113 protein-coding genes, 1 tRNA gene, 2 pseudogenes and 1 riboswitch (1 of these 117 cut by a window edge) are annotated in these 108,018 nt (G+C 71.9%); of the genes and pseudogenes, 71 read left to right on the forward strand and 45 right to left on the reverse strand.

What is annotated here, in order from left to right:
* Positions 1-538: 538 nt before the first annotated feature.
* Genes ACZ5CZ_RS25785 through ACZ5CZ_RS25795 form a run of 3 tightly spaced genes read left to right on the forward strand, consistent with a single transcriptional unit; the run spans position 539 to position 3,620 of the window.
* Positions 539-1,411: an ABC transporter ATP-binding protein gene (locus tag ACZ5CZ_RS25785; RefSeq protein ID WP_385845516.1), complete on the forward strand. Its 873-nt coding sequence runs from the start codon at positions 539-541 to the stop codon at positions 1,409-1,411.
* A complete protein-coding gene (locus tag ACZ5CZ_RS25790; RefSeq protein WP_468946348.1) occupies positions 1,408-2,937 on the forward strand; it encodes an ABC transporter permease in 1,530 nt (509 codons plus the stop codon). Before ACZ5CZ_RS25785 ends, ACZ5CZ_RS25790 begins: the two co-directional genes overlap by 4 nt.
* Positions 2,925-3,620, forward strand: coding sequence for an ABC transporter (locus ACZ5CZ_RS25795; protein WP_468946351.1), 696 nt, complete (start codon positions 2,925-2,927; stop codon positions 3,618-3,620). Before ACZ5CZ_RS25790 ends, ACZ5CZ_RS25795 begins: the two co-directional genes overlap by 13 nt.
* Here ACZ5CZ_RS25795 and mshD read toward each other — a convergent pair.
* The 3 genes and pseudogenes from mshD to ACZ5CZ_RS25810 all read right to left on the reverse strand — a co-directional run bounded on the left by mshD (position 3,577) and on the right by ACZ5CZ_RS25810 (position 6,658).
* A complete protein-coding gene (gene mshD, locus ACZ5CZ_RS25800; protein ID WP_468946354.1) occupies positions 3,577-4,503 on the reverse strand; it encodes a mycothiol synthase in 927 nt (308 codons plus the stop codon). The two genes, ACZ5CZ_RS25795 and mshD, sit on opposite strands and share 44 nt — an antisense overlap.
* A 120-nt stretch (positions 4,504-4,623) precedes the next feature.
* Positions 4,624-5,592 (reverse strand): annotated as a pseudogene (locus tag ACZ5CZ_RS25805) (pectinesterase family protein); the annotation flags it as partial.
* Positions 5,593-5,782: 190 nt separating this feature from the next.
* On the reverse strand, positions 5,783-6,658 hold the full coding sequence (locus ACZ5CZ_RS25810) for an NmrA/HSCARG family protein (protein WP_468946357.1): 876 nt from the start codon (positions 6,656-6,658) through the stop codon (positions 5,783-5,785).
* Between the two features lie 160 nt (positions 6,659-6,818).
* On the opposite strand from ACZ5CZ_RS25810, the gene ACZ5CZ_RS25815 reads away from it, so the two are divergent.
* Positions 6,819-7,322 (forward strand): MarR family winged helix-turn-helix transcriptional regulator, encoded by a 504-nt coding sequence (locus ACZ5CZ_RS25815; protein ID WP_468946360.1) that lies wholly within the window; start codon positions 6,819-6,821, stop codon positions 7,320-7,322.
* Between the two features lie 9 nt (positions 7,323-7,331).
* Here the strand turns inward: ACZ5CZ_RS25815 and ACZ5CZ_RS25820 are convergent, their stop codons facing one another.
* The 6 genes from ACZ5CZ_RS25820 to ACZ5CZ_RS25845 all read right to left on the reverse strand — a co-directional run bounded on the left by ACZ5CZ_RS25820 (position 7,332) and on the right by ACZ5CZ_RS25845 (position 12,914).
* Positions 7,332-8,780, reverse strand: coding sequence for a HAMP domain-containing sensor histidine kinase (locus ACZ5CZ_RS25820; RefSeq protein ID WP_385845523.1), 1,449 nt, complete (start codon positions 8,778-8,780; stop codon positions 7,332-7,334).
* A complete protein-coding gene (locus tag ACZ5CZ_RS25825; protein WP_385845524.1) occupies positions 8,777-9,511 on the reverse strand; it encodes a response regulator transcription factor in 735 nt (244 codons plus the stop codon). The genes ACZ5CZ_RS25820 and ACZ5CZ_RS25825 overlap by 4 nt, the downstream gene beginning before the upstream one ends.
* Positions 9,512-9,593: 82 nt before the next feature.
* Positions 9,594-9,848, reverse strand: a complete 255-nt coding sequence (locus tag ACZ5CZ_RS25830; protein ID WP_385845525.1) for a hypothetical protein — start codon at positions 9,846-9,848, stop codon at positions 9,594-9,596.
* Positions 9,849-9,877: 29 nt separating this feature from the next.
* Positions 9,878-10,894, reverse strand: coding sequence for a S1C family serine protease (locus ACZ5CZ_RS25835; RefSeq protein ID WP_385845526.1), 1,017 nt, complete (start codon positions 10,892-10,894; stop codon positions 9,878-9,880).
* 118 nt (positions 10,895-11,012) lie between these two features.
* Positions 11,013-12,038: a LacI family DNA-binding transcriptional regulator gene (locus ACZ5CZ_RS25840; RefSeq protein WP_385845527.1), complete on the reverse strand. Its 1,026-nt coding sequence runs from the start codon at positions 12,036-12,038 to the stop codon at positions 11,013-11,015.
* Positions 12,039-12,134: 96 nt separating this feature from the next.
* Entirely contained in the window at positions 12,135-12,914 is a 780-nt protein-coding gene (locus tag ACZ5CZ_RS25845; RefSeq protein ID WP_385845528.1) for a response regulator transcription factor, read from the reverse strand.
* 194 nt (positions 12,915-13,108) lie between these two features.
* Here ACZ5CZ_RS25845 and ACZ5CZ_RS25850 point away from each other — a divergent pair, with 194 nt between their 5' ends.
* The 3 genes from ACZ5CZ_RS25850 to ACZ5CZ_RS25860 are packed head-to-tail and all read left to right on the forward strand — an operon-like array spanning position 13,109 to position 15,447.
* The gene (locus tag ACZ5CZ_RS25850; RefSeq protein WP_468946368.1) at positions 13,109-13,960 is read left to right on the forward strand and encodes an alpha/beta hydrolase; all 852 of its coding nucleotides are present in this window, start codon (positions 13,109-13,111) and stop codon (positions 13,958-13,960) included.
* Positions 13,961-14,006: 46 nt separating this feature from the next.
* The gene (locus tag ACZ5CZ_RS25855; RefSeq protein ID WP_385845530.1) at positions 14,007-14,261 is read left to right on the forward strand and encodes a MoaD/ThiS family protein; all 255 of its coding nucleotides are present in this window, start codon (positions 14,007-14,009) and stop codon (positions 14,259-14,261) included.
* A gap of 4 nt (positions 14,262-14,265) precedes the next feature.
* The gene (locus tag ACZ5CZ_RS25860; protein WP_468946372.1) at positions 14,266-15,447 is read left to right on the forward strand and encodes a hypothetical protein; all 1,182 of its coding nucleotides are present in this window, start codon (positions 14,266-14,268) and stop codon (positions 15,445-15,447) included.
* Positions 15,448-15,455: 8 nt separating this feature from the next.
* On the opposite strand, the gene ACZ5CZ_RS25865 is transcribed toward ACZ5CZ_RS25860, so the two are convergent.
* On the reverse strand, positions 15,456-15,947 hold the full coding sequence (locus ACZ5CZ_RS25865) for a DUF3515 family protein (protein ID WP_468946375.1): 492 nt from the start codon (positions 15,945-15,947) through the stop codon (positions 15,456-15,458).
* Positions 15,948-16,064: 117 nt separating this feature from the next.
* Between ACZ5CZ_RS25865 and ACZ5CZ_RS25870 the strand changes: the two genes are divergently transcribed.
* On the forward strand, positions 16,065-16,637 hold the full coding sequence (locus tag ACZ5CZ_RS25870) for a TlpA family protein disulfide reductase (RefSeq protein ID WP_468946377.1): 573 nt from the start codon (positions 16,065-16,067) through the stop codon (positions 16,635-16,637).
* 6 nt (positions 16,638-16,643) lie between these two features.
* On the opposite strand, the gene ACZ5CZ_RS25875 is transcribed toward ACZ5CZ_RS25870, so the two are convergent.
* Positions 16,644-17,615 (reverse strand): ArsR family transcriptional regulator, encoded by a 972-nt coding sequence (locus tag ACZ5CZ_RS25875; RefSeq protein ID WP_468946380.1) that lies wholly within the window; start codon positions 17,613-17,615, stop codon positions 16,644-16,646.
* Between the two features lie 117 nt (positions 17,616-17,732).
* Here ACZ5CZ_RS25875 and ACZ5CZ_RS25880 point away from each other — a divergent pair, with 117 nt between their 5' ends.
* Positions 17,733-18,128 (forward strand): hypothetical protein, encoded by a 396-nt coding sequence (locus ACZ5CZ_RS25880; protein ID WP_385845535.1) that lies wholly within the window; start codon positions 17,733-17,735, stop codon positions 18,126-18,128.
* A 101-nt stretch (positions 18,129-18,229) separates the two neighbouring features.
* On the opposite strand, the gene ACZ5CZ_RS25885 is transcribed toward ACZ5CZ_RS25880, so the two are convergent.
* From ACZ5CZ_RS25885 to ACZ5CZ_RS25900, 4 genes are all read right to left on the reverse strand, one after another.
* On the reverse strand, positions 18,230-18,520 hold the full coding sequence (locus ACZ5CZ_RS25885) for a DUF1416 domain-containing protein (RefSeq protein ID WP_385845536.1): 291 nt from the start codon (positions 18,518-18,520) through the stop codon (positions 18,230-18,232).
* Positions 18,521-18,556: 36 nt separating this feature from the next.
* A complete protein-coding gene (locus ACZ5CZ_RS25890; protein ID WP_385845537.1) occupies positions 18,557-19,402 on the reverse strand; it encodes a sulfurtransferase in 846 nt (281 codons plus the stop codon).
* Between the two features lie 145 nt (positions 19,403-19,547).
* Positions 19,548-19,628, reverse strand: a complete 81-nt coding sequence (locus tag ACZ5CZ_RS25895) for an Ms5788A family Cys-rich leader peptide (RefSeq protein ID WP_350751515.1) — start codon at positions 19,626-19,628, stop codon at positions 19,548-19,550.
* 202 nt (positions 19,629-19,830) lie between these two features.
* Positions 19,831-20,574: an LmeA family phospholipid-binding protein gene (locus ACZ5CZ_RS25900; RefSeq protein WP_385845538.1), complete on the reverse strand. Its 744-nt coding sequence runs from the start codon at positions 20,572-20,574 to the stop codon at positions 19,831-19,833.
* Between the two features lie 132 nt (positions 20,575-20,706).
* Between ACZ5CZ_RS25900 and ACZ5CZ_RS25905 the strand changes: the two genes are divergently transcribed.
* Complete coding sequence (locus ACZ5CZ_RS25905; protein ID WP_385845539.1) at positions 20,707-20,970, forward strand: DUF3099 domain-containing protein; 264 nt, start codon at positions 20,707-20,709, stop codon at positions 20,968-20,970.
* Positions 20,971-20,974: 4 nt separating this feature from the next.
* On the opposite strand, the gene ACZ5CZ_RS25910 is transcribed toward ACZ5CZ_RS25905, so the two are convergent.
* A complete protein-coding gene (locus ACZ5CZ_RS25910; protein WP_385845540.1) occupies positions 20,975-21,337 on the reverse strand; it encodes a DsrE family protein in 363 nt (120 codons plus the stop codon).
* 220 nt (positions 21,338-21,557) lie between these two features.
* Here ACZ5CZ_RS25910 and ACZ5CZ_RS25915 point away from each other — a divergent pair, with 220 nt between their 5' ends.
* Both ACZ5CZ_RS25915 and ACZ5CZ_RS25920 read left to right on the forward strand, forming a co-directional pair.
* Complete coding sequence (locus ACZ5CZ_RS25915; RefSeq protein WP_468946387.1) at positions 21,558-22,397, forward strand: helix-turn-helix domain-containing protein; 840 nt, start codon at positions 21,558-21,560, stop codon at positions 22,395-22,397.
* Positions 22,379-22,639: a DUF397 domain-containing protein gene (locus tag ACZ5CZ_RS25920; protein ID WP_385845542.1), complete on the forward strand. Its 261-nt coding sequence runs from the start codon at positions 22,379-22,381 to the stop codon at positions 22,637-22,639. Before ACZ5CZ_RS25915 ends, ACZ5CZ_RS25920 begins: the two co-directional genes overlap by 19 nt.
* A gap of 14 nt (positions 22,640-22,653) precedes the next feature.
* Here the strand turns inward: ACZ5CZ_RS25920 and ACZ5CZ_RS25925 are convergent, their stop codons facing one another.
* A complete protein-coding gene (locus ACZ5CZ_RS25925; RefSeq protein ID WP_468946391.1) occupies positions 22,654-23,058 on the reverse strand; it encodes a hypothetical protein in 405 nt (134 codons plus the stop codon).
* 348 nt (positions 23,059-23,406) lie between these two features.
* Between ACZ5CZ_RS25925 and ACZ5CZ_RS25930 the strand changes: the two genes are divergently transcribed.
* Genes ACZ5CZ_RS25930 through ygfZ form a run of 3 tightly spaced genes read left to right on the forward strand, consistent with a single transcriptional unit; the run spans position 23,407 to position 25,412 of the window.
* Positions 23,407-23,982: a heme-binding beta-barrel domain-containing protein gene (locus ACZ5CZ_RS25930; protein WP_385845544.1), complete on the forward strand. Its 576-nt coding sequence runs from the start codon at positions 23,407-23,409 to the stop codon at positions 23,980-23,982.
* A 16-nt stretch (positions 23,983-23,998) separates the two neighbouring features.
* Positions 23,999-24,436, forward strand: a complete 438-nt coding sequence (locus tag ACZ5CZ_RS25935; RefSeq protein WP_468946394.1) for a Fur family transcriptional regulator — start codon at positions 23,999-24,001, stop codon at positions 24,434-24,436.
* Between the two features lie 10 nt (positions 24,437-24,446).
* Positions 24,447-25,412, forward strand: a complete 966-nt coding sequence (gene ygfZ, locus ACZ5CZ_RS25940) for a CAF17-like 4Fe-4S cluster assembly/insertion protein YgfZ (RefSeq protein WP_468946396.1) — start codon at positions 24,447-24,449, stop codon at positions 25,410-25,412.
* Positions 25,413-25,526: 114 nt separating this feature from the next.
* Here ygfZ and dtd read toward each other — a convergent pair whose 3' ends face one another.
* The gene (dtd, locus tag ACZ5CZ_RS25945) at positions 25,527-25,952 is read right to left on the reverse strand and encodes a D-aminoacyl-tRNA deacylase (RefSeq protein WP_468946399.1); all 426 of its coding nucleotides are present in this window, start codon (positions 25,950-25,952) and stop codon (positions 25,527-25,529) included.
* A 157-nt stretch (positions 25,953-26,109) separates the two neighbouring features.
* Between dtd and ACZ5CZ_RS25950 the strand changes: the two genes are divergently transcribed.
* From ACZ5CZ_RS25950 to ACZ5CZ_RS25980, 7 genes are all read left to right on the forward strand, one after another.
* Complete coding sequence (locus ACZ5CZ_RS25950; RefSeq protein WP_468946401.1) at positions 26,110-26,706, forward strand: RsiG family protein; 597 nt, start codon at positions 26,110-26,112, stop codon at positions 26,704-26,706.
* Between the two features lie 394 nt (positions 26,707-27,100).
* Positions 27,101-27,940 (forward strand): GntR family transcriptional regulator, encoded by an 840-nt coding sequence (locus tag ACZ5CZ_RS25955; protein WP_385845690.1) that lies wholly within the window; start codon positions 27,101-27,103, stop codon positions 27,938-27,940.
* Between the two features lie 95 nt (positions 27,941-28,035).
* The gene (locus ACZ5CZ_RS25960) at positions 28,036-28,920 is read left to right on the forward strand and encodes a winged helix-turn-helix domain-containing protein (RefSeq protein WP_385845549.1); all 885 of its coding nucleotides are present in this window, start codon (positions 28,036-28,038) and stop codon (positions 28,918-28,920) included.
* On the forward strand, positions 28,917-29,642 hold the full coding sequence (locus ACZ5CZ_RS25965; protein WP_468946404.1) for an HAD family hydrolase: 726 nt from the start codon (positions 28,917-28,919) through the stop codon (positions 29,640-29,642). The genes ACZ5CZ_RS25960 and ACZ5CZ_RS25965 overlap by 4 nt, the downstream gene beginning before the upstream one ends.
* A 137-nt stretch (positions 29,643-29,779) precedes the next feature.
* Entirely contained in the window at positions 29,780-32,029 is a 2,250-nt protein-coding gene (locus tag ACZ5CZ_RS25970; protein WP_468946406.1) for a phosphotransferase, read from the forward strand.
* Between the two features lie 9 nt (positions 32,030-32,038).
* Positions 32,039-32,653: a TetR family transcriptional regulator gene (locus tag ACZ5CZ_RS25975; RefSeq protein WP_468946409.1), complete on the forward strand. Its 615-nt coding sequence runs from the start codon at positions 32,039-32,041 to the stop codon at positions 32,651-32,653.
* 66 nt (positions 32,654-32,719) lie between these two features.
* Positions 32,720-34,768: a HelD family protein gene (locus ACZ5CZ_RS25980; RefSeq protein ID WP_468946412.1), complete on the forward strand. Its 2,049-nt coding sequence runs from the start codon at positions 32,720-32,722 to the stop codon at positions 34,766-34,768.
* A 70-nt stretch (positions 34,769-34,838) separates the two neighbouring features.
* On the opposite strand, the gene ACZ5CZ_RS25985 is transcribed toward ACZ5CZ_RS25980, so the two are convergent.
* A complete protein-coding gene (locus ACZ5CZ_RS25985) occupies positions 34,839-37,202 on the reverse strand; it encodes an ATP-binding cassette domain-containing protein (RefSeq protein ID WP_468946415.1) in 2,364 nt (787 codons plus the stop codon).
* Positions 37,203-37,379: 177 nt separating this feature from the next.
* Between ACZ5CZ_RS25985 and ACZ5CZ_RS25990 the strand changes: the two genes are divergently transcribed.
* From ACZ5CZ_RS25990 to ACZ5CZ_RS26000, 3 genes are all read left to right on the forward strand, one after another.
* Positions 37,380-37,853: a helix-turn-helix domain-containing protein gene (locus ACZ5CZ_RS25990; RefSeq protein WP_468946418.1), complete on the forward strand. Its 474-nt coding sequence runs from the start codon at positions 37,380-37,382 to the stop codon at positions 37,851-37,853.
* Between the two features lie 81 nt (positions 37,854-37,934).
* Entirely contained in the window at positions 37,935-38,528 is a 594-nt protein-coding gene (locus ACZ5CZ_RS25995) for a hypothetical protein (protein WP_468946420.1), read from the forward strand.
* A 124-nt stretch (positions 38,529-38,652) separates the two neighbouring features.
* A complete protein-coding gene (locus ACZ5CZ_RS26000; protein ID WP_385845692.1) occupies positions 38,653-39,000 on the forward strand; it encodes a DUF2516 family protein in 348 nt (115 codons plus the stop codon).
* A gap of 34 nt (positions 39,001-39,034) precedes the next feature.
* Here the strand turns inward: ACZ5CZ_RS26000 and ACZ5CZ_RS26005 are convergent, their stop codons facing one another.
* The 3 genes from ACZ5CZ_RS26005 to ACZ5CZ_RS26015 all read right to left on the reverse strand — a co-directional run bounded on the left by ACZ5CZ_RS26005 (position 39,035) and on the right by ACZ5CZ_RS26015 (position 42,771).
* Complete coding sequence (locus ACZ5CZ_RS26005; protein ID WP_385845557.1) at positions 39,035-40,336, reverse strand: PP2C family protein-serine/threonine phosphatase; 1,302 nt, start codon at positions 40,334-40,336, stop codon at positions 39,035-39,037.
* 281 nt (positions 40,337-40,617) lie between these two features.
* Positions 40,618-41,697 (reverse strand): C40 family peptidase, encoded by a 1,080-nt coding sequence (locus ACZ5CZ_RS26010; protein ID WP_468946423.1) that lies wholly within the window; start codon positions 41,695-41,697, stop codon positions 40,618-40,620.
* Positions 41,698-41,952: 255 nt separating this feature from the next.
* Complete coding sequence (locus ACZ5CZ_RS26015; RefSeq protein WP_468946426.1) at positions 41,953-42,771, reverse strand: class I SAM-dependent methyltransferase; 819 nt, start codon at positions 42,769-42,771, stop codon at positions 41,953-41,955.
* A 161-nt stretch (positions 42,772-42,932) separates the two neighbouring features.
* Here ACZ5CZ_RS26015 and mshA point away from each other — a divergent pair, with 161 nt between their 5' ends.
* A complete protein-coding gene (mshA, locus tag ACZ5CZ_RS26020; RefSeq protein ID WP_385845560.1) occupies positions 42,933-44,270 on the forward strand; it encodes a D-inositol-3-phosphate glycosyltransferase in 1,338 nt (445 codons plus the stop codon).
* Positions 44,263-44,766, forward strand: coding sequence for a type III secretion system chaperone family protein (locus ACZ5CZ_RS26025; protein ID WP_385845561.1), 504 nt, complete (start codon positions 44,263-44,265; stop codon positions 44,764-44,766). Before mshA ends, ACZ5CZ_RS26025 begins: the two co-directional genes overlap by 8 nt.
* Here the strand turns inward: ACZ5CZ_RS26025 and ACZ5CZ_RS26030 are convergent.
* Positions 44,735-45,559 carry a helix-turn-helix transcriptional regulator gene (locus tag ACZ5CZ_RS26030; RefSeq protein ID WP_468946431.1) on the reverse strand — a complete coding sequence of 275 codons (825 nt, stop codon included), beginning with the start codon at positions 45,557-45,559 and terminating at the stop codon, positions 44,735-44,737. The genes ACZ5CZ_RS26025 and ACZ5CZ_RS26030 overlap by 32 nt on opposite strands.
* A 49-nt stretch (positions 45,560-45,608) precedes the next feature.
* Here ACZ5CZ_RS26030 and ACZ5CZ_RS26035 point away from each other — a divergent pair, with 49 nt between their 5' ends.
* A complete protein-coding gene (locus ACZ5CZ_RS26035; RefSeq protein WP_385845563.1) occupies positions 45,609-46,034 on the forward strand; it encodes a DUF2000 family protein in 426 nt (141 codons plus the stop codon).
* Positions 46,035-46,056: 22 nt separating this feature from the next.
* Here the strand turns inward: ACZ5CZ_RS26035 and ACZ5CZ_RS26040 are convergent, their stop codons facing one another.
* Positions 46,057-46,530 carry a carboxymuconolactone decarboxylase family protein gene (locus tag ACZ5CZ_RS26040; RefSeq protein WP_468946434.1) on the reverse strand — a complete coding sequence of 158 codons (474 nt, stop codon included), beginning with the start codon at positions 46,528-46,530 and terminating at the stop codon, positions 46,057-46,059.
* Between the two features lie 128 nt (positions 46,531-46,658).
* Positions 46,659-48,137 carry a hypothetical protein gene (locus tag ACZ5CZ_RS26045; protein ID WP_468946437.1) on the reverse strand — a complete coding sequence of 493 codons (1,479 nt, stop codon included), beginning with the start codon at positions 48,135-48,137 and terminating at the stop codon, positions 46,659-46,661.
* A gap of 612 nt (positions 48,138-48,749) precedes the next feature.
* On the opposite strand from ACZ5CZ_RS26045, the gene ACZ5CZ_RS26050 reads away from it, so the two are divergent.
* The gene (locus ACZ5CZ_RS26050) at positions 48,750-49,559 is read left to right on the forward strand and encodes a hypothetical protein (RefSeq protein WP_468946440.1); all 810 of its coding nucleotides are present in this window, start codon (positions 48,750-48,752) and stop codon (positions 49,557-49,559) included.
* Positions 49,560-49,664: 105 nt separating this feature from the next.
* Here the strand turns inward: ACZ5CZ_RS26050 and ACZ5CZ_RS26055 are convergent, their stop codons facing one another.
* Positions 49,665-50,426: a phosphoglyceromutase gene (locus tag ACZ5CZ_RS26055; protein ID WP_385845565.1), complete on the reverse strand. Its 762-nt coding sequence runs from the start codon at positions 50,424-50,426 to the stop codon at positions 49,665-49,667.
* Between the two features lie 189 nt (positions 50,427-50,615).
* Here ACZ5CZ_RS26055 and ACZ5CZ_RS26060 point away from each other — a divergent pair, with 189 nt between their 5' ends.
* Positions 50,616-51,872 (forward strand): MDR family MFS transporter, encoded by a 1,257-nt coding sequence (locus ACZ5CZ_RS26060; RefSeq protein ID WP_468946443.1) that lies wholly within the window; start codon positions 50,616-50,618, stop codon positions 51,870-51,872.
* A gap of 69 nt (positions 51,873-51,941) precedes the next feature.
* Complete coding sequence (locus ACZ5CZ_RS26065) at positions 51,942-52,679, forward strand: VOC family protein (protein ID WP_468946445.1); 738 nt, start codon at positions 51,942-51,944, stop codon at positions 52,677-52,679.
* Positions 52,680-53,033: 354 nt separating this feature from the next.
* Here the strand turns inward: ACZ5CZ_RS26065 and ACZ5CZ_RS26070 are convergent, their stop codons facing one another.
* Complete coding sequence (locus tag ACZ5CZ_RS26070) at positions 53,034-53,486, reverse strand: ATP-binding protein (RefSeq protein ID WP_468946448.1); 453 nt, start codon at positions 53,484-53,486, stop codon at positions 53,034-53,036.
* Positions 53,487-53,745: 259 nt separating this feature from the next.
* On the opposite strand from ACZ5CZ_RS26070, the gene ACZ5CZ_RS26075 reads away from it, so the two are divergent.
* The 11 genes from ACZ5CZ_RS26075 to ACZ5CZ_RS26125 all read left to right on the forward strand — a co-directional run bounded on the left by ACZ5CZ_RS26075 (position 53,746) and on the right by ACZ5CZ_RS26125 (position 61,792).
* Positions 53,746-54,597, forward strand: a complete 852-nt coding sequence (locus ACZ5CZ_RS26075; protein ID WP_385845571.1) for a Scr1 family TA system antitoxin-like transcriptional regulator — start codon at positions 53,746-53,748, stop codon at positions 54,595-54,597.
* Between the two features lie 12 nt (positions 54,598-54,609).
* Positions 54,610-54,801 carry a DUF397 domain-containing protein gene (locus ACZ5CZ_RS26080; RefSeq protein ID WP_385845572.1) on the forward strand — a complete coding sequence of 64 codons (192 nt, stop codon included), beginning with the start codon at positions 54,610-54,612 and terminating at the stop codon, positions 54,799-54,801.
* A 160-nt stretch (positions 54,802-54,961) separates the two neighbouring features.
* Entirely contained in the window at positions 54,962-55,207 is a 246-nt protein-coding gene (locus ACZ5CZ_RS26085) for a hypothetical protein (RefSeq protein ID WP_385845574.1), read from the forward strand.
* Positions 55,204-55,713: a DUF6879 family protein gene (locus ACZ5CZ_RS26090; RefSeq protein ID WP_385845575.1), complete on the forward strand. Its 510-nt coding sequence runs from the start codon at positions 55,204-55,206 to the stop codon at positions 55,711-55,713. Before ACZ5CZ_RS26085 ends, ACZ5CZ_RS26090 begins: the two co-directional genes overlap by 4 nt.
* A 19-nt stretch (positions 55,714-55,732) precedes the next feature.
* On the forward strand, positions 55,733-56,584 hold the full coding sequence (locus ACZ5CZ_RS26095) for a helix-turn-helix domain-containing protein (RefSeq protein WP_468946453.1): 852 nt from the start codon (positions 55,733-55,735) through the stop codon (positions 56,582-56,584).
* Positions 56,585-57,274: 690 nt separating this feature from the next.
* Positions 57,275-57,406, forward strand: coding sequence for a hypothetical protein (locus ACZ5CZ_RS26100; RefSeq protein WP_279616581.1), 132 nt, complete (start codon positions 57,275-57,277; stop codon positions 57,404-57,406).
* Positions 57,407-57,423: 17 nt separating this feature from the next.
* The gene (locus ACZ5CZ_RS26105; protein ID WP_468946456.1) at positions 57,424-58,590 is read left to right on the forward strand and encodes a methyltransferase domain-containing protein; all 1,167 of its coding nucleotides are present in this window, start codon (positions 57,424-57,426) and stop codon (positions 58,588-58,590) included.
* Between the two features lie 219 nt (positions 58,591-58,809).
* On the forward strand, positions 58,810-59,742 hold the full coding sequence (locus tag ACZ5CZ_RS26110) for a GAF and ANTAR domain-containing protein (RefSeq protein ID WP_468946459.1): 933 nt from the start codon (positions 58,810-58,812) through the stop codon (positions 59,740-59,742).
* The gene (locus ACZ5CZ_RS26115; RefSeq protein ID WP_468946461.1) at positions 59,742-60,371 is read left to right on the forward strand and encodes a GAF domain-containing protein; all 630 of its coding nucleotides are present in this window, start codon (positions 59,742-59,744) and stop codon (positions 60,369-60,371) included. Before ACZ5CZ_RS26110 ends, ACZ5CZ_RS26115 begins: the two co-directional genes overlap by 1 nt.
* Positions 60,308-60,475, forward strand: coding sequence for a hypothetical protein (locus ACZ5CZ_RS26120; RefSeq protein ID WP_468946464.1), 168 nt, complete (start codon positions 60,308-60,310; stop codon positions 60,473-60,475). Before ACZ5CZ_RS26115 ends, ACZ5CZ_RS26120 begins: the two co-directional genes overlap by 64 nt.
* Positions 60,476-60,571: 96 nt before the next feature.
* Complete coding sequence (locus ACZ5CZ_RS26125; RefSeq protein WP_468946467.1) at positions 60,572-61,792, forward strand: GAF domain-containing protein; 1,221 nt, start codon at positions 60,572-60,574, stop codon at positions 61,790-61,792.
* Between the two features lie 64 nt (positions 61,793-61,856).
* Here ACZ5CZ_RS26125 and ACZ5CZ_RS26130 read toward each other — a convergent pair whose 3' ends face one another.
* Positions 61,857-62,012 (reverse strand): hypothetical protein, encoded by a 156-nt coding sequence (locus ACZ5CZ_RS26130; protein WP_385845583.1) that lies wholly within the window; start codon positions 62,010-62,012, stop codon positions 61,857-61,859.
* Between the two features lie 255 nt (positions 62,013-62,267).
* Entirely contained in the window at positions 62,268-62,960 is a 693-nt protein-coding gene (gene phoU / locus ACZ5CZ_RS26135; protein WP_385845585.1) for a phosphate signaling complex protein PhoU, read from the reverse strand.
* Between the two features lie 214 nt (positions 62,961-63,174).
* Here phoU and phoR point away from each other — a divergent pair, with 214 nt between their 5' ends.
* Together phoR and phoP are read left to right on the forward strand one after the other, a co-directional pair.
* On the forward strand, positions 63,175-64,422 hold the full coding sequence (phoR, locus tag ACZ5CZ_RS26140) for a two-component system sensor histidine kinase PhoR (RefSeq protein ID WP_385845586.1): 1,248 nt from the start codon (positions 63,175-63,177) through the stop codon (positions 64,420-64,422).
* 5 nt (positions 64,423-64,427) lie between these two features.
* Positions 64,428-65,099, forward strand: a complete 672-nt coding sequence (gene phoP, locus ACZ5CZ_RS26145) for a two-component system response regulator PhoP (protein WP_467267396.1) — start codon at positions 64,428-64,430, stop codon at positions 65,097-65,099.
* A gap of 105 nt (positions 65,100-65,204) precedes the next feature.
* Here the strand turns inward: phoP and ACZ5CZ_RS26150 are convergent, their stop codons facing one another.
* Positions 65,205-65,897, reverse strand: a complete 693-nt coding sequence (locus tag ACZ5CZ_RS26150) for a copper chaperone PCu(A)C domain-containing protein (RefSeq protein WP_385845588.1) — start codon at positions 65,895-65,897, stop codon at positions 65,205-65,207.
* A 659-nt stretch (positions 65,898-66,556) separates the two neighbouring features.
* On the opposite strand from ACZ5CZ_RS26150, the gene ACZ5CZ_RS26155 reads away from it, so the two are divergent.
* The 7 genes from ACZ5CZ_RS26155 to ACZ5CZ_RS26185 all read left to right on the forward strand — a co-directional run bounded on the left by ACZ5CZ_RS26155 (position 66,557) and on the right by ACZ5CZ_RS26185 (position 73,587).
* On the forward strand, positions 66,557-67,039 hold the full coding sequence (locus ACZ5CZ_RS26155; protein WP_003953493.1) for a CarD family transcriptional regulator: 483 nt from the start codon (positions 66,557-66,559) through the stop codon (positions 67,037-67,039).
* Positions 67,040-67,317: 278 nt separating this feature from the next.
* Entirely contained in the window at positions 67,318-68,070 is a 753-nt protein-coding gene (ispD, locus tag ACZ5CZ_RS26160) for a 2-C-methyl-D-erythritol 4-phosphate cytidylyltransferase (protein WP_385845590.1), read from the forward strand.
* Complete coding sequence (gene ispF / locus ACZ5CZ_RS26165; protein ID WP_385845591.1) at positions 68,060-68,611, forward strand: 2-C-methyl-D-erythritol 2,4-cyclodiphosphate synthase; 552 nt, start codon at positions 68,060-68,062, stop codon at positions 68,609-68,611. Before ispD ends, ispF begins: the two co-directional genes overlap by 11 nt.
* A gap of 185 nt (positions 68,612-68,796) precedes the next feature.
* A complete protein-coding gene (locus tag ACZ5CZ_RS26170) occupies positions 68,797-69,201 on the forward strand; it encodes a PPOX class F420-dependent oxidoreductase (RefSeq protein WP_385845593.1) in 405 nt (134 codons plus the stop codon).
* A 138-nt stretch (positions 69,202-69,339) separates the two neighbouring features.
* A complete protein-coding gene (cysS, locus tag ACZ5CZ_RS26175; protein WP_385845595.1) occupies positions 69,340-70,740 on the forward strand; it encodes a cysteine--tRNA ligase in 1,401 nt (466 codons plus the stop codon).
* A 97-nt stretch (positions 70,741-70,837) separates the two neighbouring features.
* Positions 70,838-71,779, forward strand: a complete 942-nt coding sequence (rlmB, locus tag ACZ5CZ_RS26180; protein ID WP_385845596.1) for a 23S rRNA (guanosine(2251)-2'-O)-methyltransferase RlmB — start codon at positions 70,838-70,840, stop codon at positions 71,777-71,779.
* A gap of 128 nt (positions 71,780-71,907) precedes the next feature.
* Positions 71,908-73,587, forward strand: a complete 1,680-nt coding sequence (locus ACZ5CZ_RS26185; protein ID WP_468946477.1) for a DoxX family membrane protein — start codon at positions 71,908-71,910, stop codon at positions 73,585-73,587.
* A gap of 664 nt (positions 73,588-74,251) precedes the next feature.
* On the opposite strand, the gene ACZ5CZ_RS26190 is transcribed toward ACZ5CZ_RS26185, so the two are convergent.
* The 3 genes from ACZ5CZ_RS26190 to ACZ5CZ_RS26200 form a co-directional block, all read right to left on the reverse strand.
* A complete protein-coding gene (locus tag ACZ5CZ_RS26190) occupies positions 74,252-74,983 on the reverse strand; it encodes a nucleotidyltransferase family protein (RefSeq protein WP_385845598.1) in 732 nt (243 codons plus the stop codon).
* Between the two features lie 98 nt (positions 74,984-75,081).
* A complete protein-coding gene (locus ACZ5CZ_RS26195; RefSeq protein ID WP_385845600.1) occupies positions 75,082-75,555 on the reverse strand; it encodes a hypothetical protein in 474 nt (157 codons plus the stop codon).
* 208 nt (positions 75,556-75,763) lie between these two features.
* Positions 75,764-76,900, reverse strand: a complete 1,137-nt coding sequence (locus ACZ5CZ_RS26200; RefSeq protein WP_385845601.1) for an ABC transporter ATP-binding protein — start codon at positions 76,898-76,900, stop codon at positions 75,764-75,766.
* 215 nt (positions 76,901-77,115) lie between these two features.
* On the opposite strand from ACZ5CZ_RS26200, the gene ACZ5CZ_RS26205 reads away from it, so the two are divergent.
* Positions 77,116-77,189, forward strand: a tRNA-Thr gene (locus tag ACZ5CZ_RS26205).
* 31 nt (positions 77,190-77,220) lie between these two features.
* Here the strand turns inward: ACZ5CZ_RS26205 and ACZ5CZ_RS26210 are convergent.
* A pseudogene (locus ACZ5CZ_RS26210) lies at positions 77,221-77,664 on the reverse strand (aminoglycoside phosphotransferase family protein); the annotation flags it as partial.
* Positions 77,665-77,776: 112 nt separating this feature from the next.
* On the opposite strand from ACZ5CZ_RS26210, the gene ACZ5CZ_RS26215 reads away from it, so the two are divergent.
* The 3 genes from ACZ5CZ_RS26215 to ACZ5CZ_RS26225 all read left to right on the forward strand — a co-directional run bounded on the left by ACZ5CZ_RS26215 (position 77,777) and on the right by ACZ5CZ_RS26225 (position 80,543).
* Positions 77,777-78,430, forward strand: a complete 654-nt coding sequence (locus tag ACZ5CZ_RS26215; RefSeq protein ID WP_385845628.1) for a rhomboid-like protein — start codon at positions 77,777-77,779, stop codon at positions 78,428-78,430.
* 9 nt (positions 78,431-78,439) lie between these two features.
* The gene (locus ACZ5CZ_RS26220) at positions 78,440-79,867 is read left to right on the forward strand and encodes an NAD(P)/FAD-dependent oxidoreductase (protein WP_468946483.1); all 1,428 of its coding nucleotides are present in this window, start codon (positions 78,440-78,442) and stop codon (positions 79,865-79,867) included.
* 184 nt (positions 79,868-80,051) lie between these two features.
* Positions 80,052-80,543, forward strand: a complete 492-nt coding sequence (locus ACZ5CZ_RS26225) for a GNAT family N-acetyltransferase (protein ID WP_468946486.1) — start codon at positions 80,052-80,054, stop codon at positions 80,541-80,543.
* Here the strand turns inward: ACZ5CZ_RS26225 and ACZ5CZ_RS26230 are convergent.
* A complete protein-coding gene (locus ACZ5CZ_RS26230; protein WP_468946588.1) occupies positions 80,532-81,992 on the reverse strand; it encodes an MFS transporter in 1,461 nt (486 codons plus the stop codon). The two genes, ACZ5CZ_RS26225 and ACZ5CZ_RS26230, sit on opposite strands and share 12 nt — an antisense overlap.
* A gap of 212 nt (positions 81,993-82,204) precedes the next feature.
* On the opposite strand from ACZ5CZ_RS26230, the gene ACZ5CZ_RS26235 reads away from it, so the two are divergent.
* Positions 82,205-82,903 (forward strand): pentapeptide repeat-containing protein, encoded by a 699-nt coding sequence (locus ACZ5CZ_RS26235; protein ID WP_468946489.1) that lies wholly within the window; start codon positions 82,205-82,207, stop codon positions 82,901-82,903.
* Positions 82,904-82,927: 24 nt separating this feature from the next.
* Here ACZ5CZ_RS26235 and ACZ5CZ_RS26240 read toward each other — a convergent pair whose 3' ends face one another.
* The gene (locus tag ACZ5CZ_RS26240; RefSeq protein ID WP_385845632.1) at positions 82,928-83,428 is read right to left on the reverse strand and encodes a hypothetical protein; all 501 of its coding nucleotides are present in this window, start codon (positions 83,426-83,428) and stop codon (positions 82,928-82,930) included.
* A gap of 426 nt (positions 83,429-83,854) precedes the next feature.
* On the opposite strand from ACZ5CZ_RS26240, the gene ACZ5CZ_RS26245 reads away from it, so the two are divergent.
* Positions 83,855-85,246 (forward strand): M1 family metallopeptidase, encoded by a 1,392-nt coding sequence (locus tag ACZ5CZ_RS26245; protein ID WP_468946493.1) that lies wholly within the window; start codon positions 83,855-83,857, stop codon positions 85,244-85,246.
* Positions 85,247-85,370: 124 nt separating this feature from the next.
* On the opposite strand, the gene ACZ5CZ_RS26250 is transcribed toward ACZ5CZ_RS26245, so the two are convergent.
* A complete protein-coding gene (locus ACZ5CZ_RS26250; RefSeq protein WP_385845634.1) occupies positions 85,371-85,946 on the reverse strand; it encodes a TerD family protein in 576 nt (191 codons plus the stop codon).
* Between the two features lie 201 nt (positions 85,947-86,147).
* Between ACZ5CZ_RS26250 and arfB the strand changes: the two genes are divergently transcribed.
* Both arfB and ACZ5CZ_RS26260 read left to right on the forward strand, forming a co-directional pair.
* Positions 86,148-86,585 (forward strand): alternative ribosome rescue aminoacyl-tRNA hydrolase ArfB, encoded by a 438-nt coding sequence (arfB, locus tag ACZ5CZ_RS26255; RefSeq protein ID WP_450791004.1) that lies wholly within the window; start codon positions 86,148-86,150, stop codon positions 86,583-86,585.
* A 107-nt stretch (positions 86,586-86,692) separates the two neighbouring features.
* A complete protein-coding gene (locus ACZ5CZ_RS26260) occupies positions 86,693-87,544 on the forward strand; it encodes a sigma-70 family RNA polymerase sigma factor (RefSeq protein ID WP_468946498.1) in 852 nt (283 codons plus the stop codon).
* Between the two features lie 15 nt (positions 87,545-87,559).
* Here ACZ5CZ_RS26260 and ACZ5CZ_RS26265 read toward each other — a convergent pair whose 3' ends face one another.
* Positions 87,560-88,018, reverse strand: a complete 459-nt coding sequence (locus ACZ5CZ_RS26265; protein WP_468946501.1) for a GNAT family N-acetyltransferase — start codon at positions 88,016-88,018, stop codon at positions 87,560-87,562.
* Between the two features lie 59 nt (positions 88,019-88,077).
* A complete protein-coding gene (locus tag ACZ5CZ_RS26270) occupies positions 88,078-88,650 on the reverse strand; it encodes a flavin reductase family protein (protein ID WP_385845638.1) in 573 nt (190 codons plus the stop codon).
* Positions 88,651-89,038: 388 nt separating this feature from the next.
* Between ACZ5CZ_RS26270 and cdgB the strand changes: the two genes are divergently transcribed.
* The gene (cdgB, locus tag ACZ5CZ_RS26275) at positions 89,039-90,694 is read left to right on the forward strand and encodes a diguanylate cyclase CdgB (RefSeq protein ID WP_385845639.1); all 1,656 of its coding nucleotides are present in this window, start codon (positions 89,039-89,041) and stop codon (positions 90,692-90,694) included.
* 117 nt (positions 90,695-90,811) lie between these two features.
* Positions 90,812-91,714 carry a carbohydrate-binding protein gene (locus ACZ5CZ_RS26280; protein WP_468946505.1) on the forward strand — a complete coding sequence of 301 codons (903 nt, stop codon included), beginning with the start codon at positions 90,812-90,814 and terminating at the stop codon, positions 91,712-91,714.
* 56 nt (positions 91,715-91,770) lie between these two features.
* Here the strand turns inward: ACZ5CZ_RS26280 and ACZ5CZ_RS26285 are convergent, their stop codons facing one another.
* From ACZ5CZ_RS26285 to ACZ5CZ_RS26295, 3 genes are all read right to left on the reverse strand, one after another.
* Positions 91,771-92,688: a 1-phosphofructokinase family hexose kinase gene (locus ACZ5CZ_RS26285; protein ID WP_468946508.1), complete on the reverse strand. Its 918-nt coding sequence runs from the start codon at positions 92,686-92,688 to the stop codon at positions 91,771-91,773.
* Positions 92,689-92,822: 134 nt separating this feature from the next.
* Positions 92,823-93,950, reverse strand: coding sequence for an N-acetylglucosamine-6-phosphate deacetylase (nagA, locus tag ACZ5CZ_RS26290; protein WP_468946590.1), 1,128 nt, complete (start codon positions 93,948-93,950; stop codon positions 92,823-92,825).
* Between the two features lie 77 nt (positions 93,951-94,027).
* Positions 94,028-94,972 carry an ROK family protein gene (locus ACZ5CZ_RS26295; RefSeq protein ID WP_468946593.1) on the reverse strand — a complete coding sequence of 315 codons (945 nt, stop codon included), beginning with the start codon at positions 94,970-94,972 and terminating at the stop codon, positions 94,028-94,030.
* 158 nt (positions 94,973-95,130) lie between these two features.
* Between ACZ5CZ_RS26295 and ACZ5CZ_RS26300 the strand changes: the two genes are divergently transcribed.
* The 3 genes from ACZ5CZ_RS26300 (at position 95,131) to otsB (ending at position 97,664) form a co-directional block, all read left to right on the forward strand.
* On the forward strand, positions 95,131-96,375 hold the full coding sequence (locus ACZ5CZ_RS26300; protein ID WP_468946596.1) for an extracellular solute-binding protein: 1,245 nt from the start codon (positions 95,131-95,133) through the stop codon (positions 96,373-96,375).
* A 29-nt stretch (positions 96,376-96,404) separates the two neighbouring features.
* Positions 96,405-96,629: a DUF3263 domain-containing protein gene (locus ACZ5CZ_RS26305; RefSeq protein ID WP_385845644.1), complete on the forward strand. Its 225-nt coding sequence runs from the start codon at positions 96,405-96,407 to the stop codon at positions 96,627-96,629.
* A 201-nt stretch (positions 96,630-96,830) separates the two neighbouring features.
* Positions 96,831-97,664: a trehalose-phosphatase gene (otsB, locus tag ACZ5CZ_RS26310; protein ID WP_468946512.1), complete on the forward strand. Its 834-nt coding sequence runs from the start codon at positions 96,831-96,833 to the stop codon at positions 97,662-97,664.
* Between the two features lie 4 nt (positions 97,665-97,668).
* Here otsB and ACZ5CZ_RS26315 read toward each other — a convergent pair whose 3' ends face one another.
* Positions 97,669-99,099, reverse strand: coding sequence for an alpha,alpha-trehalose-phosphate synthase (UDP-forming) (locus ACZ5CZ_RS26315; RefSeq protein WP_468946514.1), 1,431 nt, complete (start codon positions 99,097-99,099; stop codon positions 97,669-97,671).
* Between the two features lie 82 nt (positions 99,100-99,181).
* Positions 99,182-100,126, reverse strand: coding sequence for a glucosyl-3-phosphoglycerate synthase (locus ACZ5CZ_RS26320; protein ID WP_385845700.1), 945 nt, complete (start codon positions 100,124-100,126; stop codon positions 99,182-99,184).
* A 162-nt stretch (positions 100,127-100,288) separates the two neighbouring features.
* Positions 100,289-100,431: riboswitch (SAM riboswitch) on the forward strand.
* An 18-nt stretch (positions 100,432-100,449) separates the two neighbouring features.
* Between ACZ5CZ_RS26320 and thrC the strand changes: the two genes are divergently transcribed.
* The 4 genes from thrC to groL all read left to right on the forward strand — a co-directional run bounded on the left by thrC (position 100,450) and on the right by groL (position 104,654).
* Entirely contained in the window at positions 100,450-101,733 is a 1,284-nt protein-coding gene (gene thrC / locus ACZ5CZ_RS26325; protein ID WP_385845648.1) for a threonine synthase, read from the forward strand.
* Positions 101,730-102,005, forward strand: a complete 276-nt coding sequence (locus ACZ5CZ_RS26330; protein ID WP_385845650.1) for a MoaD/ThiS family protein — start codon at positions 101,730-101,732, stop codon at positions 102,003-102,005. Before thrC ends, ACZ5CZ_RS26330 begins: the two co-directional genes overlap by 4 nt.
* A 442-nt stretch (positions 102,006-102,447) precedes the next feature.
* Positions 102,448-102,651 carry a cold-shock protein gene (locus ACZ5CZ_RS26335; protein WP_004986573.1) on the forward strand — a complete coding sequence of 68 codons (204 nt, stop codon included), beginning with the start codon at positions 102,448-102,450 and terminating at the stop codon, positions 102,649-102,651.
* A 380-nt stretch (positions 102,652-103,031) separates the two neighbouring features.
* On the forward strand, positions 103,032-104,654 hold the full coding sequence (groL, locus tag ACZ5CZ_RS26340) for a chaperonin GroEL (protein ID WP_385845652.1): 1,623 nt from the start codon (positions 103,032-103,034) through the stop codon (positions 104,652-104,654).
* Between the two features lie 94 nt (positions 104,655-104,748).
* On the opposite strand, the gene ACZ5CZ_RS26345 is transcribed toward groL, so the two are convergent.
* Positions 104,749-105,720, reverse strand: a complete 972-nt coding sequence (locus ACZ5CZ_RS26345; protein ID WP_468946519.1) for a GlxA family transcriptional regulator — start codon at positions 105,718-105,720, stop codon at positions 104,749-104,751.
* 72 nt (positions 105,721-105,792) lie between these two features.
* Here ACZ5CZ_RS26345 and ACZ5CZ_RS26350 point away from each other — a divergent pair, with 72 nt between their 5' ends.
* The 3 genes from ACZ5CZ_RS26350 to ACZ5CZ_RS26360 form a co-directional block, all read left to right on the forward strand.
* Positions 105,793-106,749, forward strand: coding sequence for an NADP-dependent oxidoreductase (locus tag ACZ5CZ_RS26350; RefSeq protein WP_468946522.1), 957 nt, complete (start codon positions 105,793-105,795; stop codon positions 106,747-106,749).
* Positions 106,750-106,815: 66 nt separating this feature from the next.
* Complete coding sequence (locus ACZ5CZ_RS26355) at positions 106,816-107,103, forward strand: hypothetical protein (RefSeq protein WP_468946524.1); 288 nt, start codon at positions 106,816-106,818, stop codon at positions 107,101-107,103.
* Positions 107,104-107,372: 269 nt separating this feature from the next.
* Positions 107,373-108,018 carry the 5' portion of an SGNH/GDSL hydrolase family protein gene (locus tag ACZ5CZ_RS26360; protein ID WP_468946527.1) on the forward strand. The gene runs 323 nt beyond the window's last position, so only the first 646 of its 969 coding nucleotides appear in the window; the start codon lies at positions 107,373-107,375; its stop codon lies off the right edge, out of view.

A 108,018-nucleotide genomic window follows, 5' to 3' on the forward strand; every position in this document is an offset into this window, starting at 1 on the left:
AGCCCGCCGTACCTCGCTGCCGACCGTTTCGACCGCTCGGTCCTCGCACACGGGGGTTCCGAGTGACGGGGGTGGCGGCCGGGCGGGTTCCGGTGCGGGTGCGGTGCGCCCTTGCCGGGGTCGCCGGGCCCGTGCGGGTGCCGTGTGCCCTTGCCGGGGTCGCCGGGCCCGTCCGGGTGCCGTGTGCCCTTGCCGGGTCCGCCAAGCCCGCCGTACCTCGCTGCCGACCGTTTCGACCGCTCGGTCCTCGCACACGGGGGTTCCGAGTGACGGGGGTGGCGGCCGGGCGGGTTCCGGTGGGGGTGCGGTGCGCCCTCGCCGGGAACGCCGGGCCCGTGCGGGTGTCGTGCGCCCTCGCCGGGAACGCCGGGCCCGTGCGGGTGTCGTGCGCCCTCGCCAGGTCCGCTGGGCCCGTGCAGGCGCCGTGCGCTCTCGCCGGGGTCGCCGGGCCCGTCCGGGTGCCGTGCGCTCTCGCCGGGCCGCCGTGCCCCGCTCATGACCGTTTCGACCGTTCCGCCTGTACCCACGGGGGTTCCGTATGACCGACTCCGATCTGATCACCGTCTCCGCCTCCGGGCTGGAGCTGCGCTACGGCGCCGTCCGCGCCCTCGACGACGTCGCGCTGCGGCTGCGGCCGGGCGTCACCGGGCTGCTCGGTCCCAACGGGGCCGGGAAGACCACCCTGTTGCGGGTGCTCGCCACCGCCGTACCGGCCGACCGGGGCGCCTTCACGGTGCTCGGCCACGACCCGGCCACCGCCCGCGGCCGGCAGGACGTGCGGCGCGTGCTCGGCTATCTGCCGCAGACGCCCGGCTTCCACCCGGACTTCACTCCGTTCGAGTTCGTGGACTACGTCGCGATCCTGAAGGAGATGACCGACCGTGCCGCCCGGCACCAGGAGGTGCGGCGCGTCCTGGCGGAGGTCGACCTCGGCGACGTACGCGGCAAGCGCATCAAGAAGCTGTCCGGCGGCATGCGGCAGCGGGTCGCGCTGGCCGCCGCGCTCGTCGGCGACCCGGGGTTCCTGGTGCTGGACGAGCCGACCGTCGGCCTCGACCCCGAACAGCGCATGCGGTTCAGGGAGTTGATCGCATCCGCCGGTGAGGGCCGGACCGTGCTGCTGTCCACCCACCAGACCGAGGACGTGGCGATGCTCTGCCACCGCGTGCTGGTCATGGCCGGCGGACGCATCCGCTTCGACGGCACCCCCGCCGAGCTGACCGCACGGGCCGCCGGACGGGTGTGGAGCAGCACCGAGCGCGACCCCGGCGCGAAGGCCGGCTGGCGCACCGGTACGGGCGCCTTCCGCAACGTCGGCCGTCCGCCCGAGGGCGCCGACCTGCTCGAACCCACCCTGGAGGACGGCTATCTGCTCACCCTCGACGGCGACCGCGCGGAGGTGACGGCATGACCACCGCCCTCACCCGCAACGCCGCCCCGGCCACCGCCGTACGCACCGGGAACCGCGGCTCGTGGGCGGCCGTCGCCGCCCTCGCCCGCTTCGAGGGCCGCAGGCTGCTGCTGCGCGTCCCCGTCCTCGTCGTCCTCGCCGCCTGCGCGGCCTGGATCGGCTGGCACACCACCCGGCCCGGGGACGACTACCCGGTCCTCCAGGACGCCGACCGCGCCACCCAGGGCGGCGGGCTGTTCGTCGGCCTCGTGGTGCTGGTGTGCGCCAACCACGCCGTGCTGCGCTCCCGGCGCCGGGACACCGAACGCCACTTCGCCGTGCTGGTGCTGCCGCCCGGCCACCGCACGGCCGCGCACGCGCTGTCCGTCGTACCGGTGGCGCTGGTCACCGCGGTGGGCGTGGCCGTCCAGTTCGGCTGGGAGGCGCTCAAGCCGGGTGCGGTGGGCCGGGGTTCGGTGGCCGAGCTGCTGGTCGCGCCGCTGGTGGTGCTGCTGTTCGGGGCGGCCGGGGTGCTGCTGGCCCGGCTGCTGCCGTTCACCGCCGTCGCACCGATGCTGGTCGTGGTGTTCTTCCTGCTGTTCGTCGGCGCCGCCTTCCCCTTCGGCGGGGAACGGGGGGCCGCCTGGCTGCTGCCGGTGGTCTCCACGTCCGGCGTGCATCCCTTCCCCTCCGCCCTGCTGGCCCGTCCGGCCGGCTGGCACGCCCTGTATCTCGCCGGGTTCGCGCTGACGCTGACGCTGGCCGCGGTGCTGGTCGCCGGCGGCCGGGCGTGGGCCGTACGGGGGGCGTTCGCCCTCGCGCTGGCCGCGACCGTGCTCGGCGGGGTGGTGCAGGCCGGGCCGCTGCCCGACGCGACGACCGCCGCCCGGGCGCGGGCCTCGCTCACCCCGGAGGCCGACCAGACCTGTGTACGACGGGGACCGTCCTCCTACTGCGCCTTCCCCGAGTGGACGCCCCGCGTCGCGGACTGGGCGCGGATCGTGGACCGGGTGCAGGCTCTCGCGGGCGGCGACGCGCACGGCCGGCCGCTGCTGGTACGACAGCGGCTGGAGGCGCGCTACGGCCTCGACGTGGACTCGGCGCTCGCCCCCGCGACCCGCCGCCACCAGGTGACCGTGGGCACCGCCTGGGGCGGCAACCGGGTCCCGGAGTTCTCCACGGCCGTGGCCGGGGTGCTGGTCGCGGGCGACGAGCGGGCGGCGAGCCGGCTGTGCGACGGGCGGATGGTCACCGTGATGTGGCTGTCCCTGGCCTGGCAGTCCGACCCGGAGACCGAACTGCGGCACGTACGGCTGGACGACAGCCTCTCCGGCGACGCGGTCGTGCTCTCCCGGACCGAGCCGCTGCGCATGACGGGCGCCCAGACCAAGGTGGTGCGGGCGCTGTTCCACCGGCCGCTGTACAGCGTGGCGGCGCGGATGAAGGCCCACTGGGACGAGCTGACCGCCCCCGGCGTCTCCACGTCCGAGGCGGCGCGGCTGCTGGGTGCGAAGGTGACGGTGGGGGCGGACCGATGCGGCACGTGACGAAGCTGCGGGACGGCCTGGGGGCGTTGGGGGCGGCGGTGTGGCGGATGTTGCCCTGGCGGGCGCTCGGGACCGCCGCGGTGACCGGGCTGGTGCCCCTCGCGGTCGCCCGGTTGGACGCCGGCAGGCCCGGTCCCCTCGCCGCGCTGCTCATGCTGCGCTGTGCCGCCCTCGCGCTCGCCCTGGGCGTCGGCTTCCTGCTGGACGACCCCGCCCGGCACACCACGGCCGCGGTCCCGGTCGGCCGGGGTGTCCGTGCCGTGCTGCGGGCCGCGCTGGCGGTGCCCTTCCTGGCGCTGTGCTGGACGGCCGCGCTGCTGCTGGTCCCCGGCCCGGTCCGGCCGCCGTACGGGGGCGTCACCCTGGAGGCGGCCGCCGCCTGCGCCCTCGGGCTGGCCGCGGCCACGGTCGCCGGCCGCCTGACCGACGAGCCGGAACCCGGCCGCCGGGTGGTGGCGGCCCTGCTCACCACCGCCCTGCTCGCGCCCTTCCTGCTGCCCCACAGCTGGGGCCTGTTCACCACCCCGGCCGACCCGGGGTGGGCCGGGGCGCACCAGCGCTGGGCGTGGCTGCTGGCGGGCGCGCTGGCGGTGGGCGCGGTGGCGCTCAGGGAGCCGCTGCGGCGCCGGGCCGGGGCGCTCAGGTCTCGGTGCGGTACATCAGGTCGGTCTCGTACGTCGTGAAGCCCAGCCGTTCGTACACCGACACGGCCGCCTTGTTGTCGGCGTCGACGTAGAGCATCGCGGTCGGCAGGCCCCGGTCGGCCAGGTGGCGCAGGCCGATCGTGGTGAGCGCCTTGCCGAGGCCGCCGCCCTGCTCACCGGGGCGCACACCGACGACGTACACCTCGCCGAGCTGCTCCGCCGCGTGCACCTTGGTCCAGTGGAAGCCGATCAGCTCCCCGTCCCGCTCGGCGAGGAAGAACCCGGCCGGGTCGAACCACGGCTCGGCCTTGCGGTCGTCGAGGTCCCGCTGGGTGAGCGAGCCCTGTTCGGGGTGGTGGGCGAAGGCGGCCGCGTTGACCGCGAGCCAGGCCGCGTCGTCCTTGCCGGGCACGAAGGCGCGCACGGTCACGCCCGCGGGCAGCACCGGGTCGGGCAGCTCCAGGTCCGCCAACCGGAGCCGCATCTGGCGCAGTTCGCGGAACAGGGTGAGGCCGAGCACCTGTGCGAGATGCCGGGCGGCGGCGTGCCCGCCGTGCGCCCACACCCGCAGCCGCTTGCCGGACGCGGCGAGCAGCGCGGTGCCGAGCGCCCGGCCGTGCCCGTGGCCGCGCTGTCCCGGGTGGACGACCAGCTCGGCGGCCGGTGCCTCCACCGGGTCGGTGTCCTCCAGCTGGGCGTAGCCGACGAGTTCGCCGTCGACGCTCAGCAGCAGGTGCGCGACGCCCTCGCGGGCACCCCCGCGCAGTTGCAGCCGGCCCTGCTCGGACACCGGCTGCTGGCCGTCGACCCGCGCGGCCTCGGCGATCAGCCCGAGCACGGCCTCGGCCTGGTCCGGGGTGAGCGCGGTGTAGGTCTCGATGGAGCGGGAGGGGAAGGCACGTACGGTGTCGTCGCTGCTCATGGGTACGAGGGTAGTCGGCCGGGCCCGGGGCGTGACCGAACACCGCGAAGCGGCCGGGGAGTCGAGCGGGCCCCCGGCCGCTGCGCGCCGCCGCGGCGGACGCCTCAGGAAGCGGGTGCCTCAGGAAGCCGACGGCGTCCAGCCGCCCAGCCAGTCCGCGATCTCCTGGCCGGCCGCCTGGGCGTCCGTCAGCTGGGGGCGGTCGGGGCTCGCCGGGCCGGAGCCCGCGCCGGTGTTCCGGTACTCGGCGAAGCGGGCGTTCTTCCAGGAGAAGCCGCTCATGTCGGTCCACGGGGTGGTCTTGATCGCGGCGCTCAGCGAGGTGTCGCGGACCGTGGTCTGCGGGATGAGGGAGGCGTCGCCGCCGGCGTGCCAGGGGCGGCCCAGGGAGAAGCTGCGGTCGGAGACGTCGCCGGTCACCGCGGAGTCGGCGATGAGGAAGCCCTTGCGGTCCGCGGCGGTGGACGGCGCGGTGACGAAGCCGGCCGAGGAGCCGTCCCACCGCTTCTTCAGGGTGATCACCGACCTGTCGATCACCGCGGTGGCCCGGCCGAAGACGAAGTCGACGTTGCCGACGACGGAGGAGTTGGTCATGTAGACGCGGCCGAGCCGCTCCTTGGCCGCGGTGTCCAGCAGCAGGGTGTCCTGGTCGCCGCTGACGACGATCCCGTCCAGGAGGACCCGGTCGGCGGCGGTGCGCAGGGCCACCGCCTGCTGGGCGATGTCCTGGTGGGCGCGTTCGTCGAAGTCGTTGGCGACGGTGAGGTTGCGGGCCTGGAAGTCGTCGGCCTCCACGGCGACGGTGGCGCTGCCGCCGGTGCCGTAGGTCCCGGACCCGTCCGGCTTCCGCGTGCCGGCCGCGTTGTTGTAGACGATCACGGTGTCCTTACGGCTGCCGCCGGTGCCCTGGATCGTGAGGTGCGGCTTGTTCGCGGGGACCTTCACCGTCTCCCGGTAGGTGCCCGGAGCGACCTTGATCACCACCCGGGAGGGGTTGTTCGCGGGTACGGCGTCCACGGCGGCCTGCACGGTCCGGTACTGGCCGGAGCCGTCCTGGGCGACGGTGAGCGTGGTGGCTGCCGCCGCGGCGGAGGCCTGCTGGGGAAGGGCGCCGAGCAGGCCCCAGGCGAGGGCGCTGCCGAGGACGGCGGCGAGAGGCGCGAGCGCCTTGCTGCTTCCGGTGCTGTTGCTGGTGCGGGTGGGCTGGGACGGCATGGCCACTCCGGTCGGTCGGGGGTGTGGTGCCCCCGGGTCGCCACCGGACAGGGGAAGGTTGCCGCTAGCCGCCGAGCAGTTCCGGCCAGTTCGCGCCCGCGGCCCACTCGGTGAAGGTGTGCCAGCCGACCTCGGGATAGGTGCGGCGCAGCGCCGCGGTGTCCACGTCGAGGCCGGGGTCGGCGAAGTAGGCGAACATGGCCGCCAGGTCGGCGGAGTGGCTCCGGACGTACTCCAGGGGCACCTCGTGGTGGGTGATCGGGCGGCCGGTGGCGGTGGTGAGGGCGGCGGCGATCTGCGCGGGTGTGCACATGTCGGAGGCGAGGTCGATCCGGCGGCCGGTGAACTCCGCGCGGCGGTGCAGGACCAGTGCGGCGAACGCGCCGATGTCGGCGGCGGCGACGAGGGCGAACGGGCGGTCGGTGGGCAGGGGCCAGCCGAAGGTGTTCTCGCGCAGCCCTTCGAGGGTCCAGCCGCCGGCGTAGTTGTCCATGAACGCGGCCGGGGCGATCACCGTCCAGGGCAGTCCGGAGGCGGCCAGGTGCTGCTCGATCAGCTGCTTGCTGTCGTAGTGCGGGACGCCGGTGCCGCGGTCGGCGTGCGCGGCGGAGGTGAGGACGACATGGCCGAGGCGGGCGGACGCGGCGGCGTCGACGAGCGTACGGCCCTGCCGCACCTCGGTGTCGGTGTCGGCGCCGAAGGGGGTGGTGACCGCGAAGAGCGCGCCGGCGTCGGCGAGGGCCGTGTCGAGGGAGCCGCGGTCGTCGAAGTCGGCGTACCGGACCTCGGCGCCCAGGCTCCGCAGGGCCGCGGCGGCGGGGGAGCCGGGGGTGCGGGTCAGCGCGCGGACGGGCCGGCCGTCGGCCAGCAGGGCGCGGGCGGTGGCGCCGCCCTGGACTCCGGTGGCGCCGGTCACGGCGACGGGGGCGGTGCTGGACATGGGTGTGCCTCCGAAGGGGTCGGGGTAGGATCGGCAGCAGTTAGCTGCGTGGCGCATTTACTGCGTCGCGCAGCAGACTAACGGAGATTGCTGCGCGGCGCAGTGAATTGACCGGCGCAGTGAATGGATCGGCCGGGCGACCGGCCGCGGGAGGTGGCCCATGACCGACAAGCCGGACAAGCCGACCGACGACGGGCAGCGGGACCGGCTGCTCGAGGAACTCGGCACGGAATCCCGCCGCTATCTCGCGGCCTACGTCCTGTTCAACCAGGCCGTCGCCGACCACCTCGGCCTGCACCCCACCGACGTGCAGTGCCTGAGCCTGCTGACGGCCGAACCGGAACCGCTCACCGTCCGCCGGATCGCCGACCTGACCGGTCTCACCACCGGCTCGGCCACCCGCCTGGTGGACCGGCTGGAACGCAGCGGCTATGTCGTCCGCACGCCCGACCCGCAGGACCGGCGCCGGGTCCTGGTCGCCCCGGTCCCGGACCGCCTCGCCCGCCTCGGCGCCCTCTGGGGCGACCTCAGGCAGCGCTGGCAGACCGTCTTCGACGACAACACCGCCGAGGAACTGGAAGTGATCATCCGGCACATGCGCCGCTCCAACGACGTCAGCCGCGCCCAGATCCGGTACCTGCGCGAGTTGCCGAAGGCGAACTGACCGCCGCCCTCACACCGTCTCCGGCGGCGGCACCGGGGCCCCGGGCAGCCGTACCGTCGCCACCGTGCCCGCGCCGTCCGCCGCGCGGGCCAGCGTGACCTCGCCGCCCGCCTGCCGGACCGTACGGGCCACGATGGACAGGCCGAGGCCGGAGCCGGGCAGGGCGCGGGCGCTGGGGGAGCGCCAGAAGCGGTCGAAGACGTGCGGGAGTTCGTCCTCGGGGATGCCGGGGCCGTGGTCGCGCACGGTCAGTACACCGTCGGCGAGCCGCACCTCGACCGTGCCGCCCTCGGGGCTGAACTTCACCGCGTTGTCCAGGATGTTGACGACCGCCCGCTCCAGCGCGGTGGGCTCCGCCCGGACGTACCAGGGCTCCAGGTCCGAGGTGATCGTCAGCTCCGGGCCGCGCAGCCGCGCCCGGCGCAGCGCGGCCTCGACGGTGTCCTGCAACGACACCACCTGCACCCGCTCCCCCCGCTGGCTCTCCGCGCGGGACAGTTCCTGGAGGTCGCCGATCAGCGAGGACAGCTCGGTCATCTGCGCCTTCACCGAGGCGAGCAGGGCCTTGCGGTCGGCCGGCGGGATCGGCCGGCCGGTCTCCTCGCTGCGGGTGAGCAGCTCGATGTTGGTCCGCAACGACGTGAGCGGCGTACGGAGTTCATGGCCGGCGTCGGCGATCAGCTGCTGCTGGAGGTCCCGGGAGCTGGCCAGGGAGGCGGTCATCGAGTTGAAGGACCGGGACAGCCGGGCCACCTCGTCCTCGCTGTCGTCCTCCACCGGGATGCGGATGGTCAGGTCCTCGGTCCGGGCCACGTGCTCGACGGCCTCGGTGAGCTTGTCGACGGGCCGCAGCCCGGCACGGGCCACGGCGAGACCGGCGGCGCCGGCGCCGACGACTCCTATGCCGGAGACGAGGAGCAGGACGAGGGCGAGGTCCTTGAGCGTCTTCTCGGTGTTCGCGAGCGGGACGGCGATGAGCACGCCCACATTGGGGCCGCGCCCGCCGCTCTCGGTCGCGGTGGGCCCGATGGCGCGGGTGAGCACACGCAGCACGTTGCCCTGCGCGTCGGTGCCGTTGCGGAAGTAGATCTTGCCGAGGTCCAGCGCCTTGATCTCGGCGCGGTCGGCCGGGGTGACCCTGATCCGGCCCGACGCGCCCCCGAAGAGGCAGACCCTGCCGTCCTCGGTGACCACCTGGGAGTACCGGTCCTTGAAGAACCCGGTCGAGGTCGGGGAGTCGGTGCAGTTCTGCAAGGTGAACTGGAGCTGGTCCAGCTGCGTGCTGCCGCGCAGCGACTTCTGGAGGTCGGCGTCCAGCTGGTCGTACAGCTTCCCCTGGACGATGAACCACGCCGTCATCGACACCGCCGCCACCGCGAACGCCACCGCCGCCGCGACCAGCATCGCCAGCCGGGCCCGGATCGGCAGCGCCCGGTAGCGGCGCAGCAGCCTCCTCACTCGGCCCCGCCCTGGCGCAGGACATAGCCCACGCCCCGCACGGTGTGCACCAGGCGCGGCTCGCCGCCCGCCTCGGTCTTGCGGCGCAGGTACATGACGTAGACGTCGAGGGAGTTGGAGGACGGCTCGAAGTCGAAGCCCCACACGGCCTTCAGGATCTGCTCGCGGGTGAGCACCTGGCGCGGATGTGCCATGAACATCTCCAGCAGGGTGAACTCGGTGCGGGTCAGTTCCACCGGGCGGCCGCCCCGGGTGACCTCCCGGGTGGCGAGGTCCATGCGCAGGTCGCCGAAGGTCAGCGCCTCGTCCTCCTGCGCCTCGGCGGACACGGCGGCCGCGTAGGAGCTGCGGCGCAGCAGCGCGCGGATGCGGGCGAAGAGTTCGTCCAGCTCGAAGGGTTTGACGAGGTAGTCGTCCGCGCCCGCGTCCAGGCCGGTCACCCGGTCGCCCACGGTGTCGCGGGCGGTGAGCATGAGGATCGGGGTGGTGTCGCCCGCGCCCCGGATGCGCCGGGCGGCGGTCAGGCCGTCCATGCGGGGCATCTGGATGTCGAGGACGACCAGGTCGGGCCGGTAGGCCTGGGCCTTCTCCAGGGCGTCCGCGCCGTCGACGGCGACCTCGGTGCCGTACCCCTCGAAGGCGAGGCTGCGCTGGAGCGCCTCGCGTACGGCCGGCTCGTCGTCGACGATCAGGATGCGCTGGGGGTCACGGTCGCCTTCGGCGGGGCTCATCGCTCGCGGTTCCTCAAGGGTGGTGGGCGGACGGATGCCTCTCAGCGTGCCATGGGCGCGGACGTGACGGCCCGGGCCAGGCTCAGGTCCGCACCACGCTCAGCCGGTTCAGCGGAACCTTGCGGCGGTGGGTGCGCACCGCCGGGGTGCGCAGGCCCATCAGCTGCGGCACGGCCGCCGGTACGACCTCGGGGGCGCGCTGCGCCGTCGGTACGGCCTCGGGGGTGCGCGGTGCGGGGATGGCCGGCGGGTGCAGCTCGTGTGCGATCGCCAGGGCCAGGGTGAGGGCGTCGGGGCCGGTGGCCGGCGCGCCGGTGTGCGAAATGTGCTTGATCATGACGTGCTCCCAGCCGACTCGTGGAGTCGTTAGCTCTGTGCGCCCGACCGCAGCTTGGCCAGGTCGGACGTGACCGTGTTGACGGGGATCGCGAAGCCGAGCCCGACGCTGCCCGCGTCCGAGGACGAGGAGGCCTGGGAACTCGACGAGTACATCGCGGAGTTGATGCCGATCACATGACCGCTCGCGTCGATCAGTGCGCCACCGGAGTTGCCGGGGTTGAGCGAGGCGTCGGTCTGGATGGCCTTGTAGGTGGTGGTGGAGGAGCCGGTGTCGCCGTTGAACTGGCGGCCGCCGAACTCGAACGGCCACTGGCCGTCGCCGCCCTGCCCCTGGCTCTGGCCCTGGCTCTCGTCGGTGGAGACGGTGACGTCCCGGTCGAGGGCGGAGACGATGCCGCTGGTGACGGTGCCGGTCAGGCCTTCGGGGGAGCCGATCGCGACGACCGTGTCCCCGACTCGGACCCCGCGGGAGTCGCCGAGGCTCGCGGCCTTCAGCCCGGAGGCGCCCCGGAGCTTGATCAGTGCGAGGTCCTTGGAGCTGTCGGTGCCGACGACGTCGGCGGTGTAGCTCCGGCCGTCGCTGGTGCGCACCCTGATCGACTGCGCGCCGGCGATGACGTGGTTGTTGGTGACGATCTCGCCGCCCGAGGTGATGACCACGCCGGAGCCGGTGGAGGTGCCGTTGTCCAGGGTGGCGTTGATCTCCACCACGCTCGGGCTGACGGCGGCGGCGATGGCGGCCACGTCCCCCCGCTTGCCGGTGGGCACCACGGTGGTGCTGGTACCGGCGGAGGCGACCGTGTCCGTGCCGGTCAGCTCCTGGAAGGCGTACGCCGTGCCGCCGCCCACCGCGGCCGCGACGATCGCGACCGCCGCGAGCAGGGCGAACGGTCCCCGGGTCCGCTTCCCGCGGTGCGGGCCGGGCGCGGTGGGCCCGTCCTCCGGCCGGTGCGGCGGCGGAGGCGGCCACTCGGGGTTCACCGGAGCGGAGTGAGAGGAGAAGGGGGAGTGGGACTGCTCGAAGGTGCCCTGGCTCTCGGTCATGACAGAAGCCTCCCCTGCGACCATGAGAGCTTCCTGAGTGCTCCCTGAGAAGCCCGGCAGAACCTTGTTTGTCCGATATAAAGACGGACCCCTGGGGGCCCTGCCGGGACGCGTTCGGCTACGACTCGCAGCCGCAGCTCGTCCGGACCACCAGCCGGGACGGGAACGTCTTCAGCCGCTCCCGCCGCGACCCGGGCACCCGCAGTCCGTCGTCCAGGACGAGGTCGACGGCCGCGCGGGCCATCGCCGAGCGGTCCGAGGCGACCGTGGTCAGCGGCGGGTCGGCGAGCGCGGCCTCCTTGATGTCGTCGAAGCCGGCCACCGCCAGCTCGCCCGGCACGTCGATGCGCAGCTCGCGCGCGGCCCGCAGCAGACCGATCGCCTGGTCGTCGGTGGAGCAGAAGATCGCCGGCGGCCGGCGCGGCCCGGCGAGCACCTCCAGGCCCACGCGGTAGGCGTCGTAGCGGTTGTACGGCGCCTCGAACAGCCGGCCCTCGGTGGACAGGCCCGCCTCGGCCATGGCCCGCTTCCAGCCCTCGACGTGGTCGGAGACCGGGTCGCCGACGGCCGGGGTCTCGGCGGTGCCGCCCAGACAGGCGACGTACTCGTGGCCGTGCTCCAGCAGATGGCGCACGGCGAGCTGGGCGCCGCCCAGGTCGTCCGTGACCACGGCGACGTCGTCGATGGCCTCCGGCCGCTCGTGCAGCAGCACCACCCGGGCGTCCCAGGCGTCGATCTCGGCGGCGGCCAGGTCGTTCAGGGCGTGCGAGACGAGGATGAGGCCCGAGACGCGCATGCCGAGGAAGGCGCGGAGGTAGTGGACCTCGCGTTCACCGATGTAGTCGGTGTTGCCGACGAGGACCATTTTTCCGCGCTCGGAGGCGGCCTGCTCGACCGCGTGCGCCATCTCGCCGAAGAACGGCTGACGGGCGTCCGGGATGATCAGGCCTATGAGGTCCGTGCGGCGCGAGGCCATCGCCTGGGCGACCCGGTCGGGCCGGTACCCCAGTTCCTTGATCGCGGCGAGGACACGCTCGCGCGTGGCCGGGGCGACCGGCCGGGGTCCGTTGTTGATGACATAACTGACGACGGCGGTGGAGGTTCCAGCCAGCCGTGCCACATCATCCCGAGTCACCTTGGCCACGCGCGGAGTCTACGCGGATTGACCCAGTTCGGGCAGGGTGTATCTCACGCCGGATGTGCGGAAGCAACGTCCGCACCGGCACCCTGCCACCCCGTCCTAGGCCTCCGCGTGGACCTCGGCGCCGCTGCGGACGGCGGATGCGTCCGCATCGTCGGCCTTTGCCCGTCCGGCCTTGGCCTTCGCCTCCTCGGCGGCCCGCTCCACCTTCTCCGGGGTAACGAATCGGTAACCCACGTTCCGGACCGTGCCGATCAGCGACTCGTGCTCCGGGCCGAGCTTGGCGCGCAGCCGTCGTACGTGCACATCCACCGTCCGGGTGCCGCCGAAGTAGTCATAGCCCCACACCTCCTGGAGCAGCTGGGCGCGGGTGAAGACCCGGCCCGGGTGCTGCGCGAGGTATTTCAGCAGCTCGAACTCCTTGAAGGTGAGGTCGAGGACCCGGCCCTTCAGCTTGGCGCTGTACGTCGCCTCGTCCACCGAGAGGTCACCGTTGCGGATCTCCATCGGGGAGTCGTCGTTGACGATCTGCTGGCGGCCCATGGCGAGCCGCAGCCGGGCCTCGACCTCGGCCGGACCCGCCGTGTCCAGCAGGACGTCGTCGATGCCCCAGTCGGCGGTGACGGCGGCGAGGCCGCCCTCGGTGACGACCAGGACCAGGGGGCAGCCGGGGCCGGTGGAACGCAGCAGCTGGCACAGGCTCCGGACCTGCGGCAGGTCGCGCCGGCCGTCGACGAGGATGACGTCGGCACCGGGGGTGTCGACGAGGGCGGGGCCCTCGGCCGGGGCCACCCGGACGTTGTGCAGCAGAAGTCCCAGTGCGGGCAGGACCTCCGTCGACGGCTGGAGGGCGTTGGTCAGGAGCAGCAGAGAACTCATACGTCTGGTTCCTCCTCGGTCCCTGCGAGGACGTGTGCGGACGGGCACTGCTCTGCGATCCCGAAGGCCCCGTACACCGGCGGTTCCCCCCAGCCTTCACCAGGGGTTTCCCACTTCGTATACAACGCTTCCGAAAGCACAAAAGGACCCGGGGGCTTCGCTGCCCGAGTCCTCTGCCCAGCAGAATAGCCCACATGAGCAACCGTCCGGCAGGTCATGTGGCGCGTTCCACCGTTCGTCCGAATGGCGAGACGGGCGGACGGGTCCCTATCCGGACGTATCTGACCACGGCCGATGGCATTGCGATCGATTCCGTATACAACCCGGGCCCGGTCGTATACGAAACCCCGCCGGACACCTCCGCTCCATCCCCCGATGGCCTGGCGTTCGTCGTCGCCCACGGCTTCACCGGGGACGTGGACCGCCCGCATGTGCGACGGGTGGCCGGCGTCCTCGCCCGGTACGGCGCGGTCGTGACCTTCTCCTTCCGCGGCCACGGCCGCTCCGGCGGCCGCTCCACGGTCGGCGACCGGGAGGTGCTGGACCTCGCCGCCGCCGTCGACCGGGCCCGCGCGCTCGGCCATCAGCGGGTGGTGAGCGTCGGCTTCTCCATGGGCGGCTCGGTGGTCCTGCGCCACGCGGCTCTGCACCCGGGTGCGGTCGACGCGGTGGTCTCGGTCAGCGCGCCCGCCCGCTGGTACTACCGGGGCACCGCCCCCATGCGCCGGTTGCACTGGCTGGTCACCCGCCCCGAGGGCCGGCTGGTCGGCCGCTACGGGCTGCGCACCCGCATCCACCACCGCGACTGGGACCCGGTGCCGCTGTCCCCGACCGAGGCGACCCGCCGGATCCCCCCGACCCCGCTGCTGATCGTGCACGGCGACCGCGACGGCTACTTCCCCCTCGACCACCCCCGCATGCTCGCCGAGGCGGCCGGGGAGCAGGGAGAACTCTGGATCGAGCCGGGCATGGGCCACGCCGAGCACGCAGCGGACGACACCCTGCTGACCCGGATCGGGGTCTGGGCCGTGGCGAAGGCGGGCTAGCCTGACAGCACTCTTATTTCTTTCTTGCCGTCGATTGAGGAACCAGATGCCCAAGGTCACGGTGCGCTACTGGGCCGCCGCCAAGGCCGCGGCCCGGGTCGCCGAGGAGCCGTACGAGGCGGAGACGCTCGCCGAAGCGCTCGCCGCCGTACGCGCCCACCACCCCGGCGAACTCACGCGCGTGCTCCAGCGATGCTCCTTCCTCGTCGACGGCGACCCCGTCGGGACCCGCTCGCACGAGTCGGTACGGCTGGCCGAGGGCGGCACGGTCGAGGTGCTCCCGCCGTTCGCAGGAGGGTGAGGCGATGAGCGACCAGCCGTATCAGGGCGGCCCGTACGAGGGCTACGACCCGTACCAGCAGCAGTGGCCGGGATCCCACGCGGCCCCCGGCTCCGGGTACGACCAGCAGCAGCCCGGCTACGACCCCCAGCTCACCCAGCAGTGGCAGGGCGAGACCTGGGACACCCGGACGCACGCCCCGCTCCAGATGCCGGCACAGGCGGCGGAGCCGGCGTACCAGCCGCAGCACCAGCAGTACGACTACGACTACGGCTACCAGCAGCAGCACTACACGGACCCCTACGCCCCGCAGCAGGCCCAGCCGGCCTGGGAACCGCAGCCGCAGCCGGAACCCCCGGCGCAACCGGAACCGGTGGCCGATGTGGCCGATGCCGCCGCCGCCGAGGGCGCCCCGACCTACGGCCCCGCCACCCTCGCCGGCAACACCCGGATCAAGGACAACCAGCGGGCGCGCCTGGAGGGCCGTTCGCCGATCATCGAGCCCGGTATGCAGCCGGCGGCGCTCACCGCGGTGCTCGGCCTGCTGCTGGCCGCCGCGGCGCCGGTCGCCTCCTACGCGCTCGTCGCCCCCCTGGTGATCCTCCAGGCGGTGACGGCGGCCGGCTGGTTCCGGCTGAACGGCATGTGGCCGGCCCGGCAGGGCATCGCGCTGGCCTTCCTGGGCGGCCTGGTCGCCGACGCGGCCGTCCTGCTGTCCGGGCGCGGCCACGCCCCCGCCGCGATCCTCGGCACCCTCGGCGTCTGGGTGCTGCTCTGCCTGGTCCTCCAGCTGCGCTCGCACGCGGACCCGGACGAGCGGATGTACGGCCTGATGGCGACCGTCGTCTCGGCGGCCCTCACCGTGGTCGCGACCGGCTACCTCGGCGCCGGGGCGCACGCGGTGTCGGTGGGCGCGGCCTCGGTCGCGGTCGCGGTCCTGGCCCGCGCCCTGCCGCTGCCCACCCCGGCGTCGGTGGTGGTCGCGCTGCTCGCCGCGGCCGGCGCGGGCATCGCGGCCGGCGACATGACCGGACTGGGCACGAAGGGCGCCCTGCTCGGCGCGGCGGCGGGCGCCTGCGCCCTGATCGGCCACCGGGTCGCGTCCTACGACTACCCCTCCCGCTTCGTCCACTTCACCGCGGGCGTGGCCCTGCCCCTGTCGGCGGCGGCACCGGTGGTGTGGGTACTGGGCCGGGCGCTGGGCTGAGGCCCGCGTCACTTGTCCAGGCAGTGATCGGCCTGGCGGATCGGGGTGACCAGGTCCGACAGGTCGACCAGGGCCGTGTCGGTCCGGCCGGTGGTGAAGAAGGCCACCTGGGTCGCGGGGGTGCGGCCGTAGGTGACGATCACCTTTCGGGAGGCCGTGGACTGCTTCTCGTCGATCACCCAGTCCACCCCGTTCACCGAGAAGCACGCGTCCTGCCGCGGCTGCGGGGGAGTCACTCCGCAGCGCAGGACGACGTCCCGGTCGCCCCACACCACCACTCCCCGCACCGCGCCGGCCCGGCGGTCCAGGTCGGCGAGGCGGCCGGGGGCCCGGTCGGTGAGGCTCCGGCAGGGTGCCGCACCGGCGAAGGGGCCCGGGGTCAGGCCCGCGTCGGCACGCCGGTCGTGGACGAGGTATGCGGTCGCGCAGGCCGCTGCGGCCAGCAGGGCGAGAGCGGTCAGCGCCAGGACGCTGCGGCGCGGGCGTAAGGACGACGGCACGGCTTCCCCCTCCGGATGTACCGAGTGCTCCGCCTCACCGTAGAGGGCCCGCTGCAACGGCTGCCCGCTCGGGGAGCAGAATGATCGGCACGGGTGCCAGGGAAAAAGGGGGAAGCCATGGTCGCCACCGGTGTCCGGCATGTGCTCGTCGCCGTTGCCGCCTGTCTGGTTCTCGCGGGTTGTTCGACGCCCGCGCCTCTCGGGGACACCAGCCCCGGGGATCCTCTGACCTCCACCTTCGCCGAGGGCAAGCGGCCGGCGGCGCCGGATCTGACCGGGCCGGCCCTGGACGGGCACACCGTGCGCCTCTCCGACTACCGGGGGAAGGTCGTGCTGGTCAACGCGTGGGCGTCCTGGTGCGGGCCGTGCCGCGCGGAGGCCGGGGAACTGCGCAGGATCGAGCAGCGGTGGGCGGGCCGCGGTGTTCAGATCCTCGGGCTGAACCGGGACGACGGGGTCGCCGCCGCGCTCGCCTTCCAGCGCGCGCACGGGCTGTCGTACCCCTCGATCCACGACCCCTCCGGGAGGCAGGCCCTGCGGCTGCCGCGCGGCCTGGTGCCCCAGTCCCTCCCGTACACGCTGGTCGTCGACCCCTCCGGGCACATCGCCGCCTCCCGCCTGGGAGAGGTGACCGAGGAGGAGATGGACAAGGTCATCGCCGCTGTGGCCCCGGGGAGGAGCAGGGCCTAGCCGTGCTCAGGGCCGGTCCGCGCTGCCCGTCAGCAGGGTGCCGAGGGCGGTGCGTTCGTGCCGGACCGCGCGGCCGGCGCGGACCGTGTCGATCAGGCCCGCGGCGCGCAGCGCGGCCGCGTGGGTGGAGGCCGCGCCCAGGCTGATGCCGAGGTGGCCGGCGAGTTCGCTGGTGCTCAGGGGATAGCCGAGGAGGCGCAGGGTCTGCGCCCGGGTGGTGCCGAGGACCGGCGCGAGCACGTCCTCGCCGACGGCCGAGGGCATCAGCGGGATGCCCGGACCGGCCGGGTAGACCACCAGCAGCGGCTCCTGCGCCCGCTCGGCGACCAGCGGCGCACCGGTCCAGTGGAAGGTGGGCAGCAGCACCAGGCCACGGCCGGCGGACGTCACCTGCCGCCGGTAGGGCGCGTCGATCTCCCAGGAGCCGTCGGCCGGCCGGGACCCCGGACAGAGCCGGGTCAGCGCGCCGACGACCCCGTGCTCGGCGGTGTTGAGGGCGTACCGGGCGTACTCGGCGGAGTGCAGGGCCGCCACCCGGGGCCAGGACGCGTCGAGTACGGCCCGGTAGGCGTCCTGGAACCCCTGGCAGACCAGTTCCCGGCAACCGGGGTCGCCCTGGGCCAGGTCGCGCACCCAGCGGGGCACCGGCCCCTGCCCCTCCTGCCGCGCCCACGCCCCTTCGAGGCAGACGCGCAACTGGCCGGCGGGTACGGCCCGCACCGCGTCCAGGGCGCTCGGCAGGTCCGGGCTGACCGGGTCCAGGAGGGCCGGGCCGCGGTACGGCGTGAGCAGGTCCCGCAGCGGGCGGGTGGAGGCGGGCAGCCGCTGCCGCATCCCGCGCCGCCAGCGGCCGAACGTCTGCTCCGAGTCCGGGCGCCGCAGCATCATCAGCGCGAGTTTGAGTTCGACCAGCGGTGCCGGCTGCGGTACGAACCGGATCCGTGCGAGGTCCTCTCCGGACAACTCGATGCGCAGCATGCCCAACCCCCCCGTTGGCAAGCCTTTTGGTCAGCGGAGAAAGGATGGCCCCGCCACCCCTGCCGCGCCAGGCTGAGTTCGCGCCACTCACGGGCGCCGTACAGGGAGGGGCACCACATGAGGATCAGGTTCGGGCGCCGGGCGGCGATGGCCGTGACGGCCGCCGCGATGAGCATCGGTGCGATCGTGACGACGGCGGGGAGCGCCTCGGCCTCTGACCCCGTGAAGCTCACCACCAGCAACTGGGTCGGCATCTACAGGAGCCCGAACACGACGAACGGCAAGATCGGCTGGCCCGACCTCGCCCCCGGCGCCTGGATCTACGCCAACTGCTGGACGAGGGGCGAGCAGATCGGCACCTGGGGCAACACCTGGTACCAGGTGAGCGAGGTCGACTACTCAGACGGCGTGGGCTGGCGGTTCGTCGGCGGCACCGCCTACACCTTCGCCGGGTACGTCGACAACAACGCCCACAGCGTCGACCGGGATCCCTTCATCCCGCAGTGCCGCTGACATGCCGGAGGGCCGCACCCCCACTGGCGTCCAACCCAGGGGTGCGGCCCTCCGACCGTCACGGGACCCGTCGACCGGGACCTCGGACCGCGACGGCGGTCTCAGACCGCGATGGCGACCTCGGCCAGCGCGCCCTGCTCCGCCACGACGACCGTACGGTCGGCCGTGCCGCCGGGGACGAGCGCACGGACGGTCCAGGTGCCCTCCGCGGCGTAGAAGCGGAACTGACCGGTCGCCGAGGTCGGGACCTCGGCGGTGAACTCGCCGGTCGAGTCCAGCAGCCGGACGTAGCCCGTCACCGGCTCGCCGTCGCGGGTCACCTGGCCCTGGATCGTGGTCTCACCGGGCTTGATCGTGGAAGCGTCCGGGCCACCGGCCTTCGCACCGCACATGTCGAACTCCTTGAGGGGTAAAGGTCGTGGCCTGGGTTACTTGTTGGCGCCCAGCTCGATCGGCACGCCGACGAGGGAGCCGTACTCGGTCCAGGAGCCGTCGTAGTTCTTGACGTTCTCGACGCCGAGCAGCTCGTGCAGCACGAACCAGGTCAGGGCCGAGCGCTCACCGATGCGGCAGTAGGCGATCGTGTCCTTGGCGAGGTCGACCTGCTCCTCGGCGTAGAGGGCCTTCAGCTCCTCGTCCGACTTGAAGGTGCCGTCGTCGTTGGCGTTCTTCGACCACGGGATGTTCCGCGCGCTCGGGACGTGGCCCGGGCGCTGCGACTGCTCCTGCGGCAGGTGGGCCGGGGCGAGCAGCTTGCCGGAGAACTCGTCGGGCGAGCGGACGTCGACCAGGTTCTGCGAGCCGATGGCGGCGACGACGTCGTCGCGGAAGGCGCGGATGGAGGTGTCCTGGGCCTTGGCCTTGTAGTCGGTCTTCGGGCGCTCGGGAACCTCGTCGCCGGCGACCAGCTCGCGGGCGTCCAGCTCCCACTTCTTGCGGCCGCCGTCGAGGAGCTTGACGCTCTCGTGGCCGTAGAGCTTGAAGTACCAGTAGGCGTACGACGCGAACCAGTTGTTGTTGCCGCCGTAGAGGATCACCGTGTGGTCGTTGGCGATGCCCTTCTCCGACAGGAGCTTCTCGAAGCCCTCCTGGTCGATGAAGTCACGGCGGACCGGGTCCTGGAGGTCCTTGGTCCAGTCGATGCGGATCGCGTTCTTGATGTGGTTCTTCTCGTAGGCGGACGTGTCCTCGTCCACCTCGACGATGGCGATGGTCGGGTCGTCCAGGTGGTCCTGGAGCCAGTCGGCGTCGACCAGGACGTCGCTGCGGCTCATGCTCTTCTCCTCCGGGGCAGTCGCGGCGGGGCGTGCGAATGTGCGGGGGCGCGGCGCGCCCGTGAGCGGGCGGCGCGCGATCGCCCTTGAGCAGGGCGGTCGCCCTTCGACAGGGCGGGGGTGATGCGGAAGTCGGGACTTTCGCTCAGAAGGGGCGACAGAGCATGGCGGCAACGCGGCACAGGTCCACTGCCCGCCGCTTGGTGAGATCCGCCTGTCGCTTCATGGCCCCGATCGTAGGGACGTCCGGGCGCGCGTGTCACCGGTGTGTCATATCGCGAGACGCGATCGTCCGGATGCCGGGACGCTTGAGCCCGTTCGGGCTCCTCCGCGCCGCATCTTGCACTCGTCCGGGTGACAGCGGGCTACGGAACGGACGACACCGTCTCGCCCCTCGGACAGAAGCCGTCCATCACGGCTTCCGGGTCCTACCCCGCCAGCTTGACGTCCGAACCCTTCACGCTGATCCGTACGCCGTCCTCCGCGGCCTGCACCTTGTCCAGCTTGATGCCGCCGGGCAGCCGGTCGATGGCCTGCTGGAAGTCGGTGATGTTGCGGATGCGGTTCTCGGCGAGGGAGACGGCCGCCAGCTTGGGCAGCGAGTCGGCGTGCACCTCGACCTTGTTGTCCGCCACGGTCACGCTGCTCAGCACGGACACCGTCCGGTTGATCGGCACGGACAGGAAACTGCCGGTCACCCGCACCGCGACCTTGATCTTCCCGTTGCCGCCGTCGGACAGCCCCACGACCTTCGCCTCGATCCCCGGGGCGACCTCGGTCGGCTGCGACTTGGCCGTCCTCAGCAGCTCGGCGTAGGAGACGGTCGCCGTACCGGTCGCGCTGGAGGCGGTGGCGGAGCTGTAGTCGCCGGAGAAGGAGACGCCCTTCATGTCGGCCTGGAGGTCGTCGATCCGGATCGTCTTGCCCGCGGTGCCGGTCTGGGCCTCGTAGTTCTTGATCCCCACGTGCACGTCGTCCAGCGAACCGCTCGCGACCTGGGTCAGGAAGGGGAAGCCGTCGATGCTGACGTCCGGGGTGGTGGCCAGGTTCTCCGTCGACTTCAGCTTGTCGGCGGCCTCGCCCTCCGCGAAGTGCACGGCGATCCGGTCCGCGATCACGAACAGCCCGCCCAGGATCACGACGATGATCAGCAGTATTCGCAGGGCGCGCATGTGGTGTTTCCCCCGGGGTCGGCGTTGGTCGTCGGCGCTGTGGACGCGTACGCCACGGTAACTCCGTCGGCCCGTCGCACGCCGTGATTGTCGATCAGTTGTGACAGCCCCGTCCCGGCCTACCCTGGACCTATGTACGCGCGACGGCGCCACATCTACTTCGCCATGATGGGCACGTGCATCGGGCTCTTCGTCCTGGCCTGGGCGGTCGTGCGGCTCTGGTCGATCCCGGCGGCCGTCGGCATGTGCGTGTTCGCCATGGTCATCCCGCCCGTGGCCGCGATGATCGCCAACCGCCGGGGCCCGGAGGACCGCTGGTGGGACGACCCCTCCGGCGATCCCCAGTCCGACGAGTGGTGGGACGAGCTGGACGGCAAGAAGCGCCCCCGGCAGTGAGCGGTCAGTAGACGAGCGCCTGCACGCCGTCCCCGAGCGCCTCCTGTACGAAGACCTGCGCGCCGGCGATCCGTACGCCCTCGATGACGTCCTTCTCCGTGATCTCGCGCCGCGCGGCGCACTGCGTGCACAGGGTGATCTGCCCGGCCGCCAGGATCGCCTCGATCAGATCCGGCAGCGGCGCCGCGTGCGGCAGCTCGAACTCGGCGGCCCGCCCCGGCAGCGCGAACCAGGACGACTCCCCGGTCAGCCACAGCGACACCTCGACCCCACTGGCCACGGCCACCGCGGCGACGGTGAAGGCCTGCGAGCAGCGTTCGGGGGCGTCCGCCCCGGCCGTCACCTTGATCACGAGCTTCTTGGTCATACGGGCAGCGTAGCCGCGAGGGGGCAGGGTGGCCGGATCCGTTCCCAGCTGTTTTGCGCCTTTCCTCATTATCTATACGGAATGCGCCAGTTGCACTACTCTGCGTGTTCCTGGGTCGGTACGAGGATGGCCCGGCGCGGAGGCGGATACGGGCGGAACGGGCGCTCCTTCCATGGCGAGCGGCCCACATTCCACAAATTCCACAAGCAGGGAGGGCGCGGTGCCGCAGCGGAGGGCGATCACGGGTCGCAGTCAGGAACCGAGGGTGCGGTTCGCGGAGGAGCTGCGGTTACTGCGGGCCGAGCGGGGGGTGAGTCTGCGGGCGCTGGCGGAGGTGCTGGGGTGGGATTCCTCGCTCCTCGGCAAGATGGAACACGGCCACACGCTGGGCGGTCCTGAGGTGGTGCAGGCGCTGGACCAGTACTACGGCACGGGCGACAAGTTGCTCACGCTGTGGGAGTTGGCGGTGGCGGATCCCATGCAGTTCAGGGAGCGATATCGGCGGTACATGGTGCTGGAGGCCGAGGCCCTGAGTATGTGGCAGTACTCGTCGAGCATCGTCCCTGGACTGCTGCAAACCCCCGCCTACGCAGCCGAGTTGCTGACACAGGGTGGATTGAGGGGCGCAGAGCTGGAGAAGCAGGTCACGGCTCGCATGGGGCGCCGCGAGCCGCTGCTGGCGGATGGCGGACCGCATTTCCGGGCGATCCTGTCCGAGGCGGTGCTGCGCACGCCGTTGCGTGAACCGAGCGAGTCGCAGGCGCAATTGAGCCATCTTCTTGCGATGGGGGAGCGCCCCAACGTCACCATTCAGGTGCTGCCATGGCTGAAGGGCCTGCACGGGCTGACGGACACCGACACGATGTTCCTGCACAGCGCCGGGCGGACCGTTGCCTGGGTCGAGACGGGTTACTCGGGTGAGCTGATCCAGGAAAGTACTGCCGTCGACCAGCTCCAGCTCCGATACGATCGGGTACGCGATTTGGCCCTATCTCCGGACGAATCGCGGGAGTTCATCGAACGGATGCTGGAGGAAGCGCCATGCGAGCCATCGATCTGAGCACCGTCACCTGGCGCAAGAGCAGCTACAGCAACCAGGACGGCGGCAACTGCGTCGAAGTTGCCGACTGGCGCAAGAGCAGCTACAGCAACCAGGACGGCGGCGCCTGCCTCGAAGTCTCCGGCGATCTCCTCCACACCGCCGTGCGGGACAGCAAGGACACCACCCGCACCCCCCTGCTGATCGGCGCTGGCGCCTGGGCCGCCTTTGTGGGCGGCGTCAAGCAGGAGGGTGCGCTGTAGCCCACGGCGGAGCCTTACGCGTCGAGGGCGGCGGTGATCTTCGCGGTCATCGCGGTGAGGGCCGGGCCGGGCTCGCCCTTGTGGGCCTTGGTGCCCGCCTCGACGGCGACGAGGATGGTGCTGCGGAAGTTGTCCGCCTCGGCCGGGTCCTGCTTCTTCAGGACGTGCATGGTGGTGGTGAGGGCGGGCAGGACGTGGTCGGCGATCTCGGCGGCGGACTTGCCGTTCAGGTCCTTGATCTTTCCCTTCTCGGCGAGGACGTGGCCGACCTCGCCGGTGGCGGCCATGAGGGCGAGGACGCCGTGGGTGGCGACCTTGTGCGGGGAGCCGGCGGCGTCGGCGGCGGCCAGGAGTGCGATGGCGCCGTGGGCGGCGGTGCGGAGGGTGTCCTTGTCCTGGGCGGTGAGGGCGAGAGACATGGTGTGGGCTCCTTCAGTGGGTTTCTTTCCTGCGGTCTTGCTGACAGGAAGAAGACTGCGCCCGGCCGGTTTCACCACGGCTTCACGACGCCCTCAGCGCGCTTTCAGCCCTGAGGGCGCCCCCGGGCCCCTGGTCGGCCCACCTCGCAGGGAGAGGCCGGGCCCGGCCGCGTAAGCTGGGATCCGGCCTCTGTGTACCTACGCTCACCCCGCTCAAGGAGCACCCGTGGAGACTTTCTTCGAAGCACTGCTGATCCTGGTCTGCGTCGGCGTGCTCGCCTTCGCCGGTCTGACCGTGAAGAAGCTGTACCAGGGCCAGCGCTGAACCACCGCTAGGAATCGCCTCTCATGATCGAGATCCCGTCCGACCTGCACAAGGACCTCGTCCCGCTCGCCTTCCTGCTCGGCAACTGGGCCGGCGCGGGCGTGCACGACTTCCCCGGGTCCGAGAAGTGCAACTTCGGCCAGGAAGTCACCTTCAGCCACGACGGCCGGGACTTCCTGGAGTACCAGTCCCACACCTGGGTCCTGGACAACGACGGCAACAAGGTCCGCCCGCTGGAGTCGGAGCACGGCTTCTGGCGGATCGACGCCGACCGCAAGGTCGAGGTCACGATGACCCGCGACGACGGTGTCATCGAGATCTGGTACGGCGAGATGGCCCCGAAGAAGCCGCAGATCGACCTGGTCACGGACGCCGTCGCCCGGACGCCCGCCGCGCAGCCGTACACCGGCGGCAAGCGGCTGTACGGGTACGTCAAGAGCGACCTCATGTGGGTCGGCGAGAAGCAGACCCCCGAGGTCGAGCTGCGCCCGTACATGTCGGCGCACCTGAAGAAGGTCGTCACGCCGGAGGACGTCGAGCGCTGGGCGAAGGCCCTGCCCGACGACATGCCCGACGACGGCATCGCTTTCTTCCGTTAGTCCTAGACTTGCCGGTGTGGTGAGCACCGACTGGAAGAGCGACCTCAGGCAGCGCGGCTACCGGCTGACGCCGCAGCGCCAGCTTGTCCTCGAAGCCGTGGACACCCTTGAGCACGCGACCCCCGACGACATCCTCGCGGAAGTGAGGGAGACGGCGTCGGGGGTCAACATTTCCACCGTCTACCGCACGCTGGAGCTGCTGGAGGAGCTGGGCCTGGTCAGCCATGCCCACCTCGGCCACGGTGCGCCCACCTACCACCTGGCCGACCGCCACCACCACCTGCACCTGGTGTGCCGGGACTGCGAGAACGTCATCGAGGCCGATGTCGCCGTCGCCGCCGAGTTCACCGCCAAGCTGCGCGCGCAGTTCGGTTTCGACACCGACATGAAGCACTTCGCGATCTTCGGCCGCTGCCAGGACTGTTCCCTGAAGGGTTCAAGTACCGCGTCGTAGGCTTGCGTACATGAAGAGCCCCCTGCTGTCCCTGCCCGGCGCCGTCTCAGCCGAGGGTGTGGACGAAGGCGTCGCCGCCCACTACGGCGACCTGTTCCGCGAGCAGCGCGCCCTCGCCGAGGGCAACGGTTTCGTCGACCTGTCCCACCGCGGGGTCGTCACCGTCACCGGCGAGGACCGCCTGAGCTGGCTGCACCTGCTGCTCACCCAGCACGTCAGCGAGCTGCCCGCCGGCCAGGCCACCGAGGCGCTGATCCTCTCCGCCCACGGGCACATCGAACACGCCCTGTACCTGGTCGACGACGGTACGACCGTCTGGGCGCACGTCGAGCCCGGCACCCAGGACGCGCTGCTGGCGTACCTGGAGTCGATGAAGTTCTTCTACCGGGTCGAGGTCGCCGACCGCACCGCCGACTTCGCGGTGGTCCACCTGCCCGCCGGGTCCATCGCCGAGGTGCCGGAGGGCGTCGTCGTACGCGAGACGCCGTACGGCCGTGATCTCTTCCTGCCCCGTGCCGACCTGGAGTCCTTCGCCGCCACGCACGGGCCCGCCGCCGGGATCCTCGCCCACGAGGCGCTGCGCGTCGAGCAGCACCGGCCCCGGCTCGGCTTCGAGACCGACCACCGGACCATCCCGCACGAGCTGGGCTGGATCGGTACGGCGGTGCATCTCCAGAAGGGCTGCTACCGGGGGCAGGAGACGGTCGCCCGGGTGCAGAACCTGGGCAAGCCGCCGCGCCGGCTCGTCTTCCTCCACCTCGACGGCAGCGAGGTGCACCTCCCGGCGGCGGGTACCGAGATCCGGCTCGCGGAGGAGGGCCCCGACGGCCGCAAGATCGGCTTCGTGACGACCTCCGTCCGCCACCACGAACTGGGCCCGGTGGCCCTGGCCCTGATCAAGCGCAACATCCCCACCAACGCGCAGCTCCTCGCCGGAGACACAGCGGCGGCACAAGAGGTCGTGGTTTCGCCGTAGTGGCGCCCTGGCTGCGGGCAGTCGTGCCGCTGGGGCGGCACGGGTGGGCGCAGGCGGCACCCGGCCAGCGCCGGTGAGCGAAACCCACCCCCGGCCAGCTTCAGCCGACCTCGGCTAGATCTCCAGCAGCACCGTGAACGGGCCGTCATTCGTCAGGGACACCCGCATCTTCGCGCCGAAGCGGCCCGTCTCCACCGTCGCGCCCAGCGCTCTGAGCTGGGCCACCACCTCGTCCACCAGGGGTTCGGCGACCTCGCCGGGCGCCGCCGCGTTCCAGGTCGGGCGGCGCCCCTTGCGGGCGTCGCCGTACAGCGTGAACTGGCTGATGACCAGCAGCGGCGCGGAGACGTCACTGCACGACTTCTCGTCCTGGAGCATCCGGATCGACCACAGCTTGCGAGCCAGCTGTGCCGCCTTCTCCTTGGTGTCCTCGTGGGTCACGCCGACCAGGACGCACAGGCCCTCGCCCTCGATCGCGCCCACCGTCTCGCCGTCCACGACGACGCTCGCGCCGTCCACTCTCTGCACCACCGCACGCATGCGGACCATCATGCCGGGTGCCCGGCGGGCGCTCGCCGGGGGCCCATTATGGATCTCTTACCGCCGGTCTGGGCCGTTCGGGGGCACTCGGTCACGTAGTGCCCGGTTGGGGTGGCACCATGCTGTGCACCACCGGTCGAGGGGACGGTCAGAAGCAATGAGCACACCGAGCACCAGGGGGCGGCTGGGCCCGCAGGGCACGAGCTTCCGGCCGCCCGCCCCGCGAGGCGACGGCCCGGCCGAGCCCGCGCTGCCGGAGCCGCCCGAACCGGCCCGGCTGAGCCTGCCGGAACTGCGCGCGCTGCGCCGCGACGCCCAGCGGGACGAGGCCGACCTCAGCTATGTGCGGCGGCTGCTCCAGGGCCGTATCGACATCCTGCGCGCGGAGCTGGCGCGGCGCGGGCGGGCGGCCGTACCGGCGCCGAAGGACACGTCCGTGGTGGAGCGGCTGCCGGAGATCCTCACCGACGCCCCGGCCCGGCAGCGCTCCTCGGCCCGCCATGTCACCCTCGGCACCCCGCACAACGAGGAGATCCGGGGGCTGGCCGCGGAGATGCTCGCCGAGGTCGAGCTGAGCGATCTCACCGCGCGGACCGATCTGGAGCTGACCGCGGCGATGGGGCGGCTGGTGCGGTACGAGCAGGAGGTGTCCCGGCGGCGGCAGCGGTTGCAGCGGACGACCGACGAGTGCAGCGGGGAGATCGCCCGCCGGTACCGGGAGGGCGAGGCGCAGGTCGACGACCTGCTGAGCTGAGAAAGGGCGCCGCCCTCGAGGCCGACGCCCTGTTCCGCTGTATCCGTAGCGTGCTGTTCAGTTGTGGCTGTGCGCGTCGTGTTCAGTTGTGGCTGTGCGGTGATGCCCTGTGCAGTTGTGGCTGTGCGGTCTGTTCGGTTGTGGCTGTGCGCTTCGGTGGCCGTCCCCTGTCCGGGTTCCCGGCTCCCCTCCGGAGGGGGAACCCGGTCGGCCAACCACTGGGAAGCTCGACCATGTCGGTTGAGTTGGCTGCCAACTCCACTGTACTTATCTCCGCGAATACCCGACTCATAACCAGCCGTCGGCGAACTGCCCTAAGTTGGCGGGAAGTTGTACCGTTCTCTCTGTGGGCCCGGAGCAGAGGTCACAGCAGACCCGGCCGTCCCCCCGTCGGATAGCCGATGAACTGCGCCACCGGATCCGGTCCGGTGTGCTGCGGCCGGGACAGCGCATGCCCACCCAGGCCGAGCTGGCCGGCGAGTTCGGCGTCGAGCGGGGTGCCATACGGCAGGCGTTGCGCATCCTCCAGTCGGAGCGGCTGCTCACCAACGTTTCCAAGGGCAGCCCCGCCACCGTGGCTCCGGTGCCGGGGGCCGGGCCGGTCGTGGACGCGGCCGCGCTGGCGCCGCAGCCGACGTTGGCGGCCCTCGCGCCCCGGATGGCGGCGGCCTTCGCCGTGCCGCACGTCCGGATAGACGCGCTCTGTCTCACCTCCGTCTCGCTCACCCTTGCGATCGGAGAGCCGCTCCGGTTGATCCATGCGGGGGAGCTGAAACCGGCCAAGATCGAGGTCCGGGTGCTGCTGCCGAGCCGGGACATCGCCCTGGCCTTCCCGGCACCGGTGGCCGCCGACGACGGCGGTCTGCTGCACCGGCGCTGGCTGGCCCAGCGCAACGCCCAGGGCCTGGTGCTGCGGGAGAACCTGCTGGCGCTGCGCACCACGCACGGCATCGACGTGCGGGTCTCCTTCCGTGCGCTGCCGTTCACCCCGCCGGTCAAGCTGTATCTGCTCAACGACTCCGAGGCGCTGTTCGCGTACTACACGCTCCGGCGCCACGAGCGGGAGATCGAGGACGAGCGGGTGGAGCTGTACGACGCCGACGGCACCCGGTCGGTGCTGTTCCCGTTCGAGGAGCCGGCCGGGCAGCGGGACGCGGTGTTCGTGGCCCAGTCGCGGCTGTGGTTCGAGGCGCTGTGGGGCACGATCAGCTCGGATCTGGTGCTCGCGTCCTGACGGAGTGAACCAACTCGGGCCCACTTGGTCGACGTTGCCGGTGTTCACGAACAACTTCCCGACAACTGCCCTCAGATGGAGCAGAGTTGTAGCGTTTGGTTGTGACCCACGACCACACGGCAGTGAACGGCAGCAGAAGGCGCACGCCCGAGGAGATCGCCGGCGCCCTGCGCGAGCGCATCCGCAGCGGTGTCCTCCGTCCGGGTGAACGGCTGCCGACCCAGGCCGAGCTGGCCGAGGAGTTCGGCGTGGAGCGCGGCGCGGTCCGCCAGGCGCTGCGCGCACTCCAGCAGGACGGGCTGCTCAGCGGGGTCACCAAGGGCAGCCCGCCGCGGATCGCCGCGCCGCCGGCCGCCCGGGAGGAGCCGCAGCCCACCATGGTGGCCCTCGCACCCCGGCTGACCGAGGCCTTCGCGGCCCCGCAGGTGCGCATCGACGCCGTGTGCCTCACCGCGCAGAGCCTGATCCCCGCGCTCGGTGAGCCGCTGCGCCTGATCCACGAGGGCCGGCTGCATCCCGAGCGGATCGACGCCCGGGTGCTGCTGCCGTCCCGGGACATCAACCTGGCCTTCCCGGTCTCGGTCGACGCGGGCAGCGCCGAGGACGACGCCGTGCACCAGCGCTGGCTGGCCATGCGCAACGCCCAGGGGCAGGTGCTCCAGTACAACCTCCAGGCGCTGCGCGCCACCCACGACATCGACGTGCACGTCACCTTCCGGGCGCTGCCGTTCACCCCGCCGGTGAAGCTGTATCTGCTCAACGGGTCCGAAGCGCTGTTCGGCTACTACAAGATCGAGCGCCGTGCGGAGCCGACCGACGGCGGCACGCTGGAGATGTACGACGCGCTCGGCTCGGAGTCGCTGCTGTTCTCCTTCGAGCGTCGGGCCGGGCAGCGGGACGCGGCGTTCGTGGAGCAGTCGCAGAACTGGTTCGACGCCCTCTGGGAAACCATCACCACGGACCTGACACTCTCCTCGTGACTTCTGATGTGCAGGAGATAGAGAAGCTTCGTGGACTGATCACCTCTGCCCGTTTCGTGCTGTGGGACTTCGACGGGCCGATCTGCCGGCTGTTCGCCCGGCACAAGGCGGAACGGATCGCCGCCGACCTGGTGGCCTGGCTGGAGCGGCAGGGGCTGCGCGGGCTGCTCAGCGAGGCCGAGCGCCGGACGCTGGACCCGCAGGTCGTGCTGCGCGCGGTGGGCCGCCGGCGGCCGGGCAGCGACCTGGTCACCGGGCTGGAGGAGCGGCTCACCCAGGAGGAGCTGAGGGCCGCCGCCTCCGCGCTGCCCACCGCCTACGCCGACCCGCTCATCCGCACCTGGACGGCGGTCGGCGCCCGGCTGGCCGTCACCACCAACAACTCCGCCCGGGTGGTCCGCAGCTACCTCGACGGCCGTGGCCTGGCCGGCTGTTTCGCCCCGCACCTGTACGGCCGTACCGAGCAGCTGCACCACCTGAAGCCGGACCCGCACTGCCTCGTCCGGGCGCTGAACGCGATGGGCGCCGCCCCCGAGGCCGCGCTGATGATCGGGGACGCGACGACCGACCTGTTCGCGGCCCGGAAGGCGGAGGTGCCCTTCCTCGGCTACGCGCGCGACGAGGCGAAGGAGGAGGACCTGCGGTCGGCGGGTGCCGAGCACGTCGTACGGTCGCTGGAGCCGCTGCTGACGGTGCTCCGGAGCGGGCGCGCGGTCGGCTAGCATGCGGACACACCCGACACAGCCGACACAGCCGGCAGGTGCGAGTCACCGCTCGGAGCCCCGGATACGGCCCTGTGTCCGGCACCACTCCTTGCCGGGCTGACCTTCTTTTTCGCGCGATCGACCCGGAGCAGCCAGTGGGCGCACCGTCCGTCCCCCGTGCCGCGGCCGGGGCCCCCCGCGGCGACCGGACGGCTGCCGCCGTCCGGGAGTTCGTGGCCCACGCCCTGGCCGGGGGCGGGGTGCGCGGCGGGCTCCACCACCGCAACCACGTGGTCCCGCTCACCGAGCCGGCGGCCGGGCTGCTGGGGCGGCCCGCCGGCACCCGGGTGATGGTGCGGGTGCCGCGCGCGGACGTGCCGCCGGTGGTGATCCGGACCTGGCCGGCCGAACCGGAGATCCTGCGGGCGGTCGGCCGGGTGCTGCCCCGGGTGCCGGAGTGCCTGGCCGCGGGCGAGGGCTACGCCGTCCACAGCTTCGTGGACGGGGACGTGCTGGCCGAGGTCTGCCCGCCCGGCGAACCCGTCCCCGGCCCGCTGCTCCGGGACCTCGCCGGGCTGCTCGCCGCCCTCACCGCGGTGCGCGGCGGCGCGCTGCCGCCCCGGCCGGCCGACTGGCCCCGCCACCACACCGACTCCCAGGGCTTTCTGCGCACCCTCGCGCACCTCGCCGACCAGCAGATCCGGCGGCCCAACTGGCGCCGCTACGGCGGCCTGTTCACCGCGCTCGGCGTGCCCGAGGACGCCCTGACCCGGTTCGCCGACCGGGTCCCGGCGCTGACCCGGCGGCCGTACGGCCTGTTCCACGGCGATCTGCACCGCGGCAACCTGGTGCTGCCGTACGACGGCGGTCCGCCGCTCGCCGTGGACTGGGAACTGGCCGGATACGGCGACCCGTTGCACGACCTCGCCGTCCACCTGGTGCGCATGCGCTACCCCGACCACCAGTGGACCGAGGTGACCGACGCCTGGGCGGACGCGGTGCGCCGGGTGCGGCCCGCGGCCGCGGCCGGGCTGGGCAGGGATCTGCGCCACTACGTCGCGTTCGAGCACGCGCAGTCCCTCTACGCCGACGTCGTCCGGGCCGTACGGTCGCTGGAGGACTCCGCGGACGCGTTCGACCAGGCCCGCGTGGAACGGGCGACCACGGCCGTGCGGACCGCCCTGCGCCGCGCCGCCGAGCCGCTGGGCCTCGGCCGGGTGCCGGAGGCCGGCGAGATCGAGCGGATCCTGTTCCGGCGGGGCGCCTCGGCCGCCGTCCGCAGGCCGAGCTGCCGGGCGGCCCGGGCCCTCGGCTGGACCCCGGACGGACGCGTCCCCGAACACCCCCGCTTCCCGCACCCGGCCGTCGCCGACGCGCTGTTCCTGGAGGGCGCCGCCCCCGCCGACCGGGTCTTCAAGGGCGCCGCGCACCTCAACACCGTGCTGCGGGTGCCCGGCACCGGCTTCCCCGTCGTCGTCCGCCGCGAGCTGACCGTACGGCTGCGCCGGGAGCGGGGCTTCCTCAGCGAACACGCCGTGCTGCGGGCGATCGAGCGGTCCGGGGTGGAGGTGGCCGCGCCCCGGGTGCTGGCGCTGGGCACGAGCCACGCCGTGCGGCCCGGCCACCGCTACCGCGGCGACCGGTTCGCCGTGCACACCTACGAGGGCGCCCGCGACCTCGGCCGGCGGCCGCGGCACCCGGTCGACGGGCTGCTGCCGCACGAGGCCGACTGCCTGGTCGACCAGCTGGCCGCGCTGACCGGGGTCGACCACGCGCAGATCGACCCGGTGGCCGGCCGGCCCGGCTGCTCCTTCTACGGCTGGCTCAGCGAGCAGCTGGTGGCGCTGGTCGCGGGCCTGCCGAAGGAGTCCCAGCAGCTGGCCCGGCTGCTCGGCCTGCCCGACGCGCCCCGGCTGCGCGAGATCCTCGCCCGGCACCGGGTCACCGAGCGCGACCCGGCCCTGCTGCACGGCGACCTCAACCCGTGGAACCTGGTCCGCCGCGACGACGGTCCGGCGCTCACCCTCATCGACTGGGAGATGGCCCTGGTCGGCGACCCGCTGTACGAGCTGGTCCGGCACATGCACCTCACCCCGACCCGGCCGGAGATCCGGGACCGGATGTTCCGCCGCTGGGAGGCCCGGCTGCCGGAGCGGTTCACCCGCCAGTGGCGGGAGGACTGGCGGGTGTACCGCTGGACCGAGATCGTCCGCTCCGCCTATGTCGACCTGGACCGGCTGGTCACCGGGGTGAGTCTGGACGCGCCGAACGTGCGCCGCGCGCTGGACTCGTACGCCATGACGCTGGCCGCGGCGACCGCCTCGCTCGGCCTGTCCGCCCGCAGGCGCGGCGGCCCCGGTCCGGCCTGGACCGTGGGCCCCGCCCGCCCCACCGGCACTGCGTAGGCTCGCCCCATGGCTGAGATGGGTCTGCGGGAGCGCAAGAAGCAGCGGATGTACCAGGAGGTGTCGGACACCGCCGTACGGCTGTTCCTGGAGCGGGGCTTCGACGCGGTGTCGGTGGCCGAGGTCGCGGCCGCGGCCGGAATCTCCAAGCCGACCCTCTTCCGGTACTTCCCGGCCAAGGAGGACCTGGTCCTGCACCGGATCGCCGACCACGAGACGGAGGCGGCGCGGGTGGTCTCCGGAGCGGCCGACCCGGTGGACGCGCTGCTCCGGCACTTCCTCGCCGGGCTGGAGCGGCGCGACCCGGTCACGGGCCTGAACGACCACCCCGACGTGCTCGCCTTCCACGCCCTGCTCTACGGCACTCCGGCCCTGGTGGCGCGGGCGCACCGGCACCTGCGGCGGCAGGAGGAGGCCCTTGCGGAGGCCCTCGGCGGGGGGCTGGACGCCCGGCTGGCGGCGGGACAGATCGTCGCCGTGCAGCGGATCCTCGCGGAGGAGAACTGGCGGCGGATCGCGGCGGGGGAGCAGGTGGCGGAGGTGGCGCCGGATGCGGTCAGGGCTGCGGAGCGGGCGTTCGGGCGGCTGAAGCGGGGGCTGCCGGAGTGGGGGTCTGCGCGCTGAGACAGAGTTTTGCTGAGACTCGGTTAAAAATGTAACTCGGTAACACTATGGCGGTAGGCTGGCGCCATGACGGCACTCGACCCCACCCCCGGCCCCGCCCTCACCGACACCCTGCACACCGAGCGCGCCCACCACGACGCCTGCCGCGCCGCTCTCGCCGCGATGGTCGAGGGCGCCGCCGAACAGGTCGTCTCCGGCGAGGACGTCTCCGCCTCCGGCGCCGACGCCGAGGTGCTCGGCTACCAGTTGCGCAGCCGGGCCAAGGCGATGCGCGAACTGCCGCCCGGCCCGCTCTTCTTCGGCCGCCTGGACTTCGCCGCCGACGACCCCGCGCACGGCGGGCAGAGCTACCACGTCGGGCGGCTGCGCATCACCGAGGACCCGGCCGCCCCACCCCTCGTGATCGACTGGCGGGCCCCCGTCTCCCGCGCCTTCTACCAGGCCAGCGCCCGTCATCCACAGGGTGTGGACGTCCGCCGCCGGTTCGGCTGGGCGCCCGGCACCCGGGGCGACTCCGCCGACCTCACCGGCCTGGAGGACGAGCACCTGGGCCGGGGCGAGTCCCGGACCAGCGACATCGTCGCCCGCGAGATCGAACGGCCGCGCGTCGGACCGATGCGGGACATCGCCGCCACCATCCAGCCCGACCAGGACGACCTCGTCCGGGCCGCCCTCACCGACTCCGTCTGCGTCCAGGGCGCCCCCGGCACCGGCAAGACCGCCGTCGGCCTGCACCGCGCCGCCTACCTGCTCTACACCCACCGCAAGCGGCTGGACCGGGCCGGGCTGCTCGTCCTCGGCCCCAACCGCACCTTCCTGACCTACATCGCCCAGGTGCTGCCCGCCCTCGGCGAGACGGACCGGGCCGTCAGGCAGTCCACCCTCCTGGAGGAGATCGCCTCCCACCCGGCCACCGGCACCGACCCCGAGGAGACGGCCGCGCTCAAGCACGACCCCCGCATGGCCGAGGTGCTGCGCCGCGCGCTCTACGCGCGGGTGACCCCCGACGGCGTGACCGACCTGGTGGTGCCCGACGGCAGCTACCGCTGGCGGGTGCCCGCCGGCCGGCTCGCCGCGATCGTCGCCGAGGTCCGCGCGGAGGAACCGCCGTACGCCGTCGGCCGCGAGCGGGTGCGCACCCGGGTGGTGGCGCTCCTGCGCGAGCAGGCCGAGCGGCGCTCCGGGGTACGGCCCGCCGCCTGGGTGCGCCGCATGGAACACGCGCGGCCGCTCACCGCCCACCTCGACGCGGTCTGGCCGAAGGTCCGCCCCGAGGAGGTCCTCGCCGGGCTCCTCGGCGACGCCGAAACCCTGGCCCGGGCGGCCGGGGGCCTGCTGGACCCCGCCGAACAGGCCGCCCTGCTCTGGCCGCGCCCGCCGCGCTCCTTCAAGTCGGCCCGCTGGTCGGCCGCCGACCTGGTCCTCCTGGACGAACTCGGCGGGCTGATCGAACACCCCGAGGGGTACGGCCACATCGTCGTCGACGAGGCGCAGGACCTGTCGCCCATGGAGTGCCGGGCCATCGCCCGCCGGGCCGCCTTCGGCTCCCTGACCGTCCTCGGCGACCTCGCCCAGGGCACCACCCCCTGGGCCGCCCGCGACTGGTCCGTCCAGCTGCGCCACCTCGGCAAGCCGGACGCGGCGGTGGTCCCGCTCACCACCGGCTTCCGGGTGCCGGCGGCGGTCCTCGCCCTCGCCAACCGGCTGCTGCCCCGGCTGGGGGTGGCCGTCCCGGCGGCCCACTCCCTGCGCGCGGACGGGGAGTTGCGCGTCCGCGCGACCGACGACCTCCTCGCGACGACGGTCACCGCCGTCACCGAGGCCCTCGCCCACGAAGGGTCCGTCGGGGTCGTCACCGCGGACGCGGACCTGGACCGGGTCCGGCGGGCCCTCGCCGCGGCAGGCCTCTCCCCGGCCGGACCGGACCGCCTCGGCGCCCGGCTGACGGTCGTACCGGCGAGCATGGTGAAGGGACTTGAGTACGACCATGTGGTCGCCGTGGAACCGACGGCGGTCGCGGAGGCCGAGGAGCGGGGCGCGCACCGGCTGTACGTGGTGCTGACCCGGGCGGTGTCGAGGCTGGACGTGGTGCACGAACGGCCGCTGCCGTTCTGAGCGGGCGGCGCCGTTCTGAGCGGGGGGGGGCGCCGTTCTGAGCGGGGGGGCGCCGTTCTGAGCGGGCGCGTTACCGGACGTACTCCGCCAGGTGCTCCGCCGTCAGCGTGGACCGTGCGGCGATCAGGTCCGCCGGGGTGCCTTCGAAGACCACGCGGCCGCCGTCGTGGCCCGCGCCGGGGCCGAGGTCGATGATCCAGTCGGCGTGGGCCATGACCGCCTGGTGGTGCTCGACGACGATCACCGACGTGCCGGAGTCGACCAACCGGTCCAGCAGGCCCAGGAGTTGCTCGACATCGGCGAGGTGCAGGCCGGTCGTCGGCTCGTCCAGGACGTAGATCCCGCCCTTCTCGCCCATGTGCGTCGCCAGCTTCAGCCGCTGCCGCTCACCGCCGGAGAGCGTGGTGAGCGGCTGGCCCAGGGTGAGGTAGCCGAGACCCACGTCGGCCAGCCGGCCGAGGATGCGGTGCGCGGCCGGGGTGCGCGCCTCACCGGTGCCGAAGAACTCCTCCGCCTCGGTCACCGGCATCTGGAGCACCTCGCTGATGTTCCGCCCCGCGAGCTTGTACTCCAGCACCGACGCCTCGAACCGCCGCCCCTCGCACTCCTCGCAGGTGGTGGCGACCCCGGCCATCATCGCCAGGTCGGTGTAGACGACCCCGGCGCCGTTGCAGGTGGGGCAGGCGCCCTCGGAGTTGGCGCTGAACAGGGCCGGCTTGACGCCGTTGGCCTTGGCGAACGCCTTGCGGATCGGGTCGAGCAGCCCGGTGTACGTCGCCGGGTTGCTGCGCCGGGAGCCGCGGATCGGGGCCTGGTCCACCGAGACCACCCCCGCGCCGGCCGGGATCGACCCGTGCACCAGCGAACTCTTGCCGGACCCGGCGACGCCGGTGACGACGGTCAGCACACCGAGCGGGATGTCGACGTCGACGTCCTGGAGGTTGTGCGTGCTCGCCCCGCGGATCTCCAGCGCGCCGGTGGCCTTGCGCACGGTCGCCTTCACCTTCGCCCGGTCGTCCAGATGGCGCCCGGTGAGGGTGCCGCCCGCGCGCAGCCCGGCCACGGTCCCCTCGAAGCAGATGGTGCCGCCCGCCGCGCCGGCGCCGGGGCCGAGGTCGACGACATGGTCGGCGATGGCGATCACCTCGGGCTTGTGTTCCACCACGAGCACGGTGTTGCCCTTGTCCCGCAGGCGCAGCAGCAGCTTGTTCATCCGCTGGATGTCGTGCGGGTGCAGACCGGCGGTGGGCTCGTCGAAGACGTAGGTGACATCGGTGAGCGAGGAGCCGAGATGCCGGACCATCTTCACCCGCTGCGCCTCACCGCCCGACAGGGTGCCCGCGGGCCGGTCCAGCGAGAGATAGCCGAGGCCGATCTCCACGAACGAGTCGAGGGTGTGCCGCAGCGAGTCGAGCAGCGGCGCGACCGACGGCTCGTCCAGGCCGCCGACCCAGGCGGCCAGGTCGCTGATCTGCATCGCGCACGCGTCGGCGATGCTGATCCCCTTGATCTTGGACGACCGGGCCGTCTCGCTGAGCCGGGTGCCCGCGCAGTCGGGGCAGATGGTGAAGGTGACCGCCCGGTCCACGAACTCCCGGATGTGCGGCTGCATCCCCTCCCGGTCCTTGGCGAGCATCGACTTCTGGATCCGCGGGATCAGCCCCTCGTACGTCATGTTGATGCCCGCGATCTTCATCCGGGTCGGCTCGCGGTGCAGGAAGTCGGCCAGTTCCCGCTGGGTGAAGTCGCGGATCGGCTTGTCCGGGTCGTACAGCCCGGACTCGACGTACAGCCGGTAGTTCCAGCCGCCGGACTTGTACCCGGGGATGGTGAGCGCACCCTCGTTCAGGGACTTGGAGTCGTCGTAGAGCTGGGTGAGGTCGATGTCGGTGACCGTGCCCCGGCCCTCGCAGCGCGGGCACATCCCGCCGAGGATGCTGAAGCTGCGCCGCTCCTTGACGGTCCGGCCGGCCCGCTCCACGGTGACCGCGCCCGCGCCGCTGATCGAGGCGACGTTGAAGGAGAACGCCTTGGGCGAGCCGATGTGCGGGGTGCCGAGCCGGCTGAAGAGGATGCGCAGCATCGCGCCCGCGTCGGTGGCGGTGCCGACCGTGGAGCGCGGGTCGGCGCCCATCCGCTGCTGGTCCACGATGATCGCGGTGGTCAGTCCGTCCAGCACGTCGACGTCGGGCCGGGCGAGCGTGGGCATGAAGCCCTGTACGAAGGCGCTGTACGTCTCGTTGATCAGCCGCTGCGACTCGGCGGCGATGGTGTCGAACACCAGCGAGCTCTTGCCCGAGCCGGACACCCCGGTGAACACCGTCAGCCGGCGCTTGGGGATCTCGACGCTGACGTCCTTGAGGTTGTTCTCCCGGGCGCCGTGCACCCGGATCAGGTCGTGGCGGTCGGCGGCGTGCGCTGCGGTGGCGTCCATGGCGGCCAACCTAGCGGCGCGCGGTGCCGGGCGCTTCTCCGTTCCTGACCGATCCGTTCACGGGAGGGCCGCCGTTCACGGGAGAGCCGCCGTTCACGGGAGGGTCGCAACACGAGCGCGACACTCTTGCAAGCAGGGTGCTTGCAATTGTTAGCGGCGGTGCGGCAAGGTGGGGGCATGGCATCGCTGAACGTCGGCAATCTCGGTGAGTACCTGCGCGAGCAGCGGCGGACCGCCCAGCTCTCGCTGCGGCAGCTCGCCGATGCCGCCGGGGTGTCCAATCCGTATCTGAGCCAGATCGAGCGCGGGCTGCGCAAGCCCAGCGCGGAGGTGCTCCAGCAGGTCGCCAAGGCCCTGCGCATCTCCGCCGAGACGTTGTACGTCCGCGCCGGCATCCTCGACGCCGAGCGGGACCGGGAAGAGGTGGAGACCCGGGCGGTCATCCTCGCCGATCCCTCGCTGAACGAGCGGCAGAAGCAGGTGCTGCTCCAGATCTACGAGTCGTTCCGCAAGGAGAACGGATTCGGGGTCGGCGAGCCCGCCGCGGACGGGGACGGCATGGCGGACACGGAGCGGGAACCCGACGGCACCGGCACACCCCGTGCCGAGGGCGACGATGCCGATGCGAGTCCGCGGCGGACGGCCGGATAAGAGCCGGACCAGGGCTCCGGACGCACCACCGCGGACCACACCCACCTCAGCCGAACGCGAATCCGGGAGGACCAGATCACGATGGCCATCACCGACGACCTGCGCAAGACCCTCAGCGACCCGACTCCGCTCTACTTCGCCGCCGGCACCGCCGACCTCGCCCTCCAGCAGGCCAAGAAGGTGCCCGCGCTGGTCGAGCAGCTGCGCACCGAGGCCCCGGCCCGTATCGACAAGGTGCGCAACACCGACCCGAAGGCCGTGCAGGAGAAGGCCGCGGCGCGGGCCAAGGAGGCGCAGGAGACGCTCCAGACCAAGGTGAACGAGTTCTTCGGCCTCATCGACGGGGACCTGAAGAAGCTGGGCGAGCAGGCCCAGGACTTCGCGCTGCGCGGGGTCGGCATCGCCGCCGAGTACGCGGTCAAGGCGCGCGAGACCTACGAGAAGGTCGCCGAGCGCGGCGAGCAGACCGTGAAGACCTGGCGCGGCGAGGCCGCCGAGGAGATCGAGGAGCTGGCGATCGCCGTCGAGGGCAAGCCCGAGCCGGTCGGGGTCCGGGAGGAGCACCCGGCGGCCGACGCCTCCGCCGAGGCCGGCGCGGAGAAGCCCGCGGCGAAGAAGACCCCGGCCGCCCGCAAGGCCACCCCCGCGAAGAAGACGACCCCGCCGGCCAAGTGAGACCGACCGTCGTGGCAGGGCCGGGCCGGGCACCTTTGGGGTGTCCGGCCCGTTCTATGGGTACGGTGGCGTACGGACCGGCACACCGGTTCGCGGCGGAAGAGGACGGCGGGTGGTGGGCAGCATGCTGATGTTGGGCTTCGCGGGGTTCCTGGGGATCCTGAAGATCATCCTCATGGCGCTGGCGGCGTTCGGCCTCGCCGATGCCGCGTTCCGCCGCGAGGACGCCTTCCGTGCCGCCGACAAGCAGAACAAGGTCTTCTGGCTGATCATCCTCGGCATCGCGCTGATCGTCAGCTACCTGTTCTCGATCCTGTCGATCCTGCCGATCGCGGGCGTGGTCGCCAGCATCGTCTACATCGTCGACGTCCGCCCCGCCCTCAAGCAGGTCTCCGGCGGCGGCCGAGGCTGGGGCCGCGGCCGCGGCAGCAGCAGCGACGGCCCGTACGGCCCGTGGAACGGCGGGCGCTAGCCCCTTCCGGGCCCGCCCCCTGCTCGCGAGATCCTTACGGCGCCCGGTCCAGGAGGACCACGGCGACGTCGTCGGTCAGTTCGCCGCCGTTGAGGTCCCGCACCTCGTGGACGGCGGCGCGCAGCAGCTCCTCGCCGCGCAGGCCCTCGCCCAGCTGCCGGCGGATCAGCTCCACCATGCCGTCCTGGCCGAGCCGCTCGCCGCCCGCCCCGACCCGGCCCTCGATCAGTCCGTCGGTGTAGAGCATCAGGCTCCACTCGGCGCCCAGCTCCACCTGCATCCGCGGCCAGCGGGCGCCGGGCAGCAGGCCGAGGGCGGGGCCGTTGTTGTCGTAGGGGAGCAGCGTGGCCGGGCGGCCGGGCCGGGCGAGCAGCGGCGCCGGGTGACCGGCCAGGCACAGGCCCGCGCTGCGTCCGTCGGGCGCGATGTCCACCGTGCACAGCGTCGCGAAGATCTCCTCGTCCGAGCGCTCGTGCTCCAGCACCTCCTGGAGCGTGCCCAGCAGCTCGTCCCCGCTCAGCCCGGCCAGGGTCAGCGCGCGCCAGGCGATGCGCAGCTCCACGCCGAGCGCGGCCTCGTCCGGGCCGTGCCCGCACACATCGCCGATCATGGCGTGCACGGTGCCGTCGGGGGTGCGGACCGCGTCGTAGAAGTCGCCGCCGAGCAGGGCCCGGGAGCGGCCCGGGCGGTAGCGGGCGGCGAAGCGCAGCGAGGAGCCCTCCAGCAGCGGGGTGGGCAGCAGACCGCGTTCCAGCCGGCGGTTCTCCTGGGCGCGCAGCCGGCCCTCGGCGAGGCGTCGCTCGGCCGTGTCGGATCGCTTCCGCTCCACGGCGTAGCGGATGGCGCGGCTGAGCAGCCGGCCGTCCAGTTCGTCCCGGAAGAGGTAGTCCTGGGCGCCGACGCGCACGGCCTCGGCGCCGCGCTCGGCGTCCGCGGAGGCGGTCAGCGCGAGCACGGCGTGCCGGGGCGCGAGCCGCAGCACGTGCTTGAGCACGGCCAGCTCGTCCTCGGTGCCGCTGTTGCCGGGCGCCGGGAGCGCGAGGTCCAGCAGGATGCAGTGGACGTCGTCGGTGAGCAGCCGCTCGGCCTCGGTGAGGTTGCGGGCCGTGCGGACCCGGATCGGCTTGCCGGCCGAGTCCAGCAGGTCGGGCACGATCGGCGAACCGGCCGGATCGTCCTCGATCAGCAGCAGGGTGAGAGTGGCGCCGGTGCCGCCGGTGGCGGTGGCGTCGCGGTGGGCCTCTTCCTTGAGGGGGCCGCCGACTGCGGAGGCGGCCTCAGCCTGACCACTCTCCACGGCCGGGATCGCTCTCTGCCGCGGTACGGGTACGGGCATTGTCTTGGATTCCTTCCCTCCCCCCGAGGGCACGGCGGCGTCGAGGGGTCTCGAGCCACCGACGGGTGACCATAGCGGGTGTCTCCACCCCGATGGAATGGTGTGAGCCGCGTCGCCTTGGCGCGGGCAGCCGTCATATGCCGCGTTCCGTAGCGCAGTTGGACACCGCGGCGGACCGTCCGGGATGACGAAGCTCACGTCCTGGGCGGGTTTGTGCGGGCGTTGGCCGTGGAGTGGGTCACATGACCTGTGTCACGGGGCAGATGGTGATCCGCCCCGGCTCAGGCGTCCGGCCGTACGACGCCCAGGATCGGCATGGAACCGGCGCCCCCGATCGTCACCGTGCGCCCCGGGCGGGGGGCCTGGATGATCGCGCCGTCGCCGATGTAGAGGGCGACATGGCTGGCGTCGGAGAAGTAGATGATGAGGTCGCCGGGGCGCATGTCCTTGATGTCGATGTGCTTGAGCTGCCGCCACTGCTCCTGCGAGGTGCGCGGGATGGGGTGGCCGGCGGCGGCCCAGGCCTGGGAGGTCAGGCCCGAGCAGTCGTAGGCGCGCGGGCCCTCGGCGCCCCACACGTACGGCTTGCCGATCTGGGCGCCGGCGAAGGCGACGGCCTTCTCGCCCTGTGCGGAGGCCTTGCCGTGGATCTTCTTGAGGATGCCGGTGTCCAGCCAGGCGGTCTGCGCCTTCTGCGCGGCCTGCGCCTCCAGCTGGGCCAGCCGGTCCTTCTCCTTCTGCTGGAGCTGCGACTCCAGCTTCTTGGCGTCGGCGATCCGGCGCTGGATGCGCTTCTTGGCGGCGGCCTTGGCCTCGCGGTCGGCGTCCAGCTTCTTCCACTCGGCCGCGGCGGCGTCGGCGTACCCCTGCAAGGTCTTCTGGGTGCCGGTGAGTTCACCGATCAGGTGGTTCGCCGCCTGCTGTCCCTGGAGGACCAGTCCGGCGCCGTCCAGGACCTGTGCCGGGTCGTCGCTGAGCAGGAACTCGGCGGTGGGGGACACTCCGCCGGTGCGGTACTGCTCGCGGGCCGCGGCGCCCGCCTGGTTCTTCAGCTTGGCCAGCCGCTGCTGCCCCTGGTCGATCTTCTTCGCCAGCGCGACGATCGCGGCGGACTGCTTCTTCGCCTTCTCCTCGGCGGCGTTGTAGGCGTCGGTGGCGACGGCCGCGTCGTGGTACAGCTTGTCGAGCGTGGCGCGGACCTGTTCGAGGCCGGAGTCCGTGGCGGTGGAGGGGGCCGGGCTCGGCGTGCTGCTCGGCGTCGGCACCGGAGCCGCGAAGGCCGTACCGGGTGCCGCCAGGACGGTCACCGCGCAGACCACGGTCAGAGCGGCCGTGAGCAGACCGCGCTTCCCCGAACCCATACCTCGCCCCCAACTGATTTACCGTCAGTAACTTGTGGCTTGTCTGGGGGATCGTGCCACGACTGACCGCAAATCGACAGGGGGCGTGGGTGATCTCGGCTGGGTGGTGCCGGTACTGGTCCGGAACCCGGCGGGGTGATCTCGGCGGCGGGGCGGTGGTGCCGGTCCGGAACCCGGCGGGGTGATCTCGGCGGCGGGGGCGGTGGTGCCGGTCCGGAACCCGGCGGGGTGATCTCGGCGGCGGGTGCGGTGATCTCAGTGGCGGGGCGCCAACGCCTCCCACGCCACCGTCACTTCGCCCTGGCGCCAGCGGGTCGGGCGGTCCGTCACCGGCCAGTCCGTGGTGAGGGCGCGGACCGTGCGGAGCCAGCGTTGGCGGGCGCCGTAGGAGGCGTAGGGGGCGGCGGCGGCCCAGGCGCGGTCGAAGTCGCGCAGGAAGGCGTGCACCGGTTCGCCCGGCACGTTCCGGTGGATCAGCGCCTTCGGCAGCCGCTCGGCGAGATCCGAGGGTCGCTCCAGGGAGCCCAGCCGGGTCGCGAAGGTGACGGTCCGGGGCCCCTCCGGGCCGAGTGCGACCCAGACGTGCCGCCGCCCGATCTCGTCGCACGTGCCCTCGACCAGCAGCCCGCCGCGCGAGCCCGCGCCCGCCGGGGAGAGGCGCGCGCACAGCCGCTCCCAGACCGCGGCGACCTGGTCCTCGTCGTACTGCCGCAGCACATTGGCGGCCCGGATGAGCAGCGGCCGGCCGGGCACCGGCACCTCGAAGCCGCCGTGCCGGAAGGCCAGCCCCTCCCGCTCGTACGGCCGTGCCGCGGCGACCCGATCCGGCTCGATCTCGATGCCGACCACGCGCGCGCGGGGGGCGACGGTACGCAGCCGGCCGAGCAGCTCCACGGCGGTCCAGGGCGCGGCGCCGTAGCCGAGGTCGACGGCCAGCGGATCGGCGGCGCGGCGCAGCTCGGCGCCGTGCTCGGCCGCGATCCAGCGGTCCATGCGGCGCAGCCGGTTGGGATTGGTGGTCCCGCGGGTCACCGTTCCCACGACGGGGGTGCGGGTCGCTGCGCGGGCTTTCATGCGTACGAGGGTAAGGGCCGCCGGGGCGGCAGCGCGGCTCGGGTAATGATTGGGTAAAGCCGATTGATCGGGGAAGGGCGGGCCCGCATCCGCTGTTGCATCCCCTGGAGGGCGCGGTCGGTCCTCTGTGTCGGCATGTCCGCAGCAAGGAGGATCGCCACGTGAGCCAGTACGTCAGCAGGCTCGGGCGCCGCTCCCCGGCGGCCGCCCCCCGTCTGCGACTGCTTCGCAGGCCCCGCCGGGTCGCCATGCTCTCCGTGCACACCTCCCCGCTCCACCAGCCCGGCACGGGCGACGCCGGCGGCATGAACGTCTACATCGTGGAGCTGGCCCAGCGGCTGGCCGCGATCAACATCGAGGTCGAGATCTTCACCCGGGCCACGGCGGGCGGCCTGCCCCCCTCCGTCGAACTCTCCCCCGGCGTGCTCGTCCGGCATGTCGACGCGGGCCCCTACGAGGGGCTGGCCAAGGAGGACCTCCCGGCCCAGCTGTGCGCCTTCACGCACGGCGTGATGCAGGCCTGGGCCGGCCACCGCCCCGGCTACTACGACCTGGTCCACTCCCACTACTGGCTCTCCGGCCACGTCGGCTGGCTCGCCGCCCAGCGCTGGGGCGTCCCGCTGGTGCACGCCATGCACACCATGGCCAAGGTCAAGAACGCCAACCTGGCCGACGGCGACACCCCCGAGCCGGCCGCCCGGGTCATCGGCGAGACCCAGATCGTGGCCGCCGCCGACCGGCTGATCGCCAACACGGACGAGGAGGCCGAGGAGCTGGTACGGCACTACTCCGCGGACCCCTCGAAGGTCGCCGTCGTCCACCCCGGCGTCAACCTCGACCGCTTCCGCCCCGCCGACGGCCGCGCCGCCGCCCGCGCCCGCCTCGACCTGCCCCAGGACGCCCTGATCCCGCTCTTCGCCGGCCGCATACAACCCCTGAAGGCCCCGGACGTACTGCTGCGCGCGGTCGCCGTGCTGCTGGACCAGCGCCCCGAGCTGCGCCGCCGTATCGTCGTCCCGGTCGTCGGCGGACCGAGCGGCAGCGGCCTCGCCAAGCCGGAGGGGCTCCAGAAGCTCGCCGCCCGGCTGGGCATCGCCGACGTCGTACGGTTCCGCCCGCCGGTCGGCCAGGAGCAGCTCGCCGACTGGTTCCGGGCCGCGTCCGTGCTGGTCATGCCGTCGTACAGCGAGTCCTTCGGGCTGGTCGCGATCGAGGCGCAGGCGACCGGCACCCCGGTGCTCGCGGCCTCCGTCGGCGGACTGCCGGTCGCCGTGCGCGACGGCGCCACCGGCTTCCTCGTCCAGGGCCACGACCCCGCCGACTACGCGCGCGTGCTGGGCCGGTTCGCCGACGACCCGGCCCTGTCCACCGTCATGGGCGAGGCCGCCGCCCGGCACGCCGAGTCCTTCGGCTGGGACACCGCGGCCGCCGCCACCGCCGACGTCTACACGGCCGCGACCCACTCCCACCGCCGTCGCGTACGCTCCCACCATGGGTGATGCGCAGAAGGCGGCCGGACAGGTGCTGGAGGAGGTCTTCGGGGAGGCCGGACTCGACTGGGAGAGCCCCGAACCCGGCACCTACGTGGTCAAGCTGCCCGGCACCCACAAACTCTCCACCACCGTCTCCTTCCTGGTGGGCCGCCACTCCCTCTCCCTGAACGCCTTCGTCATCCGCCACCCCGACGAGAACGAGCCGGCCGTGCACCGCTGGCTCCTGGAGCGCAACCTCCGGCTCTACGGCGTGAGTTACGCCGTCGACCAGCTGGGCGACGTCTACCTCACCGCCCGCATGGCCCTCTCCGCCGTCACCCCCGAGGAGATCGACCGCCTCCTCGGCCAGGTCCTGGAGGCGGCCGACGGCGCCTTCAACACCCTCCTGGAACTGGGCTTCGCCTCCGCCATCCGCAAGGAGTACGCGTGGCGGGTCTCCCGCGGGGAGTCCACCCGGAACCTGGAAGCCTTCAGCCACCTGCTGGAACGCCCGGCGGACTGACCCCGCCGCGGCCGTACCGGCCCGGGGTCACCCCGACCAGGCGCTTGAAGTGCCGGGTCAGATGGGCCTGGTCGTAGAACCCGGTGGCGGCGGCCACCGCGCCCGGCGACGTCCCGGCCAGCAGCAGCCGGCGGGCCCGCCCGACCCGCCGTGACATCAGGTACTGGTGCGGGGCGATGCCGTACGCGCCGCTGAACGCCCGCACCAGATGGGCCGGATGGGCGTGCAGCAGCCGGGCGGCCTCCTCCAGCGGGACGCCGTCCACCACCCGGGCGTCCAGCAACTCCCGCAGTCGGCGCGCCAGTCCGGGGTCCCGGCGCGGGTGCGGCGCCTCGGGCCGCCCCCGCAGATGGTCCCGCAGCCGCTCCCCGACCAGGCTCAGCCGGCTCTCCGCCTCCAGCTCCTCACCGGGCCGGGCGAGCGCGGTGTGCAGCTGTCCCACCCGGCGCCGCAGCAGCGGGTCCCGCAGCTCGGGACCGTCCACGGCGGCCCCGATCAGCTCCTCGCCCAGCGTGCTGGTGTCCAGGTAGACGACCCGCTTGCGGAAACCGCCCGGGGTGGCGGGGGAGCCGTTGTGCGGCACGTGCGGGGGCAGCAGGGTGACGGTGTCGTGCGGGGTGCCGTGCTCGTGCCGGTCGAGGTCGTACCGTACGGCGCCGTCGTCCACGATGAGCAGCGTCCAGGCGTCGTGGACGTGCATCGGGTAGGCGTACTCGGTGAAGCGGGCGTGGAAGACCTCGGTGACGCCCGGGACCCGGGGACGCCACGCGCTGACTTCCTGCCCGGCGGCCACGCAAAGAACGTACAAGACGACGCGGCGAGCCGCCCGGCAGTCTCACTCCATGACCACGCAACCCGTTCGTTTCGACACGAAGATCGCCGTACTGCTGCGCGAGGACCTGGAGCCCTGGCAGCGGCTGAACGTCACCGCGTTCCTGGTGAGCGGCCTCGGCAGCCAGGTCCCCGAGGTGATCGGGGAGCCGTACCAGGACGCGGACGGCGTGGGGTACCTGCCGATGTTCCGGCAGCCCGTGCTGGTCCTGGAGGGCACCAAGGAGGTGCTGACGGCGGCGCACGGCAGGGCGCTGAGCCGTGCGCTGCCCCGCGCCGTCTTCACCGCGGACCTCTTCACGACGGGCAACGACGACGACAACCGGGCGGCCGTCCGCGCGGTCCCGACGGCCGACCTGGACCTGGTCGGGCTCGCGGTGTACGGCCCCAGGAACGGCGTCGACAAGATCCTCAAGGGCGCACATCTGCACCCCTGAGCCCCGCGGGGAGGGGCCTGGGTCAGCCGTGCATCCCCGGCCGGTAGCCCCCGGCGGGCAGCCGGACCAGCACATTGACGCGGTTGTAGGTGTTGATCAGCGCGATCAGCCCGACCAGCGCGGCGAGCTGCTCCCCGTCGTAGTGCTTGGCGGCGTTGTCCCACACCTCGTCGCTGACCCCGCCGGCCGCGTCGGCGATCCGGGTGCCCTCCTCGGCCAGCTCCAGCGCGGCCCGCTCCGCGTCCGTGAACACGGTGGCCTCCCGCCAGGCGGCGACCAGGAACAACCGGGTCGGATCCTCCCCGGCGGCCAGGGCGTCCTTGGTGTGCATGTCGGTGCAGTACCCGCACCCGTTGATCTGACTGGCCCGAAGCTTCACCAACTCCTGCGTCGCCTCCGGCACCCTGGCCTCCGCGAGCGCCTTCCCGGCGGAGTTGAGGTGCTTGAGGAACGTCCCGAGGACGGGGCTGGCGAAGAGATCGATACGAGCGTCCACTGGTGTCTCCTCCGGTGTCGTGATGCGACGTCCACCGCCGCCTACACCTCTACGACGCCCGGGCCGCGGGGAATGTGACACCGCGGGCCCGGAGTGAACGCTGGAGGTTGGCGCATGTGCGAGAGGACTCACGTCCCGTCCGGGCCGGCTGGGCGAACGGCCATGACGACGGCTCGGCCGTCGCCGAGGATGTCGTAGATCAGGCCGCCGTAGCCGGGGGGCACGGTGCCGGCGTTGTTGGACGGTGGGTAGAAGTCGGATGCGGCGAGCAGTTTTCCGGTGCGGGCATCGCGCCACTGGATCTGGTCCATGTAGTTGGCGCCGAGGGGACCGGGGTTGTACTTGGTGGGGTCGGTCTCCTTCGAGTGGGCGTTGGCGTTGACGAACACTCGTCTGCCGGCCGGACCGATCAGCGTGATGTAGCTGTTGCTGCGCTGTTTGACCTTCCAGGCCAGTGACATGCGGCCGTCTCGGAAGTCGACGGCCGAGGCGGTGCCGAGGCCGAAGTCCATCACGTAGATGCGGTGGTTCTCCGGGTCGGCGGAGACCTTGGCGTAGTAGTAGCTGTACTGGCCGGGCTTGAGTGTCGGGGTCGGGTCCATGCGGGTGGCCCGCTTGGAGTCGCCCTGGTGGATGGCGACCACGCTGAGCGGCACCTTGGAGGCGCTGCCGTTGGTGGAGAAGACCACCCAGTCACCCATGATCACCGGCGCACCTGCCTGGGTCTGGCCGGGCTTGGCATAGGTGACCGGCCCCCAGGTGGTGTCCTGCTTGATGGTGTGCCCGTCCCACACGTAGCGGAAGATCTGAGTGGGTGTGGTGGTGTAGGCGTAGTCGTGGCCCTGGTAACGGCTGGTGGTGACCCGGCCGAGGACGTTGCCCTTCAGCTGGGTCCAGCTGAGCACCTTGAACGTCTTGGGGTCGACCGTGCCGATGATGGAGGGCTTGGCCGAGTTGGGGGCTCCGGGACACTTGTACGCGGCGGCGCTGTAGCCGTTGAGCGTGCAGTTGGCCGGCCGGTTCAGTGACCGGACGACGAGGGTGCCGTCGGGGAAGGCGTCGATGCCGTTGAACGCGCTGTCGTCGGCCGGGCTCTCCCCCGTGGGCATGTCCTGCTTCAGGAGGACTTTCCCCGAGGTGCCGTCGAGCTTGTACAGGGTGTGGTCGGAGATGGCGACGATGTTGCCGTCCGCCAGCACGTCCACCGCGCCGGACACGTGCAGCTCGTTGTTCTTCCGGGCGTCCGACAGCGGGGTGCGCCAGATCTGTTTCATCGTGCCGGGCTGGACCTTGGCGACGAAGGTCCGCAACGCGGGCGGGTTCAGGTCGCCGTTGCCGCCGTAGTAGACGTACATGTCCTTCAGGCCGCGTGTGGCGATGTCGAACTGCGAGTAGTAGACGTTGTCCGTGGTGGGGTGGGCCTCCACCACATTCGGTCCCGTGATCGACCCGGGGAACTGCGCGCAGGGGTGAAGACTGGTGCGGCCGGCGTCGTAGTGCTCGAACGGCACGAGTGTCCGGTACCAGGGGCTGTTGGGCTGCTTGGCCGCGCACGCGGCTTCCTGCCGGGCGATGGCCGCCTCACCGATGGGCGGATTGCCCATCATCAGATCCCGGGCTTCAGCCGAAGCCGAGGCGGCCGCCGAAGGATCAGGGGGGCCGCCCGGCGTACCGGACATGGTGGTTGCCGCGAAGGAGCAGCCGGCAGCGGCCACCGTGAGGGCGGCCAGAGCCCCGACGACGCGCGTGCGACGTATACCTACCTTCACTCTTTCCTCCATCTCCCCGGCTCGCAGCGGTCCACGGCCCAGGCCGTGCAGACCTGCTCGGCCCGGAGGGAGCATCTGGTCCCCGAGTGGGCAGGCACCGTGCCGAGAAATACCGGGTGTCTTGCCGGTTTCTCTCGGCCAGGTGCGATGGTGGCGGTCGGCAGAAAGCGTAAGCACACGGGGGGTTGGTGAAGCCGGCTGATTGGGCCGAAGGGATTACAGCGGGCCGTTCCGTCGACGACATACCACGTGTGCCGTGTGGACGATCGAAAAACCACCCGTCGACAGAGCCGGACAGGGACTGATCACACTCCTGTGGCCGAACGTCGTCACCCGTCGGAGGGCAGGGGCACGGACATGTGCTTACTTTCGCTACGGAGGGGCGTGAGGGGCGCGATCGGCAAAAGACCAACCGTGACCAATGAACCCGCTGCGTTGTAAGGAGAATCCGTGCGAATACCCAAGCGCATGGCCGTAGCGTCAGTCCTGGCGGCTGCCATCACCACGGTTGCCGGCTTCAGCCTCGACTCCGCCGGTGCATCCTTCGGAGTTCCGGAGGGCGGTGCCCCGTCCGGAGGTGCCGGCACCAGCACCGCGCCCACGTCTGCGGAACCCAGCAGCAGCGCGTCTACCCCGTCAACCCTCACCTTCTCCGACCTGAGGGACACCCGCTACTGCGAGATGTTCCTCATCAAGAACGTCCCGGGCGGTACCCGAACCACCATCTACAACACCGTCGGCCTGGACACCTGCCCGACGGCCCAGTGGAACGCGTTGAACCCGCAAACCGTCGCTCAGCAGTTCGGCGTCAACAGCATGTACAAGAACGGCCAGCGGTTCTGGGTCCTGGACAAGATCGTCGTCGCTGACGCGAAGGACGTGCAGAACTTCGGGGGAATCCTCTCTCGGAATGTCGCCACGGCAGATCAGTCGGGACAGGGCAGCGCCCACCCCGCGCCCTATCAACGAAACACGGTGAACCGGGCCACGCAGTGGTTCTACGAAGCCGACCAGCTCGTCTACGAACTCGTCGCCCCCAACGGACAGCGTTTCGCCATGCAGGCCTACTCCCGGATCGTTGATCCGTCCTTGACGATCGACGACCTCCCGGACCTCGCCTACCGCCTGCATCTGCCGCAGGGATGGAAATTCCAGACCCGCTTCCTGACCGACAACATGTCCGTTGTCCCCGTGAACGGAAAGGCAACCATCACCCAGGACGAACTTCAGAACACGTACATGCTGGAGAACACACCCTGAGCGGGGTCGCCCGACCAAGCACCTGACGGCCCGCAGCCGGCCCCAGGGCAGCGACAAGCCCCCTGCCCGCGGAGAGTCCGCAGGCAGGGGGCTTGATCGTTCGGCTTACTTCTTCTTGCCCTGGTTCTTGACCGCTTCGATCGCCGCCGCGGCCGCCTCGGGGTCGAGGTAGGTGCCGCCCGGGGTGACCGGCTTGAAGTCGGCGTCCAGCTCGTAGGAGAGCGGGATGCCCGTCGGGATGTTCAGGCCCGCGATGTCGGCGTCGGAGATGCCGTCCAGGTGCTTGACCAGCGCGCGCAGGCTGTTGCCGTGGGCGGCGATCAGGACCGTGCGGCCGGTCAGGAGGTCCGGGACGATCGCGTCGTACCAGTACGGGAGCATGCGGACGACGACGTCCTTCAGGCACTCCGTGCGGGGGCGCAGCTCCGGCGGGATCGTGGCGTAGCGGGCGTCGTGCGCCTGGGAGAACTCGGAGTCGTCCGACAGCGGCGGGGGCGGGGTGTCGTAGGAGCGGCGCCAGAGCATGAACTGCTCCTCGCCGAACTCGGCCAGCGTCGCCGCCTTGTCCTTGCCCTGGAGGGCGCCGTAGTGGCGCTCGTTCAGGCGCCAGCTGCGGTGGACCGGGATCCAGTGGCGGTCGGCGGCCTCCAGCGCGAGCTGGGCGGTGCGGATCGCGCGCTTCTGGAGGGACGTGTGGACCACGTCGGGCAGCAGGTCGGCGGCCTTCAGGAGCTCGCCACCGCGGACTGCCTCCTTCTCGCCCTTCTCGTTCAGGTTGACGTCCACCCAGCCGGTGAACAGGTTCTTCGCGTTCCACTCGCTCTCGCCGTGGCGGAGGAGGATCAGCTTGTACGGTGCGTCGGCCATGGGAAAGAGCCTAATCCACGCGTTCGGGACCCCGCCCGGCCCGGCCGAGGGGTGGACAGCCGGCCGGACAGTTGACGGGGTCTGTTAATCCAGTGGTCGCCCCGGCTCCCGCCTCGGTAAGTTGTGCTCGCTGCTTGAGCCGCTTACAACGCCCATACCGGGGCGTTGCACACACTGGGGGTCCCGTTGATGTCCGCCGCCCGTCTCAGACGTGCCGCCAGGGAGTCCGTCGCCGGCCTCCCCCGTGAGTTCTGGTGGCTGTGGACCAGCACCCTCGTCAACCGGCTCGGCGCGTTCGTGGCCACCTTCATGGCCCTGTACCTCACCATCGACCGGGGCTACTCGGCGTCGTACGCCGGTCTCGTCGCCTCGCTGCACGGGCTGGGCGGCGTCGTCTCCGCCCTCGGCGGCGGCGTGATGGCCGACCGGCTCGGCCGGCGGCCCACCCTGCTCATCGCCCAGTCGGCGACGGCCGCCTCCGTCGCGCTGCTCGGCTTCATGACCGACCCCGTCGCCATCGCCGGCGTCGCCTTCCTCGTCGGCATGGCCTCCAACGCCTCCCGGCCGGCCGTGCAGGCGATGATGGCCGACATCGTGCGCCCCGAGGACCGCGTCCGCGCCTTCTCCCTGAACTACTGGGCCATCAACCTCGGCTTCGCCGTCTCCTCCGCGGCCGCCGGCTTCATCGCCGAGTACAGCTATCTCGCCGGGTTCCTGATCGAGGCCGGGATGACGGCCCTGTGCGCGCTCGTCGTCTTCCTCAAGGTCCCCGAGTCGCGGCCCACCGCCCAGGCGAAGGACACGGGCGGCGACGGCGTCAGCCTCGGCACCGTGCTGCGCGACGGGCGCTACATGGCCGTCGTCGGGCTGTCCTTCCTGGTCGCGCTGATCTTCCAGCAGGGTTCCGTCGGCCTGCCGGTGGCCATGGGCCGGGCGGGGTTCTCGCCCGCCGACTACGGCCTCGCCATCGCCGTCAACGGCATCCTGATCGTCGCCCTCCAGATCCCCGTCACCCGGTTCATCGAACACCGCGACCCGCGCACCCTGCTCGTCCTCTCCTCCGTCCTCGCCGGCTACGGCTTCGGCCTCACCGCCTTCGCCGGGTCCGTCGGCGTCTTCATGCTCACCGTCTGCGTGTGGACCCTCGCCGAGATCGTCAACGCCCCGACCCAGACCGGCCTCGTGGTCCGGCTCTCGCCGGTGCACGGCCGCGGCCGCTACCAGGGCATGTACACCCTGTCCTGGTCCGTGGCCTCCCTGGTCGCACCGCTGATGTCCGGCGCGGTGATCGACCGGCTGGGCGCCGAGTGGCTGTGGGGAATGTGTGCGGTGGTGGGCACGGTCGCGGGAGCGGGGTACGGCCTGCTGATGCGCCGGCTGCCGAGCGAGACGCCGGCGCCGAGCGCGGCAGCGGCGGACGTGCAGACCGAGGCCCGTACGGCGTGAGGGAGCGGACGGGGCGAGCCCGGAAAATCGGCCGGGCCGTACGCCCCGCCGACTTCTAGGATCTTCGGCATGGCAACGCGACTCGTGCAGATCAACATGAAGGCCCGGGACGACTCCGCGCTCGGCCTGTTCTGGGCGGAGGCACTCGGGTGGGGTGTCGACAGCGAGGGGCCCGGCGTGACCAACCTCGAACCCGTGGGCTTCGCCTACCCCGACCCCGCGGCCGTCTGCATCGACCTCATCGCCCGCCCGGAACCCAAGACGGGCAAGAACCGCGTGCACCTCGATCTGGCCACCACCTCGGCCGCCCATCAGGCGGAGTTGGTAGAGCGCCTGAAGGATCTCGGCGCGACGCCCGCCGACGTGGGCCAGGGAGACGTCCCCTGGACGGTCCTGGCCGACCCGGAAGGCAACGAGTTCTGCGTGCTGGAGCCCCGTCCGGTCTACCGGGACACCGGTCCGATCGCCGCCGTGGTGGTCGACTGCGCCGACCCGCGGCGGATGGCCCGGTTCTGGGGCGAGGCGATGGACTGGACGCTGCACGAGGTCACCGACGACCACGCGACCCTGCGCTCCGCCAAGTGCGTCGGCCCCTACCTGGAGTTCCTCCGCACCCCCGACACCAAGAGCGGGTGGAACCGCGTCCATCTCGACATCGCCCCCTACCCCGGTGACGAGATGACCGAGGAGGCGGCCCGCTTGTGCGCCCTGGGCGCCACCTACCCCGACATCGACCGGTCCGCGATCCACTGGACGGTCCTGGCCGACCCGGAAGGCAACGAGTTCTGCCTCCTCACCCCTCGCTGACAGCGGGCGCCCTTGTGCTCAGTGCGCCCTAAGCGGCCACGAGTATCGGAAGGGGCCCTTCTCTCCCGTCGGCCGCGCCTCCTTGACGGCGTGCTGCACGGTGGGTGCCGCCGCGGTCGGATCTCGGCCCGGTCCGGGCGTGGCGTCCGCCGAGGGGCGGCGCGAGGATCTTCACCCGGATCGGGTGGCGGTGGCAGTAGCAGACGTACGAGTACCCCGGTCGATCGGTCGGGGGCGGGGCTACGGCGCTACGGAAACCGGGCATGCTCCAGTAGATCGCCAGCAGTGAGAGCAGGGCGAGTGCAATGGCCAGGACGGTCAGGACGATGGTCATGCGGTCGACGCCCAGGCCGGTCACCGGGCCGTCTCCGCTCGCTCATGGAGTTCGAACCACACGGCTTTCGACCGCGGGTGTCGGCCGCCGAAGAGCGTGATTCCCCAGCCATGTGCATGCGCCTCGACGAGGGCGAGGCCACGCCCGTGTTCGAACTCCGGGTGCCAGGGCTTGGATGCGGGCAGGGCGCACGGTTCGTTGTCGTGCACGTGGACGACCACGTGATCACTGCTCATCGAGATCTCGATGGCGATCCGCGGTGACCGGGTGTGCCGGACGGCGTTCGTGACCACCTCGGAGATGCAGAGGGTTCCCGGCGCGAGAAGCCCGGGGTGCTGCGAGCCGACCAGCGTCGCGAAGAAGTCGCGCGCAATCTTCGGCGCCCGCAGGGTGTGGGGGGTGCTGAGTCTGTAGCTCTCCGCGCGAGGACCGAAGAGCGGTACGGGGGGTGGTAAGGCGGAAGCGTGCGACATGCCGTCGTCTCCCAACACAGTGCGGTCGCTCTTCGCGCAACGCGCCACCGTGGCCCGTCCGTCCTCCGGAGGCGCCCGCGTACGGGCGTGCAGACGGCTGCGCTGCGGATTTACTGGCGTGCTACGCGATGTTGCTAACGAAGGTACCGGATGCGTCTAACATGTTGTACGGAAACGGCTAAACAGTTGGGTGGAGTGCGGTCGAGGTGGATCCATCCTCGGATGGGGGTCAGACTGAGACGCGACAGGAGGGGAGTCGATGCCACCGAGGAAGGCGCCGACCGCACGGCAGCGCCGATTGGGTGCCGAACTGCGGAAGATCCGGGAGCATGCGGGTCTCACGCTGGCTGATGCAGCAGTCCAGTTGGGCACCGACCGGACCAGCATCAGCAACGTCGAGTCCGGGCGGTTCGGTGTGAGCGGCGAACGCGTTCGTACCTGGACCACTCATTACGGCTGTTCCGACGCCGCCTACGTCGAAGCGCTGGCAGCCATCGCCGAGGAGCGGAACAAGGGCTGGTGGGAGGACTACCGCGGTGAACTCTCCGCCGGTGCACTCGACTTGGCCGAGCTGGAGCACCACGCCATTGCGCTGAGAGCCGTGCAGATCATGCATATGCCGGGGCTGCTCCAAGCGGAGGACTACGCGCGGGCCGTGTTCGCCGAGGCGGTGCCGCCCCTGAGCGACGTGGTCCTGCGCCGCCGTCTCTCACATCGGCTGCGGCGCCGTGACGTGCTCGACCGTCCGCATCCGCCGCGATGCACGTTCCTGATCCACGAGGCCGCCCTCCGCATGCAGTTCGGGGGTCGCAAAGTCGCCCGTGCCCAGCTCGACCACCTCCTCAAGGAATCCGACCGGGACAACGTCACCGTGCGCGTGGTCCCCTTCGCCATAGGCGGTTTTCCGAACGCCGGAAGTTCGACGCTCTACGTCTACGGTCCGGTTCCGCAGCTCGACACCGTCCAGACGGACACCCCGCACGGTCCTGCGTTCCTTGACGCGGAGACGCGCCTTGCCAACTACCGGGCTGTTCTGGACCGAACCGAGGAGAGGTCGCTCGACCCGGTCAGGTCACGCGACTTCATCTATGACATAGCACGACAAGTGTGAAGGCGGGGAACCGTGGAGATCCAGTGGCAAAAATCCTCCTTCTCGACCGATTCAGAGGGCAACTGCCTGGAGGTCGCGGAGCAAGGCGACATGATCCTGGTACGAGAGAGTGACGAGCCTGGCTTGATCATCAGGACCAGCCGAGCGAAGCTCGCGGCATTCCTGGAAGGCGCCAAGGCGGGGGAGTTCGACCGCTTCGTGTAACAGGGTCGCCATCTGCGCCCGTCCCTGTCCTGCCGCCGGGGCGGGCGCAATGACGTGGTCCGCGAGAGGTCCCCGCCTCCAAGCGCCCTTGACGCCGCATCGGGCCTGCGATTCGGTTGGCGTGCAAGTGGACGCAACCGGCTTGGTTCGGGAGGGCACCATGACGCTACGGTTCCTGGGGATCTATCCCAACACCCCCAACGACGGGTCACCGACCATCTGGGTCGAGGAGGAGACGGGCGACCTGATCATCCAGTCCTGGAAGGCCGACGCCGCCACCGTCAAGCAGGCTCAGGAGGTCGGGTCCGTCCCCGGTCACACCACCGACGTCCCGGAGCACGAGACCGTGATCCGGCTTCCCGCCAACATGCTCCAGTTCATTCCGCGCTCGGAGGCAAAGCAGTGACGTCAGCAGTGCGCCAGGGGTTCGCCACTGCCCAGCACTCCGCGGTCCACTTGGAGATGCGCGACAGTTACATGACCGACGACCCGGTGTTCGTCGCCTGGAAGCAGGGACATCCGTTCGACCCGGCCGAGGAGTACCGCTCGTGGTCCGACCTGATGCGACAGGTGACCGGCCGAGGCGTGGTCGTTCGCCGCGCTCGCATCGTGTCCGAGCCTGTCAGCGACTACATCAGGTGGGAGCACTCCCTCACCGGCCCGCACAACATCGCGGCCGGTGAACAAGTCCGGTGGCTTCCCCGGCGCCGGACCACGGACCTCGCACTACCAGGCGTCGATTTCTGGCTGTTCGACGGAACGACGGTTGTCTTCAACCACTTCACCGGTGACGGCCAATGGGCAGAACCAGGCATGGAGACGGTCACTGAGCCGGCCGTGGCCAAGCTGTGCTCGACTGCCTTCGAGTCGGTGTGGGAGCGTGCCGTCCCGCACGAGCAGTACGTCATCTGACCGACCGGACACCACCCGTATGCCCAGCTCCCCGTCCTCCAGTGCGCAAGCGGCCCGCAAGGCCGTGGCCGAGCGACTCCGGGAGCTGATGCTGGACGCTGGACTCCAAGGACGGGAGCTGGCCGCCCTCTGTGGCTGGCACCCGTCCAAGACCAGCCGCATCATCAACGCCACCACGGCGCCGGCGGACGGAGACATCCGGGCATGGTGCCGGGCATGCGGAGCCGATGAGCAAGCCGACGACCTGATCGCGAAATCCCGCGCTGCCGACTCCATGTACACGGAGTGGCGTCGCATGGAGCGCACCGGGCTGCGCGCCGCCCAGGAAGCCGTCCGGCCAATCTACGAGCGGACGCAGCGGTTCCGCGTCTACTCCTCCTGGCTGCTTCCCGGCCTGCTCCAGACCCGCGCCTACACCACCGCGATCCTGTCGGCCATCCGCGACCGCCGTGGCCTGGTGGACGACGTGGACTCGGCCGTGGACGAGCGCATGGCTCGTCAGCACGTCCTCGTCGAAGGGAACCACCGGTTCGCCTTCCTGATCGAGGAGAGTGTGCTGCGCAACGGTCTCGGAGGACCGGATGTCATGCGCGAACAGCTCGAACATCTGCTGACCACCGACCGTCGCCCCAACATCAGCATCGGCATCGTCCCCATGCAGCCGGTACGGGAGAAGGCGTGGCCGGTCGAAGGATTCTGGATCTACGACATGGCGCAGGTCAGCGTTGAACTGGTCTCCGGCTACCTGACCATCACGCAGCCCAGCGAGATCGCCATGTACGGGCGTGCATTCACCGAACTGGGCGGCATCGCTGTGCATGGCGCGAAAGCCCGTCAACTGATCAAAGACGCCGTTGGCGCTCTGGGGTGAAGACGTAGAAGTCCGTGCAATCGTCTGGAGCCCAACTCGGCTGTGCTCCTAGCGTGTTGGACACAGCACCTCGGGCTGGCGGATCACCGGGCGATTCCGGTCGAGACCTGCACTGCTGACCGCGGCAGCCCTGCCCTGCTCCCCCCTGCAGGCCTCGGGGCCGCCATGTCCCCGTCTACCCCCGGAGATCCGTATGTCGCTGCGTGCTGCCCTGCTTCGGAGGTCCGCGTCCGGCTCCGTTGCCGTCGACCGCGCGGGCATCACCCGGGCCGTCTATGTGACAGATGGCCACGGTCCCCTGAGCCGTGCCGTACGACGTCCGTCCCTGCTGAGGCGCCAGCTCGAAGGGCTTCGCCGCCTGCTGGCCGCGCGAGGGCTGTAGGCGACGACCGCGACGACCGCGTACCCCCCACAACTTCCACCGTGGCTGGGCCGGGTCATCACCGATCCGGCGTCTTCAAGCGCCCGGCCGGGACGCTGCTCGTTCACACCACCGCGTCCCGGCCGGGTACGACCGAAGGAAGGGACCCCACCTCATGGGAAAACAGCCTCAACCGCCGCCGCCGGAACCTCCGAAGCCGTCCGGTCCACGGCCGGCGGACCGGACTCTCAGCCGTACCTGATCAGCAGCAAGACGCGATCTGAGAACTTCCGCACCACCAACTGGACATGACGACAAGGAGGACCGCAATGGGATGGGGAACCGGCAAGGGCGGATCTGGCGGCGACGGCAAGCACGCCGGCGGCAAGGACCCGGGGACGTCGAAGCCGTCCTCGGACACCAGCCAGCCGAAGCCCGACCCGAAGCACAAGAAGGGCTGACCTTCGGCATGTGCGCCATGAGCACCGAGGAGCAGGCCGCTGCCCGTGGCCTGCTCCTCGCCGTTTCGGAAGGACTCGGCCCCCTTGGCGCCGAGCTGGAGGCAGCCTTTTGGCGCGCCCCGCGACACACGTTTCTGCCCGGCTTGGTGTGGCTGGACGGCGAAGGCGAGTGGAGGCCCTGTGACCGTGCGCTGGATCCCACGCGCTGGCTGGCGGCCGCCTACGCCGACGCTCCGGTCGTCACCCAGGTCAACGACGGCCGGGTCCCCGAAGGCGGGGAGGTGTGGCCGTCATCGTCCGCGTCGGCCCCGTCGATCGTGTTTCGCATGCTGCGGATGCTCGATCTGCATCCCACGCACAGGGTCTTGGAGATCGGCACCGGTACGGGCTGGAACGCCGGTCTCCTCGCTGCCCTGGCCGGGGAGGAGAACGTGACGACCGTGGATGTGGACCCGACGCTGACCGTGGCTGCGGCACGTGCGCTGAGGGCCCTCGGTCTCCAGCCGGAGGTGGCAGCCGCGGACGGCGCGGGCGGCTTCCTGCCGTCGGCACCGTACGACAGGGTCATCGCCACGTGCTCCGTGCGCCGACTGCCCTACGCATGGGTGGAGCAGACCCGGCCCGGCGGGCTCGTCCTCACCCCGTGGGAAACGCCGTGGCTCTGCTACGGGCTGCTGCGCCTGCACGTGGGCGGCGATGGGAGCGCCTCTGGCCGCTTCGCACCACACTCCGCTTTCATGCTGATGCGCGGACAGCGCACGGACCTGCGGATCTACCGCGACGTGGTGCGGGACGAACACCAGCCGGTCGAGTCGAGGTCGGGACTGGACCCGTCGCTCGTCGCGGGGCAGGACACCGCAGCGCAGTTCGCCGTCGGTCTGCGGCTGCCGGACGTATGGCATGCCTGGCACGAGCGGCCGGAGGTGCCGGGCGTCGCGGTTCGCCTGTGGCTGGCGACCACGGATGCCACTTCCTGGGCCGCCGTCGACTGGGACGGCGTTCGCGGCACCGACCGGTACATCGTCTGGCAGTACGGTCCCCGCCGCCTCTGGGACGAGGTGGAGGCGGCGTATGCGTGGTGGGTGGAGCGAGGGCGACCCGCAGTGGAGCGGTTCGGGCTCGCGATCACGGCCGAGGGGCAGCGGGCCTGGTTGGACGGCCCCGGTCAGTCCTGGACTGTGTGAGCAACTCGGGACCAGCCGCGACACCCGGACCGCCACCCCGTGATCGGTTGAAAGGTGAAGGGAGCCCCGGTGTGCCGATCGGCGCAGCCAGGGAACCCGTTCTGTGTGGCCGGGGAACCCGTCGGTTGCCCGGCAGGCCAGCGGCCCGGAATCCCGTCCCCGGGGCCGATACTGATGGATCATGTCTGCTGAGAGCGCGTCACGACGGGGGTGTTGACCATGCCGCCGGAGGAGCCCGAGTCGCAGGCCGGAGGCGCTGGGCCGTCCGACGCCCGGGCGCGGCTGCGGGTCACCGAGACGCTGGCCGCCGCGGCCCGCGGAGCCGTGGGTCCGGAGCAGGTCCCGGGCGCGCTGTGCTCGGCATGCGTACGGCTGCTGCCCGTCACCGGCGCCTCCGTGTCGATCTCGGGCGGCAAGGGCGTACGACTCACCTGGTGCGCCAGCGACGGGACCGCCGCGCGGCTGGCCGAGCTTCAGTACACCATCGGCGACGGCCCCTGCCAGAGCGCGCTCGACCAGGGTGCCCCGGTCCTCGCCGCCGACCTCACCGACGGCCCCGACGCCGGCCGCTGGCCGATCTTCGCGCAGGAGGCCGTGGGCCTCGGCGTACGCGCCGTGTTCTCCCTGCCGCTCGGTGTCAGCGGCGCGGCCATCGGCACCCTCGACCTGTACAGCCACCGGGTGGGCGGCCTGGGCGAGTCGGACCTGCGGATCGCGGCGTGGGTGCGGGACGCGGTCACCTACGCGCTGATGGGCCTCCAGACCGCCACCCCCGATCTCGCGGCGGAGGCGACGGACGACGGTGTGGCCACCTGGGTGGCCGCCTCCGAGGCCGACCACACCGAGGTCTACCAGGCGGTCGGGATGGTGATGGTGCAGCTCGACGTGGACCCCGAGCAGGCGCTGGACCTGCTGCGGGCCCATGCGTACGCCGAGAGCCGCACGGTCAGCCAGGTGGCCCGGGACGTCCTCGCCCGCAGACTCCGCTTCCAACCGGAGCCGCTGGGCCCGGGCGGCGAGGGCGGGGGCGCGGACACGGGTGCGCAGGGGAGCGGTGGAGGATCCGCCGTGGGCGGGGTGCGGGATCCGGACGACGGCCCGCAGGGCCCCGACGACGACCGCGGTGACGAGGGAAGGGACGGTGCACGGTGATGATCCGTGAACAGCAGCTCGCCGAAGCACTCGTCGGGCTGGCCGACTTCCTGGCCGACGACGTCGACCCGGTCGTGCTGGGCGAACGGCTGGCACGGCACTGCATCGAGCTGACCGGTGCCGACGCCGCCGGCATGATGGTGCTCTCCGCCCGGGGCGGCCTGCGCCCGCTGGCCGTCACCGAGGAGGAGGCCGCCCTCCTGGAGCTCTTCCAGCTCCAGGCCGACGAGGGCCCCTGCCTGGACTGCTTCCACGAGGGCCGGCGCATCGACGCCCCGGCGCTGGCGGACAGCCGTGACCGGTGGCCCCAGGTCGCCCCGTTCGCCCTGCGCCAGGGCTACCGCTCCCTGCACGCCCTGCCGCTGCGCGTCCACGGTCAGCCCATCGGCGCGGTGAACCTCCTGCTCCGCACGCCCGGCGGCCTGCCCCCGCTGGACCTGGAGCTGGGCCAGGCACTCGCCGACGTGACGTCCGTGGCCTGGTCAACTGGACCCCCCGACCGCTGCGCGCCACCGACGTCGCCACCCGGGTGCAGGCGGCCCTCGCCGCCAAGGCGGCCGTCGACGTGGCCACCGGCATGCTCGCCGCGGCCGGCGACCTCACCCTGCCCGCCGCCCGAACCGCCCTGACCACCTACGCCGACCGCCACCACCGGCGCGTGGTGGACATCGCCCGCACCCTGGTCGACCGCACACTGAGCCCGAGGGACCTGCTGGCCGGGGCAGGGGCCTGACGGCCCACTTCCTGGTGAACGTCCCGCGGCTACGCTGACGAGTGGGCCGCCCCGGGGACCCGATGATGCCCGGGACTCACAGGCAGGGGGCCCGCCATGCCGTACTTCACCTGCCGGACCCTGGTGGATCTGGCCCTTCCGGGCCTGCCGACGGGACGGCTGACCGTGCTCGCCCTGTGCGGCGACGACGACGCCGGTGCCGAACTGGACGCGGCACTCTCCGCCACCGGCCCCACCCAGCTGGTCCTGGATCTGAGCGGCCTGCGCCGGCTGTCCCCGGCGGGCGCCGCCCTGCTGCACCGCTTCGCCGCCCCGCCCGGCCGGCGGCTGTTCCTGGCCGGCTGCACCGCCGGCGTCACGGCCGTACTCGACCGGACCCGGCCGCTCGATGCCGCCGGGCCCGAGCTGTACCCGACCGTCCCGGACGCCCTCGGCGCGGTCATCGGGGCGGCCGCCGCCGCGGGGCCGGTGGCGCTCGGTCCGCAGCTGCGGCCGCGCGCCCTGGAGCTGCGGCACACCCTGGCCGCCCGGGCCCTCGTCGCCCGAGCGCAGGGGCTGCTCATGGAGCGGTACGGCCTGCCGGACGCGCAGGCGGCGGACGCGCTGCTGCACGCGGTCGGCCGGGCGCACGGGCTCGCACCGGCGGGGCTGGCGGTGGCCCTCGTACACGCACCGCCGCCGCGCCCCGGCGAGCCGTGGTTCCCCGACGGCCGGCGGAGCGACCCACCCGCGGTCGGCTTCCTCACGCCCAGCCGGTCGGCACCGGCACCGGCGCATGCGCCCACGCCCGAGTCCGTGCCTCCGCTTTCCCGCTTTCTCGCCGCGCTGCGGGACGCCGCCTGCGCCATCGCCCACACCGACATGGCGAACGTCCAGCTCATCGACGCCGGTGACAACACCCTGCGGCTGGAGTCCCACTGCGGTTTCCCCGCCGACTTCGTGCGCTTCTTCGCGGTGATCGACGACACCGGTACGGCCTGCGGCCAGGCCGCGCGCAAGAGGCAACGGGTCGTCATCGAGGACGTCGCCACCGCGCCGGTCTACGACGAGCCCAGCCGCGCCGTCATGCTCGCCGCGCACAGCCGCTCGCTCCAGTGCACGCCCATTCCGGGCCCCGCCGGCCGGCCGCAGGGCGCCTTCTCCACCCATCACCACCAGCCGGGGCACATCTACACCGAGGCGGAACTCGGCGCGCTGGACACCGTCGCCCGGGAGGCCGGGGCGTGGCTGGACTGGTACCGGGAGACCACGGTCCAGGAGGCGCTGGCGGATCTGCACCGGCGCGCCGGATCGCACGGACACCCACAGGGCCCCTGACACCAGAGAAGGCCGGTGTGAATCGAGTTCACGCCCGATCCACACCGGCCCCAGTCGACCGTGCTCAGCCGCACTGGCAGGGGCTGCCCGACTGGCACCCGCAGCCGCATCCGGAGCCGCAGCCGCACGCGCCGAACAGCGGCAGGCTCCTGATCTCGGCGGGCTGCTCGGTGTCGCGCTCCTGCGTGGGATCGGGCGTGGTGCTGGGGGATTCGGCCATGGGTCCCTCCTAGACGCTGGGGCAGGGATGCCCTCGCCCATTGCATGCCCGTTCCGCCGGGCGCATCAACGGCGCACGGAGGCGCCCCCGCGCCCCCGCGCCCCCGCCCGCCGCCGGACCGCACCCGGCCGGACCGCACTCCACCGAGCCGCATCCCACCAGACCGGCACCGGCCGGACCGCACTCCACCGAGCCGCATCCCACCAGACCGGCACCGGCCGGACCGCACCCCGCCGGACCGCACCCGGCCCGGGCTCACGCCCCCTCGGGGCCCGCCACCGGCTGGATGGTGTCCTGCTGGAGCTCGTCCGCGTGCTCACCGGTGACCAGGTAGACGACGCGCTTGGCGACGGCCACGGCGTGGTCGGCGTACCGCTCGTAGTAGCGGCCGAGCAGCGTGACGTCGACGGCCGTCTCGATGCCGTGCTTCCAGCGCTCGTCGATCAGGTGCTGGAAGAGGGTGCGGTGCAGCAGGTCCATCTCGTCGTCGTCCTGCTCCAGCTGGAGCGCGAGGTCGACGTCCTTCGTGACGATCACCTCGGCCGCCTTCGCCATCAGGCGCTGCGCGAGCTGGCCCATCTCCAGGATGGTGGCGTGCAGGTCGTGCGGGATGGTGCGCTGCGGGAAGCGCAGCCGGGCCAGCTTCGCCACGTGCTGGGCGAGGTCGCCGGCCCGCTCCAGGTCGGCCGACATGCGCAGGGAGGTGACGACGATCCGCAGGTCCGTCGCCACGGGCTGCTGCCGCGCCAGCAGGGCTATCGCCCGGGCCTCCAGCTCGTGCTGGAGCTCGTCGACCTTCTGGTCCGCCTCGATCACGCTCTCGGCCAGCTTCAGGTCGGCGTCGAGAATGGCGGTCGTGGCGCGCCCGATCGCCGACCCGACCAGCCGGGCCATCTCCACCAGGCTGTCGCCGATCGAGTCCAGTTCCTCGTGGTACGCGTCCCGCATCAGGCTTTCCCTCTCGTACGTGTGCTCAGGGGTTCCGGGTGACCCCCGACGGTCCCCACCTTTCCCAACGCTCCCACGTTCTGCCCCGTACGCGTCCGTTTCCGCCACCCCGAATGAACCAGGACCGGCCCCCAGGTGAACTCTGGGCGACGAGTGTTCGAGGTCGCACTGCGACGGCTGTGGTCATGTCGTACGCCATGCCTAACCTGGAGGCATGGACGTGAACGCGGCGGTCGCCGCAGCGGCAGCGATCGCCGGGGTACTGACCGGTGTCATCGCCATGCTGGCGTTCCGCTGGAGCGAACGCGACCAGAAGCGACCGACCAGGACTTCCTTGCACACTGACCCCGTACTCCCGCCCGGCGTGGACACCGTGCTGTCCGTGCTCCGCTCCTCCGCCGTCGTGCTCGACGAGGCCGACGCCGTCGTCAAGGCCAGCTCCGCCGCCTACGCCCTCGGGCTGGTCCGCGGCGGCAAGCTCTCGGTGGAGCCGATGCTCCAGATGGCCCGCGACACCCGCAGAGACGGCGAGATACGCCAGGTCGAACTGGATCTGCCCCGGCGCGGCACCGGGCGCGGCGAGGCCCTCGCGGTCTCCGCGCGCGTGGCCCCGCTCGGCTCCCGCCTGGTCCTGCTGCTGGTCGAGGACCTGACGGAGGCCCGCCGGATCGAGGCGGTGCGCCGCGACTTCGTGGCCAACGTCAGCCATGAGCTGAAGACCCCGGTGGGCGCGCTCTCCCTGCTCTCCGAGGCCGTGATGGACGCCTCCGACGACCCCGAGGCCGTACAGCGCTTCGCGGGCCGGATGCAGATCGAGGCGACCCGGCTGACCAACCTGGTCCAGGAGTTGATCGACCTCTCCCGGGTGCAGAACGACGACCCGCTGGAGGACGCCGAGCCCGTCGGCGTGGACGAGCTGGTCGCCGAGGCGATGGACCGCTGCCGCCACCAGGCGGGCGCCAAGCAGATCACCATGGCCGCCGGCGGCACGGCCGACCTGCGCGTCTGGGGCAACCGCGGCCAGCTGGCCGCCGCCCTCGGCAACCTGGTCGAGAACGCCGTCAACTACTCCCCGGCCCGCACCCGCGTCGGCATCGCCGCCCGCAGGGTGGCCGCGCCCGGCGGCGACCTGATCGAGATCGCCGTGACCGACCAGGGCATCGGCATCTCCGACAAGGACAAGGAGCGCATCTTCGAGCGCTTCTACCGCGTCGACCCGGCCCGCTCCCGGGCCACCGGCGGCACCGGCCTGGGGCTCGCCATCGTCAAGCACGTGGTCGCCTCGCACGGCGGGGAGGTCACGGTCTGGAGCGCGGAGGGCCAGGGCTCCACCTTCACGCTTCGGCTGCCGGAGGCGGCCGCGGCCCGCGACCGCGCCCAGCAGCACCCCGACCTCGATGACGAGGCGGGCACCGATCCATCCCCGTACGAACCGCTTCCCGCCCCGGAGGTCCTTCCGTGACCCGAGTGCTCGTCGTCGAGGACGAGGAGTCCTTCTCCGACGCCCTGTCGTACATGCTGCGCAAGGAGGGCTTCGAGGTCGCCGTGGCCGCGACCGGCCCCGACGGACTCGACGAGTTCGAGCGCAACGGCGCCGACCTCGTCCTCCTCGACCTGATGCTGCCGGGGCTGCCCGGCACGGAGGTGTGCCGGCAGCTGCGCGGCCGCTCCAACGTCCCCGTGATCATGGTGACGGCCAAGGACAGCGAGATCGACAAGGTCGTCGGCCTGGAGATAGGAGCCGACGACTACGTCACCAAGCCCTTCTCCTCCCGTGAGCTGGTGGCCCGTATCCGTGCCGTGCTGCGCCGCCGCGGCGAGCCGGAGGAGGTCACCCCGGCCGCGCTGGAGGCGGGCCCGGTCCGGATGGACGTCGACCGCCATGTGGTGACGGTGGCGGGCGCCAAGGTCGACCTCCCCCTGAAGGAGTTCGACCTGCTGGAGATGCTGCTGCGCAACGCCGGCCGGGTGCTGACCCGGATGCAGCTCATCGACCGGGTGTGGGGCGCCGACTACGTGGGCGACACCAAGACGCTCGACGTCCACGTCAAGCGCCTCCGCGCCAAGATCGAGCCGGACCCGGGGGCGCCGAGGTACCTGGTGACGGTCCGCGGCCTGGGCTACAAGTTCGAGCCGTAAAGAGCAGTAGAGAGCAGTAGGCGTACGAGGAGGGCGGCACCCCCGGCTGGGGATGCCGCCCTCCTCGTTGTGCGTGTGTGCGTACGTACGACCGCCTGCCGCTGCCTACCGGCCGGCCGCCGACTGGGACGCGGAGTCGCTCGGGGTGGCCGCGGCGCCGGTGCCCGTGGAGGCGCTCGCGCCCGCCGACGGGGTGGCCTTGCCGTTCTTGCCGTTCTTGGCGGGCTTGCCGCTGCCCGACGGGGTGGAGCCCGGGGCCGCGGAGGCGGTCGGCGAGGCGGACGGGATCTGGCTCGGGCCCCACTTGTCGAAGTACTCGGTGGCCGGCACCACATAGGCGCGCAGGCTCACGGCACCGGTCGTGCTGAAGGTGAAGGTGACCTTCTGGGCGTTGCCGTCCGTCACGGACGCGCGGCCGTTCGGGATCTCCGCGGAGGCGTTGCCCTGGCCGCCGAGGATCAGCGAGCCGTGCGCCGGGACGGTCAGGTCCTTGCCCTTGGCCGGGGTCAGCTTGACGGTCTCGTTGCTGCCCGGGATGGCGATCGACTGGAGGGTCTGGTCCTTGGCGCCGGTGTTGAACAGCGTCGCGGAGACCACGGCCGGACCGGTCGACTTCAGGTCGGGCTGGGTGATGACGGTGGCGTTCTGGATCTTGATGTCACCGACGCTGGTCGCCGCGCTGTTCGGCTTGACCTCCAGCGTCTGGGAGTCGTTTCCGGCGCCGCAGGCGGCGAGCGAGGCGATCGAGAAGGCGATGGCGGAGGCGGCGAGGGCGCCGCGTCGAAGGCTGCTGCTCACGGCGGCGGCAACTCCTTGAACGCAGGGGCGGCCTTCCTTATAAAGCCGCCCTAAGTGTCTGTCAGCGGCCTTAGGTTACCGAGCCGTTCCTGAGCGTCCGCACCCGACCCTCCCCCTGGCCCGCGGTTCCCTCCGGCTGGGGGTACGACGTTCCCGTTCTCCCGTCCTCAGTCCCGGCAGTCACTCCCGTCACAAGTGACTCATCAGTCACTTTGCCGAGCGCTCGTCCGTCATTCACATAACCGCTCGCAAATGTTCCGTGAAGGAATGCGCGACCGCCTGATGTCGGCCCGGATCTCCTCCCCGAAATTGATCACCCGATGCGTCCCCGGGACCCCTTCCGGGGCGCGTTGATCAATTTTGGAATCGACTCACATCGGCCGGAGGTCACCGAACGGAGTAGCGGAACTCGCACGCTTGGAACCGGACAAAACGGGATGTTCCGCCACTTGGAACGGGCTCGCGGAGTGTGTAACGTACCCGTTTCGTCCCGCGCGAAGAGCCCCTCCGACCTGCGAATACCCGCTTCCGCAGGCCCCTCGCAGCACGTTCCGGTTACTGTTGTCAAGCCCCGAGATATGCCCTGACCTGCGAAAACGCCATTCAGAAGACGCCGTATCCGTGTTACCCTGGATAGCCACGGAAGGGGTACCTGTCACATGACGTTCAAGGTTGGCGACACCGTGGTCTATCCCCATCACGGGGCCGCGCTGATCGAGGCCATCGAAACTCGCCAGATCAAAGGCGTGGACAAGACCTACTTGGTGCTGAAGGTCGCCCAGGGTGACCTCACGGTGCGTGTGCCAGCGGACAATGCGGAGTTCGTCGGCGTGCGTGATGTGGTCGGTCAGGACGGGCTGGACCGGGTCTTCGAGGTGCTGCGCGCGCCGTACGCGGAGGAGCCCACGAACTGGTCCCGTCGCTACAAGGCAAACCTGGAGAAGCTCGCCTCCGGCGATGTCATCAAGGTCGCCGAGGTCGTGCGCGACCTGTGGCGTCGCGAGCGCGAGCGCGGACTGTCCGCCGGTGAGAAGCGCATGCTCGCCAAGGCACGCCAGATCCTGGTGAGCGAGCTGGCGCTCGCGGAGAACACGAACGAGGACAAGGCCGAGGCCCTGCTCGACGAGGTGCTCGCCTCCTGACGCGCGACGGCAGCGAACCCTCGCTTCCGGCACGCCCAGCACACTGAAATGCCGCGGTGCCCGATGACACTGAACTGTCGCCGGGCGCTGCGGCATCTTCATACCCGCAGTGTCCCCAGTCGGTGAGCCCGCGCCTGTGAGAGCCCCCGATACTTGAGGTGCCGGGCCCGGGCGGATGGCTCGACCAGGGTCACGGAAAGGGTCCGGTCAAGGCGTCGCGCCCGGCACTCCTCAGGCCATACCCACCTAGGTCGAGCACACAAACCTGACAGGAACCGATGTCTGACGAATCGCGCCCCTCGCCCGCGCCGACCCCCGTCGCCGCCGTGATTCCCGCCGCCGGCCGGGGTGTACGCCTCGGTCCGGGCGCCCCCAAGGCGCTCCGCGCGCTGGGCGGCACGCCGATGCTCATCCACGCGGTGCGCGCGCTCGCCGCCTCCCGCCATGTCTCCCTGGTGATCGTCGTGGCCCCGCCGGACGGCGCCGCCGAGGTCAAGTCGCTCCTCGACCTGCATGCGCTGCCCGAGCGGACGGACTTTCTCGTGGTGCCCGGCGGCGAGTCCCGCCAGGAGTCGGTCCGGCTGGGCCTCGACGCCCTGCCCCCCGAGTACGGCATCGTCCTCGTGCACGACGCGGCCCGCCCGCTCGTCCCCGTCGACACCGTCGACGGGGTCATCGAGGCGGTACGCGACGGCGCCCCCGCGGTGGTCCCCGCGCTGCCGCTGGCCGACACGGTGAAGGAGGTCGAGCCCGCGGCCGTGCCCGGCGACCCCGAGCCCGTCCTGTCGACCCCCGCGCGGGCCCGGCTGCGCGCGGTCCAGACGCCCCAGGGCTTCGACCGCGCGACCCTGCTCCGCGCCCACGAGACGGTCACCGAGAACGTCACCGACGACGCGAGCATGGTCGAGCAGCTGGGCCTGACGGTCGTCGCCGTCCCCGGCCACGAGGAGGCCTTCAAGGTCACCCGCCCCCTCGACCTGGTCCTCGCCGAGGCGGTCCTGGCCCGCAGGAGGCTCAACGATGGCTTCTGAGCAGGCCTCCTTTGTGCCGCAGACTTCCCCCCGCCCGCAGGAATCCCCCCTGCCGCAGGCCTTCCCCCTCCCGCAGGTCGGCATCGGCACCGACATCCACGCCTTCGAGGAGGGCCGCGAGCTGTGGTGCGCGGGCCTGAAGTGGGAGGGCGAGGGCACCGGGCTGGCCGGCCACTCCGACGCCGACGTGGTCGCGCACGCCGCCTGCAACGCCCTCTTCTCCGCCGCCGGCCTCGGTGATCTCGGGCAGCACTTCGGCACCGGCCGCCCCGAGTGGTCCGGCGCCTCCGGCGTCACCCTCCTCACCGAGGCCGCTCGGATCGTCCGCGAGGCCGGCTTCACCATCGGCAATGTCGCCGTCCAGGTGATCGGCCCCCGCCCGAAGATCGGCAAGCGCCGGGACGAGGCCCAGAAGATCCTCTCCGAGGCGGCCGGCGCGCCCGTGTCGGTCTCCGGCGCGACCACGGACGGGCTCGGCTTCCCCGGCCGGGAGGAAGGGCTCATGGCGGTGGCGACGGCCCTCGTGGTGCGTACGCATTGAGGGTGTGGGGCCGTATTCACTCAGGGTGTGGCGTCGTACCGACTCAGGGTGGGGCGCCGTACCCGCCAGGGTGATGTCCGGGCGATCCCTGATGCGGGTGGGTCGTGGGCGTGCGAGGGTGAACGGAGAGTCACCCCGCATGTCGGCCGAGTGACCGCCGGCCCCTCGCTCTCCGGAGGTACCCCATGACCGCCGCCCTCTCCGACGACCTCAAGAGCGTGCTCGACGAGAAGGTGTTCATCGTCGTCGGCACCGTCCAGCCCGACGGCAGCCCGCAGATGTCCCCGGTCTGGGTGCAGCGCGACGGCGACCACGTCCTCTTCTCCACCACGGTCGACCGCCGCAAGTACAAGAACCTCCAGCGGGACCCCCGGGTGACCGTGGTCGTCATGAAGCCCGACCAGCCCTACGCGTACGCCGAGATCCGCGGCACCGCCGAGATGACCACCGACGGCGGTCCCGAACTGATCGACACCCTGAGCGAGAAGTACACCGGCAAGAAGTACCGCGAGTTCAACCCCGCCGCCGCGAACGACGCCCAGCGGGTGGTCGTACGGATCACGCCGCGGAAGGTCGTCGGAATGCTGTGAGCGAAGGTCCTCGGAATGCTGTGAGCGAAGGGCGCCGGAATGCTGTGAGCGGCGGCCGGCCGGGACCGGCGGCGGGGCGCGGCGGCAATCCTCGGCAGTCGGCACATGGCACTCGCCCGCGCCCACTACTCTGGAGTCGTGACTATTCGCCTGTACGACACCAGCGCCCGGCAGATCCGTGACTTCACCCCGCTCACGCCGGGTTGTGTCTCGATCTACCTGTGTGGCGCCACCGTGCAGGCGGCACCCCACATCGGGCACATCCGCTCGGGCCTGAACTTCGACATCCTGCGCCGCTGGTTCGCGTACCGCGGCTACGACGTGACGTTCATCCGGAACGTGACGGACATCGACGACAAGATCATCGCGAAGGCCCAGGAACAGGGCCGCCCGTGGTGGTCGATCGGGTACGAGAACGAGCGCGCCTTCAACGACGGCTACACCGTGCTCGGTTGCCTCCCGCCGACCTACGAGCCGCGTGCCACCGGCCATGTGACCGAGATGGTCGAGATGATGCAGAAGCTCATCGACCGCGGCCACGCCTACGCCGCCGACGGCAACGTCTACTTCGACGTGCGGTCCTTCCCGGGCTACCTGGAGCTGTCCCGGCAGGAGCTGGACAACCTGCGCCAGCCGTCCGGCGAGGGCGAGACCGGCAAGCGGGACCCGCGCGACTTCGCCCTGTGGAAGTCCGCCAAGCCGGGCGAGCCGACCTGGCCCACCCCGTGGGGCCCCGGCCGCCCCGGCTGGCACCTGGAGTGCTCGGCGATGGCGCACAAGTACCTCGGCTCCGCCTTCGACATCCACGGCGGCGGCATCGACCTGATCTTCCCGCACCACGAGAACGAGATCGCCCAGGCCAAGGCGTACGGCGACGAGTTCGCCCGGTACTGGCTGCACAACGCCTGGGTGACCATCGCCGGCGACAAGATGTCCAAGTCGCTCGGCAACAGCGTGCTGGTCTCCGAGATGGTCAAGCGGTGGCGCCCGATCGTGCTGCGCTACTACCTCGGCACCCCGCACTACCGCTCGATGATCGAGTACAGCGAGGAGTCGCTGCGCGAGGCCGAGGCCGCGTTCGGCCGGATCGAGGGCTTCCTCCAGCGCGTCACCGAGCTGGCCGGGAAGACCGTCGAGCCGGCGGCCGAGGTCCCGCCCGCCTTCGCCGAGGCGATGGACGACGACCTGGGCGTCCCGCAGGCCCTCGCCGTCGTGCACACCACGGTCCGGCAGGGCAACGCCGCGCTGGCCGCCGACGACAAGGAAGCCGCCGTCGCCCGCATGGCCGAGGTGCGGGCCATGCTCGCCGTCCTCGGCCTGGACCCGCTGGACGAGCAGTGGGCCGGGGAGGCGGAGCAGAGCGAGGACCTGCACGGCGTGGTCGACAGCCTGGTCCGGCTCGTCCTGGAGCAGCGCGAGTCCGCCCGGGCCCGCAAGGACTGGGCGACCGCCGACGCCATCCGCGACCAGCTCGGTCAGGCCGGCCTGGTCATCGAGGACAGCCCGCAGGGGCCGCGCTGGACCCTCGGGTCCCGCTGACTCCGCCCCCGATCAGAAGATCGATTGTGCCGCCCGGCCCTCCGGGCGGCACACTGCATAGACGTACGCACACACTTCCGTAGAGAACAGGTAGGTCATGGCCACCAACAACCGCCGCATGTCCGGCAAGAAGGGCGCGCAGGTCGGCAGCGGCGGCCAGCGGCGCAAGGGCCTGGAGGGCAAGGGCCCCACCCCGCCCGCCGAGATGCGCAAGGGCCACAAGAAGAACCGCATCGCCAACGCCAAGGCCAAGCAGACGGTACGGCGCCCCGCGCCCCGCGGCCGCGGCGGCAAGTCCGCCTCCGAGCTGGTCGTCGGCCGCAACCCGGTCGTCGAGGCGCTGCGCGAGGGGGTGCCCGCCTCCACCCTCTACGTCCAGCAGTTCATCGACAACGACGAGCGGGTCCGCGAGGCCCTCCAGCTGGCCGCCGAGCGCGGCGGCATCAACCTCATGGAGGCCCCGCGTCCCGAGCTGGACCGGATGACGAACGGCCTCAACCACCAGGGCTTGGTCCTCCAGGTCCCGCCGTACGAGTACGCGCACCCCGAGGACCTGCTCGACGCGGCGGCCGACGAGGGCGCGGACCCGCTGGTCGTCGCCCTCGACGGGGTCACCGACCCGCGCAACCTCGGCGCCGTCGTCCGTTCGGTCTCCGCCTTCGGCGGGCACGGCGTGGTCGTGCCCGAGCGCCGTTCGGCCGGGATGACCGCCGGCGCCTGGAAGACCTCCGCCGGTACGGCCGCCCGCACGCCGGTCGCCCGCGCCACCAACCTCACCCGGGCGCTGGAGGCGTACAAGAAGGCCGGTCTCACGGTCGTCGGCCTGGCGGCGGACGGCGAGGCCGAACTCGGCGAGCTGGACGCGCTCCAGGGCCCGGTCGTCATCGTGGTCGGCAGCGAGGGCAAGGGCCTGTCCCGGCTGGTCGGCGAGACCTGCGACATCCGGGTCCGCATCCCGATGCCGGGCGGCGCCGAGTCGCTGAACGCCGGTGTGGCCGCGGGCATCGTGCTGTACGAAGCGGCGCGCAGGCGGAGCTGAACACCTGTCCGGAATTTCACCCGTGCGGGGTAATTCCGGTGTCCATGGGGTGTTCGACGGTGCTTTGACGGGGTCCGGACACATCCGGGCGGTCAAAGCAGTGTCCTAACTCCACGTCACTCGGTTAGATGAGTGTGGACACCAGAACACCCCGCACACCCACGGGGGACCGCTCCTCGGGATTCCGCTCCGGATTCGCTTCCGGGCCCGATGACGCTCCCGCGCTGAGCATGGTGAAGGTGCCGAGCGATCCGGCGCAGATCATCGTCAATCACGCCAGCTTCCGCGTGCAGCTGGGCGGATCGGCGAAGCGGCCCCAATCCCCGCGGATCGCCCGGCATCTGAGCGCCGCCCAGAACACCGCCCGGACGCCCGTCGCCGGTACGGCGGGCGTGGCGGGCGCCGGCGGCCGCCGCCGTCCCGTCGTGTGGAGCGGCAAGTCCGCCCCGGACGACACCGGCGCGCACCGGCTCCTCCAGGCGGTGCGGGGCAGCAGCGTCCGCCACGCCGAGGACGCCGAGCCGGGCGCCACCCAGGTCATCCCGCGCGTCCCGGCCGGGTACGCCGACACCTACGACGCGCTCGACCAGACCGTCGAGACCCCCGTCGTAGGCCACCAGCGCACCCCCGCCGAGGCCGAGGGCACCCGCCTGCTGCCGCACATGCGCACGGTGACCAGCGCCTACGACGACCCCGCGGGCGCAGGCACGGACGCCGCGGACGCCGGCTACGCGGACGACGGGTACGCGGACGCCGGATACGACGACTACGCCGACCCGCGTCCCCTCCGCCGCCAGGGCGACGACCCGGCCCGGCACGCGTACTACCCCGGCCGCCGGATGAACCTCGGCGTCGTCCTGCTCCCGCTGCGCATCTTCCTCGGCTTCATCTCCATCTACGCCGGCATGGGCAAGCTGTGCGACCCCGTCTACTTCGACGGCGGCAAGCGCGGCTCCATGGTCACGTGGCTCAACACCCTGCACCCCTGGGACGTCGCCGAACCGCTGCGCCAGACCGCCCTGCACCACCCGGTCGGCGTCGGACTGCTCATCGCCTTCCTCCAGGTGGTGGTCGGCGTCCTGACCGTCCTCGGCTGCTGGCAGCGGGTGGCCGCGGTCGTCGGCGCCCTGCTCTCCGCCGCGCTGATCGTGACGGTCAGCTGGAAGACGGTCCCCGCGTACGACGCCCCCGACATCATCTACATGGCCGCCTGGTCCCCGCTGATCATCGCCGGTGCCCCGGTCTACTCGGTGGACGGCCGGCTCGCGGCGGGCGCCTGGCGCCGGCTCGGTCCGCGCGCCGACATCTGGGAGCTGCGCCGCTTCGTGCTGCGCCGCGGCGCCCTCATCACCGCCATCACCGTCGGCCTCACCCTGCTGGTCGGCTCGCTGCTCGGCGGCGCCGTCCGCGACTCCAGCCGCGTCGTGGTCCCCGGCCCCGGCGAGGCCCCCCGCAACAACCTCCCCGGCTCCCCGCTCCCGCAGCGGCCCGGCCAGCGGCACAGCAAGGCCCCGACGGCCACCCCCACGGTCGGCGCCACGGCGGGCGCCAGCCCCTCCGGCGCGGCGACGACCCCGGGCGCGACGCACACCACGGGTGGTACGACCATCACGCCCAGCCAGACCCAGGGCACCACCGGCCAGATCCCGCCCCGCCGGTCCGCCCCGACCGGCGGCGCCCCGGCGGCCACCACGGCGGGCCCGACCACCACGGGCGGTACCAGCACCACCGGCTCGACCACAGGCGGCCCCTCCGGCGGCGCCTCCTCGTCCGGCCAACCCGGCCTGGTAGGCGGCCTCCTGGGCTAACCCCACCCCACCCAAAGGGCCCCCGCACCACTTCAGGTACGGGGGCCCTTTCCACGCCCGGGACTGCGCGCCCGGCCCCCGGGCGGCCACTCCCGGTGTGGCAGGCTTCTTGGCGCCCCGGGCGATATGGCGACGGGTGGGCGCACGTCGGCGGCCGGCCACCGGGCCCCGGGCCGCAGCGGCGCCCCCGGCGGCGGTACGGCGGGCAGTGCGCGGGGCCGCGCTCCGGCCCCGTGGGGCTACCGCCCGAGGCGGCCGACTCCTGCCCACCCGACGGCACCCGGCCACACAGGTGGCGACAGCACCAGAGGTACGACGCCGGGTGCCCCGCGCCACCGGCCCGGGCCGCAGTCCAGGGCGGCCGATGGCGGCAGGGGGCCGCCCTTCCAGCGACGGGGACCGTGTGCCCCGGGGCCGGCGAGCCCGGCGATTCCGACACTGCGCGGCTACCGCCGGGGCGGCAGGCTCCTTGGCCCGGGCGGCGCCCCCGGTGGCGGTACCGGGAGGGGGCTTTCAGCGCGCGGGGCCGTGCTCCTGGGGAGCGCGGCCCCGGGGATTCCCACGCCGGGCGGTCACCGCCCAAGCGCGGCCGGCTCCGCAGCGGCCTCCCGGGGGAGGGGGGCCTGGGCGGTGTGTGGGGGAGGGGGTGGGGCGTAGGGGGGGGCTAGCGGCCCAGGGAGGCCAGTTCCTTTGCCGCTTCCGACAGGTCCTTCGCCGTGTCGATGGCGCGCCAGTAGGAGCCCTGGGGGATGGTGAAGCCGGCCAGTTTCAGCTCTCGGGCCAGGCCGGGGAAGGTGGTCCGTTCGTGGTCGCCCCGCTCGGGCAGCAGACCGGCGAACGCGGCGGAGAAGACGTACACGCCCGCGTTGATCTCGAACGTCGACTGCGGGGCCTCGATGAAGTCGGTGATGCGACCGAACCCGTCGGTCTGCACCGCCCCCCACGGAATCCGCGGACGCGCCAGCGCGAGCGTCGCGACGGCGTCCCGCTCGGTGTGGAAGTCGGCCATGTCCCGCAGCGAGAAGCGGGTCCAGATGTCGCCGTTGGTGGCGTACCACGGCCGGTCGGGGTGCGGCAGGTGCGCCGCGGCGTACTTGAGACCGCCGCCGCGGCCGAGCGGCTCCGTCTCCACGACCGTGCGGACGGAGAGGGGAAGGTCGGCCGAGTCCAGCCATTTCTGGAGGACGTCGGCGAGGTGGCCGCAGGAGACCACCACGTCCGTCACGCCTTCCTCGGCGAGCCAGGCGAGCTGGTGCCCGATGATCGGAGTGCCCGTGCCGGGGATCTCGACCATCGGCTTGGGCCGGTCGTCGGTGTACGGACGCAGCCGGGAGCCCTGGCCCCCGGCCAGGATCACGGCTTGGGTGGGGCGCGACGCGGCGTTCGGATGGGTCATGACCGCACTGTACGTCGCGCCCCGCTCGGCCCGGCCGGTGGCGGCGCCTCCTTAAGAAGCCGTTAACCGACTTCCCAACCGGGTCTTGGCCGGGGCCCTCAGCTGTGCGCGGCGAGCACGCCGGAGGCGAAGGCGGTGTCGCACACCGGGCGGGCGTACGACTGGGCGCGGGTGGCGCCGTAGATGTGCACGGCGGCCCGGCCGAGGGCGCGGGCGATGGTGGAGCAGTGCCGGGCCAGCGCGGGGTGCCCGTTGACGGCCTGCTGGAGGTGGGTCAGCACGACCCCCGGGTTCTCGTCCTGGAGCTCGTCCATCAGCTTGTCGCGGAGGACGTCCTCGGGGGCGCGGGAGACCGGCCCGGAGTGCACCTCCGTCGGGGGGACCTCCGCCGAGGAGACGTCGGTGGCGGTGAGCACCGAGCTGGCGGGGCTTCCCGTCCAGTTGACCCGGGTGACCGCGAGGGTCCCGGAGAGCACCAGGACGACGGGCAGGACGAGGGCGAGGGTGCGGCCGACCCGGCGGGCAGGGCCCCGGTGGCTGCGTCGCGTCTGTGAGGTGGTGGAGTGCTTCACGCGTGTGAGGGTAGCGCCCGGTAATGATTTGGCGACATTTAGTCACCCCTTCGGGGGAAGAACTCGCGCCTCTTTCTGGGTAAGGGGTTGACGCGGCCCGCCCGAAATGATCGCTGTGCCGGGGTATATCTCCGCGCCGAGGCGCACGAAAGGGGCCCCGCGGTGCTCCGCGGGGCCCCTTGTCGTCAACTTCGTGCGAAACCGCTGGTCAGTCGGAGAGTCGCTCGCCCGTGGACGTCGAGAACACGTGGATCTCACCCGGCCGCGGTACGACGTGCAGCGTGGCGCCCTTCTCCGGCACCTGGCGGCCGTTGACACGGACGACCAGGTCCTTGACCTCGCCGCCGACCTCGGCGGTGCCGTAGACGTAACCGTCGGCGCCCAGCTCCTCGACCACGTTCACCGAGACGGCGAGACCCGCCGGGGCGTCCGCGCTGTCCTTGGAGAGGGACGCGGCCGTGCCGCCGTCCAGCTCGACCACGTCGAAGTGCTCGGGGCGGACGCCGACCGTGACGGTGCGGTCGCCCTTGTCCGCGGCGGCCGACAGGGCCTCCCGGCTGACCGGCACCACGCTGTTGCCGAACTTCACGCCGCCGTCGGTGATCGGCACCTCGACCAGGTTCATGGCCGGGGAGCCGATGAAGCCGGCGACGAAGAGGTTGGCCGGGCGGTCGTACATGTTGCGCGGCGAGTCGACCTGCTGGAGCAGACCGTCCTTCAGCACGGCCACCCGGTCGCCCATCGTCATGGCCTCGACCTGGTCGTGGGTGACGTAGACGGTGGTGATGCCGAGCCGGCGCTGGAGGGACGCGATCTGCGTACGGGTGGAGACGCGGAGCTTGGCGTCCAGGTTGGACAGCGGCTCGTCCATGAGGAAGACCTGCGGCTCGCGGACGATCGCGCGGCCCATGGCGACACGCTGGCGCTGACCACCGGAGAGGGCCTTCGGCTTGCGGTCCAGGTACTCGGTGAGGTCGAGGATCTTCGCGGCCTCCTCGACCTTCTGCCGGATCTCCGCCTTGTTGACGCCGGCGATCTTGAGCGCGAAGCCCATGTTGTCGGCGACCGTCATGTGCGGGTACAGGGCGTAGTTCTGGAACACCATGGCGATGTCCCGGTCCTTGGGCGGCAGGTGCGTGACGTCGCGGTCGCCGATGCGGATGGCGCCGCCGTTGACGTCCTCGAGCCCCGCGAGCATCCGGAGCGAGGTGGACTTGCCGCAGCCCGACGGGCCGACCAGGACGAGGAACTCGCCGTCCTCGATCGCGATGTCGAGACCGTCGACGGCGGGCTTGGTGGAACCCGGGTAGATCCGGGTCGCCTTGTCGAACGTGACAGTGGCCATGGTGAATGGGCCCCCTTCTACCGGCAGGAACGTGCCGGACGATCCGTTGTAGGAAGGTGGTTGGTGTAGTCCACGCGAGTGAACCGGTCAGGACGCTACCTGGGGTTCACGCGCTCTGTCAGTACCCCGTCCCCTGTGAACTTCGCGGAAATTTTCGACAGGGCGGCCAGGTGACGTGGGTACACTGCACAGGCACACACCCCCAGGGTGTGCACGCCTCCTTAGCTCAGCTGGTCAGAGCGCCGCTCTTGTAAAGCGAAGGTCGTCGGTTCGAATCCGACAGGGGGCTCTGGAACAGAAATACCGCGCGCTTCCGGCATTCAGCAGAGCCGCGCGCAGCGGAGGTCGCGGGCGATCTCCAGATGCCCGTCCTCGATCGGGTGACCCTCCTCGAGGTTCCACAGGGCGTTGCGCAGGAAGCGGGCGAGGGTCCAGACCCGGGCGCGCGCCCGGTCCAGGCCGAGGGCGTCGCTCAGCGCGTCGAAGCGCCAGCGGGTCTCGGCCGGGTCGAAGCGGTTGGCCAGGGCGGGCCGCAGTTCGAAGCCGGGGTCGCCGGCGAGGGGCTTGGGGTCGATGGCGAGCCAGTCGGCGCGGTCGGCGCCGAGGACGTTTCCGTAGTGCAGGTCCCAGTGCAGCAGCCGGTCACCGGGTTCGTCGGCGACCTCGCGCACGGCGGCGGCGCAGTCGGCGATCAGATGGCGGGTCTCGGGGCCGGCGAGGCGGAGGTGCCAGCGGGTCAGGAGGGTGGCCGCGAGGTCCGGCAGGGCCGTCAGGAAGGCCCGGCCCGCCGTGCCGTTGTACTTCTCCTGTGCTTCGGCCAGCTCGACCGGGATGTCGATCACGGGGCGGACGATACCGGCGTGCGTGAATCGGGGGATGGGAATCATCCGGGGCCTGAGCCGAGTGCGGGGGTATGTCCGCAGTGCTCCCGGTACCTATGTGTGGCTGGCGATCCTGTTCGTCACGACCTTCGCCCTGCACCGCATGTCGCCGGAGTTCGAGGAGCTGTTCCTGCGTCACCGGTCGACCAACATCCATGAGCTGTCCCGCAACCCCGTGCGGGTGCTGGTGGCGAGCGCGATGTGGATCGACAGCGGGCGCTGGGTGCCGTACGCCTTCCTGTACACGGTGTTCCACGCGCCGGCCGAGCGCTGGCTGGGGACGGCCCGCTGGCTCGCGGTGTGCGCGCTCGCCCATGTGCTGGCCTCGCTGATCAGCGAGGGCGCGCTGCTGGTCGCGATCCAGGAGGGCCTCGCCCCGCGTTCGGCGGTGAACACCCTGGACATCGGGGTCAGTTACGCGCTGGCCGGGGTCATCGCGGTGCTCGGCTACCGGCTCGCGGTGCCCTGGCGGTACCCGTATCTGCTGGTGGTGCTGGTCGTCTTCGGGCTGCCGCTGACCGAGGGGCCGACCTTCACCGACTTCGGGCACTTCCTGGCCGCACTGATCGGTCTGGGTTGTTATCCGCTGGTCAGAGGGCGCGGAAAAACATGGAATCCGAAGGAGACACTGGCCGGTCCGAGGGGTTAGCGTCCGGCCATGAGCAGCTCGGCGAGCAGGGGCATGGGCGGGGTCATGGGCGGTGTCGTCAACGGTGGGATCTCCTTCTGGTACGCGGACGACGGTCTGCCCGCCGTGCGGGAGCCGCTGTCCGGGGACGCGTCGGCCGACGTCGTCATTGTGGGCGGCGGGTACACCGGCCTGTGGACCGCGTACTACCTGAAGCGGGCCGCGCCCTTCCTGCGGATCACCGTGCTGGAGCAGAAGTTCTGCGGGTACGGCGCCGCCGGGCGCAACGGCGGCTGGCTGTACAACGGGATCGCGGGCCGCGACCGGTACGCCGTGCTGCACGGCCACGAGGCCGCCGTACGGCTGCAACAGGCGATGAACGACACCGTCGCCGAAGTGATCACGGTCGCCGGAGCGGAGGGCATCGACGCCGACATCCACCGGGGCGGAGTGCTGGAGGTGGCGACGACCCCGGCGCAGCTGGCCCGGCTGAAGGCGTTCCACGAGCACGAGCTGTCGTACGGCGAGAAGGACCGGGAGCTGTACGGCGCCCGGGAGACGGCCGAGCGGATCCGGGTCGCGGACGCGGTGGGTTCCAGCTGGACCCCGCACGGCGCCCGGCTGCACCCGGTGAAGCTGGTGAAGGGGCTCGCGGCGGCGGTGGAGCGGCTCGGCGTGGTCATCCACGAGTCGACGCCGGTGACGGAGATCCGGGCGAAGCACGCGGTCACCCCCTACGGCACGGTCCGCGCCCCGTACGTGCTGCGCTGCACCGAGGGCTTCACCGCCTCCCTGAAGGGCCAGCGGCGGACCTGGCTGCCGATGAACTCCTCGATGATCGCCACCGAGCCGCTGACCGAGGAGCAGTGGGCGTCGATCGGCTGGGCGGGCGCGGAGACGCTGGGCGACATGGCGCACGCGTACATGTACGCGCAGCGCACGGCCGACGGGCGGATCGCGCTCGGCGGGCGCGGAGTGCCGTACCGCTTCGGATCGCGCACCGACAACGACGGCCGTACCCAGGAGGCGACGATCGAGGCGCTCCAGGAGATCCTCACCCGCTTCTTCCCCTCGCTGGCCGGGGTGCGGGTGGAGCACGCCTGGTCGGGCGTGCTCGGGGTGCCGCGCGACTGGTGCGCGACCGTCACCCTGGACCGGACCACGGGCCTGGGCTGGGCGGGCGGTTACGTCGGCTCCGGCGTCGCCACCGCCAACCTGGCCGCGCGCACGCTGCGCGACCTGGTGCTGCGGGACTCCGGGCAGGGCGGCCGGACCGAGCTGACGGATCTGCCGTGGGTCGGCCACCGGGTGCGCAAGTGGGAGCCGGAGCCGCTGCGCTGGCTCGGCGTGCAGGCGATGTACGCCACCTACCGCGCCGCCGACCAGCGCGAACGCCTGCGCCCCGGGACGGGGTCGTCCCGCCTGGCGAAGGTGGCGGACCGGGTGGCCGGGAGGTAGGCGGGAGGTAGGCGGGCGGGCGGTAGGTGGGCGGGTGGCAGGCGGGGGCCGTCGGCTGGTCCGCCGTACCGCTGGTCCGCTGGTCCGCCGTACCGCTGGTCCGCTGGTCCGCCGTACCGCTGTCCCGCTGGTCCGCCGTACCGCCGGATCGTGCCGCGCCGCGTCCACCCGTTAGCCTCCCCGCATGATTCGCAACGCGACCCCCGCCGATGTCCCTGTCATCCACGCGCTGATCCGTGAGCTGGCCGAGTACGAGAAGGCCGCAGAGGAGGCGCGGGCGAGCGAGGAGCAGTTGCGGGAGGCGCTGTTCGGGGAGCGGCCGGCCGCGTTCGCGCACCTGGCGGTGGACGACGTGAGCGGCGAACCGGTCGGCTTCGCGCTGTGGTTCCTGAACTTCTCCACCTGGCGCGGGGTGCACGGCATCTACCTGGAGGACCTGTACGTCCGTCCCGGCGCGCGCGGCGGCGGTCACGGGCGGGCGCTGCTGACCGAGCTGGCGCGGATCTGTGTGGAGCGCGGTTACGAGCGGCTGGAGTGGTCGGTGCTGAACTGGAACCGGCCCGCGATCGGCTTCTACGAGGCGCTCGGCGCCCGCCCGCAGGACGAGTGGACGGTGTACCGGCTCACGGACGGCGCGCTGGCCGCGCTGGGGGGAGCCCCGCTCTCAGCCCACTGACTCCGGTACCGGTGTGTCGGCCGGAGCGCCGTGTTTCGGTGCCCGGCCCGTCACCATCAGGCCCGCGACCAGGCCGGCCAGCAGCATGATGCCGGCCGCCCACCAGATGGCGACCGTGTAGCCATGCACGATGCCGGCCGGGACGACGGTGGACTTCTGCGCGGGGGAGCGCAGATGGGCGGCGATGTACGCCGTGCTGCTGGTGGTGGCGATGGTGTTGAGCAGTGCCGTACCGATCGAGCCGCCCACCTGCTGGGAGGTGTTGACGGTCGCGGAGGTGACCCCGGAGTCGCGGGGGGCCACCCCGGCGGTGGCGGTGGCGAACACCGGCATGAAGGTCAGGCCCATGCCGAGGCCCATGAGGACGAGGGCGGGCAGGATCTCGGTGGGGTAGGAGGAGTGGACCGTGATCCGGGTGAGCAGCATCATGCCGCTCGCGCCGAGGACCATGCCGGGGGTCATGAGCATGCGCGGCGCGACATGGGGCAGCAGCCGGGCGGAGATCTGCGTGGAGCCGGTGATGATGGCGGCGGTGAGGGGCAGATAGGCGAGACCGGTCTTGACCGGTGAGTAGCCGAGGATGGTCTGCAAGTAGTAGGTCATGAACAGGAACAGCCCGAACATGCCGATCACCGCGAGCATCATGGTCAGGAAGCAGCCGGCGCGGTTGCGGTCCCTGACGATGTGCAGCGGCAGCAGCGGGCTCGGGGCGCGGGCCTGCCACCAGACGAAGACGCCGAGCAGCAGCAGTCCGCTCGCGAACAGGGCGAGGACCAGGGGGTCCGTCCAGCCGCGCGGCTCGGCCTCGCTGAAGCCGTAGACGATCGCCACCAGTCCGCCGCAGCCGAGCAGCGCACCGGGCACGTCCAGTCGCGCCTCGCGATGGCCGGGCCGGTCGTGCAGCAGCGCGAACGCGCCGAAGACCGCGAGTACGGCGATGGGCACGTTGACGTACAGGCACCAGCGCCAGTTCAGGTACTGGGTGAGCAGGCCGCCCACGATGAAGCCGATCGCCGAGCCGCTGCCGGCGAGCGCGCCGTAGATGCCGAAGGCCTTGCCGCGTTCGAGCGGGTCGGTGAAGGTCGTGGTCAGCAGGGAGAGCGCGGAGGGCGCGAGCAGGGCGGCGAAGACGCCCTGGAGGGCGCGGGCGCCGAACAGCATGCCGGAGCTGGTGGACGCGCCGCCGAGCGCGGAGGCGGCGGCGAAGCCGATCAGCCCGATGACGAAGGTGCGCTTGCGGCCGACGAGGTCGGCGATCCGGCCGCCGAGCAGCAGGAGCCCGCCGAAGGCGAGGGTGTAGGCGGTGATCACCCACTGCCGGTTGCCGTCCGACATGTGCAGGGAGTGTTGGGCGGAGGGCAGCGCGATGTTCATGATCGTCGCATCGAGGACGATCATCAGCTGGGCGAGCGCGATCACCACCAGGCCCCACCAGCGGTGCGGGTCCACGCCCTGTGCGGCGGTGCCGCCCGCTCCGGCCGCCCCGCCTGCTTCGCCCGCTCCGGCTGCTTCGCCCGCTCCGGCTTCACCCGTTCGGCCGATACTCACCTCGACAGAACATCATGAATCGGGAGGTAACGCATCCGGTCGGGTGGGGGCGATGGCCCAGGGCGCGGACAGGGGCGCCGGGCGTTGTCAGTGGCGGGGTGCAGCATGGGGGCATGGCGAGGAGAGCGGTGGACGCGATGGGCGGGGCGGGCGCGGGCAGGCCCAAGGTCAAGGGCGCGCGGCGGCCGGAGGTGCGGCTGCCGTCGCTCGTGCCCTGGGCCGGCGTCGAGCTGTCGCCCGACGGGGACTACGACGGGCTGGAGTTCCGGGACGCCGAGCTGGCCGGGCAGGACGGCGGCGGCGCCCGGTTCATGGACTGCGCGCTCACCGGCTGTGTGCTGGACGAGACCCGGCTGCGCCACGCCCGCATCCTCGACACGGTCCTCACCGGGCCGCGCGGGGTCGGCACGGACCTCGCCGAGGCGACGCTCCGCGATGTCGAGCTGACCGACCCCCGCCTCGGCGGCACCCAGCTGCACGGCGCCACCCTGGAGCGGGTCGTGGTCCACGGCGGCAAGATCGACTATCTGAACCTGCGCATGGCCCGGCTCAGAGACGTCGTCTTCGACTCCTGCGTCCTGGTCGAGCCGGACTTCGGCGGTGCCCGTCTGGAGCGGGTCGAGTTCGTGAACTGTGCTCTGAAGGGCGCCGACTTCTCCGCCGCGACCCTGACGGACGTGGATCTGCGCGGTGCCGCTCCGCTGGAGATCACCCGGGGCCTGGACCGGATGTCCGGCGCAGTGATCAGCACGGCCCAGCTGCTGGACCTGGCACCGGCGCTGGCGGTGGCCCTGGGACTCCGGGTCGAGTAGCCGCCCGGCTCGGCGGGGGCTGGGCTACGGCAGTCTCGGGAAGCGGGCCTGGAGGGTCCAGATCGCCGGGTTCTCCGCCAGGTCCTCGTGCAGATCGGTGAGGTCGGCGATCAGGTCGTGCAGGAAGTCCCGTGCCTCGCGGCGCAGGTCGGTGTGGGAGAAGCTCAGCGGGGACTCCTCGGCCGGCACCCAGTCCGCGCTGATGTCGACCCAGCCGAAGCGGCGCTCGAAGAGCATCCGGTCGGTGGACTCGGTGAAGTCCAGCTCCGCCCGCTGCGGCCGGGCGGCGCGGGAGCCCATCGGGTCCCGGTCCAGCCGCTCGGCGATGTCGCACAGCGCCCACGCGAAGTCCAGCACCGGCACCCATCCCCAGGCTGTGGACAGCTCCCGGTCCGACTCGGTGTCCGCGAGATAGACGTCCCCGCAGAACAGGTCGTGCCGCAGCGCGTGGACGTCCGCGCGGCGGTAGTCGGTCTGCGGCGGGTCCGGGAACCGGTTGGAGAGGGCATAGCCGATGTCGAGCACGGATGAGATGGTGTCACGCCCCCGCCGTCGACCACGCACCCGAGACCGCGGACCACGCACCCGAGACCGCCGGACCACGCGCCGGAGGCCGCCGGACCACGCGCCGGAGGCCGCCGGGCGGCGTACCCGAGGCCGCAGGATCGCGCGCCGGAGGCCGCCGGGCGACGTACCCGAGACCGCCAGACCACGCGCCGGAGGCCGCCGGGCGGCGTACCCGAGATCACTGGATCACACCCCCGAGGCCGCCGGACCACGCGCCGGAGGCCGTCGGGCGGCGTACCCGAGATCACTGGATCACACCCCCGAGGCCGCCGGACCACGCACCCGAGACCGCCGGACCACGCACCCGAGACCGCCGGGCGACGTACCCGAGATCACTGGATCACACCCCCGAGACCGGTGGATCACTCTTCTAAGATCGCTGACGTGTCCAGATCCGTGCGCCGTGTCCCGGCCACCGCCGTCCTGCTCGCCCTCGCCCTCACCGGCACCGCGTGCGACGGCGGAGTGCACGGCACCCCCGGGGGCTCCGGCGTGCGCGACCCGTACTTCCCGAGGGCGGGCAACGGCGGCTACGACGTCGGCCACTACGACCTCACCCTCGACTACACCCCGCACGGCCACCACCTCACCGGCACCGCCGTCATCACCGCCCGCGCCACCCAGGACCTGTCCGCCTTCGACCTGGACCTGTCCGGGCTGCACGTCGACTCGGTCACCGTCGAGGGCAGGCCGGCCCGCTTCAACCGGGCCGGCCAGGAACTCACCGTCCGCCCGCACGACGACCTCACCCGGGGCGAGACCTTCAGCACCACCGTCCGCTACTCCGGCGTCCCGCACACCCTCACCGACCCCGACGGCTCCAAGGAGGGCTGGCTGCCCACCGCCGACGGCGCCCTCGGCCTCGGCGAACCCGTCGGCTCGATGGCCTGGTTCCCCGGCAACGACCATCCCTCCGACAAGGCCACCTACGACATCACCGTCACCGTGCCCCAAGGTCTCCAGGCCGTCTCCAACGGGGAGTTGGCCGACCAGCGCACCAAGGGCGGCCGCACCTCCTACCACTGGCACACCGCCCAGCCCATGGCGAGCTACGTCGCCACGGTCGCCGTCGGCCACTTCGACATCCGCCGCACCACCGGCCCGCACGGACTGCCCGTCATCACCGCGGTCGATCCCACTCAGGACGAGGACAGCGCCGACGTCCTCGCGAAGATCCCCGAGATCATCAAGTGGGAGGAGTACAACTTCGGGCCGTACCCCTTCTCCTCCGTCGGAGCGATCGTCGACCGCCCCGACGACATCGACTACGCCCTGGAGACCCAGAACCGCCCCGTCTTCCCCGGCGCCCCGGAGACCACCACCCTCGTCCACGAACTCGCCCACCAGTGGTACGGCAACTCCGTCACCCCCGAGTCCTGGCGGGACATGTGGCTCAACGAGGGCTTCGCCACCTACGCGGAGTGGCTGTGGCAGGAGGACCACGGCGGCCCCAGCACCCGGAAGACCTTCCTGGACCTCTACCACGGCGACCGCAAGGACATCTGGGCCTACCCGCCCGCGCGGCCGTCCAGTGCCGCGCACATCTCCGACAGCCCCGTCTACGAACGCGGCGCGATGGTCCTTCAGAAGATCCGGGAGAAGGTCGGCGACGACACCTTCTACGACATCATCCAGGGCTGGGCCGCGGGCCACCGCCACGGCAACGCGAGCACCGCCGACTTCACGGCCTACGTGCAGCGGAAGGCTCCCGGCAAGGACTTCGCGGAGATCTGGAAGGACTGGCTGTACGGGGACGGCAAGCCGGCCCACCCCTGAGGTCGGCCGGCGGCGGGGCCGGGATGTCCGCGCCGCCGGCCACAGTGCCCGAGACCCTGGCGCCTCAGGCCTCGGTGCCTCAGGCCTCGGTGCCTCAGGCCACGGTGTCTCAGGCCACGGTGCCTCAGACGTTGACGCCGAAGTCCTGGGCGATGCCGACCAGACCCGAGGCGTAACCCTGGCCCACCGCACGGAACTTCCACTCCGCGCCGTTGCGGTACAGCTCGCCGAAGATCATGGCCGTCTCGGTGGCGGCGTCCTCCGACAGGTCGTAGCGCGCGATCTCGGCGCCGCCGGCCTGGTTGACGATGCGGATGTAGGCGTTGCGGACCTGGCCGAAGTTCTGGCCGCGGTTCTCGGCGTCGTAGATGGAGACCGGGAAGACGACCTTGTCGATGTCGGCCGGGAGCGCGGCCAGGTTGACGTTGATCGACTCGTCGTCGCCGGCGCCCTCGCCGGTGCGGTTGTCGCCCGTGTGGACGATGGTGTTGTCCGGGGTCTGCTTGTTGTTGAAGAAGACGAAGTGGGCGTCCGAGTAGACCTTGCCCTGCGGGTTGACCGCGATGGCGGAGGCGTCGAGGTCGAAGTCCGTGCCGGTGGTGGTGCGGACGTCCCAGCCGAGGCCCACGGTGACGGCGGTCAGGCCCGGAGCCTCCTTGGAGAGCGAGACGTTGCCACCCTTGGACAGGCTTACAGCCATGTTGGGAGTCCCTTCCTTGATGTTCCCTGCACCTGTGATCTTTCGATCCGTGCGGTCGAAGCTACCGTCACCCGGAAGAACGTCGAGGGGGGTCCCCGTGGTTCCGGATCCCTTTACCTTTTTTACCGAGGCCGTTTTACCGAGGCTGTGGCATACCGGTGACGTAAATCCAGGTGACGTGGGCCCCGCCGGGCCGGGAACATGGAGGGCATGTCCGGTCCCTATCCCGTCCGCGGCTCCGTCTCCCTCCCGGAGGCCGAGCTGATGTGGCGTTTCTCCAGGTCGTCCGGGCCCGGCGGACAGCATGTCAACACCAGCGACTCCCAGGTGGAACTGCGCTTCGACCTGGCCAACACCCAGGCGCTGCCCGAAGTGTGGAAGGAGCGGGCGCTGCGGCGGCTGGCCGGCCGGCTGGTCGACGGAGTGGTCACCGTGCGCGCCTCCGAGCACCGCTCCCAGTGGCGCAACCGGGAGACCGCCGCCGTACGCCTCGCCGCGCTGCTCGCCGAGGCCACCGCGCCCCCGCCCAAGCCCCGCAAGCCGACCCGTATCCCGCGCGGGATCAACGAGCGCCGGCTGCGGGAGAAGAAGCAGCGGGCGGAGACGAAGCGGGCCCGCTCGGGCCGCGACTGGACGTAACGACGTAGTCGGCCGACGGCTCTGTCACATCCGAGTCCCCCGATCCGTCAGCGGGGTGCAGCCCGCCGAGGGTGACGACGGACGAGGACGAGAGGCCAGGCCCGCGCATGACCGAGCACCACAGTGACGACGACTTTCTCGCCGAGCGGTTCGAGGAGCACCGGGGGCAGCTGCGGGCCGTGGCGCACCGGATGCTGGGCTCGGCCGCCGAGGCCGAGGACGCCGTGCAGGAGGCCTGGTTCCGGCTGAGCCGCTCCGACACCGCGGCGGTGGAGAACCTCGGGGGCTGGCTGACGACCGTGGTCGGCCGGGTCTGCCTCGACATGCTCCGCTCCCGCCGCTCCCGGGGCGAGCAGCCCCTGGACGTCTGGCAGCCGACGCCCTCCGACGCGCCCGACCCGGCGCACGACGCCCTGCTCGCCGACTCGGTGGGTTCCGCCCTGCTGGTCGTCCTGGAGGCGCTGTCGCCCGCCGAGCGGCTGGCGTTCGTGCTGCACGACCTGTTCGGGGTGCCCTTCGAGGAGATCGGGGAGACCCTCGGGCGCAGTCCGGCCGCGGCGCGCCAGCTGGCCAGCCGGGGGCGGCGCCGGGTCCGGGGCGCCGGGGCGCCGGAGACGGACCGGGTACGGCAGCGGGAGGTGGTCGACGCGTTTCTCGCCGCCGCGCGGGAGGGCGACTTCGAGGGTCTGCTGGCGGTGCTCGACCCGGACGTGGTCGCCCGCACCGAGGCCGGCGTCACCGCCGGTGCGACGGCGGTCGCCTCGAACGCGAAGGGCTTCGCGCACCTCGCCCGGATCGCCCGTCCGGCCCTGGTCGACGGCGCCCCCGGGCTGGTGGTCCTGGCCGACGGCCGCCCCGAGCGCACGCTCGCCTTCACCGTCGTGGCGGGCCGTGTCGCGGTCATCGACGTCGTCACCGACCCGGCCCGGCTGTCCCGGCAGGTGATCGAGGAGGTCTGATGCGGTGGGGGTGCCTCACAGCTCCAGCACCCCCACCGTCTGCCCGCCACTCGTCTCCCCGGTCCTGCGGAAGCCCAGCCGGAGGTAGAAGCCCTCGGGGCCGTCCGGGCCGGGGTGCCAGGTCACGTACAGTTCCTTGCCGCCCCGGCGGCGGATCTCCGCGGCCACCGACTCCACGGCGAACGCGCCGTAGCCGCGGCCCTGGGCGTCCGCCGAGATGTTCAGCCGCCACAGCCCGGAGCGGCGCACGCTGCCGTCGCCGTACCAGTCGATGTCGAAGAACGCCATCAGAAAGCCGACCGCGCGGTCCCCGTCCAGGATCAGGCGGGGCCAGGCGACGTCGGCCGGGTGGACATAGGCCTCGGCGAGGGACTGCACGACCGGTGAGACGGCGTGCTCCTGGTCGGGCCGCACGCGGATGCCGACGGCGGTGTCGAAGGTCCGGGGCGTGATCTCTTCCAGGCGGAGTGTCATCCGGGCACGCTAGCCACGCCCCCCGCCCGCCGACCACGCAATATCCGCGGGCCGCCCTCTCAGCCCAGCTGGCGGTACCTGCCGCGGAAGTACAGCAGGGGGCCGCCTTCCGCGCTGGGCACATGGGCGGTCAGGACGCGGCCGATGACCAGGGTGTGGTCGCCGGCCGGGACCCGCTGTTCGGTGCGGCACTCCAGGGTGGCCAGCGCGCCGCCCACCAGGGGGGCGCCGGTGGCCTCGCCACGGGTGTAGGGGATGTCCTCGAAGAGGAGCCGGTCGCTGATGCGGCCCTTCATCGCGAAGCGGCCCGCGATGTGCCGCTGGCTCTCGGAGAGGACCGACACCGCCCACTGCGGCTGCTCGGCGAGCAGGTCGTCCATGCGGGACCCGTCGCGCAGGCTGACCATGACCAGCGGCGGGTCGAGGGAGACGGACATGAAGGCGGTGGCGGTCATGCCGACGTCCTCGGTGCCCGGCGCGTCCGGGTCGTCCGGGTCGAGCGGCGGTTCCTGCGCGGTGACCAGGACCACGCCCGCGGCCAGCCGGGACATCGCGGCCCGGAACTCGTCGTTGCTCACCCCCTCAGCATGCCCGGAAGCGGCGGAGGTGAGGGGGGAGGGAGTCTTCAGCACGCCGGAGACGCTAGTCCGCGCCGCCGGTGCCGCACATCGGGCCTCCGGCCGAGCCGGGACCTAGGACCACCGGACGACCATGGACGACCAGCGGAGGATCACCGGAGGACCACCGCACGACGACCGGAGGACCACCGCACGACCACCGGAGGACCACCGCACGACGACCGGACGAAGCGAAACGCTCAGCCTTCGGAAAACGGACGAAACGCATCGGGAAAACGAAGAAAACTCCACTCAATTGTTCATCTTCCGCTGTGACTTGAGTCACAAGAGGCAGGAATTGTTGACCCTGTGTACCGAGTGAGCAGCGCGCTGTGATTCAGTGGCTGGTAAGCCGCGAGAGACAACCCTTGATTCGCTGCGAGGTCTCGGGGGGAGGGCGAGCATGGAGACCGAGTCGGAGCCGTATGTCCGTCTTGCGTCCCTGCGACAGCTGCACCAGGTCATGGCCGACATGAACACGGCCCGCAGCCTGGCGGACACATTGCAGACGGTCGCCGACGGCGCCGTGAACGCCCTCGGGTACGAGATGGCGGCCGTGAACCTGGTGCGTCCCGACGGCGACCTCGTCGTCGCCGCGTTCTCCGGGAACTCCGCCGCCGAGGCCCTCATCACCGGCCGGGTCGGCTCCCGCGCCTCCTGGGACCGGCGGCTGGAGATGGGCGAGCGCTGGGGCGACCTCGTCTTCATACCGCACACCGAGGGCTGGGTCCTGGACGACGACGACGTCCCCCAGTGGTACACCGACGGCCCCGCCCCCCGCTTCGAGGACGAGTGGCACCCCTCCGACCGCCTCTTCGCCCCCATGTACACGCCGGGCGTGCAGGGCGGCTCCTGCGGCGAGCTGCTCGGGGTCATATCCGTCGACCGGCCGCGCAACGGCCGGCTGCCCGGCGCCTGGGGCCGCGAGGCCCTCCAGATGTACGCCTTCCAGGCCGCCATCGCGATCAGCAACGCCCGGCTGCGCTCCAACATGCAGCGCGCCCTGGTCCGCCTGGAGCGCGAGCAGCAGGCGCTGCGCGCGAGCGAGGAATCCTTCCGGCAGGCCTTCGAGTACGCCCCCTCCGGCATGGCCATCGCCGAGATGGGCGGCGACCAGCACGGCCGGATCCTGCGCACCAACGACGCCCTGTGCCGGCTCCTCGGCCGCCCCGCCTCCGCGATGCGCCGCTACTCCTTCTCCGACCTGGTGCACCCCGAGGACATCGGCACCCTGCTGCGGACCTCCGCCGAGGGCGGCCGCGCCGAGCTGCGCCTGGGCCGCCGGGACGGGACGTACGTCTGGGTCTCGCTACGCAACTCGGTGGTCGCGGACGCCGCCGACGGCCCCCGCTTCCTGCTCACCCATGTCGAGGACATAGAGGAGCGCAAGCGCCGCGAGCTCCAGCTCGCCCACCGCGCCTCCCACGACTCGCTGACCGGCCTGCCGAACTCCGCCGAGCTGCGCTCCCGGCTGTCGGCCCGGCTCTGCCAGCGCCCGGCGCACGCCGGCGCGCTGGACTCCCTGGACGCGGCCTACGGCCATCCCGCCCTGGAGGGGCCCGCCGGGCACGGCTTCGACTTCGGGCCGGGCGCGGAGGCGTACGACGCCTACGACCACCATGTCCACACCGCCTCCCCGGAGGAGGGCCGCGACGACGGCACCAAGGGTCTCGCGGTGCTCTTCTGCGACCTCGACGGCTTCAAGTCGATCAACGACCGGTTCGGTCACAACGCGGGCGACGCCGTTCTCATCGAGGTCGCCCGGCGGCTGTCCCAGGGTGTCCGCGACGGCGACACGGTGGCCCGGCTCGGCGGCGACGAGTTCGTGATCCTCGCCGACGGCCTCGGCCGGGCCGACGCCCAGGACCTCGCCGTACGGCTGCGCAACGAGATCATCCAGCCGATCCGGGCCGAGGGCCGGGCGGTCCGGGTGGGTGCGAGCTTCGGCATCGGCTGGGCGCACTGCGGGATGACGGCGGACGAAGTGTTGAAGTCCGCCGACGAGCGGATGTACGTAGAGAAACGATCTCGTCCCAAACAACACCGACGCGCCGGGTGAGCCCCAGGTCAAGGCGTTGAAGCGGGCCAAGTCATCCGTTTGGCTCATTCAGAGCGGGTAGGCTCGGCCTTCCAGACCTGTACCGCATCCGCTCGCACCCGCTGAGGAGACCAAGGGATGACGCCCGGCGAAAACGGCCCGAGCACGCCCGAGGACGACGACCCGTTCGGCTATCTGTACGCAGACGGCCAGGCCCGGGGAGCCCAGCCGCCGTCCGGCGGTTACGGCTACCCCAACTCGGTCAGCAGGGTGCGTACGGTCGGCGAGCGCCAGTACGGCCAGCAGTCGCCGCCGACCTACGGTCAGGTGCCGCAGCAGGGCGCGTACGGCCAGCCGAACGCCCACTACCAGGCGCCCGAGACGCTGCCCGGCGGCGCCCCGGCCGCGCGGCCGTCCGCTCCCGCCCCCGCCCGCCGCGGCCCCAACACCAAGGGCCTGCTGATCGGCGCGATCGCGGTGGTCGCCGCGGTGGTCATCGGCATCGGCGTCGCGATGATCAACGGCAACGACGACAAGAAGACGGACAACCAGGCGGGCGGCACGCCGAGCCAGTCCCAGAGCCAGGCCCCCAGCCCCTCCAACAGCAGCTCTACGGCGCCGGGGGAGCTGCCGAAGACGGACGCGAGTGCTCTGCAGCTCGGGCCCGGTGTGACGACGGCGTCGGACATCCCGGGTGCGCAGGCCAAGGGCGGAACCTATGTGACGGGTTTCAACCATGTGGGAGCGACGGTCACCTGGACGGTCACCGGCGTCGAGAAGGGGACCTACCGGCTCAACGTGCGCTACGGCATCCCGGGCGTGGACGCTGACGCGACTCTGGTGATCAACAACCAGCCCCAGTCTCGGCCGCTGATGATGAAGAACTTCGGGGGTGGCTCCGCGGGCGATTGGGCGCACGGCTGGAGGAACACCTGGTCGCTGGTGAACCTGAACGCGGGCACGAACACGATCCAGCTCGCCTGCCAGGCCGGCAACCAGTGCAACGCCGTCCTGGACCAGCTCTACATCACCAAGGCCTGACGCGGTCCGTCCAGCGCGACAGCCGCCGGAGGTGTTGATCTGCGGCGGCTGTCGCATCACGCCGCCGTGACCGACGCTCCCGCCAGGAGATTCTCGTACACCGTCCGGTCGAAGTCGCCCGCCGTGGTGGACCGTACGGTGGCCGCCGCGAGGGCGACCGCGCGGGAGAGGCGGGCGGGCCAGGGGAGCCGCTCGACCAGGCCCGACAGCAGGCCGGCCACCGCCGAGTCGCCCGCGCCGGTGGGGTTGCCGGGGATGTGGCAGGGCGGGGTGGCCTGCCAGCGGCCCTCGGGGGTGGCGGCGAGCAGGCCCTTCGCGCCGAGGGAGGCGACCACCGTGTGGGCGCCGCGGCGGCGGGCGTCCTGGGTGGCGCGCAAGGGCTCGTGGGAGCCGGTCAGTTCGGCCAGTTCGTCGGCGTTCGGCTTGATGATGTCCGGGCGGGCGGCCACCCCGCGCCGCAGCGGTTCGCCGCTGGTGTCCAGCAGGACCGGCACACCGAGCGCGCGGGCCGCGCGGACCAGGTTCGCGTACGCCCCCACCGGCACCCCCGGCGGCAGGCTGCCGCACAGGGCCACCGCCGAGGCGCCGGCCAGCAGCTCCTCGTAGCGGTCCAGGAAGGTGCCCCACTCGGCGGGCGCGATGTGCGGGCCGGGTTCGTTCAACTGGGTGGTGTCGCCGGAGAGATCGTCGACCACGGCGACCGTGCGCCGGGTCGGCCCGGCCACCGGCACCAGCGCGTCCGTCACCCCGGGCGTGCCGGCCAGCCGCTCGCGCACCACCGCGCCGGTCGCGCCGCCCGCGAATCCGGTGGCGGTCACCTCATGGCCGAGGGCCGCCAGCACCCGGGCCACGTTCAGCCCCTTGCCGCCGGGCCGTTCGAAGACCTCCGTGACCCGGTGCGAGGTGTGCGGCCGCAGCGACCGCACCCGGTAGGTGAGGTCGAGAGCGGTGTTGAGTGTGACCGTGAGGATCACCCGGGCCGACCTCCCTCGAAGTCCACGCGTCCGGCATCGGTTTCCGGGGTCACGATCATGCCAAAGAGACGGCGGCCGGCCCAGTCACAGGTCGGCCGCCATCAGGCAAAATCGGCGGAGGGAGGCGGGGCGGATCAGGGCAGTCGGGGAGCCACCACCCACTCGCCCCGGCGCATCACGCCCTTGAGGTCGAAGGCCGCGTCGAGCAGCACCAGGTCGGCGTCCTTGCCGGGCTCCAGGGAGCCGATCCGGTCGGACAGCCCGAGGAGCCGCGCGGGGGTGGCGGACAGGGCCTGTACGGCGTCCTCCACCGGCAGCCGGTCGACGGTCACCGCCCGCTTGAACGCCCGGTCCAGGGTCAGGGTCGATCCGGCGATCGAACCGCCGTGCACCAGCCGGGCCACGCCGTCGCGGACCTCGACCTCCAGCGGGCCCAGCAGATAGCGGCCGTCCCCGCTGCCGGCCGCGTCCATCGCGTCCGTGATGAAGGCGACGCGGGAGGCGCCGGCCCGGTGGAAGGCCAGTTCCAGGGCGGCCGGGTGCAGGTGCGTGCCGTCGTTGATCAGCTCGACGGTGACCCGCTCGTCCTCCAGCAGGGCGGCGATCGGGCCCGGCGTGCGGTGGTTCAGGGCGGGCATGGCGTTGAAGAGGTGGGTGGCGACCGTGGCGCCCGCGTCGATGGCCTCGACCGTCTGCTCGTACGTCGCGTCGGTGTGGCCGATCGCCGCGATCACTCCGTGCTCGGCCAGCAGCCGCACCGAGTCGATGCCGCCGGGCAGTTCGGCGGCGAGGGTGACCATCCTGGCCTGGCCGCGCGCGGCGTCGATCAGCTTGCGGACCTCGGCCGGCTCGGGGTCGCGCAGCAGCTCCTCGGAGTGGGCGCCCTTGCGGCAGGGCGAGATGAACGGCCCCTCGAAGTGGATACCGGCGATCTCGCCCTGCTCGGCCAGCTCGCTCAGCAGCCCGGCCTGCCGCGTCAGCAGGTCCATCTCGTCGGTGACGGTGGAGGCGACGAGGGTGGTGGTGCCGTGCGCGCGGTGGGTGCGGACGGCGGTGATGATCTCGTCCGGGCCGCCGGAGAAGGAGGCTCCGCCGCCGCCGTGGTTGTGGATGTCCACGAAGCCGGGCACCAGCCAGTGGCCGGTGACGTCGACGAGTTGGGCGCCGGGGGGCTCGGTGGCGGTGATGCGTCGGCCGTCGGTGGCCAGCCGGCCGCCCCGCCGTACGCCGGTGGGCAGGACCAGGTTCGCGCCGGTGAGCACCTGCGGGCCGGTGGGGGCTGGTCGAGCCGCCCCCGCCGGGGCGCTGTCCGGGGCCGGAGTTTCCCGCTCGATGGCCATCAGGTGCGTACCTCCGGAGTCGTAGCAAGGGTGGTCAGTAGGTCCTGCGCGAGCAGGCCGGCGCCCAGGCAGCCGGCGGCGTCGCCGAGGGCGGCGGGGACGAGGGCGGGCGGCCGCTGGAAGGTGACCCGGTGCCGGACGGCGTCCCGCAGCGGTGCGAACAGCGCGTCCCCCGCCTCGGCCAGCCCGCCCCCGATGATCAGCGTGCGCGGGTCCAGCAGGGTGAGCGCGGTGACCAGCCCGTCGGCGAGCGCGTCCACCGCCTCCTGCCAGATCCGGACGGCGTTCGGGTCGCCGGACATGACGGCCTTCGCGCAGTCGGCCGCGTCCGCGTCCGGCCTGCCGCAGGCCTCGGCCCAGGCCGCGCTGACGGCGGAGGCGGAGGCGTACCGCTCCAGACAGCCGTGCTGCCCGCAGGGGCAGGCGGTGCCCCGCGGCCGTACGACGACATGGCCGATCTCGCCCGCGAAGCCGTGCGCCCCGGACTCCACCCGGCCGTCGATGCCGATCGCGCCCGCGATGCCGGTGCCGAGGGCGACGAACAGGAACCGGTCGGTGCCCCGGCCCGCGCCGATCCGGCCCTCGGCGAGTCCGCCGGTGCGCACGTCGTGGCCGAGCGCGACGGGCATGCCGAGCCGCTCGGCGAGCAGCGCCCGCAGGGGTACGTCCTTCCAGCCGAGGTTGGCGGCGTAGGCGGCGACGCCCTGCTGCTCGTCCACGATGCCGGGGACCGCTATGCCGGCGGCGCGGGCGGGCTCGCCGTAGTGCTCGGTGCCGTAGGCGCGCAGCTCGGCGGCGAAGCCGAGGATCCCGTCGACCACCGCGTCCGGTCCGCGCTCGCGGCGCGTGGCGCGGCGGGCGCGGTGCAGAAGCGTGCCGTCGTCGCCGACGAGGGCGGCCTTCATCCCGGTACCGCCCACGTCCAGGGCGATGACATGTCTCACCACGGGCCTAGTGTGGCCCTCCCACCCGCGAGAGGTCTAGTCCACTCACGTGGTGTAGACCTTATGTGTCCACATTTTGAACAGTCAGACATTGGGTTGGGGCGTTGAGGTTGCGTCGGCTTACGGCAGGAACGATCGCGGTGGTGTCCGCACTGGGCATGACGGCGGTCCTCGGCGGATGCGGGGCCACCGGCTCCTCCGGCGTGACGCTGAGACTCGTCGCCGCGGACTACGGGGACTCCGCCGCGAACAGCTCCAAGAAGTACTGGGACGGGCTGGTCAAGGAGTACGAGTCCAAGCACCCGAACGTGAAGATCGACGTCAGCGTGTACTCCTGGAACGACGTCGACCGCAAGGTCAAGGAGATGGTCGACGCCGGCCACGCGCCCGACCTCGCGCAGATCGGCGCCTACGCCGACTACGCCGCCGCCGGCAAGCTCTACCCGGCCTCCGACGTGCTCTCCATCCGCACCCAGGCCGACTTCCTCTCCCAGCTCGCCGACGCCGGGCAGTGGAACCACACGCAGTACGGCATCCCCTTCGCCGCCTCCACGCGCGTCCTCTTCTACAACAAGACCCTCTTCGCCAAGGCCGGCATCACCCCGCCCACCACCTGGGACGAGCTGGCCACCGACGCCAAGGCGCTCAAGGCCAAGGGGGTCAAGTACCCCTACGCGCTGCCGCTCGGCCCCGAGGAGGCCCAGGCCGAGACCATGCAGTGGCTGCTCAGCGGCGGCAACGCCGGCACCGGCGGCAACGGCTACACCGACGACGTCGGCACCTACACGCTCGACTCCGCGCAGAACGTGCAGACCTTCACCTGGCTCAAGGACGAGCTGGTCGGCCAGGGCCTGACCGGCCCGGTCGCCCCCGGCAAGCTCAACCGCGCGGACGCGTTCGCCGCCTTCGCCGACGGCCAGGTCGGCATGCTCAACGGCCACCCCACGCTGATCCAGCAGGCCGAGAAGAAGGGCGTGAAGTTCGGCATGGTGCCGATGCCGGGCCGGACCGGGAAGTCCCGCGCGGCCATGGGGGTCGCCGACTGGATGATGGCCTTCAAGCAGAACGGCCACGCCACCCAGATAGGCGACTTCCTCAACTTCGTCTACGCCGAGAAGAACGTCCTGGAGTTCTCCCGCGACTACGGCCTGCTGCCGGTCACCGGCTCCGCCTCCAACGCCATGAGCGCGTCGAACTCCCCCTCCGACCAGGCGCTCCACCCCTTCCTGGAGCAGCTGCCGACCTCCGAGCTGTACCCCGTCGGCAAGACCTCCTGGGCGGCGGTCAGCGCCGCCGTGAAGAAGACCATCGGCCAGGCCGTCGCCCCCGGCGGCGACCCCTCCGGCGTCCTCACCCGCCTCCAGGCGGCGGCCACGGCGGCCGACAGCAGCAACGCGAACTGACTGTCGGTACCCGGCGCTACGGTGGCCCCATGGAACTCGGCGACCGCGAACAGGCCATCCTCGCGCTGGAGCGCCGGGGCTTTCCCGGCCCCGGCGCGAAGGAGCGCGCGATCCGGGAAGAGCTGGGCCTCTCCCCGGTCCGCTACTACCAGCTCCTCAACGCCCTCCTGGACGACGAGCGCGCCCTCGCCCACGACCCGGTCACGGTGAACAGACTCCGCAGACTCCGAGACTCCCACCGCACCACCCGCTGACCCCGGGCCTCGCCCCTCGGGCCGCCCGAACCGGCTCACGCTCCTCCCCGCCCCCACCCGGCCTTCCTCCCTCGTCCTCGCCTTTGTGGCCGACCGAGACGGGTGGTGGGTGGGCGAGGCGGGGTCCGGGGCGGAGCCCCAGGGGGCACTCGGGCGACGGCTCCAGGAGTGACACCGGGCGTCCGTGGATAGGGTCGGGGTATGGACCCCATGCCGATCCCGGTCACCCCGGCCGGCCAGGCCGCCCTCGCCGCGCTGCTCGCCAAGCCGGCCACCGCAGTCGTCGGCCTCGACTTCGACGGCACACTGGCCCCCATCGTCGCCGACCCCGAGCAGGCCCGCGCCCACCCCGACGCCGTACCCGCCCTCACCGCCCTCGCCCCCAAGGTCGCCTCGATCGCCGTGATCACCGGCCGCCCGGCCGGGGTCGCGGTCCGCTACGGCGGCTTCGCGGGCGTCCCCGCCCTGGACCACCTCACCGTCCTCGGCCACTACGGCGCCGAACGCTGGGACGCGGCCACCGGCCAGGTCACCGCCCCCGCCCCGCACCCCGGCGTGGCCGCGGTCCGCGCCGAGCTGCCGGGCGTCCTGGAATCGGTGGGCGCCTGGCACGGCACCTGGATCGAGGAGAAGGGCCGGGCGGTCGCGGTGCACACCCGCCGCGCCGCGGACCCCCAGGCCGCGTTCGAGGCGCTGCGCGGGCCGCTCACCGACCTCGCCACCCGGCACGGCCTGATCGTCGAGCCCGGCCGGCTGGTCCTGGAGCTGCGCCCGCCCGGCATGGACAAGGGCGTCGCCCTCGCCGATCACCTGCGCGCCACCGGCGCCGAGTCCGTCCTCTACGCGGGCGACGACCTCGGCGACCTCCCCGCCTTCGCGGCGGTGGAGAAACTCCGCTCGGACGGCGTACCCGGCCTGCTGGTGTGCAGCGGCAGCACGGAGGTGACCGAGCTGGCCGAGCGCGCCGACCTGGTGGTCGACGGCCCCGAGGGCGTCGTACATCTGTTGCGCACGCTGGCCGCGCGCATGCCCTGACGCGTCAGCGCTTCACGGCGTCCAGCGCGTCCAGCTGGTCCAGGAACCAGCGCGTGGGCGGCAGGGCCGTCGCCGCGGCGGCCAGCCGCTCGCTGCGCTCGGCCCGCACCCCGTCCGGCAGGATCAGCGCCTCGCGCAGCGCCCGCGCCGTGCCCAGCACGTCGTACGGGTTGACCACCAGCGCGTCGGTGCCCAGCTCCTCGTACGCCCCCGCCTCCCGGGACAGCACCAGCGCGCACCCCGCGTCGGAGACCACCGGGATCTCCTTGGCCACCAGGTTCATGCCGTCCCGGATGGGGTTGACCAGGGCCACGTCGGCGAGCCGGTACGCGGCCAGGGAGCGCGCGAAGTCGTCCTTGACGTGCAGCACGACCGGGGTCCAGCCCGGCGTGCCGTAACGGGAGTTGAGGTCGTCCGCGACCCGCCGTACCTCGGCCGTGTAGTCCCGGTAGACCGCGAGGTCCTGCCGGGACGGATACGCGAAGGCGACGTGGACGACGCGCTCGCGCCACTCGGGGTGGTCCTCCAGCAGCTGCCCGTACGCCAGCAGCCCGCGCACGATGTTCTTGGACAGCTCGGTGCGGTCGACCCGCACGATGGTGCGGCGGCCGGCGCCGATCTCCTTCCGGAGCGCCGCCATCCGCTCCTCGACGTCCGGTTCGTGCGCCCGCTTGCGCAGGAAGTCCGCGTCCGCGCCGAGCCCGTGCACCCCGATCTCCGTGCCGGCCGGCACCCCGCCCGGCAGCACCGCCCGCGCGCAGGCGGCGAACGCGTCCGCCCAGCGGTGGGTCAGGAACGCCACCCGGTCCGCGCCGAGCATGCCGCCGAGCAGCTGCGCGCGGATGTCGTCCGGAAGCAGCGCGAAGTACTCCGGCGGCGCCCACGGCGTGTGCGAGAAGTGACCGATGCGCAGGTCGGGGCGGAGCGCGCGGAGCATGCCCGGCACCAGGCACAGGTGGTAGTCCTGCACCAGCACCGCCGCGCCCTCGGCCGCCTCCTCGGCCAGCGCCTCGGCGAACGCCCGGTTGTAGGCCTCATACGACGCCCACTGCCGCCGGAACTCCGCGTCGAAGACGGGCTCCAGCGGGGTCTGGTACAGCATGTGGTGGACGAACCAGAGCACCGAGTTGGCGATGCCGTTGTACGCGTCGGCGAACACGGCCGGATCGATGTCGAGCATGCGGACCAGCTGCCCGCCGGTCGCGTCCACCGACAGCCGCCGCCCGTCGTGGGACCGCCGTACCGCCTCGCGGTCCGCGTCGCTCAGCGCGGCGCACACCCACACCGCCTGCGCGCTCGGCCCGATCGCCGACAGCCCGGAGACCAGCCCGCCGCCGCCACGTCTGGCGTCCAGCGAGCCGTCCTCGCGCACCTGATAGGAAACGGGGCCGCGATTGGACGCGACCAGCACCTCAGCACCGTGCGTGGAAGACATACGCCTCAACCTAGCCCGGCCCGGAAACGCTCAAACGTACGGCCCGCCCGGTACGGCCGCCGTATACGACGGCCCCGGCCGTTCACGCCACCTTGCGCTCGGCGTACTCCGCGATCTCCACCATCGGCGGCCGCTCCTCGGTGTCCACCGAGTAGGTGCGCGGTTCGAAGCCGTCCGCGCCCCGCTCGAACTGGGTGAGCGAGGGGCGGACCAGATGGCCGCGGGCGAGGCGGAGCTGGGCGGTGCGGTAGATGGCCGCCGCCATCCGGCCGAGCGCCTGTCCGTCCTGGTGCCGGTGCTTGCGCACCCCCAGGTCCACCTGGGCCAGCGCGTCCAGCCCCACCAGGTGCAGCGAGTCCACCAGCATGCCCAGCTCCACGCCGTACCCGACGGGGAAGGGCAGCTGCTCCAGCAGTGAGCGGCGGGCGGCGTACTCGCCGCCCAGCGGCTGCACGAACCCGGCCAGCTGCGGCCAGTGCATGTTGAGCAGCGGGCGGGCCATCAGCTCGGTGACCCGGCCGCCCTGCCCGGTGGCACCGGCGAGCGGACGGTCGTACATGCCCTTGACGAGGTCCACGTCCGGCTCGGTGAGCAGCGGGCCGACCAGCCCGGTGACGAAGTCGGAGGAGAAGTCCCGCAGGTCCGCGTCGATGAAGCAGACGAGGTCCCCGTGGGTGACCAGGAGGGAGCGCCACAGCACCTCCCCCTTGCCGGGGACGGCCGGGATGCGGGGCAGGATCGCGTCGCGGTGCACGACCCGGGCGCCGGCGGCCGCCGCGACCCTGGAGGTGCCGTCGGTGGAGCCGGAGTCCACGACGACGATCTCGTCGACGAGCGGGACCTGTTCGACGAGGTCGTGCCGGATCACGGCGACGATCTCCCCGACCGTCGCCTCCTCGTTGAGCGCGGGCAGGACGACGCTGATCGTCTGGCCGGTGCGCTGTTTGGCGGCCAGTATCCGGTGGAGCGGGCGATCGGCCACGGACCAGGAGCGGGTGGCCAGCCAGCGCTCGACTTCTTCCAGCACGGTCTGCGGCTCCTCACTGTTCGTGATCACACGAGGTGCGCCGTGTGATCCATCTCGCGGTTCGGACGTCTATCTCAACTGTCCTGGCCTTCGGTTACAGTCTTGAACAACGCCGATGACCATCGCATGTCGGGGTGTCAAGCGGCGTTGACAATCGCATACAGCTCATCCAGAGGGGCAGAGGGAAACGGCCCGATGAAGCCCCGGCAACCCTCCAGTCGGTCTCGTTCTCCATATCGAGGCTCCCGGCTAGGGAAGGTGCCAAATCCGTCTCACGGCGAGATGCGCCGTGAGGAAGATGAGGAGAAAGGGCCTCGCCTCACATGGCTGCGCAGACAGTTGAAACCCCCCTTGACTCCGCCGTCGACCTCGGTCCGGCCTCGGCCCTGAGCTGTCGCGAGTGCGGTCACCGCGTTCCGCTCGGCCCGGTCTTCGCCTGCGAGGAGTGTTTCGGCCCGCTGGAGATCGCCTACGACTTCTCCGGCCACGACCCCGAGGAACTGCGCCGGACGATCGAGTCGGGCCCCGCGAACATCTGGCGGTACGCGCCGCTGCTGCCCGTCCCCGCCGACGTGGCCGACAAGCCGAACCTCAACCCCGGCTGGACCAAGCTCGTCAAGGCGGACAACCTCGCCGGTGAGCTGGGCGTGACCGGCGGTCTGTACGTGAAGGACGACTCCGGCAACCCGACGCACTCCTTCAAGGACCGGGTCGTCGCCCAGGCCCTGGAGGCGGCGCGCGCCTTCGGCTTCACCACCCTGTCCTGCTCCTCGACCGGCAACCTGGCCGGTGCCGTCGGCGCCGCCGCCGCCCGGGCCGGCTTCCGCTCGTGCGTGTTCATCCCGCACGACCTGGAGCAGGGCAAGGTCGTCATGGCCGCGGTCTACGGCGGCGAGCTGGTCGGCATCGAGGGCAACTACGACGATGTGAACCGCTTCTGCTCCGAGCTGATCGGCGACCCGGCCGGCGAGGGCTGGGGCTTCGTCAATGTCAACCTGCGCCCGTACTACGCCGAGGGCTCCAAGACGCTCGCGTACGAGATCTGCGAGCAGCTCGGCTGGCGGCTGCCCGACCAGATCGTGGTGCCGATCGCCTCCGGCTCCCAGCTCACCAAGATCGACAAGGGGCTCCAGGAGCTGATCAAGCTCGGCCTGGTGGAGGACCGGCCGTACAAGATCTTCGGCGCCCAGGCGGAGGGCTGCTCCCCGGTGTCGACCGCCTTCAAGGCCGGGCACGACGTCGTACGGCCGCAGAAGCCGAACACGATCGCCAAGTCCCTCGCCATCGGCAACCCGGCCGACGGGCCGTACGTCCTGGACATCGCCCGGCGCACCGGCGGTGCGGTGGAGGACGTCACGGACGAGGAGGTCGTGGACGCCATCAAGCTGCTGGCCCGCACGGAGGGCATCTTCGCGGAGACGGCGGGCGGGGTGACCGTCGGCGTCACCCGCAAGCTGCTCAAGCAGGGCCTGCTGGACCCGGCGAAGACCACGGTCGTGCTGAACACCGGCGACGGCCTGAAGACCCTGGACGCGGTGGCCGGCACCGGCCTGACCGCGACCATCCGCCCCACCCTGGACTCCTTCCGAGAGGCTGGCCTCGCATGAGCGTGACCGTTCGCATCCCCACCATCCTGCGCACCTACACCGGAGGTCAGGCCGAGGTGCCCGCCGAGGGGGCGACCCTCGCCGAGGTCATCGCGGACCTGGAGAAGAACCACACGGGCATCGCCGCCCGCGTCCTGGACGACCAGGGCAAGCTGCGCCGGTTCGTGAACGTGTACGTCAACGACGACGACGTCCGCTTCGAGCAGGGGCTGGAGACGGCCACCCCGGACGGCGCGGGCATCTCCATCATCCCGGCGGTCGCCGGCGGCTGAGCATTAACCCGGTAACCGACGGTAGCCGGGATTACCGAGCGTTTATCGAATGGCCCCTTCCGCGATAGAAGCGGAGGGGGCCATTCAGTGTGATTGAGCGCGATAGAGTTGGGGAACCGGGTTGCGGGCCTACGGGTCGCGGGCCCTGGAATGGTGCCGCCCGCACGACAAGAAGTAGCCAAAGTGTGCGTGTTTTATGCGGCTTTCGTTCCCTTTGTGGAGCCCGACTTGCCCTGAATTCTCCCTGATTCTTGGCACATTCCGGATCGGGTGCGTCCAGATTTCTCGTCCGATTGACCTGTTGCAGACGGCAGTTGGACAGATACATTCAGCCGCGGTCGACGCGTTCCGGCGCACGCCCCCGACCGATTTGGGGGGTGAGGTCTGACCCGGGTCCGCGAAGTGTGGATCTGTGCAAGGGCCAGTAATAGGGGAGTTAGGCATGGCTCAGGGCACCGTCAAGTGGTTCAACGCGGAGAAGGGGTACGGCTTCATCGCGGTCGACGGTGGTGCGGACGTCTTCGTCCACTACAGCGCGATTCAGATGGACGGCTACCGCACCCTGGAAGAGGGCCAGCGGGTCGAGTTCGAGATCTCGCAGGGCCAGAAGGGTCCGCAGGCCGACATGGTTCGCGTCACCGCCTGAACGTAAAGCAAGCGTTCTTCGCCGAAGGGCCCGCACCTCCCGGGGTGCGGGCCCTTCGGCGTGCCTGTGCCTGTGCCTGTGCCTGTGCCTGTGCCTGTGCCTGCGTCTGCGCTTGCGCGCGTGCCCGTGCCCCGGCGGCCGCATGCGCCCGTTCGCCCGGGGCGGAGACTCCCCGCCGGACCGTGGGAGGCGCTTGCACTCGACCATGCCGAGTGCTAATCATTGGCGTTAGCACTCTGAAGGTGAGAGTGACAAAGAAGGACCGGGTCGGTGAGGCCGCGGACCGGGTGGGGCAAGGAACCACTGGTCGGCTGGCCGTCCGTCGCGGGCGCGGGCGCGGTCCGAAGGAATCACCCCCAGTCCTGGAGGGACCACTTCACATGGCCAAGATCATCGCGTTCGACGAGGAGGCGCGGCGCGGCCTCGAGCGCGGCATGAACCAGCTCGCGGACGCCGTCAAGGTGACGCTCGGCCCCAAGGGTCGCAACGTCGTCCTCGAGAAGAAGTGGGGCGCCCCCACGATCACCAACGATGGTGTCTCCATCGCCAAGGAGATCGAGCTCGAGGACCCGTACGAGAAGATCGGCGCCGAGCTGGTCAAGGAAGTCGCCAAGAAGACGGACGACGTCGCCGGTGACGGTACGACCACCGCGACCGTTCTCGCCCAGGCCCTGGTCAAGGAAGGCCTGCGCAACGTCGCGGCCGGCGCCAACCCGATGGCTCTGAAGCGCGGTATCGAGAAGGCCGTCGAGGCCGTCTCCGCCGCCCTCCTGGAGCAGGCGAAGGACGTCGAGACCAAGGAGCAGATCGCCTCCACCGCGTCCATCTCCGCCGCCGACACCCAGATCGGCGAGCTGATCGCCGAGGCCATGGACAAGGTCGGCAAGGAAGGCGTCATCACCGTCGAGGAGAGCAACACCTTCGGTCTGGAGCTGGAGCTCACCGAGGGTATGCGCTTCGACAAGGGCTACATCTCCGCCTACTTCGCGACCGACATGGAGCGCATGGAGGCGGTGCTCGAGGACCCGTACATCCTCATCGCCAACTCCAAGATCTCCTCGGTCAAGGACCTGCTCCCGCTCCTGGAGAAGGTCATGCAGTCGGGCAAGCCGCTGCTGATCATCGCCGAGGACGTCGAGGGCGAGGCCCTGTCGACCCTGGTCGTCAACAAGATCCGCGGCACCTTCAAGTCCGTCGCCGTCAAGGCCCCGGGCTTCGGCGACCGCCGCAAGGCCATGCTCGGCGACATCGCCATCCTCACGGGCGGCGAGGTCATCTCCGAGGAGGTCGGCCTCAAGCTGGAGAACGCCACGCTGGACCTGCTGGGCAAGGCCCGCAAGGTCGTCATCACCAAGGACGAGACCACGATCGTCGACGGTGCCGGCGCCAGCGAGCAGGTCGCGGGCCGCGTGAACCAGATCCGCGCCGAGATCGAGAACAGCGACTCGGACTACGACCGCGAGAAGCTCCAGGAGCGCCTGGCCAAGCTCGCGGGCGGCGTGGCCGTCATCAAGGCCGGTGCCGCCACCGAGGTGGAGCTCAAGGAGCGCAAGCACCGCATCGAGGACGCCGTCCGCAACGCGAAGGCCGCCGTCGAGGAGGGCATCGTCGCCGGTGGTGGCGTGGCCCTGCTCCAGGCCTCCCAGGTCTTCGAGAAGCTGGAGCTCGAGGGTGACGAGGCGACCGGCGCCAACGCCGTGCGCATCGCGCTCGAGGCCCCGCTGAAGCAGATCGCCGTCAACGCCGGCCTCGAGGGCGGTGTCGTGGTGGAGAAGGTGCGCAACCTGACCCCGGGCCACGGCCTGAACGCCGCGACCGGTGAGTACGTCGACCTGGTCGCCGAGGGCATCATCGACCCGGCGAAGGTGACCCGTTCCGCGCTCCAGAACGCCGCCTCCATCGCCGCGCTGTTCCTCACCACCGAGGCCGTCATCGCCGACAAGCCGGAGAAGGCCGCTGCGCCGGCCGGCGGCGGCATGCCGGGCGGTGACATGGACTTCTGATCCCCCGCGGATCATCTGTCCTTCTCCGAGGGCGGTACCACCGGCTTCCCGGCCGGGGGTACCGCCCTCGGGCGTTCCCCCGGGCCGCCCCCGCTCAACAACCGGCCGCGGCCCGGAAGGTACGGCGGTACGCCTGCGGCGACACCCCGATCGCGGCGTGCAGATGCTGCCGCAGCGAGGCGGGCGTCCCGAACCCGGCCTTCCCGGCGATCTGCTCGACGGGCAGGTCGCTGGACTCCAGCAGTTCCCGCGCCCGCAGCACCCGCTGCTGGATCAGCCACCGCCCCGGGCTCATCCCCACCTCGTCCTGGAACCGGCGGGCGAACGTCCGCAGGCTCATCCGGGCGTGCCCGGCGAGGTCGGCCAGCGTCAGCGGCTCGTCCAGCCGCCGCAGCGCCCACTCGCGGGTCGCCGCGGTTCCGGCCGCGGACGGCTCCGGCACCGGCTGTTCGATGTACTGCGCCTGCCCGCCGTCCCGCCACGGCGGCACCACGCACCGGCGCGCGACCCGGTTCGCCACCTCGCTGCCGTGGTCCTTGCGGACGAGGTGCAGGCACACATCCACGCCGGACGCGGCCCCGGCCGAGGTGAGGATGTCGCCGTCGTCGATGAACAGCACGTCTGCGTCCAGGTTCACCTGGGGAAACGCCTTGCGGAAGCGGTCCGCCAGCCGCCAGTGGGTGGTCGCCGTACGGCCGTCGAGCAGCCCGGCCGCGGCGAGCGTGAAGGCGCCGGTGCAGATGGACACGATCCGCGCCCCGGCCGGGACCAGAGCGAGCGCGTCCGCGACGGCGTCCGGCAGCCGCACCGTGTCGGGTGCCGAGGTGTACGGCGGGACGACCACCGTGTCCGCGGTGGCCAGGGCGTCCGGCCCGTGGTCGGGAGTGATCCGGAAGTCCGCAGACGTCCGCACCGGTCGGCCGTCGGCCGTGCAGGTCACCACCTCGTAGCGGCCTTCCGCGGTGCCGAAGACGCGCTGCGGGATCCCGAGTTCGAACGGATAGACCCCGTCCAGCGCGAGCACGACGACACGATGGGCAGCAGATGGGGACGGCGACGGCGACATGGCACGATCCTATCGATAGTTGTCATTCCTGCCACTCCTGCCGAGGTGTCCGTCCGCCGCAGACTGGGCCGCATGAACGACATCACCACCATGCGTGCGATCAGCCAGGACGTCATCGGCGGCCCCGAGGTGCTCAAGGAGGTCCGGCTGCCCCGGCCGACGCCCGGCCCCGGGGAGATCCTCGTCCGGGTGCGCGCCGCCGGGCTCAATCCCACCGACTGGAAGCACAGCAGCGTGCCCGGGCTGTTCCTCGGCGAGCCGCCGTTCGTCCTCGGCTGGGACGTCTCCGGCGAGGTCGCGGCGACCGGTCCCGGCGTCACCCTCTTCAAGCCGGGCGACGAGGTCTTCGGCATGCTGCCGTACCCCTACGGGGCGGGCTCGCACGCCGAGTACGTCACCGGCCCGGCCCGCGCCTTCGCGCCCAAGCCGGCCGAGCTGGACCATGTCCGGGCCGGTGCCCTGCCCCTCGCCGCGCTCACCGCCTGGCAGGCCCTGATCGACACCGCGCACCTCGAAGCCGGACAGCGGGTGCTGATCCACGCGGCCGCCGGGGGCGTCGGCCACCTCGCCGTCCAGATCGCCAAGGCGCACGGCGCGTACGTCATCGGTACCGCGAGCGCCCCCAAGCACGACTTCGTCCGCGCGCTGGGCGCCGACGAGGTCGTCGACTACCGCACCACGGACCCCGCCGAGGCCGTCCGCGACGCCGACATCGTCCTCGACGCCCAGGGCAACGACCACGCCCTCCACTCCCTGCGCAGCCTGCGCCCGGGCGGCATCCTGGTCTCCCTCCGCCTGGACGACGCCATCCCGGCGCTCCTCCAGGAGGCGACCCGGCTCGGCGTCCGCGCGGAGGTCATGCTGGTCCAGCACGACCACACCGGCATGAAGGCCATCGCCCACCTCGCCGCCGAGGGCCGCCTGCGCCCCGAGATCGCGGCCACCTTCGAACTGGCGGACGCGGCAAAGGCCCACGCCCTGGGCGACACGGGCCGCACGACGGGCAAGCTGGTGCTGACGGTGCGGTGACCGGGCTGGTCCGCTCCGAGCAGTAATCCCGTTGTTCCACTGCCCCGTTCCGTCGATGCTGGGGCGGTGCCGGGGCAACGGAAGAGGAAGCAGCAGAGGGAGCGGCGGCAGAGGGCCGAGGCGGAGCGGGGCGCTGCTCGCTTCGCGCCCGAGGCGGGGCACTGGGAGGTGCTCTTCCAGACGCAGGACGAGACGGAATGGCAGTCCTACATCCGCCGACTGCGCGCGTCCGACGCGCAGATGGACTGGTCGGCGGTGCGGATGGACACCTTCTGCGGACGCCTGGTCCAGCCCACCACCTACCGGCTCAGCGTCTTCGTGCCGGGCCCGGCCGAGCCGGTCGCCGGTTCCTGACGCCTGCGGGTGTGTCAGGAACAAGCCAGCCGCTGAGAGGGCGAGCGTCCGGCGGGGTCCCGTACTCGGTCAAGAGCCTTCCCTGTGTCGTACACGTACCGAACCGGAGCGATCGTCCGTAGGGGACAGTCGGTCGACACGCGGGGCCTCGGTCACCCACAAAGACGCACGTGGAAGCTCGGTTGTGACTGTCTGTGTTGGATCTACTGCGTAGTGTGTTGCACTGCTTACGGTCAAAGCGACGCCAAAACCGTATCCCTGGAGGATTCGTGGCCCGCTTCCGTACCCGTCTGACCCTGCTCTGCTCGGCCGCCGCTCTCGCCGCCGGCGCTCTCGTCCCCGCGCAGTTCACCGCGGCGCAGCCTGCCGCCGCGGCCGAGGACCACCAGTGGGTCGCCCTGGGTGACTCCTACACCGCCGGGGTCATCCAGGCCGCGGGCAACACCTTCGAAGTCCCGCGCGACGGCTGCGAGCGCACCGACCGGTCCTACCCCCAGGTCATCGACCGCGACCTCGGCGGTCTCTTCGAGCTGACCAACGTCAGCTGCGGCGCCGCCACCATCGAGAACGTCACCGACACGCCCCAGGAGCCGATCGGCCGTCACATGCCGCCCTTCTCCGAGGACCCGGACTACCCCTTCCCCGCGGTGCCGCCCCAGTCCGAGGAGGTGGGCCCCGACACCGACGTCATCACGGTCGGGGTGGGCGGCAACACCCTCGGCTTCGCCGACATCCTCATGAAGTGCCCGCAGCTGGGAGGCGAAAGCGACGGCAAGGGCACCCCGTGCAAGGACGCCCTGGGCGCCGGGATCCCGGCCCGGCTGAAGAAGGTGCGCGAGGAGTACGACCGGATGCTCCGCGTCCTCCATGAGCGGGCCCCGCACGCGAAGATCCTCGCCGTCGGCTATCCCACCA

The organism is Streptomyces sp. NPDC031418 (assembly GCF_055581605.1).

Coding starts and splice junctions, on each gene's coding strand:
- ACZ5CZ_RS26095 (WP_468946453.1), top strand. CDS start 55,733: ATGCCCAGCTCCCCGTCCTCCAGTGCGCAAGCGGCCCGCAAGGCCGTG.
- ACZ5CZ_RS25845 (WP_385845528.1), bottom strand. CDS start 12,914: ATGAGTTCTCTGCTGCTCCTGACCAACGCCCTCCAGCCGTCGACGGAG.
- groL (WP_385845652.1), top strand. CDS start 103,032: ATGGCCAAGATCATCGCGTTCGACGAGGAGGCGCGGCGCGGCCTCGAG.
- ACZ5CZ_RS26070 (WP_468946448.1), bottom strand. CDS start 53,486: ATGTCGCACGCTTCCGCCTTACCACCCCCCGTACCGCTCTTCGGTCCT.
- ACZ5CZ_RS25975 (WP_468946409.1), top strand. CDS start 32,039: ATGGCTGAGATGGGTCTGCGGGAGCGCAAGAAGCAGCGGATGTACCAG.
- ACZ5CZ_RS26215 (WP_385845628.1), top strand. CDS start 77,777: ATGGGAATCATCCGGGGCCTGAGCCGAGTGCGGGGGTATGTCCGCAGT.
- ACZ5CZ_RS26075 (WP_385845571.1), top strand. CDS start 53,746: ATGCCACCGAGGAAGGCGCCGACCGCACGGCAGCGCCGATTGGGTGCC.
- ACZ5CZ_RS26305 (WP_385845644.1), top strand. CDS start 96,405: ATGGAACTCGGCGACCGCGAACAGGCCATCCTCGCGCTGGAGCGCCGG.
- ACZ5CZ_RS26220 (WP_468946483.1), top strand. CDS start 78,440: ATGAGCAGCTCGGCGAGCAGGGGCATGGGCGGGGTCATGGGCGGTGTC.
- ACZ5CZ_RS25875 (WP_468946380.1), bottom strand. CDS start 17,615: ATGCTGCGCATCGAGTTGTCCGGAGAGGACCTCGCACGGATCCGGTTC.
- ACZ5CZ_RS26110 (WP_468946459.1), top strand. CDS start 58,810: ATGCCGCCGGAGGAGCCCGAGTCGCAGGCCGGAGGCGCTGGGCCGTCC.
- ispD (WP_385845590.1), top strand. CDS start 67,318: ATGTCTGACGAATCGCGCCCCTCGCCCGCGCCGACCCCCGTCGCCGCC.
- ACZ5CZ_RS26045 (WP_468946437.1), bottom strand. CDS start 48,137: ATGATGGGCAATCCGCCCATCGGTGAGGCGGCCATCGCCCGGCAGGAA.
- ACZ5CZ_RS26315 (WP_468946514.1), bottom strand. CDS start 99,099: ATGTCTTCCACGCACGGTGCTGAGGTGCTGGTCGCGTCCAATCGCGGC.
- ACZ5CZ_RS25985 (WP_468946415.1), bottom strand. CDS start 37,202: ATGGACGCCACCGCAGCGCACGCCGCCGACCGCCACGACCTGATCCGG.
- ACZ5CZ_RS26260 (WP_468946498.1), top strand. CDS start 86,693: ATGACCGAGCACCACAGTGACGACGACTTTCTCGCCGAGCGGTTCGAG.
- ACZ5CZ_RS25895 (WP_350751515.1), bottom strand. CDS start 19,628: ATGAAGCGACAGGCGGATCTCACCAAGCGGCGGGCAGTGGACCTGTGC.
- ACZ5CZ_RS25830 (WP_385845525.1), bottom strand. CDS start 9,848: ATGATCAAGCACATTTCGCACACCGGCGCGCCGGCCACCGGCCCCGAC.
- ACZ5CZ_RS26035 (WP_385845563.1), top strand. CDS start 45,609: ATGACCACGCAACCCGTTCGTTTCGACACGAAGATCGCCGTACTGCTG.
- ACZ5CZ_RS25850 (WP_468946368.1), top strand. CDS start 13,109: ATGAGCAACCGTCCGGCAGGTCATGTGGCGCGTTCCACCGTTCGTCCG.
- ACZ5CZ_RS26335 (WP_004986573.1), top strand. CDS start 102,448: ATGGCTCAGGGCACCGTCAAGTGGTTCAACGCGGAGAAGGGGTACGGC.
- ACZ5CZ_RS26155 (WP_003953493.1), top strand. CDS start 66,557: ATGACGTTCAAGGTTGGCGACACCGTGGTCTATCCCCATCACGGGGCC.
- thrC (WP_385845648.1), top strand. CDS start 100,450: ATGGCTGCGCAGACAGTTGAAACCCCCCTTGACTCCGCCGTCGACCTC.
- ACZ5CZ_RS26105 (WP_468946456.1), top strand. CDS start 57,424: ATGAGCACCGAGGAGCAGGCCGCTGCCCGTGGCCTGCTCCTCGCCGTT.
- ACZ5CZ_RS25880 (WP_385845535.1), top strand. CDS start 17,733: ATGAGGATCAGGTTCGGGCGCCGGGCGGCGATGGCCGTGACGGCCGCC.
- cdgB (WP_385845639.1), top strand. CDS start 89,039: ATGGAGACCGAGTCGGAGCCGTATGTCCGTCTTGCGTCCCTGCGACAG.
- ACZ5CZ_RS25835 (WP_385845526.1), bottom strand. CDS start 10,894: ATGACCGAGAGCCAGGGCACCTTCGAGCAGTCCCACTCCCCCTTCTCC.
- ACZ5CZ_RS26055 (WP_385845565.1), bottom strand. CDS start 50,426: ATGGCCGACGCACCGTACAAGCTGATCCTCCTCCGCCACGGCGAGAGC.
- ACZ5CZ_RS26345 (WP_468946519.1), bottom strand. CDS start 105,720: ATGTCGCCGTCGCCGTCCCCATCTGCTGCCCATCGTGTCGTCGTGCTC.
- ACZ5CZ_RS26065 (WP_468946445.1), top strand. CDS start 51,942: ATGGCAACGCGACTCGTGCAGATCAACATGAAGGCCCGGGACGACTCC.
- ACZ5CZ_RS26000 (WP_385845692.1), top strand. CDS start 38,653: ATGCTGATGTTGGGCTTCGCGGGGTTCCTGGGGATCCTGAAGATCATC.
- rlmB (WP_385845596.1), top strand. CDS start 70,838: ATGGCCACCAACAACCGCCGCATGTCCGGCAAGAAGGGCGCGCAGGTC.
- ACZ5CZ_RS26125 (WP_468946467.1), top strand. CDS start 60,572: ATGCCGTACTTCACCTGCCGGACCCTGGTGGATCTGGCCCTTCCGGGC.
- ACZ5CZ_RS25860 (WP_468946372.1), top strand. CDS start 14,266: ATGAGCGACCAGCCGTATCAGGGCGGCCCGTACGAGGGCTACGACCCG.
- ACZ5CZ_RS25815 (WP_468946360.1), top strand. CDS start 6,819: ATGACCGACAAGCCGGACAAGCCGACCGACGACGGGCAGCGGGACCGG.
- ACZ5CZ_RS26280 (WP_468946505.1), top strand. CDS start 90,812: ATGACGCCCGGCGAAAACGGCCCGAGCACGCCCGAGGACGACGACCCG.
- ACZ5CZ_RS25790 (WP_468946348.1), top strand. CDS start 1,408: ATGACCACCGCCCTCACCCGCAACGCCGCCCCGGCCACCGCCGTACGC.
- ACZ5CZ_RS26085 (WP_385845574.1), top strand. CDS start 54,962: ATGACGCTACGGTTCCTGGGGATCTATCCCAACACCCCCAACGACGGG.
- ACZ5CZ_RS25890 (WP_385845537.1), bottom strand. CDS start 19,402: ATGAGCCGCAGCGACGTCCTGGTCGACGCCGACTGGCTCCAGGACCAC.
- ACZ5CZ_RS26250 (WP_385845634.1), bottom strand. CDS start 85,946: ATGGCTGTAAGCCTGTCCAAGGGTGGCAACGTCTCGCTCTCCAAGGAG.
- ACZ5CZ_RS25900 (WP_385845538.1), bottom strand. CDS start 20,574: ATGCGCGCCCTGCGAATACTGCTGATCATCGTCGTGATCCTGGGCGGG.
- ACZ5CZ_RS25925 (WP_468946391.1), bottom strand. CDS start 23,058: ATGTCTCTCGCCCTCACCGCCCAGGACAAGGACACCCTCCGCACCGCC.
- ACZ5CZ_RS26100 (WP_279616581.1), top strand. CDS start 57,275: ATGGGATGGGGAACCGGCAAGGGCGGATCTGGCGGCGACGGCAAGCAC.
- ACZ5CZ_RS25930 (WP_385845544.1), top strand. CDS start 23,407: ATGATCGAGATCCCGTCCGACCTGCACAAGGACCTCGTCCCGCTCGCC.
- dtd (WP_468946399.1), bottom strand. CDS start 25,952: ATGCGTGCGGTGGTGCAGAGAGTGGACGGCGCGAGCGTCGTCGTGGAC.
- ACZ5CZ_RS26115 (WP_468946461.1), top strand. CDS start 59,742: ATGATCCGTGAACAGCAGCTCGCCGAAGCACTCGTCGGGCTGGCCGAC.
- ACZ5CZ_RS25980 (WP_468946412.1), top strand. CDS start 32,720: ATGACGGCACTCGACCCCACCCCCGGCCCCGCCCTCACCGACACCCTG.
- ACZ5CZ_RS26350 (WP_468946522.1), top strand. CDS start 105,793: ATGAACGACATCACCACCATGCGTGCGATCAGCCAGGACGTCATCGGC.
- ACZ5CZ_RS26190 (WP_385845598.1), bottom strand. CDS start 74,983: ATGACCCATCCGAACGCCGCGTCGCGCCCCACCCAAGCCGTGATCCTG.
- ACZ5CZ_RS25870 (WP_468946377.1), top strand. CDS start 16,065: ATGGTCGCCACCGGTGTCCGGCATGTGCTCGTCGCCGTTGCCGCCTGT.
- ACZ5CZ_RS25905 (WP_385845539.1), top strand. CDS start 20,707: ATGTACGCGCGACGGCGCCACATCTACTTCGCCATGATGGGCACGTGC.
- ygfZ (WP_468946396.1), top strand. CDS start 24,447: ATGAAGAGCCCCCTGCTGTCCCTGCCCGGCGCCGTCTCAGCCGAGGGT.
- ACZ5CZ_RS26130 (WP_385845583.1), bottom strand. CDS start 62,012: ATGGCCGAATCCCCCAGCACCACGCCCGATCCCACGCAGGAGCGCGAC.
- ACZ5CZ_RS26015 (WP_468946426.1), bottom strand. CDS start 42,771: ATGAAAGCCCGCGCAGCGACCCGCACCCCCGTCGTGGGAACGGTGACC.
- ACZ5CZ_RS26060 (WP_468946443.1), top strand. CDS start 50,616: ATGTCCGCCGCCCGTCTCAGACGTGCCGCCAGGGAGTCCGTCGCCGGC.
- ACZ5CZ_RS25855 (WP_385845530.1), top strand. CDS start 14,007: ATGCCCAAGGTCACGGTGCGCTACTGGGCCGCCGCCAAGGCCGCGGCC.
- ACZ5CZ_RS25950 (WP_468946401.1), top strand. CDS start 26,110: ATGAGCACACCGAGCACCAGGGGGCGGCTGGGCCCGCAGGGCACGAGC.
- ACZ5CZ_RS25785 (WP_385845516.1), top strand. CDS start 539: ATGACCGACTCCGATCTGATCACCGTCTCCGCCTCCGGGCTGGAGCTG.
- ispF (WP_385845591.1), top strand. CDS start 68,060: ATGGCTTCTGAGCAGGCCTCCTTTGTGCCGCAGACTTCCCCCCGCCCG.
- ACZ5CZ_RS25910 (WP_385845540.1), bottom strand. CDS start 21,337: ATGACCAAGAAGCTCGTGATCAAGGTGACGGCCGGGGCGGACGCCCCC.
- arfB (WP_450791004.1), top strand. CDS start 86,148: ATGGAGGGCATGTCCGGTCCCTATCCCGTCCGCGGCTCCGTCTCCCTC.
- ACZ5CZ_RS26185 (WP_468946477.1), top strand. CDS start 71,908: ATGAGTGTGGACACCAGAACACCCCGCACACCCACGGGGGACCGCTCC.
- ACZ5CZ_RS26225 (WP_468946486.1), top strand. CDS start 80,052: ATGATTCGCAACGCGACCCCCGCCGATGTCCCTGTCATCCACGCGCTG.
- ACZ5CZ_RS25990 (WP_468946418.1), top strand. CDS start 37,380: ATGGCATCGCTGAACGTCGGCAATCTCGGTGAGTACCTGCGCGAGCAG.
- otsB (WP_468946512.1), top strand. CDS start 96,831: ATGGACCCCATGCCGATCCCGGTCACCCCGGCCGGCCAGGCCGCCCTC.
- ACZ5CZ_RS26265 (WP_468946501.1), bottom strand. CDS start 88,018: ATGACACTCCGCCTGGAAGAGATCACGCCCCGGACCTTCGACACCGCC.
- ACZ5CZ_RS25885 (WP_385845536.1), bottom strand. CDS start 18,520: ATGTGCGGTGCGAAGGCCGGTGGCCCGGACGCTTCCACGATCAAGCCC.
- ACZ5CZ_RS26010 (WP_468946423.1), bottom strand. CDS start 41,697: ATGGGTTCGGGGAAGCGCGGTCTGCTCACGGCCGCTCTGACCGTGGTC.
- ACZ5CZ_RS25920 (WP_385845542.1), top strand. CDS start 22,379: ATGCGAGCCATCGATCTGAGCACCGTCACCTGGCGCAAGAGCAGCTAC.
- ACZ5CZ_RS25995 (WP_468946420.1), top strand. CDS start 37,935: ATGGCCATCACCGACGACCTGCGCAAGACCCTCAGCGACCCGACTCCG.
- ACZ5CZ_RS26235 (WP_468946489.1), top strand. CDS start 82,205: ATGGCGAGGAGAGCGGTGGACGCGATGGGCGGGGCGGGCGCGGGCAGG.
- ACZ5CZ_RS26005 (WP_385845557.1), bottom strand. CDS start 40,336: ATGCCCGTACCCGTACCGCGGCAGAGAGCGATCCCGGCCGTGGAGAGT.
- ACZ5CZ_RS25795 (WP_468946351.1), top strand. CDS start 2,925: ATGCGGCACGTGACGAAGCTGCGGGACGGCCTGGGGGCGTTGGGGGCG.
- ACZ5CZ_RS26300 (WP_468946596.1), top strand. CDS start 95,131: ATGACGGCGGTCCTCGGCGGATGCGGGGCCACCGGCTCCTCCGGCGTG.
- mshD (WP_468946354.1), bottom strand. CDS start 4,503: ATGAGCAGCGACGACACCGTACGTGCCTTCCCCTCCCGCTCCATCGAG.
- ACZ5CZ_RS26170 (WP_385845593.1), top strand. CDS start 68,797: ATGACCGCCGCCCTCTCCGACGACCTCAAGAGCGTGCTCGACGAGAAG.
- ACZ5CZ_RS26025 (WP_385845561.1), top strand. CDS start 44,263: ATGGGTGATGCGCAGAAGGCGGCCGGACAGGTGCTGGAGGAGGTCTTC.
- phoR (WP_385845586.1), top strand. CDS start 63,175: ATGGACGTGAACGCGGCGGTCGCCGCAGCGGCAGCGATCGCCGGGGTA.
- phoU (WP_385845585.1), bottom strand. CDS start 62,960: ATGCGGGACGCGTACCACGAGGAACTGGACTCGATCGGCGACAGCCTG.
- ACZ5CZ_RS26330 (WP_385845650.1), top strand. CDS start 101,730: ATGAGCGTGACCGTTCGCATCCCCACCATCCTGCGCACCTACACCGGA.
- ACZ5CZ_RS26200 (WP_385845601.1), bottom strand. CDS start 76,900: ATGGCCACTGTCACGTTCGACAAGGCGACCCGGATCTACCCGGGTTCC.
- ACZ5CZ_RS25810 (WP_468946357.1), bottom strand. CDS start 6,658: ATGTCCAGCACCGCCCCCGTCGCCGTGACCGGCGCCACCGGAGTCCAG.
- ACZ5CZ_RS25825 (WP_385845524.1), bottom strand. CDS start 9,511: ATGAGCCCCGCCGAAGGCGACCGTGACCCCCAGCGCATCCTGATCGTC.